The sequence below is a fragment of the Achromobacter sp. ACM04 genome (assembly GCF_014851465.1).
GTDB lineage: Bacteria > Pseudomonadota > Gammaproteobacteria > Burkholderiales > Burkholderiaceae_B > Achromobacter > Achromobacter aegrifaciens.
This window is the reverse complement of the sequence record NZ_JACUZS010000002.1, coordinates 955,630-1,067,043: the sequence shown is the minus strand read 5'-3', so window position 1 is coordinate 1,067,043 and position 111,414 is coordinate 955,630. Positions and strand designations below refer to the sequence as shown.

General features: G+C 65.7%; 108 protein-coding genes and 2 tRNA genes (2 of these 110 cut by a window edge). 44 read left to right on the top strand and 66 right to left on the bottom strand.

Features of this window, described 5'->3' with window-relative positions:
- Both IB259_RS15705 and IB259_RS15700 read left to right on the top strand, forming a co-directional pair.
- Positions 1-202, top strand: the 3' portion of a protein-coding gene (locus tag IB259_RS15705; protein ID WP_119450477.1) for a helix-turn-helix domain-containing protein. The gene continues 68 nt to the left of window position 1, outside the view; only the last 202 of its 270 coding nucleotides appear in the window; its start codon lies off the left edge, out of view; the stop codon is at positions 200-202.
- Positions 199-1,464, top strand: coding sequence for a type II toxin-antitoxin system HipA family toxin (locus IB259_RS15700; protein WP_175212705.1), 1,266 nt, complete (start codon positions 199-201; stop codon positions 1,462-1,464). Before IB259_RS15705 ends, IB259_RS15700 begins: the two co-directional genes overlap by 4 nt.
- 39 nt (positions 1,465-1,503) lie before the next feature.
- Here IB259_RS15700 and IB259_RS15695 read toward each other — a convergent pair whose 3' ends face one another.
- The 6 genes from IB259_RS15695 to IB259_RS15670 form a co-directional block, all read right to left on the bottom strand.
- A complete protein-coding gene (locus IB259_RS15695; RefSeq protein WP_192329507.1) occupies positions 1,504-3,621 on the bottom strand; it encodes an acetate--CoA ligase family protein in 2,118 nt (705 codons plus the stop codon).
- Between the two features lie 17 nt (positions 3,622-3,638).
- Positions 3,639-4,634 carry an acryloyl-CoA reductase gene (locus tag IB259_RS15690; protein WP_054459308.1) on the bottom strand — a complete coding sequence of 332 codons (996 nt, stop codon included), beginning with the start codon at positions 4,632-4,634 and terminating at the stop codon, positions 3,639-3,641.
- 18 nt (positions 4,635-4,652) lie between these two features.
- A complete protein-coding gene (locus tag IB259_RS15685) occupies positions 4,653-5,816 on the bottom strand; it encodes an acyl-CoA dehydrogenase family protein (protein ID WP_192329504.1) in 1,164 nt (387 codons plus the stop codon).
- A 3-nt stretch (positions 5,817-5,819) separates the two neighbouring features.
- On the bottom strand, positions 5,820-6,791 hold the full coding sequence (locus IB259_RS15680; RefSeq protein ID WP_192329502.1) for a tripartite tricarboxylate transporter substrate binding protein: 972 nt from the start codon (positions 6,789-6,791) through the stop codon (positions 5,820-5,822).
- Positions 6,792-6,809: 18 nt separating this feature from the next.
- Positions 6,810-7,793: a tripartite tricarboxylate transporter substrate binding protein gene (locus tag IB259_RS15675; RefSeq protein ID WP_119450472.1), complete on the bottom strand. Its 984-nt coding sequence runs from the start codon at positions 7,791-7,793 to the stop codon at positions 6,810-6,812.
- A 63-nt stretch (positions 7,794-7,856) separates the two neighbouring features.
- Positions 7,857-9,023, bottom strand: a complete 1,167-nt coding sequence (locus IB259_RS15670) for an acyl-CoA dehydrogenase family protein (protein ID WP_119450471.1) — start codon at positions 9,021-9,023, stop codon at positions 7,857-7,859.
- A gap of 185 nt (positions 9,024-9,208) precedes the next feature.
- Here IB259_RS15670 and IB259_RS15665 point away from each other — a divergent pair, with 185 nt between their 5' ends.
- The 3 genes from IB259_RS15665 (at position 9,209) to IB259_RS15655 (ending at position 12,155) form a co-directional block, all read left to right on the top strand.
- Positions 9,209-10,006, top strand: coding sequence for an IclR family transcriptional regulator (locus IB259_RS15665; protein WP_119450470.1), 798 nt, complete (start codon positions 9,209-9,211; stop codon positions 10,004-10,006).
- Positions 9,996-10,769, top strand: a complete 774-nt coding sequence (locus tag IB259_RS15660; RefSeq protein ID WP_175180503.1) for an IclR family transcriptional regulator — start codon at positions 9,996-9,998, stop codon at positions 10,767-10,769. Before IB259_RS15665 ends, IB259_RS15660 begins: the two co-directional genes overlap by 11 nt.
- Positions 10,770-10,955: 186 nt before the next feature.
- Positions 10,956-12,155: an MFS transporter gene (locus IB259_RS15655; RefSeq protein ID WP_119450468.1), complete on the top strand. Its 1,200-nt coding sequence runs from the start codon at positions 10,956-10,958 to the stop codon at positions 12,153-12,155.
- Positions 12,156-12,234: 79 nt separating this feature from the next.
- On the opposite strand, the gene IB259_RS15650 is transcribed toward IB259_RS15655, so the two are convergent.
- The 4 genes from IB259_RS15650 to IB259_RS15635 are packed head-to-tail and all read right to left on the bottom strand — an operon-like array spanning position 12,235 to position 16,383.
- The gene (locus tag IB259_RS15650; protein WP_119450466.1) at positions 12,235-13,545 is read right to left on the bottom strand and encodes an MFS transporter; all 1,311 of its coding nucleotides are present in this window, start codon (positions 13,543-13,545) and stop codon (positions 12,235-12,237) included.
- A gap of 28 nt (positions 13,546-13,573) precedes the next feature.
- Positions 13,574-14,722 (bottom strand): galactonate dehydratase, encoded by a 1,149-nt coding sequence (dgoD, locus tag IB259_RS15645; protein ID WP_054459324.1) that lies wholly within the window; start codon positions 14,720-14,722, stop codon positions 13,574-13,576.
- Positions 14,719-15,372 carry a 2-dehydro-3-deoxy-6-phosphogalactonate aldolase gene (locus tag IB259_RS15640; RefSeq protein ID WP_054459326.1) on the bottom strand — a complete coding sequence of 218 codons (654 nt, stop codon included), beginning with the start codon at positions 15,370-15,372 and terminating at the stop codon, positions 14,719-14,721. The genes dgoD and IB259_RS15640 overlap by 4 nt, the downstream gene beginning before the upstream one ends.
- Positions 15,373-15,381: 9 nt before the next feature.
- A complete protein-coding gene (locus IB259_RS15635; protein ID WP_192329500.1) occupies positions 15,382-16,383 on the bottom strand; it encodes a 2-dehydro-3-deoxygalactonokinase in 1,002 nt (333 codons plus the stop codon).
- A gap of 334 nt (positions 16,384-16,717) precedes the next feature.
- Here IB259_RS15635 and IB259_RS15630 point away from each other — a divergent pair, with 334 nt between their 5' ends.
- Positions 16,718-17,536, top strand: coding sequence for an IclR family transcriptional regulator (locus tag IB259_RS15630; protein ID WP_125470192.1), 819 nt, complete (start codon positions 16,718-16,720; stop codon positions 17,534-17,536).
- Positions 17,537-17,553: 17 nt separating this feature from the next.
- Here the strand turns inward: IB259_RS15630 and IB259_RS15625 are convergent, their stop codons facing one another.
- The 4 genes from IB259_RS15625 to IB259_RS15610 form a co-directional block, all read right to left on the bottom strand.
- Positions 17,554-18,174 carry a glutathione S-transferase family protein gene (locus tag IB259_RS15625; RefSeq protein WP_054459332.1) on the bottom strand — a complete coding sequence of 207 codons (621 nt, stop codon included), beginning with the start codon at positions 18,172-18,174 and terminating at the stop codon, positions 17,554-17,556.
- Between the two features lie 16 nt (positions 18,175-18,190).
- On the bottom strand, positions 18,191-18,769 hold the full coding sequence (ampD, locus tag IB259_RS15620; RefSeq protein ID WP_119450465.1) for a 1,6-anhydro-N-acetylmuramyl-L-alanine amidase AmpD: 579 nt from the start codon (positions 18,767-18,769) through the stop codon (positions 18,191-18,193).
- Positions 18,770-18,841: 72 nt separating this feature from the next.
- The gene (locus IB259_RS15615) at positions 18,842-19,105 is read right to left on the bottom strand and encodes a PP0621 family protein (protein WP_158598561.1); all 264 of its coding nucleotides are present in this window, start codon (positions 19,103-19,105) and stop codon (positions 18,842-18,844) included.
- A 1-nt stretch (position 19,106) separates the two neighbouring features.
- Complete coding sequence (locus IB259_RS15610) at positions 19,107-19,949, bottom strand: inner membrane protein YpjD (RefSeq protein ID WP_054459338.1); 843 nt, start codon at positions 19,947-19,949, stop codon at positions 19,107-19,109.
- Positions 19,950-20,055: 106 nt separating this feature from the next.
- On the opposite strand from IB259_RS15610, the gene ffh reads away from it, so the two are divergent.
- The gene (ffh, locus tag IB259_RS15605) at positions 20,056-21,462 is read left to right on the top strand and encodes a signal recognition particle protein (RefSeq protein ID WP_054459340.1); all 1,407 of its coding nucleotides are present in this window, start codon (positions 20,056-20,058) and stop codon (positions 21,460-21,462) included.
- A 262-nt stretch (positions 21,463-21,724) separates the two neighbouring features.
- Here the strand turns inward: ffh and lysM are convergent, their stop codons facing one another.
- The 5 genes from lysM to trmB form a co-directional block, all read right to left on the bottom strand.
- A complete protein-coding gene (gene lysM, locus IB259_RS15600) occupies positions 21,725-22,171 on the bottom strand; it encodes a peptidoglycan-binding protein LysM (protein ID WP_054459342.1) in 447 nt (148 codons plus the stop codon).
- Positions 22,172-22,214: 43 nt separating this feature from the next.
- Positions 22,215-22,532, bottom strand: coding sequence for a hypothetical protein (locus IB259_RS15595; RefSeq protein ID WP_192329498.1), 318 nt, complete (start codon positions 22,530-22,532; stop codon positions 22,215-22,217).
- A gap of 282 nt (positions 22,533-22,814) precedes the next feature.
- Positions 22,815-23,015, bottom strand: coding sequence for a sulfur carrier protein ThiS (gene thiS / locus IB259_RS15590; protein ID WP_054459345.1), 201 nt, complete (start codon positions 23,013-23,015; stop codon positions 22,815-22,817).
- 14 nt (positions 23,016-23,029) lie between these two features.
- Positions 23,030-23,968 (bottom strand): prolyl aminopeptidase, encoded by a 939-nt coding sequence (gene pip, locus IB259_RS15585; protein ID WP_054459347.1) that lies wholly within the window; start codon positions 23,966-23,968, stop codon positions 23,030-23,032.
- Entirely contained in the window at positions 23,968-24,792 is an 825-nt protein-coding gene (gene trmB / locus IB259_RS15580; RefSeq protein WP_175212698.1) for a tRNA (guanosine(46)-N7)-methyltransferase TrmB, read from the bottom strand. Before trmB ends, pip begins: the two co-directional genes overlap by 1 nt.
- A gap of 185 nt (positions 24,793-24,977) precedes the next feature.
- On the opposite strand from trmB, the gene IB259_RS15575 reads away from it, so the two are divergent.
- Positions 24,978-25,051 (top strand) — tRNA-Gly (locus tag IB259_RS15575).
- A 71-nt stretch (positions 25,052-25,122) separates the two neighbouring features.
- On the opposite strand, the gene IB259_RS15570 is transcribed toward IB259_RS15575, so the two are convergent.
- Positions 25,123-25,581: an Lrp/AsnC family transcriptional regulator gene (locus tag IB259_RS15570; protein ID WP_054459352.1), complete on the bottom strand. Its 459-nt coding sequence runs from the start codon at positions 25,579-25,581 to the stop codon at positions 25,123-25,125.
- A gap of 179 nt (positions 25,582-25,760) precedes the next feature.
- Here IB259_RS15570 and IB259_RS15565 point away from each other — a divergent pair, with 179 nt between their 5' ends.
- The 5 genes from IB259_RS15565 (at position 25,761) to IB259_RS15545 (ending at position 31,174) form a co-directional block, all read left to right on the top strand.
- Positions 25,761-26,720 (top strand): LysR family transcriptional regulator, encoded by a 960-nt coding sequence (locus tag IB259_RS15565; RefSeq protein ID WP_054459354.1) that lies wholly within the window; start codon positions 25,761-25,763, stop codon positions 26,718-26,720.
- A 217-nt stretch (positions 26,721-26,937) separates the two neighbouring features.
- Entirely contained in the window at positions 26,938-28,158 is a 1,221-nt protein-coding gene (metC, locus tag IB259_RS15560) for a cystathionine beta-lyase (RefSeq protein WP_192329664.1), read from the top strand.
- Between the two features lie 40 nt (positions 28,159-28,198).
- Positions 28,199-29,134, top strand: coding sequence for a 4-hydroxy-tetrahydrodipicolinate synthase (locus tag IB259_RS15555; RefSeq protein WP_119450446.1), 936 nt, complete (start codon positions 28,199-28,201; stop codon positions 29,132-29,134).
- Positions 29,135-29,264: 130 nt separating this feature from the next.
- Positions 29,265-30,044, top strand: coding sequence for an SDR family NAD(P)-dependent oxidoreductase (locus tag IB259_RS15550; RefSeq protein WP_054452198.1), 780 nt, complete (start codon positions 29,265-29,267; stop codon positions 30,042-30,044).
- Positions 30,045-30,154: 110 nt separating this feature from the next.
- A complete protein-coding gene (locus IB259_RS15545) occupies positions 30,155-31,174 on the top strand; it encodes a tripartite tricarboxylate transporter substrate binding protein (protein WP_225588872.1) in 1,020 nt (339 codons plus the stop codon).
- 84 nt (positions 31,175-31,258) lie between these two features.
- Here IB259_RS15545 and IB259_RS15540 read toward each other — a convergent pair whose 3' ends face one another.
- The gene (locus IB259_RS15540; protein ID WP_192329496.1) at positions 31,259-33,577 is read right to left on the bottom strand and encodes a molybdopterin-dependent oxidoreductase; all 2,319 of its coding nucleotides are present in this window, start codon (positions 33,575-33,577) and stop codon (positions 31,259-31,261) included.
- Between the two features lie 250 nt (positions 33,578-33,827).
- On the opposite strand from IB259_RS15540, the gene IB259_RS15535 reads away from it, so the two are divergent.
- Positions 33,828-35,084, top strand: a complete 1,257-nt coding sequence (locus IB259_RS15535) for a D-amino acid dehydrogenase (protein WP_192329495.1) — start codon at positions 33,828-33,830, stop codon at positions 35,082-35,084.
- A gap of 67 nt (positions 35,085-35,151) precedes the next feature.
- Here IB259_RS15535 and IB259_RS15530 read toward each other — a convergent pair whose 3' ends face one another.
- The 3 genes from IB259_RS15530 to IB259_RS15520 all read right to left on the bottom strand — a co-directional run bounded on the left by IB259_RS15530 (position 35,152) and on the right by IB259_RS15520 (position 37,836).
- A complete protein-coding gene (locus IB259_RS15530; RefSeq protein WP_192329494.1) occupies positions 35,152-36,114 on the bottom strand; it encodes a bifunctional GNAT family N-acetyltransferase/nucleoside diphosphate kinase regulator in 963 nt (320 codons plus the stop codon).
- A 97-nt stretch (positions 36,115-36,211) separates the two neighbouring features.
- A complete protein-coding gene (locus IB259_RS15525) occupies positions 36,212-36,730 on the bottom strand; it encodes a hypothetical protein (RefSeq protein WP_125471274.1) in 519 nt (172 codons plus the stop codon).
- 74 nt (positions 36,731-36,804) lie between these two features.
- Positions 36,805-37,836 (bottom strand): helix-turn-helix domain-containing protein, encoded by a 1,032-nt coding sequence (locus IB259_RS15520; RefSeq protein ID WP_166738319.1) that lies wholly within the window; start codon positions 37,834-37,836, stop codon positions 36,805-36,807.
- A gap of 124 nt (positions 37,837-37,960) precedes the next feature.
- On the opposite strand from IB259_RS15520, the gene IB259_RS15515 reads away from it, so the two are divergent.
- From IB259_RS15515 to IB259_RS15485, 7 genes are all read left to right on the top strand, one after another.
- Positions 37,961-38,746, top strand: a complete 786-nt coding sequence (locus IB259_RS15515) for an alpha/beta fold hydrolase (RefSeq protein ID WP_192329493.1) — start codon at positions 37,961-37,963, stop codon at positions 38,744-38,746.
- A gap of 27 nt (positions 38,747-38,773) precedes the next feature.
- Positions 38,774-39,757 (top strand): tripartite tricarboxylate transporter substrate binding protein, encoded by a 984-nt coding sequence (locus IB259_RS15510; protein ID WP_192329492.1) that lies wholly within the window; start codon positions 38,774-38,776, stop codon positions 39,755-39,757.
- Between the two features lie 176 nt (positions 39,758-39,933).
- The gene (locus tag IB259_RS15505) at positions 39,934-40,914 is read left to right on the top strand and encodes a tripartite tricarboxylate transporter substrate binding protein (protein WP_054452179.1); all 981 of its coding nucleotides are present in this window, start codon (positions 39,934-39,936) and stop codon (positions 40,912-40,914) included.
- Positions 40,911-42,158: a CaiB/BaiF CoA-transferase family protein gene (locus tag IB259_RS15500; RefSeq protein ID WP_192329491.1), complete on the top strand. Its 1,248-nt coding sequence runs from the start codon at positions 40,911-40,913 to the stop codon at positions 42,156-42,158. Before IB259_RS15505 ends, IB259_RS15500 begins: the two co-directional genes overlap by 4 nt.
- Complete coding sequence (locus IB259_RS15495; RefSeq protein ID WP_192329490.1) at positions 42,155-43,318, top strand: acyl-CoA dehydrogenase family protein; 1,164 nt, start codon at positions 42,155-42,157, stop codon at positions 43,316-43,318. The genes IB259_RS15500 and IB259_RS15495 overlap by 4 nt, the downstream gene beginning before the upstream one ends.
- 11 nt (positions 43,319-43,329) lie before the next feature.
- The gene (locus tag IB259_RS15490; RefSeq protein WP_192329489.1) at positions 43,330-44,337 is read left to right on the top strand and encodes an acyl-CoA dehydrogenase family protein; all 1,008 of its coding nucleotides are present in this window, start codon (positions 43,330-43,332) and stop codon (positions 44,335-44,337) included.
- A gap of 24 nt (positions 44,338-44,361) precedes the next feature.
- Positions 44,362-45,147 carry a crotonase/enoyl-CoA hydratase family protein gene (locus tag IB259_RS15485; RefSeq protein WP_192329487.1) on the top strand — a complete coding sequence of 262 codons (786 nt, stop codon included), beginning with the start codon at positions 44,362-44,364 and terminating at the stop codon, positions 45,145-45,147.
- Positions 45,148-45,194: 47 nt separating this feature from the next.
- Here IB259_RS15485 and IB259_RS15480 read toward each other — a convergent pair whose 3' ends face one another.
- The 10 genes from IB259_RS15480 to IB259_RS15435 are packed head-to-tail and all read right to left on the bottom strand — an operon-like array spanning position 45,195 to position 54,765.
- Positions 45,195-46,007 carry an SDR family NAD(P)-dependent oxidoreductase gene (locus IB259_RS15480; RefSeq protein WP_082400839.1) on the bottom strand — a complete coding sequence of 271 codons (813 nt, stop codon included), beginning with the start codon at positions 46,005-46,007 and terminating at the stop codon, positions 45,195-45,197.
- Positions 46,008-46,030: 23 nt separating this feature from the next.
- A complete protein-coding gene (locus IB259_RS15475) occupies positions 46,031-47,116 on the bottom strand; it encodes a CoA transferase (RefSeq protein ID WP_119450433.1) in 1,086 nt (361 codons plus the stop codon).
- A complete protein-coding gene (locus IB259_RS15470; RefSeq protein ID WP_054452168.1) occupies positions 47,109-48,443 on the bottom strand; it encodes a phenylacetate--CoA ligase family protein in 1,335 nt (444 codons plus the stop codon). Before IB259_RS15470 ends, IB259_RS15475 begins: the two co-directional genes overlap by 8 nt.
- Positions 48,397-49,080, bottom strand: coding sequence for a TetR/AcrR family transcriptional regulator (locus IB259_RS15465; protein WP_054452167.1), 684 nt, complete (start codon positions 49,078-49,080; stop codon positions 48,397-48,399). The genes IB259_RS15470 and IB259_RS15465 overlap by 47 nt, the downstream gene beginning before the upstream one ends.
- A gap of 23 nt (positions 49,081-49,103) precedes the next feature.
- On the bottom strand, positions 49,104-50,267 hold the full coding sequence (locus tag IB259_RS15460; RefSeq protein ID WP_054452166.1) for an acyl-CoA dehydrogenase family protein: 1,164 nt from the start codon (positions 50,265-50,267) through the stop codon (positions 49,104-49,106).
- Positions 50,264-51,247, bottom strand: a complete 984-nt coding sequence (locus IB259_RS15455) for a branched-chain amino acid ABC transporter permease (RefSeq protein WP_192329484.1) — start codon at positions 51,245-51,247, stop codon at positions 50,264-50,266. Before IB259_RS15455 ends, IB259_RS15460 begins: the two co-directional genes overlap by 4 nt.
- Complete coding sequence (locus IB259_RS15450) at positions 51,247-52,119, bottom strand: branched-chain amino acid ABC transporter permease (RefSeq protein WP_192329482.1); 873 nt, start codon at positions 52,117-52,119, stop codon at positions 51,247-51,249. The genes IB259_RS15455 and IB259_RS15450 overlap by 1 nt, the downstream gene beginning before the upstream one ends.
- Positions 52,116-52,856: an ABC transporter ATP-binding protein gene (locus IB259_RS15445; RefSeq protein WP_192329480.1), complete on the bottom strand. Its 741-nt coding sequence runs from the start codon at positions 52,854-52,856 to the stop codon at positions 52,116-52,118. Before IB259_RS15445 ends, IB259_RS15450 begins: the two co-directional genes overlap by 4 nt.
- Complete coding sequence (locus tag IB259_RS15440) at positions 52,853-53,611, bottom strand: ABC transporter ATP-binding protein (RefSeq protein ID WP_054452162.1); 759 nt, start codon at positions 53,609-53,611, stop codon at positions 52,853-52,855. The genes IB259_RS15445 and IB259_RS15440 overlap by 4 nt, the downstream gene beginning before the upstream one ends.
- The gene (locus IB259_RS15435; RefSeq protein WP_054452161.1) at positions 53,608-54,765 is read right to left on the bottom strand and encodes an ABC transporter substrate-binding protein; all 1,158 of its coding nucleotides are present in this window, start codon (positions 54,763-54,765) and stop codon (positions 53,608-53,610) included. Before IB259_RS15435 ends, IB259_RS15440 begins: the two co-directional genes overlap by 4 nt.
- A 306-nt stretch (positions 54,766-55,071) precedes the next feature.
- On the opposite strand from IB259_RS15435, the gene IB259_RS15430 reads away from it, so the two are divergent.
- Genes IB259_RS15430 through IB259_RS15405 form a run of 6 tightly spaced genes read left to right on the top strand, consistent with a single transcriptional unit; the run spans position 55,072 to position 60,122 of the window.
- A complete protein-coding gene (locus IB259_RS15430) occupies positions 55,072-55,833 on the top strand; it encodes an SDR family NAD(P)-dependent oxidoreductase (protein WP_192329478.1) in 762 nt (253 codons plus the stop codon).
- A gap of 18 nt (positions 55,834-55,851) precedes the next feature.
- Positions 55,852-56,634: a crotonase/enoyl-CoA hydratase family protein gene (locus IB259_RS15425; protein WP_125471259.1), complete on the top strand. Its 783-nt coding sequence runs from the start codon at positions 55,852-55,854 to the stop codon at positions 56,632-56,634.
- Between the two features lie 60 nt (positions 56,635-56,694).
- On the top strand, positions 56,695-57,021 hold the full coding sequence (locus IB259_RS15420; RefSeq protein WP_233564553.1) for a Zn-ribbon domain-containing OB-fold protein: 327 nt from the start codon (positions 56,695-56,697) through the stop codon (positions 57,019-57,021).
- On the top strand, positions 57,018-58,169 hold the full coding sequence (locus tag IB259_RS15415; protein WP_192329476.1) for a thiolase: 1,152 nt from the start codon (positions 57,018-57,020) through the stop codon (positions 58,167-58,169). The genes IB259_RS15420 and IB259_RS15415 overlap by 4 nt, the downstream gene beginning before the upstream one ends.
- A 7-nt stretch (positions 58,170-58,176) precedes the next feature.
- On the top strand, positions 58,177-59,046 hold the full coding sequence (locus IB259_RS15410; RefSeq protein ID WP_119450428.1) for a MaoC/PaaZ C-terminal domain-containing protein: 870 nt from the start codon (positions 58,177-58,179) through the stop codon (positions 59,044-59,046).
- Complete coding sequence (locus tag IB259_RS15405; RefSeq protein WP_192329474.1) at positions 59,043-60,122, top strand: NAD-dependent epimerase/dehydratase family protein; 1,080 nt, start codon at positions 59,043-59,045, stop codon at positions 60,120-60,122. Before IB259_RS15410 ends, IB259_RS15405 begins: the two co-directional genes overlap by 4 nt.
- Before the next feature lie 21 nt (positions 60,123-60,143).
- On the opposite strand, the gene IB259_RS15400 is transcribed toward IB259_RS15405, so the two are convergent.
- From IB259_RS15400 to IB259_RS15365, 8 genes are all read right to left on the bottom strand, one after another.
- Entirely contained in the window at positions 60,144-61,118 is a 975-nt protein-coding gene (locus IB259_RS15400) for a tripartite tricarboxylate transporter substrate binding protein (protein WP_192329472.1), read from the bottom strand.
- A gap of 53 nt (positions 61,119-61,171) precedes the next feature.
- On the bottom strand, positions 61,172-62,188 hold the full coding sequence (locus tag IB259_RS15395) for a cyclase family protein (RefSeq protein ID WP_125471767.1): 1,017 nt from the start codon (positions 62,186-62,188) through the stop codon (positions 61,172-61,174).
- Positions 62,189-62,605: 417 nt separating this feature from the next.
- On the bottom strand, positions 62,606-63,937 hold the full coding sequence (locus IB259_RS15390; protein ID WP_225596863.1) for a M20 family metallopeptidase: 1,332 nt from the start codon (positions 63,935-63,937) through the stop codon (positions 62,606-62,608).
- A 54-nt stretch (positions 63,938-63,991) separates the two neighbouring features.
- Complete coding sequence (locus tag IB259_RS15385; RefSeq protein WP_175159826.1) at positions 63,992-65,194, bottom strand: amino acid aminotransferase; 1,203 nt, start codon at positions 65,192-65,194, stop codon at positions 63,992-63,994.
- A gap of 44 nt (positions 65,195-65,238) precedes the next feature.
- A complete protein-coding gene (locus IB259_RS15380; protein WP_192329470.1) occupies positions 65,239-66,150 on the bottom strand; it encodes a fumarylacetoacetate hydrolase family protein in 912 nt (303 codons plus the stop codon).
- 47 nt (positions 66,151-66,197) lie between these two features.
- A complete protein-coding gene (locus tag IB259_RS15375) occupies positions 66,198-67,181 on the bottom strand; it encodes a tripartite tricarboxylate transporter substrate binding protein (protein WP_192329468.1) in 984 nt (327 codons plus the stop codon).
- A gap of 107 nt (positions 67,182-67,288) precedes the next feature.
- Positions 67,289-68,890 (bottom strand): diguanylate cyclase, encoded by a 1,602-nt coding sequence (locus IB259_RS15370; RefSeq protein ID WP_192329466.1) that lies wholly within the window; start codon positions 68,888-68,890, stop codon positions 67,289-67,291.
- A gap of 108 nt (positions 68,891-68,998) precedes the next feature.
- Complete coding sequence (locus tag IB259_RS15365) at positions 68,999-69,913, bottom strand: LysR family transcriptional regulator (RefSeq protein ID WP_119450416.1); 915 nt, start codon at positions 69,911-69,913, stop codon at positions 68,999-69,001.
- Positions 69,914-70,055: 142 nt separating this feature from the next.
- Here IB259_RS15365 and IB259_RS15360 point away from each other — a divergent pair, with 142 nt between their 5' ends.
- Both IB259_RS15360 and IB259_RS15355 read left to right on the top strand, forming a co-directional pair.
- Positions 70,056-71,075 carry a tripartite tricarboxylate transporter substrate binding protein gene (locus tag IB259_RS15360; RefSeq protein ID WP_082400824.1) on the top strand — a complete coding sequence of 340 codons (1,020 nt, stop codon included), beginning with the start codon at positions 70,056-70,058 and terminating at the stop codon, positions 71,073-71,075.
- A gap of 66 nt (positions 71,076-71,141) precedes the next feature.
- Positions 71,142-72,746: a gamma-glutamyltransferase family protein gene (locus IB259_RS15355; RefSeq protein ID WP_217482916.1), complete on the top strand. Its 1,605-nt coding sequence runs from the start codon at positions 71,142-71,144 to the stop codon at positions 72,744-72,746.
- Positions 72,747-72,906: 160 nt separating this feature from the next.
- On the opposite strand, the gene IB259_RS15350 is transcribed toward IB259_RS15355, so the two are convergent.
- Complete coding sequence (locus IB259_RS15350; RefSeq protein ID WP_054452138.1) at positions 72,907-73,593, bottom strand: LytTR family DNA-binding domain-containing protein; 687 nt, start codon at positions 73,591-73,593, stop codon at positions 72,907-72,909.
- Positions 73,594-73,706: 113 nt separating this feature from the next.
- On the opposite strand from IB259_RS15350, the gene IB259_RS15345 reads away from it, so the two are divergent.
- Entirely contained in the window at positions 73,707-74,786 is a 1,080-nt protein-coding gene (locus IB259_RS15345; protein WP_192329464.1) for a sensor histidine kinase, read from the top strand.
- 10 nt (positions 74,787-74,796) lie between these two features.
- On the opposite strand, the gene IB259_RS15340 is transcribed toward IB259_RS15345, so the two are convergent.
- From IB259_RS15340 to IB259_RS15315, 6 genes are read right to left on the bottom strand one after another with little or no spacing between them, the layout of a single operon-like run.
- Positions 74,797-75,216, bottom strand: coding sequence for an Lrp/AsnC family transcriptional regulator (locus tag IB259_RS15340; RefSeq protein ID WP_054452136.1), 420 nt, complete (start codon positions 75,214-75,216; stop codon positions 74,797-74,799).
- A 14-nt stretch (positions 75,217-75,230) separates the two neighbouring features.
- On the bottom strand, positions 75,231-75,971 hold the full coding sequence (locus tag IB259_RS15335; protein WP_192329462.1) for an arylmalonate decarboxylase: 741 nt from the start codon (positions 75,969-75,971) through the stop codon (positions 75,231-75,233).
- Entirely contained in the window at positions 75,968-76,771 is an 804-nt protein-coding gene (locus tag IB259_RS15330; protein WP_119450411.1) for an ABC transporter ATP-binding protein, read from the bottom strand. Before IB259_RS15330 ends, IB259_RS15335 begins: the two co-directional genes overlap by 4 nt.
- Positions 76,772-76,773: 2 nt before the next feature.
- A complete protein-coding gene (locus IB259_RS15325; RefSeq protein WP_054452133.1) occupies positions 76,774-77,751 on the bottom strand; it encodes an ABC transporter substrate-binding protein in 978 nt (325 codons plus the stop codon).
- 23 nt (positions 77,752-77,774) lie between these two features.
- Positions 77,775-78,545: an ABC transporter permease gene (locus IB259_RS15320; protein WP_082400822.1), complete on the bottom strand. Its 771-nt coding sequence runs from the start codon at positions 78,543-78,545 to the stop codon at positions 77,775-77,777.
- A 39-nt stretch (positions 78,546-78,584) separates the two neighbouring features.
- Positions 78,585-79,745: a Xaa-Pro peptidase family protein gene (locus IB259_RS15315; RefSeq protein WP_175159847.1), complete on the bottom strand. Its 1,161-nt coding sequence runs from the start codon at positions 79,743-79,745 to the stop codon at positions 78,585-78,587.
- Between the two features lie 110 nt (positions 79,746-79,855).
- Between IB259_RS15315 and IB259_RS15310 the strand changes: the two genes are divergently transcribed.
- Positions 79,856-80,740, top strand: coding sequence for a LysR family transcriptional regulator (locus IB259_RS15310; RefSeq protein ID WP_158598560.1), 885 nt, complete (start codon positions 79,856-79,858; stop codon positions 80,738-80,740).
- Between the two features lie 26 nt (positions 80,741-80,766).
- Here IB259_RS15310 and IB259_RS15305 read toward each other — a convergent pair.
- Positions 80,767-80,841 (bottom strand) — tRNA-Cys (locus IB259_RS15305).
- Positions 80,842-80,923: 82 nt separating this feature from the next.
- On the opposite strand from IB259_RS15305, the gene IB259_RS15300 reads away from it, so the two are divergent.
- Both IB259_RS15300 and ptsJ read left to right on the top strand, forming a co-directional pair.
- Entirely contained in the window at positions 80,924-83,188 is a 2,265-nt protein-coding gene (locus IB259_RS15300; protein ID WP_192329460.1) for an Orn/Lys/Arg decarboxylase N-terminal domain-containing protein, read from the top strand.
- A 95-nt stretch (positions 83,189-83,283) separates the two neighbouring features.
- Entirely contained in the window at positions 83,284-84,579 is a 1,296-nt protein-coding gene (gene ptsJ, locus IB259_RS15295; RefSeq protein ID WP_175212674.1) for a transcriptional regulator PtsJ, read from the top strand.
- A 12-nt stretch (positions 84,580-84,591) separates the two neighbouring features.
- Here ptsJ and asd read toward each other — a convergent pair whose 3' ends face one another.
- Complete coding sequence (gene asd / locus IB259_RS15290; RefSeq protein WP_175159853.1) at positions 84,592-85,437, bottom strand: archaetidylserine decarboxylase; 846 nt, start codon at positions 85,435-85,437, stop codon at positions 84,592-84,594.
- A gap of 119 nt (positions 85,438-85,556) precedes the next feature.
- Here asd and hisC point away from each other — a divergent pair, with 119 nt between their 5' ends.
- Positions 85,557-86,639 (top strand): histidinol-phosphate transaminase, encoded by a 1,083-nt coding sequence (gene hisC, locus IB259_RS15285; RefSeq protein WP_192329458.1) that lies wholly within the window; start codon positions 85,557-85,559, stop codon positions 86,637-86,639.
- Between the two features lie 23 nt (positions 86,640-86,662).
- Here hisC and IB259_RS15280 read toward each other — a convergent pair whose 3' ends face one another.
- Both IB259_RS15280 and IB259_RS15275 read right to left on the bottom strand, forming a co-directional pair.
- Entirely contained in the window at positions 86,663-87,235 is a 573-nt protein-coding gene (locus tag IB259_RS15280; protein ID WP_192329456.1) for a redoxin domain-containing protein, read from the bottom strand.
- Between the two features lie 61 nt (positions 87,236-87,296).
- On the bottom strand, positions 87,297-87,842 hold the full coding sequence (locus IB259_RS15275; protein ID WP_192329454.1) for a carboxymuconolactone decarboxylase family protein: 546 nt from the start codon (positions 87,840-87,842) through the stop codon (positions 87,297-87,299).
- 122 nt (positions 87,843-87,964) lie between these two features.
- Between IB259_RS15275 and IB259_RS15270 the strand changes: the two genes are divergently transcribed.
- The 6 genes from IB259_RS15270 to IB259_RS15245 all read left to right on the top strand — a co-directional run bounded on the left by IB259_RS15270 (position 87,965) and on the right by IB259_RS15245 (position 92,892).
- On the top strand, positions 87,965-88,831 hold the full coding sequence (locus IB259_RS15270) for an AraC family transcriptional regulator (protein ID WP_054452123.1): 867 nt from the start codon (positions 87,965-87,967) through the stop codon (positions 88,829-88,831).
- Positions 88,832-88,938: 107 nt separating this feature from the next.
- Positions 88,939-89,781: a YggS family pyridoxal phosphate-dependent enzyme gene (locus IB259_RS15265; RefSeq protein ID WP_119450405.1), complete on the top strand. Its 843-nt coding sequence runs from the start codon at positions 88,939-88,941 to the stop codon at positions 89,779-89,781.
- Between the two features lie 5 nt (positions 89,782-89,786).
- Positions 89,787-90,059 carry a hypothetical protein gene (locus tag IB259_RS15260; RefSeq protein ID WP_054452121.1) on the top strand — a complete coding sequence of 91 codons (273 nt, stop codon included), beginning with the start codon at positions 89,787-89,789 and terminating at the stop codon, positions 90,057-90,059.
- Positions 90,060-90,070: 11 nt separating this feature from the next.
- A complete protein-coding gene (locus IB259_RS15255; RefSeq protein WP_054452120.1) occupies positions 90,071-90,766 on the top strand; it encodes a glutamine amidotransferase in 696 nt (231 codons plus the stop codon).
- Positions 90,767-91,027: 261 nt separating this feature from the next.
- Positions 91,028-91,513 (top strand): cupin domain-containing protein, encoded by a 486-nt coding sequence (locus tag IB259_RS15250; protein WP_054452119.1) that lies wholly within the window; start codon positions 91,028-91,030, stop codon positions 91,511-91,513.
- A 32-nt stretch (positions 91,514-91,545) separates the two neighbouring features.
- Positions 91,546-92,892 carry an MFS transporter gene (locus IB259_RS15245; protein WP_119450403.1) on the top strand — a complete coding sequence of 449 codons (1,347 nt, stop codon included), beginning with the start codon at positions 91,546-91,548 and terminating at the stop codon, positions 92,890-92,892.
- Here the strand turns inward: IB259_RS15245 and IB259_RS15240 are convergent.
- The 4 genes from IB259_RS15240 to IB259_RS15225 form a co-directional block, all read right to left on the bottom strand.
- On the bottom strand, positions 92,864-93,541 hold the full coding sequence (locus IB259_RS15240; protein WP_119450402.1) for a GntR family transcriptional regulator: 678 nt from the start codon (positions 93,539-93,541) through the stop codon (positions 92,864-92,866). The genes IB259_RS15245 and IB259_RS15240 overlap by 29 nt on opposite strands.
- A gap of 144 nt (positions 93,542-93,685) precedes the next feature.
- Positions 93,686-94,429, bottom strand: a complete 744-nt coding sequence (locus IB259_RS15235; RefSeq protein WP_192329452.1) for a GntR family transcriptional regulator — start codon at positions 94,427-94,429, stop codon at positions 93,686-93,688.
- A 46-nt stretch (positions 94,430-94,475) separates the two neighbouring features.
- On the bottom strand, positions 94,476-95,441 hold the full coding sequence (locus IB259_RS15230; protein WP_192329450.1) for a tripartite tricarboxylate transporter substrate binding protein: 966 nt from the start codon (positions 95,439-95,441) through the stop codon (positions 94,476-94,478).
- A gap of 104 nt (positions 95,442-95,545) precedes the next feature.
- Positions 95,546-95,992, bottom strand: coding sequence for a cupin domain-containing protein (locus IB259_RS15225; RefSeq protein WP_192329448.1), 447 nt, complete (start codon positions 95,990-95,992; stop codon positions 95,546-95,548).
- A 173-nt stretch (positions 95,993-96,165) separates the two neighbouring features.
- Between IB259_RS15225 and IB259_RS15220 the strand changes: the two genes are divergently transcribed.
- Entirely contained in the window at positions 96,166-97,047 is an 882-nt protein-coding gene (locus IB259_RS15220) for a dihydrodipicolinate synthase family protein (protein ID WP_192329446.1), read from the top strand.
- A complete protein-coding gene (locus IB259_RS15215) occupies positions 97,044-98,009 on the top strand; it encodes a tripartite tricarboxylate transporter substrate binding protein (RefSeq protein ID WP_192329444.1) in 966 nt (321 codons plus the stop codon). Before IB259_RS15220 ends, IB259_RS15215 begins: the two co-directional genes overlap by 4 nt.
- Positions 98,010-98,021: 12 nt before the next feature.
- Here the strand turns inward: IB259_RS15215 and IB259_RS15210 are convergent, their stop codons facing one another.
- Both IB259_RS15210 and serC read right to left on the bottom strand, forming a co-directional pair.
- Positions 98,022-98,927: a LysR family transcriptional regulator gene (locus tag IB259_RS15210; protein ID WP_192329442.1), complete on the bottom strand. Its 906-nt coding sequence runs from the start codon at positions 98,925-98,927 to the stop codon at positions 98,022-98,024.
- A 40-nt stretch (positions 98,928-98,967) separates the two neighbouring features.
- Positions 98,968-100,050, bottom strand: a complete 1,083-nt coding sequence (gene serC, locus IB259_RS15205) for a 3-phosphoserine/phosphohydroxythreonine transaminase (RefSeq protein ID WP_192329440.1) — start codon at positions 100,048-100,050, stop codon at positions 98,968-98,970.
- Positions 100,051-100,181: 131 nt separating this feature from the next.
- Between serC and IB259_RS15200 the strand changes: the two genes are divergently transcribed.
- Positions 100,182-101,675: a PLP-dependent aminotransferase family protein gene (locus IB259_RS15200; protein ID WP_192329438.1), complete on the top strand. Its 1,494-nt coding sequence runs from the start codon at positions 100,182-100,184 to the stop codon at positions 101,673-101,675.
- Between the two features lie 6 nt (positions 101,676-101,681).
- Here IB259_RS15200 and IB259_RS15195 read toward each other — a convergent pair whose 3' ends face one another.
- The 7 genes from IB259_RS15195 to IB259_RS15165 all read right to left on the bottom strand — a co-directional run bounded on the left by IB259_RS15195 (position 101,682) and on the right by IB259_RS15165 (position 110,077).
- Entirely contained in the window at positions 101,682-102,980 is a 1,299-nt protein-coding gene (locus tag IB259_RS15195; protein ID WP_175159872.1) for a serine hydroxymethyltransferase, read from the bottom strand.
- 39 nt (positions 102,981-103,019) lie between these two features.
- Complete coding sequence (locus IB259_RS15190) at positions 103,020-104,219, bottom strand: benzoate/H(+) symporter BenE family transporter (RefSeq protein WP_192329436.1); 1,200 nt, start codon at positions 104,217-104,219, stop codon at positions 103,020-103,022.
- Between the two features lie 157 nt (positions 104,220-104,376).
- Positions 104,377-105,237, bottom strand: coding sequence for a patatin-like phospholipase family protein (locus IB259_RS15185; protein WP_192329433.1), 861 nt, complete (start codon positions 105,235-105,237; stop codon positions 104,377-104,379).
- Positions 105,238-107,235 carry an NAD(P)/FAD-dependent oxidoreductase gene (locus tag IB259_RS15180; RefSeq protein ID WP_192329431.1) on the bottom strand — a complete coding sequence of 666 codons (1,998 nt, stop codon included), beginning with the start codon at positions 107,233-107,235 and terminating at the stop codon, positions 105,238-105,240.
- Positions 107,236-107,278: 43 nt separating this feature from the next.
- Positions 107,279-108,244: a tripartite tricarboxylate transporter substrate binding protein gene (locus IB259_RS15175; RefSeq protein WP_054452105.1), complete on the bottom strand. Its 966-nt coding sequence runs from the start codon at positions 108,242-108,244 to the stop codon at positions 107,279-107,281.
- A gap of 34 nt (positions 108,245-108,278) precedes the next feature.
- Positions 108,279-109,271, bottom strand: coding sequence for a ketopantoate reductase family protein (locus IB259_RS15170; RefSeq protein WP_192329429.1), 993 nt, complete (start codon positions 109,269-109,271; stop codon positions 108,279-108,281).
- Positions 109,272-109,318: 47 nt separating this feature from the next.
- Positions 109,319-110,077 (bottom strand): class II aldolase/adducin family protein, encoded by a 759-nt coding sequence (locus IB259_RS15165; protein WP_054452103.1) that lies wholly within the window; start codon positions 110,075-110,077, stop codon positions 109,319-109,321.
- A 297-nt stretch (positions 110,078-110,374) separates the two neighbouring features.
- Between IB259_RS15165 and IB259_RS15160 the strand changes: the two genes are divergently transcribed.
- Positions 110,375-111,414, top strand: the 5' portion of a protein-coding gene (locus IB259_RS15160; RefSeq protein WP_175159880.1) for a class I adenylate-forming enzyme family protein. 499 nt of this gene lie beyond the right edge of the window; the window shows 1,040 of its 1,539 coding nt (coding positions 1-1,040); the start codon lies at positions 110,375-110,377; its stop codon lies off the right edge, out of view.

Genomic DNA, 111,414 nt, shown 5'->3' with positions numbered 1-111,414 from the left:
ACTGGGCGAATTGGTGAAGGCCGTGCGGCGCTCGCAGGGCTTGCTGCAAGCGGACTTGGCTGGCCTGTCTGGCACCGGCAACCGCTATGTAGTGGATCTGGAGCGCGGCAAGCCCACGCTGCAATTGCAGAAGGTGCTGGACATGCTGGATCTGCTGGGCCTGGAAGTGCAGGTAGCGCCCAAACGCCCGAGGCTGCCATGACCGTCGCTGACGCGCTGGACCTCTATCACGCTGACCGCAAGGTCGGCCGCTTGTTCGACGAGCGGCCGTTGCGCTTCGTGTACGAAGATGTCTGGCTGAATTGGTCTGGCGCGCATGCCATTTCGCCGTCGGTGCCTCTGCGCAGCGGCGATCATGCGGGCGATGCCGTGCATGCTTTTTTTGAAAACCTGTTGCCCGAAGGGCATGTACGCAAGTTTCTGCAGGTCAGCCGCCATGCCACCACGGTCTTCGGTCTGCTGCGCAGCGTGGGCGGGGATACCGCCAGCGGGTTGACGATACTGCCGCAAGGGGAGCGGCCCGCGCCGGCGCGCCACCGGGTTGCTACATGGCAGGACGTGACAAAGCGCCTGCAAAACGTGGCCGTGCCCGCGCTGGCGGCGGAGAACGCCGAGGGCGCCCGCATTTCCCTGGCCGGGGCGCAGGACAAGCTTCTATTGACGGTCATGCCCGATGGTTCGCCAGCGATACCCGAGGGGGCTGCACCGTCCACGCATATTCTGAAGCCGGATATTCGCGGCCTCGATGGCGTATGGTCATCGGCCCTGAACGAAACGCTGGTCATGCAGTTGGCCGCCAGAATGGGCCTGGGCGTGGCGGAAGTCCGCTATCAGCCCGATACGCGCGCATGCCTGATTACCCGGTATGACCGCAAGCCTGACGGCAAGGGTGGTTTGCTGCGGCTGCATCAGTTGGATCTCTGCCAGCTGGCTGGCAAACCGTCCGACGTGAAGTATGAGTCCGATGGCGGTCCGTCGCTGCAGCAATGTCGGGAGCTGTTGGGAAGCATGGGCATCGGCGCGGCGGATTTGAAGCGATTCCTGCAATGGATATTCTTCAACTTGTGCGTCGGCAACAACGATAGCCATGCCAAGAACCTGTCCGTGCTGCAGACGCAAGATGGCCGATACCGGCTGGCGCCCTTTTATGACCTGATGTGCACGGGCATGTACTCCGGGCTTGCTCGCAATTTCGCGTTTGCGATCGGCGGTGAAGTGAAGCCGGGCAGCATCGGCGCGGAACATATCGCGACCATGGCTAGGGAGTTGGGTTTTGCCCTGCGCTACGTCAGGGCAGCAGGGGAGTCGCTGGTAGATGCGCTTCCCGTCGCCTTGGATGAGGTGCAGGCAGGACTGCTGGCGCAGGCGCCGGGGGGCGCGGAGCGCACGTTGATCGAGCGCTTGGGGCGTTGGATCAAGACCAACACCCGCAAGCATGCCAGGCGGTGGGGGATGGACGCGTAGCCGCCCGCGGCCGCATCGGCGCCACCGTCCGGGTGGCACCTAGCCCCGCATCACCACCGCATCCAGTGCCACCACCCCTTGTCCCTCGGGCAGCGCCAGCAAGGGATTGATCTCCATTGAACTGAAGTCCTCCCGCCGCGCGTGGGCGTAGCGGGATAGCGCCGCCAGCGCGTCAGCCAGCGCATCGACGTCGCAAGGAGGCGCGCCGCGCGCGCCTTGCAGCAGCGCGTAGCCCTTGATCTCGCGGATCATCGCCAGGGCTTCCTCGCGACCGAAGGGGGCCAGGCGGAAGCTCACATCCTTGAGCACTTCGACGAAGACGCCGCCCAACCCGAACATGACGACCGGGCCGAACACCGGGTCGCAATGCACGCCGGCGATGCATTCCACGCCCTTGGGCGCCATGGGCGCGACGAGCACGCCGTCGATGCGGGCGTCGGGCCGGTGCTGGCGTACGGCGGCCATGATGTCGGCATAGGCCTGCCGCACGGCGGCTTCGCCGCGGATGTTGAGCTTCACGCCGCCTACGTCGCTCTTGTGCGTGATGTCGGGCGATACCACCTTGAGCACGACGGGAGCGGCGTCGCCGTCCGTAGCAGCCAGCTCGGCGACGGCGCGCACCGCCGCGTCCACGTCGGCGGCCAGCGTGCAGGGCGAGGCCGGCAAGCCGGCCTGGCGCAGCAGCGCCATGGCCTGGACTTCGTTGTAGGCATCCAGCAATGGCGGTGTGTGCGCCGCGGGCATCGTGGGAGCATCGTCAACCACGTCGCTACCCGTATGAGCAGCCAGCCCGGCCACCGCGCCTATCGTGCGGATGGCGGCGCTGGGATCAGTGAACACCAGGCAGCCCAGTTGCTCCAGTTCCCGGCGGCGCGCGGGCGGAAACAGCGCGCTGATGGCCAACGGCACGTCCGGATGGCGGGCCTGCATCTGCCTTGCGAAAGCCTCGAAGGTAGGCCACAAGGCTTCGGAGGATCCAGCGGCGGCCAGGAAGACGGCCAGCGCGTCGTAGCGTCCATCGGCCAGCATGTCGTCGGCGGTGGCCAGCAGCAGCCCGGGTTCGGACACGGCCTGGCCGGTGACGTCGACGGGATTGCGGCCGCTGGCGAAGGGCACGCGCTCCAGCAGGCGGGCTTGCGCTTCGGCGGCGGGCTCGGGCAGCGCCAGGCCAGTGTCGTCGGCCTCGTCGGCCATCAAGGCGCCCACGCCGCCAGAGATGGTGAAGATCCCCAGCCGGCGGCCCTGCGGCGGCTGTTTCCAGGTGTCCAGCGCATAGCCCAGGTTGAAGAATTCCTCGATGGTGCGCGCGCGCAGGGCGCCGTATTGGCGGAACAGCGCGTCGTAGACGGCGTCATCGCCGGCCAGCGCAGCGGTATGCGAAGCCGCGGCTTGCGCGCCGGCCTGGGTACGGCCGATCTTCGTGACGACGACGGGTTTGCCAGCCGCGCGCGCCGCGGCCAGGGCGAGGCGCAGCTTGGCGCCGTCGCGGCAGCCTTCCATGTAGGCCATGATGACGCGCGTATCGGCGTCACGAGCCAGCCATTCGATGCAGTCGGCCACGTCGATGTCGGCCTCGTTGCCGGTGCTGATCCAGTGCGACAGGCCCAGGCCGCGCTCGCGCGCCATGCTGTAGGCGTAGGCGCCGAATGCGCCGCTCTGCGACACCATGCCAATGCCGCCGGCGGCGACGATGCCGTTGGCGGGGGCGGGCGAGAACGTTGCGTAGACATTGCGCCGCACGTTCATGAAGCCCAGGCAATTCGGCCCCAGCAGGCGGATGCCGCGCTCGCGCGCGATGGCGCAGAGCCGTTCCTGTTGCGCGGCCCCTTGCGCGCCGGTCTCGGAAAAACCCGAGGTGAACACCACGGCGGCGCCTACCTGGCCGGGCCGGGCGCGTTCCAGCGCCTGCGCGGCATGAGCGGCCGGCACGGCCAGAATGGCCAGGTCCACCTCCGCGTCCAGCGCGTCCAGGCCGGGTACGGCCGGCAGGCCGGCGATGGCGTCTGCGCGCGGGTTGACGGGGATAATGCGGCCGCCGTAGCCGTGCTGGAGCAGCAGCTTCACCGGCATCGCGCCGATCTTGCCGGGCGTGGCCGAGGCGCCGACGATGGCGATGCCTTGGGGATTGAAGAGGCGGGACAGGGAAGAGTCAGTCATGATGTGGCGATGAAAAATCAGGAGTAGCGCACGACGCTGCGGCCCGTGCTGCCGCGTTCGAGCATGGCGGCCAGCGCTTGCGGCAGCTGGCGGGGTTCGATGACGCGCGCGATCAGGTCCAGGTGCGCGGGGCGGTATTCGGCGGCGAGCTTGTTCCATACCTGGCGCCGCAGCGGCATGGGGCTGTTGGCGTTGATGCCCAGCAGCTTGACGCCGCGCAAGATGAAAGGGATGACGGTGGTGGGCAGTTCCGCGCCGCCGGCGTTGCCGAAGGCGGCGGCCACGCCGTCCGGCTTCAGGCTGGCCAACGCGTGGGCCAGCAGCGGCCCGCCCACGGAGTCGACCACGCCGGCCCAGCGCGCGCTCATGAGCGGCTTGATGCCGGCCGACAGGTCGGGCGGGGCAATCACCTCTTGCGCGCCCAACGAGCGCAGATAGTCCGCCGCATCCGGCTTGCCGGACATGGCGCAGACGCGATAGCCGCGCTGGCTCAGGATGTCGATGGCGACGCCGGCAACGCCGCCGGTTGCGCCGGTGACCAGGACCTCGCCTTGTTCCGGCGTCAGTCCGCAATGCTCCATCCAGTGCAGCGAGAGCGCCGCGGTGTAGCCCGCAGCGCCCAGCACGGCCGCATCGCGCAGTCCAATGCCGGCGGGCAGCGGCAGCACCCAGTCGTGGCGCACCCGCGCATACTCGGCATAGCCGCCGTCGCAATCCACACCGATGCCGAAGCCATGCACCACGACCTCCTGGCCGGGCGCGAGCGCAGGGTCGGCGGAATGCACAACGGTGCCAGAAAGATCAATGCCGCCGATGCGTGGATACTCGCGGATGATGCCACCGCGCCCGGCCTGGGCCAGCGCGTCCTTGTAGTTCAGGCCGGCATAGGCCACCTTGATGAGCGTGTCGCCCGCGGACAACTGGTCCGCGGTCAGGGTGTCGAAACGGCCCTGCGGCGGTTCGCCCGCCGCGCCTGCGTGCAGGCGGTAGGCCTGGAATTCGGGATTTTCCATGTTCGTCTCCTTAAGGGATCAGGCCAGCAGCCGGCGCGCCAGCGTGGCGCGGTGCAGTTCGTTGGCGCCGTCATAAATGCGGAAGGGGCGCATCTCCTGCCAGACCATGGATACGGGCGTGTCGTCCGAGAGGCCCGATGCGCCCATCATCTGTACGGCGCGGTCGGCCACGCGGTTCACGGCCTCGGACACAAAGACCTTGGCCATGGCGCTGTGCTGTTTCACCGACAGGCCTTCGTCCATGCGGGCTGCGCAGTCCAGCGTCATGAGGCGGCTGGCATGCAGGTCGATGTGGGAGTCCGCGACCATGGCCTGGATCTGTTGCAGGTCAGCCAGGCGCGCGCCGAAGGATTCGCGCCGCACCACATAGGCCTGCGCCGTCTCCAGCGCGCGCCGGGCGCGGCCGATGTAGCGCATGCAATGGGACAGCCGGGCAGGTTCCAGCCGCAGCTGCGCATATTCCAGGCCGCGGCCGGGCTCGCCCAGCACGGCCTCGTCACCGACCTCGCAGTCTTGCAGCAGGATTTCGGCGTGGCCGCCGATCTGGTAGCCCGTCACCATGCGGATGTCGCGCACCACCTGGTAGCCCGGCGTGTCCGCCGGCACCAGGAACAGCGTGGCGCCGGTATCGGTGCGCGCCAGCACCAGCGCGAAATCCGCACCCACGCCGCCGCTGATGAATTGCTTGTGGCCGTTGAGCACCCAGCGTCCGTTGCGCCTTTCGGCGCGCGTGCGCAGCATGGACGGATCGGAGCCGGCGCCGGGGGCGGGCTCGGTCATGGCGAAGCAGGCGCGCTGTTCGCCGCGCACCAGCGGCGCGAGGAAGCGCTCCTGCTGGGCGGTGTCGCCCAGGCGCAGCAACGTCAGCATGTTGGGCTGGTCGGGCGCGGCGCAGTTCAGCGCGGCGGGGCCCAGGAAGCCGCGCCCCGCTTCTTCCAGCACCTGTGCCAGGGCGCGCCAGCCCAAGCCCAGTCCGCCCCATTCCTGCGGCAACTGGGGCGCATACAGGCCGGCCTCGCAGGCCTGTACGCGCAATTGGGCGACGCAGCGATCCAGCGCGGCCACGTCGCGGGCAATGGCGGGGGACTCGGCCGGTATCGCCACCTCGTCGACGAAGCGGCGCACGCGCGCGCACAGGTCTTGCAGGGCGTCGCCGCCGTTGCGTTCTGGCTTGGACTGCATGGTTTATTCCTCGATCTTGACGCCGGCCTGCTTGACCACGGCGCGCCATCTGTCGGTTTCGTCGGCGATGTGCCGGCCGAACGCTTCGGCCGTGCCGCCCGTGGCTTGCATGCCCAGCCCGCTGAAGTAGCTGCGCACTTCCGGATCGGCCAGCACGGCGTTGATCTGCCGGTTCAGCAGGGCGACCACGTCCTTGGGCGTACCGGCGGGCGCCATCACGCCCCACCAGGACGAGGCCGACATCGGCACGCCCAGTTCAGCCAGCGTGGGCACGTCGGGCAGCTCGGGATTGCGCGTTTGCGAGGCGATGGCGACGGCGCGCAGACGTCCCGCCTTGACCTGCGCATACACCGGCGGCAGGTTGTCGAAGCTTATCTGGACCTGGCCGCCGACCAGTGCGGTGGCGGCTTCGCTGCTGCCCTTGTACGGGATGTGCCGCAGCGCGATGCCGGTCTGGTGCGCGAACTGTTCGCCTGCCAGATGGGGGATGCTGCCCGTTCCCGCAGTGGCGAAAGTCAGCCCCTGCTGCTGCGCGGCAGCGCGCTTCAAGTCTTCCAGGCTGCGTATCGGGCTGGCGGCGGGCAGCAGCAGGTAGACCGGCACATCCGTGGCCCAGACCACGGGCGTCAGGTTCTTCTTCACGTCATAGGGCAGCTTGGCGTACAGCACGCTGTTGGTCGCCAGGTTGGCGGTGCCCATCAGCAAGGTGTAGCCGTCGGGCGCGGCGCTGGCGATAAAAGCGGTGCCGATCTGCGTGGCGCCGCCGGGCTTGTTTTCCACCACCACGGGCTGGCCCAGCAAGGGCGCCAGCTTGCGGGCGATCATGCGCGCCGCGGTGTCGGTGCCGCCGCCGGCCGCGTAGGGCACGATCAGGCGCACCGGTTTGTCGGGGTAGGCGGCGGCCTGCGCCGCCCCGGCCGCGCCCAGCAGGGCCACGGCGCACAGTGCGCGCAGCGTTCGGATCAAGGCTTGCATGGCGGTCTCCCGGCGGGTTTACTGGATGCGGGTGCCGGTGGACTGCACCAGCTTGCCCCACCAGGCGGTTTCGTCGGCGATCTGCTTGGCGAACTCGGCGGGCGTGCTGGCCAGCGGTTCCGCGCCCAGCTCCTGGAAGCGGGTGCGCAGCTGCGGGTCTTGCAGCGCCTTGACCACCGCCGCGTGCAGCCGTTCGATCACCGCCGGATCGGTGCCGGCGGGCGCCATCAAACCCTTCCAGGCCATCACCACAAAGCCCTTCTGGCCCGCTTCATCGAAGGTGGGAATGTCAGGGGCGGCGGTGGCGCGCTGGTCGCTGGGGACCGCCAGCGCGCGCAGGCCGCCCGCCTTGACCTGCGGCAGCAGCGCCGGCATGTTGTCGATCATGAAATCGATGTGGCCGGCCACCAGGTCGGTGATGGCGGGGCCGGTGCCTTTGTAGGGCACGTGCTCGGCCTGGATGCCGGTCTGCTGCTTGAGCAGTTCGCCAGCCAGCTGCGCGGGCGAACCGTTGCCGGGAGAGCCGAACGACAGTTTGCCGGGGTTGTTGCGCGCGTACTGCAGGAACTCCTCTAGCGTCTTCACCGGCATGGACTTCGTCACCACCATCAGGTTGTGTTCGCGTTCCAGGCAGGTGATGGGCGCCAGGTCCTTGGCCGGATTGAACGGCATGTTGGCGTACAGGCTGGGATTGATGACGGTGGGACCGGCAGCGGCCAGCAGCAGTGTGTAGCCGTCGGGCGCGGCGCGGGCCACGAAATCGCCGCCGATGTTGCCGCCAGCGCCGGGCTTGTTCTCCACAATGACCGGCTGGCCCAGGATGGGATGCAGCGCCTCGGCCAGCAGGCGGCCCAGGATGTCGGTCGAGCCGCCCGGGGCGAAGGGCACGATCAGCCTCACGGGCTTGTCGGGATAGGCGGCCGCGGCTTGCGGCGGCAGCGCCGCGCAGGCGAAGGCGGCGGCCATGGCGCCGATCCACTTCGGCAGGTGCTTGTGCAGCATGATGGAAGTCTCCTTTGGTTTGGCGGGCCGCCGGCTTCTTGCGGCTGCGGTCCCTGTATTGCCCTAGCGGCCGGGCGTGTAGCCCGCCTGGCTCAGCGTATGGCGGGCGATGTTCAATTGATGGATCTGGCTGGTGCCCTCGTACAGGCGGAACAGGCGCACGTCGCGGTAGAAGCGTTCGATGCCGTGATCGGCGATGTAGCCGTACCCGCCATGCATCTGCACACATCGGTCCGCCACGCGGCCACACATCTCGGACGCGAAGTACTTGCAGATCGAGGCGTTCAGCGTCACGTCCTCGCCCGCATCGCGCTCGCGGGCGGTTTGCAGAACCAGCGCGCGGGCGGCCTGGATCTCGGTCTGGCAGTCGGCCAGCATGGCCTGGATCAACTGGAAGTCCATCAGCGGCTTGCCGAACTGCTGGCGCTCGGCCACGAAGCGCAACGTGTCGTCCAGCATGCGGATCGCCGGGCCGATGCACAGCGCGGCCAGATGGATGCGCTGCTTGTTCAGCACCTTCATGGCCGTCTTGAAGCCCACGCCTTCCTGGCCGCCGATGATGCAGTCTGCCGGCACGCGGCAGTCCTCGAAATGCACGGCGGAAACCGGCGATCCGGCCTGGCCCATCTTGTCGTAGGGCTGGCCGGTGGACAGGCCCGGCGTGCCGCGCTCCACGATGAATGCGGTGATGCCCTTGGCGCCAGGCGCATCGGGATCGGTGCGCGCCATGACGGTGAACAGGCCCGCCAGCGGGGCATTGGTGATGAAGCACTTCTCGCCGTTCAGCACGTAGTGGTCGCCGTCGCGCACGGCGGTGGTGCGCAGCGCAGTGGCGTCGGAACCCGCCTGCGGCTCGGTCAGGGCGAAGCAGCCGGTCAGTTCCCCGGAGGCCAGCCGCGGCAGGTAGCGGGCCTTCTGCGCGTCGGTGCCGTCCGCCACCAGCGCCTCGGAGCCGATGCCCGTGTTGGTGCCGACCCGGGCGCGAAACGCCACCGAGCATTGCGACAGTTCCATGGCCGCCAGGATCAGCTCCTCGGTCGTCATGCCGGCGCCGCCGTATTGCTCCGGGATGGAATAGCCGAACAGTCCCTGCGCGGCCATGCTGGCGACCAGGTCCTGCGGCACCTCGTCCAGGCGGGCGACCTCGGCTTCGCGCGGCGCCAGTTGCTCTCGCACGTAGCGGCGCAGCGATTCGAGGAATTGCGGGAATCCGTCAGGGTCCCTGATCATGGCTAGTCTCCGTTTCATCATGGGCGCTGATGCGTGCCGCGCCGTGTTAAATCCAGGCTAGCAAAAGGCCGCGGGATTTGAGACAAGTGTTTTGATATCTTGAACGCATGGCGGGCCGTCGCTGCTCTATGATCGGCAGGGACAGACCGCGCATTCCGCGCGCGCCGCGCCCCAGGACCTCCACCATGACCACCCGCCCCGGCGAGCGCCATGCCGACCCCGCCTTCGCCACCACGCTGGCGCACGGCTTGTCAGTGCTGCAGGCGTTCCGGCATGGCGAACCCGCGCTCAGCAACCGCGAACTGGCGGACCGCACCGGCCTGTCCAAGGCCACGATTTCACGCTTGACCACCACGCTGATGCAGCGCGGCTTGCTGCGCTACGACGGGGGCTTGCGGCGGTACCGGCTTGGTACGGCGGTGTTGTCGCTGAGCTATCCGCTTCTGGCCAGCATCAAGGTTCGCCAATTGGCGCGCCCGCTGATGAAGCGCCTGGCCGATGCGGCGGGCGGCTCGGCCTCGCTGGGCATGCATCACGGCCTGAACATGGTGTACGTGGAAACCTGTCGCGGCCACGACGCCGTGTCGTTCCGGCCGGACATCGGCGCCTTGCTGCCGCTGCTGCCTTCGGCCATGGGGCGCGCCTGGCTCGCGCAGGCGCCGGCGGACGAGGCTGAGCCCTTGCTGGCGGCGCTGCGGCGCCAGGACCCCGCCGTCTGGCGGCGTCACGCGCCGGACTGGGAGCAGGCTCAGCGCGACTACGCCGAGCATGGCTATTGCGTGGGGCAGGGCGACTGGCACTCGGACGTGCACGCGGTGGCGGTACCCATGCGCACGCGGGTCGACGGCCAGGCGCTGGTGTTCAACTGCGGCGTGCCCGTGACGCGGCTGCGGCCGGGCGACCTGCGCGGCCGCATCGCGCCGCGTCTGCTGACGCTGGTGGCGCGCGTGGAAAAAATGCTGGAGCGCCAGAATGACGCATGACCAGGACCGGGAATTCACCACCACGCTGGCGCGTGGTATCGACATCCTGGCGTGCTTTCGCGCCGACCGCCCGGTGCTGGCGAACAAGGACTTCGCGCAGCAGACCGGCCTGTCGCGCAGCGCTGTGGCGCGCTTGACGCATACGCTGGTTGAATTGGGTTTTCTGCAACGCGAGGGCGAGCCGGCGCGCTACCGGCTGGGCGCCTCGGTGCTGGCGCTGAGCTATCCCTTGCTCGCCAGCATGCAGATCCGGCAATTGGCGCGGCCGCTGATGAAGCAGCTGGCCGACCACGCGCGCGGCGCCGTGTCGCTGGTGGTACGTGACCGCCTCCAGATGGTGTACGTGGAGACTGCCCGCTCCAACGAAGCCTTGCAGACGCGGCCCGACATAGGCGCGGCGCTGCCGCTGTTGTCCAGCGCCGCCGGCAAGGCTTGGCTGGCGCGGGTTTCGGATGAGGAGCGGGCGGTCGTCCTGAACCAGCTGCGCGTGGCGGATCCCCGGCACTACGAGGCCCACTTCCCCAGCCTGGCGGCCGCGCGCCGCGATCTGGAGCGCAAGGGATATTGCGGCAACAACCTGGAGTGGCGGCCGGACGCCTATGGCTTTGCCGCGCCGCTGGGCAGGCCCTATCAGTCGTTGCTGTACGTCTTCAATTGCGGCGTGCCGGCGCAGGACGGGCCTTACCGCGAGCGCGCGGCCGACATCGGCCCGCGCCTGGTCGCCCTGGCGCGAGAGACGGAAAGGTTGCTGGGACTGGCCTGAGACGAATCGGCCCCTTTTCCGGATTCATGACTCCAGGTCAAAAGTGTTTCGCTGTTTCCTGCCTTTTTTCGCAAGGATGACGGCGGCATACTGGACGCCTGTCTTCCGATCCGGGTTTTCCCGCGTGCCGGCCCCTTTGCGCCGGCCCGCTCTCCCGGTCGGCGCAATCGAACCCAAGGAAACCAGATGAATCCCCAGGACTCCCAGCCGGTGAAGGCCGGCCTGCCATTGCTGGCGCTCGCCGTCGGTGCCTTCGGCATCGGCGTGACCGAGTTTTCTCCCATGGGCCTGTTGCCCGTCATCGCCGAAGGGGTGGACGTGTCCATACCCAGCGCCGGCATGCTGATCAGCGCCTACGCCATCGGCGTGATGGTGGGCGCGCCGCTGATGACGCTGGCGCTGTCGCGCTGGTCGCGCCGCAACGCCTTGCTGGTGCTGATGGCGATCTTCACGGTGGGCAACGTGCTGTCCGCGCTGTCGCCCAACTACACGACGCTGCTGTTGGCGCGCCTGGTCACCAGCCTGAACCACGGCGCCTTCTTCGGCCTGGGTTCGCTGGTGGCGGCCAGCGTGGTGCCGCGCCACAAGCAGGCCAGCGCCGTGGCCACCATGTTCCTGGGGCTGACCATCGCCAACGTCGGCGGGGTGCCCGCAGCCACGTGGCTGGGTCAGGTCATAGGCTGGCGCATGTCATTCGCCGCGACCTCGGTGCTGGGCCTGATCGCGATGCTGTCGCTGTGGTTCGCGCTGCCGGCCGGCGAGGCCGGACGCCGTCCCGACATCCGCCGCGAGCTGGCCGTGTTGAAGAGTCCGGTGGTGCTGGTGGCCCTGCTCACCACGGTGCTGGGCGCGGGCGCGATGTTCACGCTTTACACCTACGTGGCGCCGACCCTGGCCGAACTGACGGGCGCATCGCCCAACTTCGTCACGGCGATGCTGGTGCTGATCGGCATCGGCTTCACTATCGGCAATACGGTGGGCGGGCGTTTTGCCGACCGTTCGCTGGATGGCAGCCTGATCGCCTTCCTGGTGCTGATCATCGCCGACTTGCTGGCATTCCCGTGGCTCGCTACGACGCAGACCGGCGCCGCCATTGGGCTGCTGATCTTCGGTTTCGGCACGTTTGCGGTGGTGCCGCCGCTGCAGATGCGCGTCATGCGCGCCGCCACCGATGCGCCGGGGCTGGCGTCGTCAGTGAACGTGGGCGCCTTCAACCTGGGTAACGCGGTAGGCGCCGCAGCGGGCGGGGGCGTGATCTCGGCGGGCATGGGCTATGCCGCGGTGCCGGTCGCCGGCGCGATCATCGCCGCAGCGGGTCTGGGCCTGGTGCTGTGGCAGCGCGCCAGCAACCAGCGCCAACGCAAGCTGGCGATGCAGGGCTGCTGAAGCCGCGACGCGCAGCAAGTAAACAGGGCGCCTGTGCATGCAGGCGCCCTTTCTTCATGCAGGGAAATCGCGGCGTCGCTCAGGCCTCGATCCGTTCCACCTTCCCCACCAGCAGGATGTACGACAGCGCACCCAGCAGGGCCAGCGACGACACGTACACGATGGCGGGCGCGAAGCTGTCCTTCGTCACCAGGAAGCCGATCACGATGGGCGTGCAGATCGACGACAGGTTGCCGACGAAATTGAACACCCCGCCCGTCAGGCCCAGGAGGCGCACCGGCGCCAGCGTGGACACCAACGACCAGGTGATCGACGCCAGGCCGTTGCCGAAGAAGGCTACGGCCAGGAAGAAGATCACCCAAGGCGTGGAGTCGGTGAAGTTGGCGCCGATCATGGACGTGGATATCAGCAGGCCCAGGATGATGGGCAGCTTGCGCGCCAGGCCGACGGTGGCGCCGCGGCGGATCAGGAAGTCGGACAGCACGCCCGAGCACAGCACGCCGATGAAGGCCGCCAGGAAGGGCACCGACGCCAGGAAGCCGGACTTGATGAAGTCCATGCCGCGGTACTTGACCAGGTAAGTGGGGAACCAGGTCAGGAAGAACCACAGCGTGGACGTCAGGCAGAACTGGCCCAGGTACACGCCCCACAGCTTGCGCTTGCTCATGACCAGGCCCAGGTCGTTCCAGTTGAACGGGGCCTTCTTTTCCTTGACGCTGCGGTCCAGGTCGACCACGCCGCCGCCTTGCTGGATCAGCTCGATTTCCGCCGCGTTCGCGCCCTTGAACTGCCGCGGCTCGCGGTAGATCATGAACCACAGCACGCCCCACACGATGCCCAGCAGGCCGGTGCTGACGAACACCATATGCCAACCGTAGTGGTGCTGCAGCCAGGCCAGCACCGGCGTCAGGAACGCCAGGCCGACGAACTGGCCCGAGGTATAGAAGCCGATGGCGGTGGCGCGTTCGCGTTCCGGGAACCAGGTGGTGACGACGCGGTTGTTGATCGGATAGGCCGGGGCTTCCAGCGCGCCCACGGCCAGGCGCAGCACGAACAGGATGACGAAGCTGCCGGCAAAGCCCATGAAGAACGTGGCTGCCGACCACAGGATCAGCGCGGCCGCGTACAGCACGCGCGGCGACACGCGGTCCACCAGCCAGCCGCCGGGGATCTGCATGGCGGCGTAAGTCCAGCCGAAGGCCGACAGGATCAGGCCTTCATGCACGGTGTCCAGGCCGAACTCGTCCTTGAGCGCGGGTGCTGCGATCGACAGGTTGCTGCGGTCCAGGTAGTTGATGACGACGGTGATGAACAGCATCACCATGATGAGGTACCGGCTGCGCGTGGGGCGCTGGGCGCCCTGCAGGCCGGCGTGGGTGGCAGTGGACAAGGGATGTCTCCTCTTTCTCTCTATCGGCTTACCATTCGGCGAAGCTGCCGTCGGCGTGGCGCCAGATCGGGTTGCGCCAGCGGTGGCCCACGGCGGCGCGTTCCTTCACGTATTCCTCGTTGACCTCGATGCCCAGGCCCGGGCCTTGCGGAATCGCGACCATGCCGTCTTCGTAGGCGAAGACTTCGCGGTTGCTGACGTAGTCCAGCAGGTCGTTGGCGGCGTTGTAGTGGATGCCCAGGCTTTGTTCCTGGATGAAGGCGTTGTAGCAACCGGCGTCGATCTGCAGGCAGGTGGCCAGCGCGATCGGGCCCAGCGGGCAGTGCAGCGCCAGCGCCACGTCATAGGCTTCGGCCATGGCCGCGATCTTGCGGGTCTCGGTGATGCCGCCGGCGTGCGACGGGTCAGGCTGGATGATGTCCACATAGCCTTCGGACAGCACGCGCTTGAAGTCCCAGCGCGAGAACAGGCGTTCGCCCAGCGCGATCGGGGTGGAGGTCAGCGGGGCCAGTTCCTTCAATGCTTCGTAGTGTTCGCTCAGCACGGGTTCTTCGATGAACATGAGCTTGAACGGGTCCAGCTCCTTCATCAGCACCTTGGCCATGGGCTTGTGCACGCGGCCATGGAAGTCCACGCCTATGCCTACGTTGGGGCCGACCGCGTCGCGCACGGCGGCCACGTTCTCCAGGCACTTCTCGACCTTGTCGAAGGAATCGATGTACTGCAGTTCCTCGGTGCCGTTCATCTTCACGGCGGTGAAGCCACGCTCCACGGCGCTCTTGGCGGCCGCGGCGGTGTCGGCCGGGCGGTCGCCGCCGATCCACGAGTACACGCGGATGCGGTCGCGCACGTTGCCGCCCAGCAGCTGCGACACGGGTACGCCCAGGTCCTTGCCCTTGATGTCCCACAGGGCCTGGTCGATGCCGGCCAGCGCGCTCATGTGGATGGCGCCGCCGCGGTAGAAGCCGCCGCGGTACAGCACGGTCCAGTGGTCTTCGATGTTGCGGGGGTCTTTGCCGATCAGGTAGTCGGATAGTTCCTCGACGGCGGCGGCGACCGAATGGGCGCGGCCTTCGACGACCGGTTCGCCCCAGCCTACGATGCCGGCGTCCGTTTCAATCTTCAGGAAGCACCACCGCGGCGGCACGATGTAGGTGGTGAGCTTGGTGATCTTCATGCTTGGGTCTCCTGGGCGGGATAGGCGCGTTGCCAGGCCGCGATGAATGCGCGCGCGTTCTGGCCGACTTGGGCGGCCGACAGGCCGGGTTTGTACAAGGCGGAGCCCAGGCCGAAGCCGCTGGCGCCCGCCTGGGCGTAAATCGCGATGTTGTCGGGCGTGATGCCGCCCACGGGCGCCAGCGCGATCGGCGGGCGCAGCACGGCGCGCCAGGCCTTCAGCACGACGGGGCCGAGTTGTTCGGCCGGAAACATCTTCAGCACGTCGGCGCCGGCCGCCAGTGCGGCGTAGGCTTCGGTGGGCGTGGCCACGCCGGGGCAGGAGGCCATGCCTAGCGCTTTGGCCGCGCGGATCACTGCGGCGTCGCTGTGCGGCATGACGATCAGTTCGCCGCCGGCCTGCTGCACGCGGGCGCAGTCCTCGGGATCCAGCACGGTGCCCGCGCCGATCAGGCAGTCGGTGGGTAGCGCCGCGCGCATGGCGCGGATGCTGTCCAGCGGATCGGGCGAATTCAGCGGCACTTCGATCAGGCGAAAGCCCGCGGCATAGAGTTCCTGCCCTATGGCTTCGGCCTCGGCGGGCTTGATGCCACGCAGGATGGCGATCAGGCCGCAGTGGGCCATGGCGGTTTGCAGACCGGGATGGTTCATGTTTGGTTCCTATTCCGTGGAGGGCGAGGCGATCAGCCCGGCGCAGATGGCCAGGTGCCACAGGCCGCGCTCGGTGGCGTTCTGCGCCTGTTCGGGCGTGCCCAGGCCGTAGTGCTGCATGGCCTGGATGTAGCGCCGGCACAGCGCGGGGTCGCCGCAAAGCACGATGCGGGGCAGTTCGCCCTGCTGCTGCAGCATGTCGGCAAGCGCCGCGATTTCATGGCCGATGAGCAGGCCCGACAGATAGTCAGCCTGCGATTCGGGCGCCAGTTCGCCGGTCAGGCCGAGCGCGCGTGTGCTGAAGATGGTGGACAGCACGCCCGCGCGGCCGGCGGGCGCGCCGGCAACCTTCAGGCCGCGCTCGAAGGCGGCCATGTCGGCGCTGGCGGCGTCGGCCATGGTCCGGCCCAGGATGGTGTGGCCGCGCAGCGCCGCGTAGACCTCGCCGGTCATGAAGGTGTCGAAGTGGGTGACGCGGCCGCGGCGGGCGCTGACCCACTTCGAATGCGTGCCGGGCAGGCCTATCAGGACGCTGTCGGCGCTGCGGGTCGCCTGGTCCGCCATCACGCCGACGACCTGGGTTTCTTCGCCGCGTATGACGTTGGGCAGGCCATGGCGCTGGATCAGGCCGGGCACGATGTGCAGGGCAGGGCCGTCCTCGCGTTCGACCTGGGTCAGCAGCGTGCCGATGCGCTGCAGGTCGACCGGCACATCCAGGTAGGCGGCTTCCTTCCAGCCCTGGGCGCTGCCGACCATGCCGCAGGCGATCACAGGCAGGGCCGGTTCGGCGCGCAGCCAATCGCCGCAAGCCTGTTCGAAGGCCAGCTCGAAGCCCGACAGGGCGGTGGTGGCGGCGCCGTCCTGCAGCGGCTGCGGCAGGCGCATGATGCCCCAGGGCAGATGGCGCGTGTCCAGCGTGCGGCCGGCGGCATCCAGACGGTAGGCGCGCAGCGAGGAGGTGCCCCAATCCAGCGCGATAAGCGCCGCGCGGGCGGGAGATCCGGTAGTCATCAGAAGCTGTCTCGTTTCCGGCCGCAAACCGGGCTGCGGACGCGCGGTGAGGCTGGCGCGGGGGCAGGGCTCTGCGGACCTTGTTGTCTCAGGCCCGCCGGATGTTCGTGAGCACGCGGCGGGCGATGGGAAAAATTCTAGATCAGCGCTTGAAAAATCTCAAAATATAGAATTAAATCCCACATACAGGGAAAGAACGGTGATGAGGCGCGCTCCCTGCGCCTGGAGCATCCTCCGGGCATATCGCCCGGAAAGCGCGCCTTTTCCCCGCATCTCGCTGCGATGGTGGCGGTTATGCTTGCAATCGTTCTCTTTGTCGCCCGGCCCCGCTTTCATGACCTCTACGCAGACTTCCGACCGTACGCCCACCCTGGACCCCGATGGCGCCGCGCCCGCCGGCACGCAGACGCTGATGCGCGGCCTGGCGGTGGTGCAGGCCGTGTCCGGCGGCGCGCGCGACCTGAAGGAAATCTGCGCCCGCATCGGCGTGGCGCGCAGCACCACACACCGGCTGGCCAGCTGCCTGGTGCAGGAACGCTATCTGCGGTCCCTGCCCGGCGTGGGCTATGTGCTGGGGCCGAAGCTGATCGAACTGGGTTTCCAGGCGCGCGAAGCCTTTCCGATGGCGACGCTGGCGCGTCCTTATCTGGACAGCCTGGCGGAACAGACGGGCGACACCATCCACCTGGCCGTGCGCGACAACGACGAAGTCCTGTATCTGGAAAAGATCCCCGGCAAGAAGGGGCTGGAGATGCGCTCGCGCGTGGGGCACCGCATGCCGCTGGCCGCCACGGGCGTGGGCAAGGCCTTGCTGCTGGATACCGAAGAACCGCAGTGGAAAGCGCTATACCGTGTCGGCGCGCCGGTGTCGTCGCGCGCGGGAGGCGGCAGCCAGACCTGGGAGGCCTTCCGCGACCGTATGCGCGACTATGCCGCCCACGGCTACGCGTTCGACCTGGAAGACAACGAACCGTCGATCCGCTGCGTGGCGGCGCCCGTGCGCGACGCGTCCAGCGGCATCGTCGCCGCCATCAGTGTGTCCAGCACGGTGCCCTATATGTCGCTGGATCGCATGCGCGACATGGTCGCCGTGGTGCAGGGCGCCGCAGCGGGGATTTCAGCGGAACTGGGATGGAAGGTGGACCGCGGCTGAGGCCGCGGCCCTGTGTCTTATTCCAGCGGCAGCGTCAGCACGCCCTGCGGGGCCGGACGCATCATGACGCGGCGGTACCAGGCCGACAGCGCCGGCGTGTCCGGTCGTTCGATCGGCAGGGCCAGCCAGCGGTGGGCGGAGCAGACCAGGGCGATATCACCCATGGTCAGTTGGCGGCCGGCGATGAACTCGCGGCCCTGCAGGGCCTGGTCCAGGATCAGGGCACGGGCATTCGAACGCTTGACCGAGTTCTCGATGGCGGCGCGGTCGCGCTTTTCCTCGGGCGTGCGGATCAGGCCCAGGAACGCCGGACCCATGACGCCCTGCCATTCGGTGGCCTGCCAGTCCATCCAGCGGTCGGCGTCGGCGCGCAGGCACACGTCTTCCGGCCACAGGCTGCCCACGCCGTAGCGCGCGGACAGATAGCGCACGATGGCGTTCGATTCCCACAGCACGAAGCCGCCGTCGTCGATGACGGGGACCGTACGGTTGGGATTCAGCTTGGCGAATTCGGGCGTATCGACCACGCCGAACGGACCGCCAGCCTGCGTGAAGGAGTGCGGCAGGGCCAGTTCGCGCACCGCCAGCATGACTTTCTGAACGTTGACGGAAGTCAGGCGTCCCCAGATCTTCAACATAACCATTCCTTTAGTGTCAGACGGGCGGCAGCTGCCGCCGTGCAAAGCCGCTGTCGCGCGAGAAGCGCGTCCAGTTGAAAGCGGGTCCGGGATCGGTCTTGCGGCCCGGGGCGATGTGTTCATGGCCCCAGGCGGCGGCCAGCGGATGGCGCGCGCGCAGAGCCGGCGTCAGCTTGCGCAGCGCCAGGTATTGCTCTTCGGCATAGGGCAGGGTATCCGTGCCCTCGAGCTCGATGCCGATGGAAAAGTCATTGCAGCGTTCGCGGCCGGCAAAACGCGACACGCCCGCATGCCAGGCGCGTTCGTCGGTGGATACGAACTGGATGATGCTGCCGTCGCGGCGGATGAAGAAATGCGCCGACACGCGCAAGCCGCGCAGCCGTTCCAGCCAGGGATGCGAACCGTAGTCCAGCGTATTCAGGAACAGCCCCGCGACTTCAGGGCCGCCGAATCGCCCCGGCGGCAGGCTGATGTTGTGCAGCACCAGCAGCGACGCCTGCGCGCCGGCAGGGCGCGCGTCGCAGTTGGGGGAGGGCATGAGCGAAACACCCGGGGCTGGCGCCAGCCAGCCATGACGATCCAGAAGCAAGGCCATGGGAAGAGAGCATGCGTGTGGTTTCCAACACGCATTATGCCGTGCAGGGCGGCAAGCCTCTAATCAGGCGGATCAGTGCCGGGCCGGGCCCAGGCGCGCGTGTTCCGAGCTGCACCAGGTCTGGCCGTTCTGCTGCAAGGCTTCGGACCGGGGCAGATGGATGCCGCAGTGGGCGCAGCGCACCATGGACTCCAGCGGCTTGGGGCCGCGCGCATCGGCCTTGGGCTTTTTCGCGCCCTGCTGGCCGGCTTGCCGCGCCGCGGCCATGCGGCCCGCCAGACGGGCCACGAACAGCACCAGGATGATCAGAACAATCCAGAACAGCAACTTGCCCACTTCAACCTCGATGCAGAATCATTTCCAGCACGAACCGGCTGCCGGTATAGGCCAGAATCAGGAACCCGAAACCCGTCAGCGTCCAGCGCAGGGCGACGCGGCCGCGCCAGCCCCAGACGTGGCGGCCGGCCAGCAGCACGCCGAAGGTCAGCCATGACAGCAGCGTGAACACGGTCTTGTGGTCGAAGGGCAGGATCTTGCCCGTCAGCTTCATGGACGCCACCGAACCCGTGCCCACGGCCAGCGTCAGCACGATGAAGCCGATCCAGATGATGCGGAACAGCAGCTGTTCCTGCACCAGCAGCGGCGGCTGGGAGTCCAGCACGCGGCCGACGATGCTGCGTTCGGCGGGAGCTTCCAGCGGGCGATGCAGATGGCGGTCCAGCAGCGCCATCATCATGGCGTGCAGCGCGGCGATGGTGATCAGGCCGTAGGCCGCCAGGGCGATCAGCAGGTGGACGCGCAGCCACGCGTCGTTGGCATGGGGCACGAATTGGCCCTGGGGAAAGATTGCGGCCAGGCCGCTGGCGATGGTGGCTGCCGGCAGCAGCAGCAATTGCAGGCCGTCTATGCGCACCAGCAGGCTTTCCAGCCAGAACACCACCATGCCCAGCCAGATGGCCGCGGACAGGGCCAACGCCCACCCGATGAACAGATGCTGGGCCCCCAGCATCGATTGTTGCAGCCCGATTCCATGGAGAACCAGGGCACCCAGCAGGCACAGGCGGGCGATTTTGCCGGTCTGTTCCACGCCGCCGCCACGGGCCAGGCGGATCCAAAGCGACCCTCCCAGCACCGCGTACGCCAAGGCAGCCGCCGTGTGAAATACAATGCCTAGTGACATAGAAACCGTTGTCTGGATGGGGCCTTGGGGCGCATGCCGCCCGAAAGCGCAGAATCCGCGCCTGCGGCCACCGTTCAATCAACTAGTTTAAGCGGAAACGCCTCTCATGCTCGATAACCTAACTCAACGCCTGTCGCGCGTCGTCAAGACGCTGCGCGGGGAAGCCCGCCTGACCGAGGCCAACACCCAGGAGATGCTGCGCGAAGTGCGCATGGCGCTGCTGGAAGCCGACGTGGCACTGCCCGTCGTGCGCGAGTTCGTCGCGCGCGTGAAGGAAAAGGCGCTGGGCGAAGAAGTCGCCAGCAGCCTCAGCCCGGGCCAGGCCCTGGTGGGCGTGGTCCACAAGGAACTGACCGCCCTGATGGGCGGCGATCTGGGCGCCGACTCCGGCGAACTGTCGCTGGCGGTGCAGCCGCCTGCCGTCATCCTGATGGCAGGCCTGCAGGGCGCCGGCAAGACCACCACCACCGGCAAGCTGGCGCGCTGGCTCAGCGAAGGCCAGCACACCCAGCACGGCCGCAAGACCGGCAAGAAGAAAGTGCTGGTGGTGTCCGCCGACGTCTACCGCCCGGCCGCTATCGATCAGCTGAAGAGCGTGGCAGCACAGGTGGGCGTGGACTTCCTGCCGTCCGACCCCAGCCAGAAGCCCGAGGACATCGCCCGCAACGCGGTGGACCACGCCCGCCGCCATCACTATGACGTGCTGATCCTGGACACGGCCGGCCGTTTGGGCATCGACGAAGCCATGATGCGCGAAATCCGCGCGCTGCATGACCTGGTCAAGCCGGTGGAAACGCTGTTCGTGGTCGACGCCATGCAGGGCCAGGACGCGGTCAACACCGCGCGCGCCTTTGCCGAAGCGCTGCCCCTGACCGGCGTGGTGCTGACCAAGCTGGACGGCGACGCCCGCGGCGGCGCGGCCCTGTCGGTGCGCCACGTTACCGGCAAGCCCCTGAAGTTCGTCGGCGTCTCGGAAAAGCTCGATGGCCTGGAGCCGTTCTATCCCGAGCGCATGGCGCAGCGCGTGCTGGGCATGGGCGACATCGTCTCGCTGGTCGAACAGGCCCAGAAGAACATCGACATCGCCGAAGCCCAGAAGCTCGCCGCGAAGATCAAGTCGGGCAACAAGTTCGACCTGAACGACTTTCGCGACCAGCTGGGCCAGGTGAAGAAGCTGGGCGACATGGGCTCGCTGCTGGAAAAGCTGCCCGCCCAGTTTCAACAGGCCGCTGGCCAATTGCAGGGTGGTCAGGCTGAAAAGCAGCTGCGCCGCACCGAAGGCATCCTGAACTCCATGACGGCGGCCGAGCGCGCCAAGCCCGAACTCATCAAGGCCTCGCGCAAGCGCCGCATCGCGGCCGGCTCCGGCGTGCCGGTGCAAGAGGTCAACCGCCTGCTGGCACAGTTCGACCAGATGCAGGGCATGATGAAGCAGATGAAGAAGGGCGGCATGGCCAAGATGATGCGCGCCATGGGCGGGATGAAGGGCTTGGGCCGCTTCGGAATGAAGTGATGCCCCCACGGCGCGCGCACTGCGTGCGCTGGCGGTGCCCCCCAAAAGGGGGCGCTTTTTCCCTAGGCAGCCCTGCGGAAAAGACCCTTCTTGCGCCGGACCGGAATGCCCCTGTTGGGGCATTTTTCATTGGAGAGACGGGCGAAAAAAATGGCCAGACATTGCGTCTGGCCAAGTAATCGCGGCTAGCAGGGGGCGCCTGCCGCGATGCAAGCCGGAAAGCGCATGGGTGCCTTCCAGCCTGTCCGATTTACGGCAATGATCAGGACAGGGGCGGGATACGCAGCACCTGGCCCGGGTAGATCTTGTCGGGGCTGGTCAGCATGGGCTTGTTGGCTTCGAAGATCAGGTTGTTCTTCGCGCCCTGGCCCTTGCCGTATTGCGCTTCGGCAATCTTCCACAGGTTGTCGCCCTTTTGCACCGTGTACATCTTGGCTTCCGGGGTGGCCTGCTTCACCTTCAGTTGGTTGTCCACCTGGGCCACGCCCACGGTGTTGCCCAGCGCCAGAGTGATTTTCTCCGCCGCTTCAGTGCTGAGGGCCTCGCCCGCCACCGTGACCTTGTCGCCATCGACCGAGATCTGCAAGCCGTCGGCATTCAGGCCGTGCTTATCGAGCTCTTTCTTCAATTCGTCCGCCGTCGCGGCCTTGGCCTCGCTGGCGCCGAAGAGCTTTTCTCCAACGTCCTTGATGAAATTGAGCAGACCCATAGTGTTTCCTTTATCTATGTTGCGGTGAGAGAAACAAGTGCCATCAGGGCTTTTGGCCCATGAACATTTTGCGCACGATGCCGGCGATCAAGGTCAGCACGGCGCCACCGACGCCGCCGCCGACCACGCTGCTGGCGATCGCGGAAAGATCCAGTCCCGTATTGCTTGCTGCCGCCGCGCTAGCTCCCGCGGTGATCATCGGAGCCAGCCAGGAACCCCCTGCCAGGCCGCCGATGGCGCCTGCGATGGTATTGCCCAACGGACCCAGATTGAACTGCTGGAGCATCTTTCCCAAGCCATTGCCTGCGGCAGCGCCGGCGACAAGCTGGATGATCAGGTTGATGATGACTGCGGTGTTCATGATGCCTCCTCTGCCCCGCGAGGGCGATGTGCAACGCTAGAACAACAGCAAGACGAACGTACGAAACCAGCAGGAACGATTATGACTCGCACATTCCCCGGGCGACGAGGGGTTAACGTGTAACAGGTTGCTAGCCTGTCGGCAGACTACGCAAGAATGCTGGTCAGTTTGCAGGGAATGCGCCGCGATCGGTCTAAACCGCATCGGGCGCGCGGCTACATGCGACAAGGGCCGCTATCGCAGCGGCCCTTGTCTTGGCAGTGTTTCAGCGCGGCGCCGGTGTCAGCCGCCGCCCACGGCCACCACGATTTCGATCTGGTCGCCGTCCGTCAGCGCGGTCTGCGCGTGCTGGCTCTTGGGCACGATTTCGCCGTTGCGTTCCACGGCCACGCGCTTGCCGGCATAGCCCAGGGCTTCCAGCAGCTCGTTCACGGTCGTGTCCAGGGGAAACTCCCGTGCGTCTCCGTTCAGGGTGATGTGCATGCAGGTCTCCTCAGTTATCGCGCATAGCCGTCGGTGGCGGCGATCAGCCGCGCCAACGTGCCGGGTTCGTCAAACGCATGGCCCGCATCCGGGACCAGGTGGAATTCGGCTTCGGGCCAGGCGCGGTGCAGGTCCCAGGCGGTGCGCGCGGGCGTGCAGACGTCGTAGCGCCCCTGCACGATGGTGCCCGGAATGCCGCGCAGCTTGTGCGCATCGCGTATCAGCTGGCCTTCTTCCATGAAGCCGCGGTTCACGAAGTAGTGGTTCTCGATGCGCGCGAACGCCAGCGCGGCGCGGTCGGCGGCATGGCTTTGCTGGTGGCGCGGGCTGGGCAGCAGCGTGATGGTGCTGTCTTCCCATTTGCTCCAGGCCTTGGCGGCGCGCAACTGCTCGGCCGGGTCGTCGCCCGTCAGGCGCTTGTGATACGCCGCGACCAGGTCGCCGCGCTCGTCTTCTGGAATCGGCGCCAGGTACTCTTCCCAGCGGTCGGGGAACAGCCACGACGCGCCTTCCTGGTAGAACCAGTGGATCTCCGCGCGCCGCAGCCCGAAAATGCCGCGCAGCACCAGTTCGCTGACGTGGGACACGTGCGTTTCCGCATAGGCCAGCGCCAGCGTCGAACCCCAGGACCCGCCGAACACCAGCCACTTTTCCGCGCCCATGACCTCGGTGCGCAGACGTTCGATGTCGGACACCAGATGCCAGGTCGTGTTGTTCTCCAGGCTGGCGTGGGGCTGCGAACGGCCGCAACCGCGCTGATCGAACAGCAGCACGTTGTAGCGCTGCGGATCGAACAGCTGCCGGTGCACGGGCGAGCAGCCGCTGCCGGGGCCGCCATGCAGGAACACGGCGGGCTTGCCCTGCGGATTGCCGCAGAGTTCCCAGTAGATCTGGTGGCCGTCGCCGGTGTCCAGCGTGCCTTGGCGGTAGGGTTCGATGGGCGGGTATAGCATCAGGCGACTCGCTTGAAGATCAGGTCCCAGACGCCGTGGCCCAGTCGCAGGCCGCGGTTCTCGAATTTGGTCAGAGGGCGGTAATCGGGGCGCGGAGCGTAGCCGTCCGCGGTATTCGCAAGCTGCGGCTCATTGCCCAGCACTTCCAGCATCTGCACCGCGTAGTCTTCCCAATCGGTGGCGCAATGGATGTAGCCGCCCGGCGCGATGCGGCTGGCCAGGAGCGCGATGAACGCGGGCTGGATCAGGCGGCGCTTGTGATGGCGCTTCTTCGGCCACGGATCGGGGAAATAGATATGCACGCCGGCCAGCGAATCGGGGGCGATCATGTCGCGCACCACTTCCACCGCGTCGTGCTGGATGATGCGCAGGTTCGGGATATTGGAGTCTTCAATGCGGCGCAGCAGCGAGCCCACGCCAGCGTTGAACACCTCCACGCCCAGGAAATTGTCGTCCGGGCGCGCCAGCGCGATCTTCTCGGTGGTCTCGCCCATGCCGAAGCCGATTTCCAGCACTGTCGGGGCCTGCCGGCCGAAGGCGGCGGCGGGATCCAGGCGGCGCGGCGCATAGGGAATGGACCATTGGCCCATCAGGCGCTCGAGCGCGGCCAGCTGGCCCTGCGTAATGTGGCCGCGGCGGTGCACGAAACTGCGGATATGGGTCGCGCCCGGGCTGTTGGGAGCGTGGGCGGTACTGGCCAGCGCCGCCTGCGTTTCTGGGGAAACGGCGGTAGCCGAGGGCTCGCCGCCAGGCGTCGCGGGGGCGCTTGCGGCAGCCGGGGCCGAGGTGGCTGCGGGGTTGTTTTCGGGGGTGTTCGTATTCATAGCCCGAATTGTAGTGGCAGGCCCGGCATGCCGCTGTCGCCCAGATGCACTAAATTGGGGACATATTTACAACCTTGAGGCTGAGGGCCTGTTGCAGCAGGGCGGCGGCGGCCAGCAGCGATGAAAAAAGGCGCGCTATAATCGCCGCCTCTGCTCCGGCTTTGCGCCGAGGGCACGACACCCGAGCGGGTGTAGTTCAATGGTAGAACGGCGGCTTCCCAAGCCTCAAGCGTGGGTTCGATTCCCATCACCCGCTCCAATTACGCGCCACGTCCAATTCCTCGGTTTGGGATGCAATTCCCTCAGACTGGGGCTTGTCGCGCCTGCGCATCAAAGATGGTCAAGTGGCAACGCCGTGGTGTACTTGAGTTCCTCCATCGCAAAACTCGAACTGACGTCAAACAGTTCAGCGACCTGGATGAGCTTCTTGTAGACGAAATCGAACCCGGCGATATCGGGCACCACCACCTTGAGAAGGTAGTCGGTGTCGCCGGTCATCCGATAGAACTCCATGACTTCGGGCATATCCTTGACGCCGAGCGAGAATTTCTCGAGCCAATTCAGGTCATGGCGGTTCGTCTTTATCGACACGAACACAGTCACGCCCAGCCCCGCCTTGTTGTTGTCCAACAGGCAAACCTGGCGGCGAATAAGGCCGGACGCCTGCAGATGCTGAATCCGCTTCCAGCACGCGGTCGGGGACAGGTGGACCCGTTCGGCGATTTCATTGTTCGAGAGGCGCGCATCAGTCTGAAGCAACGCGAGGATGCAGCGATCTTTCTTGTCCATGGCTCACTCAACTTACCCTCCCTTTTGCGCAGCGTACATACCTGTATGCCGTTGCCGCCGCGCGGTTCGGAGGCCAAACCTGAGGTCGATGTTATAGGCCGCTACCCCCGGGGGCGATACAATTCATCGAGCCAAACCTACAAGAAATTTTATATTTGAGCCGGCGAGCCGGAGGCGCGATGCAAGAGGTGGACCTTACTCTCACGCAGACTTTTTTCCTTGTCGCACAGGAGGGCACGTATTCCGCCGCGGCGCGCCGGCTGAACATCACCTACCAGTCGGTGGCCAATCACATCCGGCGCCTCGAGCAGCGCGTCGGCGAGAAGCTGGTGGTGGCTGGGCGCGGCGCCAAGTCGATCAAGCTCACTCCGCGCGGCACCAGCCTTTACCGGCTGTTGGCGCCGGAATTCGACGTCATGCTGACGCGCCTGGGCAACCTGATCGACAAGGAACGGCCAGTCATCCGTATCGGGATGCCGCACGCGATCTTCTACTACCTGCTGCCGCCGGTGCTGACGAAGTTTCGGCGCATGTATCCCAACGTCGAGATCGTCGGCTACGAAAAGGACGTCTCGCTGCCGGAGCTGATCCGCAACGGCTCGCTGGATGTCTGTTTGAGCGAGCGCTATTTCGGCGACACCGTGATTCCGCAGCGCGTTATCTGCCACTACCAGCCGGCGCTGGCGTTCCCGTCGAGCTGGCCGGCGCCAGCCGATGAGACGGCTGTTCCGGAATGGGCGCTTGGGCGGCCGCTGGTGACATATGAACCGGGCCAGATGCTCCGCAATATCGCACTGGACTATTTGTCGGTCGGCAACGAGCAGCCCAAGGTCGCGGTGTCTACTTCGACCAGCATGAGCGTCAAGCGTTGCGTCGATGAAGGCCTGGGTTTCGCATTGCTTCCCACGTGGTGCATCGACGAGTCGGATCGGCGCCTGAGCTGCATCGCGCTTCCCAACGCGCCGAGGATTCCCATCTATTTCGGGGAAGCCATGTTCCTGAAATCGAATCCGTTCGTCCGTTCGCTTCACAAGCTTTGCCTGGAGATTTTTCCCTCCACCATCGAAGAACGCGCGGGCCGGTGGAATTCCCTTGACGCAAGCAGGCCGAGACGCGCGCGCGCCGCTGCCCGAAGCTGAGGCCTTTCCTCCCCCGGGTCTGAGCTGACCCGGCTTAGCCAGTCCGCCTTCGCCAGATTGTCAGGATTCGGCGGTGATTATTTTTCTCTTTTTGCCTCCGGAAGGGGTAAAAAATCGAAGAGTTTTCACCCACTCTCCTCATAGACTTGATCACGTCATCAGTGGTCATCGACTTCCCCTGGAAGCGCTGGCCGTGCATCCACGGAGATTGAAGTTCATGAGGCAAAGCACTCAACTCGTCAGCGCAGGCCGGCATCCGGAACGTTTTGGCGGCCTGGTGAATACCCCCATCTGCAGGGCATCGACGATACTCGCGGGCAGCATGGCGGAATGGGAAGGAATGAAGCGCGCCCGCGCCGCGCAAGAGCCGGGCGCCACCACCTATGGCCGCTATGGAACCGCCACCACCCACGCGTTCGAGGAGGCCATGGCCACCCTGGAAGGCGGACACCGCTCCCTGGTCTTTCCCTCGGGCCTGGCGGCCATCGCCACGACGCTCACCGCATTGCTCAAGGCCGGCGACCATATCCTGGTTTCGTATAGCGCCTATTCCCCGACCCGCTCCTTCCTCGATCGCGTGCTCAGCCGCTTCGGGGTTGAGGTACAGGTCTACGACCCTGCTTGCGGCAAGCGCATCGAATCGCTCATGCAGCCCAATACGCGCGTCGTATTTGTCGAATCGCCGGGTTCCGAAACGCTCGAAATCCAGGATATTCCCGCCATCGCGGCGGCCGCACACGCGCACGGCGCCTTTGTCGTCATGGACAACACCTGGGCCACGCCATTGTTCTTCAAGGCTTTTGAGCATGGCGTCGATGTGTCCATCCATGCCGCGACCAAGTACATCGTGGGTCATTCGGATGCCATGCTGGGCGTGGTGACCTGCAACCAAGCCACCTGGCCCAAGGTCAGGGAGACGACGCAGGAAATGGGCCAGACGGCCAGTCCCGACGATATCTTCCTGGCATTGCGCGGGCTGCGCACCATGGACGTGCGGCTGCAGAAGCATATGGCGTCGGGAATCCGCGTGGCCCAGTGGCTGGAACAACAAGTCGAGGTCGAGGCCGTGGTGCATCCCGCGCTGCTGTCGCATCCGGGCCATGCCATCTGGAAGCGTGATTTCAAGGGGGCAAGCGGCCTGTTCACGGTAGTCCTGCGCGCCAGCGACGACGAATCAGTCGCCGCCTTTGTCGATGCCTTGCATCATTTCGGAATCGGCGTGTCCTGGGGCGGATATGAAAGCCTGGCCATACCGTTCACTCCGGGTAAGCACCATGGTGATCGCTGGCCTCACAAGGGCAAGGCAGTACGCATGCATGTGGGGCTGGAAGACCCGGAAGACCTGATCGCCGACTTGAAGCAAGGTTTGGCTGCGATGCTTGCCTGCCAGGACGCGCAGCAGCAAGATACTCAGAAAGAAGTCGCCCGCTCGGTTTGAGCTTCCACCATTTTTGACTCGTCCATTACTGGAGATACACATGAGCAAGATGAAGATCACCGGGTCCTTCGTGGCCCTGATTACGCCCTTCAACAAGGATGGCAGTCCCGATTACGAAGCCTTCCGCGAACTGCTGAAGTTCCAGGAAGACAACGGCACCAGCGCCGTGCTCATCATGGGATCCACGGGCGAGGTTTCCATGCTGTCGCAAAAAGAGCGCCAGGACATCATCGTGGAAACCGCGAAGATGAAGACCGGCAAGATGAAGCTCTTCTATGGCTGCACCGGCAACAACACCGAGGCCACCATGGATTACCTGCGCTTTGCGCGGGCCAACGGCGCCGATGGCGCCATTCTGGCAGCGCCTGCCTACATCTGCGCCTCCGAAGCGGACATCGAAAGCTATTTCCTCGAGATAGCCGACGCCACCGATCTGCCGCTGGGCATCTACAACAATCCGCCGCGGGTCAAGAGCGATCTGCACTGGGATCAGCTGCTGCGCATCTTCAAGCACCCGAACTACGTGGTCCACAAGGAATCCACCACGCGCGTGGGCCAGGTGGCGCAGGTGCTATACGGCGCGCCCGACGTATCCGTAATGTGCTGCGATTCGCCCAATCTGGGCCTGGTCGTGCCGACCATGAGCCTGGGTGGCCATGGCACGGCCAACATGACCGGCAATATCGCGCCGGCAGAGTTGACGGAAATTTCCCAGCCCTGGACCTCGCCCGAGGTCAGCTTCAGCTTCCGCGAATCCTATTTGCGCAATCTGCAATTGCTGCACTACTCGTACTCGGCCATCAACCCCGTGGCCATCAAATCGCTGATGAAGGCCGTGGGCCTGCCGGCAGGCGAACTGCGCAAGCCGCTGCGCGCACTGGAAGGAGAGCCTCTGCTCAAGGGCCTGCGCGCGGTCAAGGCGCTGGGGCTGGACAAGAAGTACGGCTGGAATTCGCTGCAACTGAAGGCCGCCTGATCCCTTGCAGGATGGGGCCGGAAAGAACGCGCGTTGGGAGATTGTCCGCCTTGCGGCTTCCTGCTGACTGAATTCCTTTCCGGCCATTTCATGTCATGGATCGGGCTGCGCCTTTGCAATAGGAAACGCTATGGATTTGGGAATTCGAGGCCGCCACGCGCTGGTTTTCGGCGGCAGCAAGGGAATGGGCCGCGCCTGCGCCCATCAGTTGGCAAGCGAAGGCGTCAACGTGACCATCGCGGCGCGCACGGAAAGCACGCTGGCCCAGGCCGCTGAGGAAATCACGGCGGCCACGGGAACCCGGGTCCGATACGCAGTTGCCAATATCACCACGGATGAAGGGCGGGAGGCGGCGCTTGCGGCGTGTCCCGCGCCCGATATTCTGGTCAATAACGCAGACGGCGCGCCGCCCGGCGACTTCCGCCAGTGGACCCAGTCCGACTGGCATGCGGCCCTTGATGCCATGGCCCTCGGGCCGATCGACATGATCCGGCGGGTCGTCGACGGCATGATGGAACGCCGCTTCGGCCGCATCGTGAACATCGTTTCACGCAGCGTCAAAACCCCGCAGCTTGAACTCGGCCTTTCCAATGGTGCGCGCTCCTGCCTGGTGGGCTTTGTTGCGGGCCTGGCCCGCCAGACGGTGCGGCACAACGTCACCATCAACAACCTGCTTCCGGGCGTCTTCGCCACCGATGCGCAGCGGCATCACATAGAAGGAATGCTGGAGCCAGGCGGCAAGAGTTTTGAACAGCTGTGGACGGAGCGCGGATCCAACAATCCTGCCGGCCGCTACGGCGAGCCCGAGGAATTGGGCGCGCTTTGCGCATATGTCTGCGCGGCCCAATCCGGCTATATATGCGGCCAGAATATCTTAATAGACGGCGCAGCCTATCCAGGCACCTACTGATTCGCCTACGATCATCCCCGCTTTCCACGCCGGCCTTTTTTCATGTATTGCGGGGCCGAAGAGGGGGGGCGGTATTCGTTGCCCAACCATTTTCAATGAGATCGTTCGTCATGCGTAATACCCCTATTCGTTCTCGCCGCCTTTGCATGAAAGGCATTGCGGCAGTTGTCGGTGGATTGGCCGTGCTGGGTTCGGTACAGGCGCAGTCGAAGGCGGATGCCTCCTATCCCAGCCGCCCGATTACCATCGTGGTGCCTCATCCTCCTGGCGGCTCCGTCGACGGCCTCGCCCGCATATTTGCCGTGAAGCTGGGCGAGGAGCTGAAGCAATCGGTCATCATCGACAACAGGGCAGGCGCGTCCGGGATGGTGGGCGCAGGCGTGGTCGCCCGTTCGGCGGCAGATGGCTATACGTTGTACCTGAATGCCTCGATCCACAACATCAACCCGCTGCTCTATGGGAAGAAGATGACCTTCGATGCGGTGAAGGATTTCACCCCCATCAGCGGTCTGGCGCAAGGCGCATTGATATTCAGCGTGAACAACGATGTCCCCGCGAAGACCGTGCAGGAGTTCGTCGGTGTGGTGAAGGCAGCTCCCAACAAATACAATTTTGCAACCACGGGCTTTGGCTCGGCGGGGCACCTCGCCATCGCGCAGTTTGCATATGAAGGCGGTCTTTCCGATCTGAAGATCCCGATCGTCCTCTACAAAGGCGGCGGTCCCGCCTTGACCGATCTGATCGGCGGACAGGTTCACGCGCTGGCCGATCCAATGCTATCCTCGCTGCCGATGGTCAAGTCAGGCAAGATACGCGCGTTGGCGGTAACCGGCGACAAGCGCAGCCCCTTGCTTCCGGACGTTCCCACGATGCGCGAAGCCGGGCTGAAGAATTTCGAGTTTTATTCCTGGTATGGCTTGTGGGCGCCAGCCAAGTTGCCGGAGCCGATACTCAAGAAGCTGGAAGTCGCCACGCAGAAAGTCATGACGTCCGCCAGCATGAAGGAGCAACTCGACAACCTCGGCTTTGAAAGCTCCTACCGGAACAGCGCGGACTTCGCGCAGTACATCCAGGCCGAGACGGACAAATACAGCGCCATCATCAAGCAGGCCAATATCACCGCGGAATAAGGCGCTTTCCCAAGAACCAGAGCGCCCCATCGAGGGGCGCTCCGGGCGCTTGGGAAAAGCCGTGTCCGGACCCGGGCCAGACGGCTATGCGGCACGATCCAATTTGGCAATTGCCGGCACCTCCAGGGCCCGGACCGAAGGCGCGGCTTCTTCCCAGCGCATTACCTCCACCAGCGCGGACTGGGCACTGCTTCCCTGAGTCAAGCGGGAAGTGCCCACGTCTATCGTCAATACGTTGGGGTTGCCGTGTATCTCCAGCTCCTCGTCGGCAGCGTCAAACCATGCTCCCGTAGGCAGCGCCACCACGCCAGGCTTGAGGTCGGCGTCGATAAGCGCGGTTGCAAGGCACGCGCCACGGTCGTTGTAAATCTTGACGAGATCATGCTGGCCGATGCGGCGCGCTTGCGCATCCAACGGCGAAATGCGCAGGGCCTCCCGGCCATTGACCTTGAGGTCCACCGATGCCTTGCCGCCATCCATTTGGGAATGGAGCTTGCCCGCGGGCTGCGGCGTGAGCAGATGCAGCGGCCACCTTGCAGCCTTGGGTGATCCAAGCCATTCGTCCGGCATCAGCCAGCTGGGGTGGGGCGGGCAATCGGCGTAACCGAATCCGGCGATTTTTTCCGAATACAGCTCGATGCGTCCGGACGGTGTGCGCAGTGGATGTTCCTCGGGGTCGCGACGGAACTCTTCGAACAGCACGAATGGCTTTTCAGGCTCGGGAATTTCCACGAACCCGCGGCTCCAGAATGCATCGAAATCAGGGGCCATATGGCCGCAGTCGCGCCATTCCTTGGCCATTGATTCGTAGATATGCCGTACCCACTCCATCTCGCCTCGGCCTTCGGTAAAACCATGCTCGTAGCCGCCCAGCGCGGCCAGTTCCCGGTATATGTCGAAGTCATTGCGGCTGGAGCCGATCGGCGCCAGGGCCTGATGCATGGCGAACACGTGACGATCGCGCGTCGATCCGCCGATGTCATTTCTTTCCAGCGTGGTGGTGGCCGGCAGCACAATGTCCGAGCGCCGCGCCATGGGTGTCCACCAGATCTCATGGGCGACTATCGTTTGCGGCCGGCTCCACGCCCGGCTGAAGCGGTTCAGGTCCTGCTGGTGATGGAAGGGGTTGCCGCCGGCCCAGTACACCATCTTGATGTCTGGATAAGTACCTTCCCGCCCATTGAATTCATAGTGCTGGCCAGGATGCAGCAGCATGTCGGTGACCCGGGCAACAGGAATCACCGAGCCGGTCGGGTTGCGTCCCGATTCCATGGCCGGTCCCGCGATCTCCATGCGCGGGTTTCCCGCGCCATTCATGGACGCATGCCCAAACGCAAAGCCCCCGCCAGGCAGCCCGATATGCCCCAACGCAGCGGCTAGCGCAATGCTTGCCCAATACGGTTGTTCGCCGCGATGAGCCCGTTGCAACGACCACGCGCAAGTCAGCATCGTGCGAGTGTTGCGTGCCTGACGCGCGAGTGCGCGGATAGTCTCGGCCGGCACATCGCAGATCGCCTGGGCCCATTCCGGCGTCTTCGGGATTCCGTCCGTACTGCCTTCGAGATAATCGCGCAAGGCCGGAAATCCAACGCAGTGGGTCTGGAGGAACGCTTCGTCGTGGACGCCATCAACGATCAGCGCCTGGATCATTGCCAGCATCAAGGCCGCGTCCGTGTTGGGACAAATGGGAATCCAGCGCGCACGCACGCCGGCAGGGACATCTCCCCGGGTCGGGCTGATGACCACAAGCTCCATGCCAGCGGCTACCGCCCGTTCGAGCTGCCCGGGCACGGGATGGTCCCCGGCGCCGCCCGATGTGATCTGCGTGTTGCGCAACGGCATGCCGCCGAATGCGATCAGCAGCCGCGTATGACTGGTGACACTGTTCCAGTCCGTCACACGGCCGGTAACCGGCGTATAGGTGCCGATCACATGGGGCAGCAGGAACTGCGCGGTGCCCCAGCTATAGTTGCCCGCTTGATTCGTAAAGCCGCCGCCGGCGTTCAGGAAACGGTGCGTCTGGGTGCGCGCATGGTGCAAACGGCCCGCCGATGACCAGCCATACGAGCCGCCAAAGATGGCCTCGCTGCCATGCTCTGTCCTCACTCGCTGGAGTTCCGAATGGACCGCCGCAAGGGCCTCGTCCCAACTGACCTCAACGTAGTCGTCACGTCCGCGCTCGCTCCCGTCGCACAAGTGCCGGTCGCGCAGCCATCCCTTCCGGATGGCTGGCCGGTTCACCCGTAGCGGCGAGTGGACCATGGCAGGCATCGATTGCAGGATGCCCGAGGGAGCGCTGTCGCGGGCGAACGGTTCGCAATCGATCAGCCGGCCGCCTTGCGTGACCGCGGTGAATGCGCCCCAATGAGAGAGCGAGGGGAAGCGGCGAATCTGTTCAGACATGATTTGACGAGGTTCCGGCCCAAGGCCGCGCATATCAAAGGCGCGGACCGATTGCGAATGTTCAGCACGCCATTAATGCTAGCAATACAGCTGGTGAATTTTCTTTCCATTCGCGCGGATTGGCGTCAAAACAATGAAATAAATTTCACTCCGGCACCCTTTATTCTTGAATCCGGTCCGGCCTGGCATCGCCGGGCAGCGCCTTCCGGCTACGCCGCAGACATCACGATCGACCAAGACAACCACGCCCATGAAAGTTCTCATCCTCGGATCCGGCGTAGTCGGCGCCACAACGGCCTACTATCTCTGCCGCGAAGGCCATGACGTCGAAGTTGTGGAACGCCACTCGGCGGCGGGAATGGAAACCAGCTTCGGCAATGCGGGCGGTCTGTGCCCGAGCTTTGCGGCGCCATGGGCCGCGCCGGGAATGCCGATCAAGGTATTGAAGATGGCGTTGCAAGCCGATGCCCCGGTGCGCTTTTCGCTTTGGCCCGAATTTGAAAGGCTCCGTTGGACCAGGCGATGGCTGATGGAATGCAATGCGCCGCGGTTTCGCGTCAACAAACTGCGCATGCAGCGCGTGGCTCACTACAGTCTCGCTTGCCTGAAGCAGCTCATGGCCGAGACGCCGATCGCGTTCGATTTTCATGCGGGCGGCGTGTTGCAGCTGTTCCAGACCGTAGCGGAGTGCCGGTATGGCGATATTGCCGCCAGCGCACTGAGGGAATTCGGCATTCGCCACAGTGTGTTGAACGGGCGCGATGCGCTGGCGGTCGAGCCGGCCTTGCGAGACGCCACCGCCAGGATCGCGGGCGGCCTTCATTTGCCGTCCGATGCCTCGGGCGATAGCCACATTTTCTGCCAGGCATTGACCGCCTGGCTTCAGCGTGCGGGCGTGAAGTTTCGCTTCGACACCGATGTGCGGCGATTGCTGCATGAGGGCGGTCGGGTGGTGGGCGCAGAGACCCCTGGCGGCATACTGAAGGGCGATGCCACGGTTGTCGCCTTGGGCAACCAGGCTCCGGCACTGCTTGCGCCGCTGGGGATCAAGCTTCCCGTATATCCGCTCAAGGGCTATTCGATTACCGCGCGGGTGACCAATGCCGATCAAGCGCCCAATATGTCGGTCATGGATGAACACAACAAGGTCATGATTTCACGGCTGGGCAATAGAATCCGCGCGGCGGGCATGGCCGAACTGGTCGGCCACGACTTGTCATTGAAGGCGGCCCGTAAGGATGTGCTGGTCCGGGCGGTGCGCAGCCTGTTCCCACATGGTATCGACTACGCCAACGCTACCTTCTGGGCGGGTCTGCGCCCCATGACGCCAGACGGCCCCCCGATTCTCGGAGTCTCTGGTTGGGGCGGGCTGTTTCTCAACAGCGGGCATGGCTCGAACGGCTGGACCCAGGCTTGCGGAACGTCCCGGATCGTGGCGGATCTGGTCTGCGGCCGCAAGCCTGAAATCGACCTCGAGGGACTCACGATCGAGCGTTTTCGAAGGTAGCATTGACGGCACGCGAAGTTTCGCCATCCCTGTCGAGGTTGTTCGCGCCAGACAGACGAACGCCGATCTACAGATGGAAATCGCCCGCGGCTTCCGGCTGGTAAAGCACTTTCCTGATCCCGATCCGGCGGGTCCGGTCCGAAATCCGCCAATCGATGGAATCCCCCTCCTGGTAGCCCAGGATGGCGGCCCCGACATCGGAACAGACAGAGAGCTTTCCTGCGCTGCTGTCGGCGTCTTCAGGGTAGACCAGGGCCACTTCCATCTCTTCGTCGTCCAGCTGCAGCAAGGCACGGGAGTTCATCGTGACCACGTCTCGCGCCACTTGCTGCGGCTTGACGACGATGGCTCGCTCCAGCTCGTGCTCGAGCTCGACAATAGTCGGGCCCTGCTCGAGTTCTATCAGGCTCTTGAGCCGGGCCTTGTCGATTTCAGTGATGTAGATATCGGTGGAGTCGACAACGGCGCCTTCGCGCAACAGTCGTAGATAACGCCCCGCAGCCATGGAAAACGACTTCAGCGTCGGTGTTTCGTTTTCAAGCAGAAAGCCGCTGCGCAGAAAGGTCTTCAGCGAACGCGCGTTGTCCGGGTGGATCTTGGCGATGAGCTTTTCGGCCCGCATGTCGAGGAAGGCCAGCTTCATGCCTTCGCGGATCGTGCTGGCGCCCAGGTTCCGGCCCCAGTTGTCGCAGTCTCCGATCACCAGGACGATCTCGCAATCCGGGCCGGTCTTGACGAGGCGCACGAAGCCCACCGGGGCGTCATGCCTGTCATAGGCCATGAAGAACCGGCCGCCCTGGTTGAACAGATGGGTCAGGATCGGCAGCTGGGTCCGATCGATGGCTTGCTCGATGAAACGGGAGACATTGCGCGAATCGCTCAGATAGCAGGTCACGCGCTCATCTTCCAACCAATCCATCAGCGTCAGCGCGTGCGTCCGGGTGATTTCCGGGCACAGCGAAATGAAAGGCTTGTTCATCTTCACCACACTCATTCGTAAAGGATGAAAGCCCTTCATGGCGATGGCCATGACGGTTCTTTCGGCAAACCGCGCATTTTAGGACGGAATGCGGATGAGTGCAGGGCAGGCCGGGAACGGGCGCCGCTTGCAAGGCCCGGGGGCCGTGTCAGATCGGATGAACCCTGCGCCTGCGCATGAGCCACTGCCAGAAATCCGCGAACAGTTTTGCTGACACGGAAAAAGCGATCAGCACGGCCGCGCCAGCAAGCGTGGGCCATCGATCAGCCCAGGCTTGCTCGAATACCAGGAGGACAAACATGTGCCCCAGCGCGGCCATCAATGGCGCGCCGATCAACCATCCCGCGACAAACCAACAATCGTGGCGGGTAAAGACCTTCGTGAAACTGAGGTGATAGGCCGCGCGTGCCACGTAATAGGACAGCACCAGGGTCAGGAAAATGAGTGCGATGCCAGCAAGCGTAAAGTCTTCGGATACGCGGACCTTGTGCCAGCTTTGAAGTATCGGGTCGCCGATCAGAATCCACTGGTCTACCGGCGGATCGTAGTGCGCGATCGGAATGATTCCGACACCGCGTGCAAGCCACGACAATCCGTGGAAGCAATACCAGGCAAAGATGATCGAAGCTGCTGCGCCGAACAGCATACGCAGCTTGTGGCTAGCCATTGCAGTAATTCCCATCGCGCTCGAAGTTCCCTGAGTATTCCACGCATGTTCCTGGCGTTCTCGGCAGCCAGTCTCTAAACCTCTCTTCCATACTGCTCCATTTTCCACCGAGCCCGCGGCCCCCGCTGCGTGTACTCGCGCCGGTAATCCGCCGGCGTTACGCCGAACTTCCGCTTGAAGGCGCGACGGAAGGCCGCCACGTCCAGATAGCCGCAGTCATTGGCTATGTCCTCCACGGAGCGCAGCGTCACTTCCAGCCACATCTGGCTCTTTCTCATCCGTATATCGGTGAGGAATTCATGCGGTGTGATCGCCAAGTGCGTCCGGAAAAGGCGTGCCAAGGTTCTTTCGCTGACGGCCGCATGCTGTGCGGCGTCGCCTATCGTTATCGCTTCCTGGGCATGTGCCAGCAACCACTGGACGGCCCTGTACAGCGGGCTGTCGCGTGTGAGACCGCTGACCTTCTCTATGGGCAGCGTCGACGCGATGATCTGCCGCGCGGGATCGAAGACGAGCTTGTCGCGCGATGCGCCGGCCAGTCCGGCGATGCCCGTGCGGTCCATCAGATCGAGCACGCAGTCATAGGCCAATGAAGGCGTCCCGGCAAGCAGGATGCGCTCGCTGGCCCAGACAATCGGATCGTTGGCGATGGCCAGGTCCGGATGGGTCCGCGCGAAGCCCGACTGGTACGCCCATTGCACCGGCGTCCGCATCTTGTCCAGTACGCCTGCCGCCGCGACCAGCCAGACGCCGGTGCCCACCGCGCAGACGTAGCGCCCATCCGCCACCGCGCTGCGGATTTCGTGCAGCACGGCGTCGTTGTTTGCCACGCTGGCGCGCAACTGCGGCACCGAGACCGTTTCCAGGGGCGGAACAAAGACGGCGCGCTCCATTGCCGAATCCGGCGCGCCCGGCGGCATGAAGCTCAGATGTTCGGACGCCGAGTCCGTTTCCGCCGAAAGGGCTGCGCCCACGCAGCGCCACGTCACCACATGGCCGCTCGCTTGCCCGCTGCGGCTGCGGGCAATGCCGTTGGCGGTGCGGAACGTATCGATCGCGGCATGGATGGGGCCGTTCAACCTGCCGGCGGGCTGCAGCAGTTCCACATGCAGAGGGTAGTTGTCTGGAGCGGCACCCATGATGTCTGTTTGGAGCGCGGTCTTTCCGCAGAGGATCGAACAAAATCAACACGCAAATATTAGATCAACCGCGCCCTCCAAGGAGCCATCCGTGCCATACGCAACCGCGTCCGACGACACCCGCATCTACTACGAAACCTATGGCGACGGCGCGCCCGTCCTGTTCATCCATGGCGGCGGTGGCAACACCATATGCTGGTATCAGCAGGTGCCTTTCTTCGCCAGCAAGTACAAGGTCATCGTGATGGACTTGAGGGGCTTCAAGAACTCTCCCTGCGTGCCGGAACGCAACCATCCGCGCCACTACCCCGCCGATGTGCTGGCCATACTGGAACAGGAAGGCATAGGAAAAGTAAACCTCGTGTGCCAGTCGCTGGGCGCATGGGCAGGGTTGCCGGTGGCCGTGAAGCATCCGGAGCGCGTCCAGACGCTCTTCATCAGCGGCTCGCCGACGCCGGCCTATTCGCCCGAGACCTGGGAAATTCTGCGCAAGGCCGGCAAGACCTTCGATGACGGCCGCCACGATCTGCGCAGCAAGAGCATCGGCTGGAACCGCAAGAACGTCGAGGCCCGGCCCGAGATGCTGCATCTGTACGGCTGCATCAAAGCGCTCAATCCCAAGGGCTTCCTGGCGCTGACCATGCAGGCCGACGACGTCAAGATCCATCCCGCCGAATTCGAGGGATACCGTGTGCCGACCTTGATGACAGGCGGCAGCCACGACGATTTCCTGACCCCGGAAAGCCACCATCTGGTCGCGAAGCTGTTGCCTGGCAGCCGCAAATACACCTTTGAAGACTCGGGCCACTCTCCCTATTTCGAAACGCCGGACGAATTCAACCGCGTGGTACTCGAGTTCCTGGACGCACACAACTAGTTCCTGATCCTGCAAGAAGGAGACAGCATGGCTGCCATCAAAAAAACACTGGGATTCGGGCTCGCTTGCGTCATGGTGCTGGCCAGCGCGGCCGCCATGGCGCAAACCGGTTATCCGAACCGGCCCATCCGCTGGATCGTTCCCTCGCCGGCGGGCGCGCCTATCGACGCCATCGGACGCAAGCTGGGGGAACTCATGTCCGCGCGGCTCGGCGCGCCCATCGTGATAGAAAACAAACCCGGCGCCGGCAGCACCATCGGCGCCACCGAGGTCGCGCGGGCCAAGCCCGACGGCTACACCTTGATGCTGAGCGTGGGCGACGCGCTCATTTCTTCGGTCGTGACCATGAAGGTGCCTTATGACCCGCAGCGCGACTTCACGTTGATCAGCAAGATAGCCGCGTCAGGTCCCGTGCTCATCGCAAACAAGTCGATGCCGGCCGGCGACCTGGCCGGGGCGGTCAAGGAGGCCCGGGCGGCGCAGGTTCCTCTGGCCTATGGGTCGTACGGTCCGGGCTCGTACCCGCAACTGATCATGGAGAGCCTGGCCACGCAGTCTTCGGTGAAGTTCATCGAAGTCCCCTACAAGGGATCTCCGCCGGCGATGACCGACCTGCTGGGCGGGCAGTTGGCATTTACCTTCACATCAACCAGCATTGCGGCGCCCATGATCGCGGACGGCAAGGTCAAGGCCATCGCCGTTATCGGCGACAAGCGCTCGGCGCTGCTGCCTGGGGTCCAGACCTTCGCCGAAGCGGGATACGACGCCTTCATATTCAAGAACAAGGCCTGGGTCGGCCTGAGCGGCCCCGCCGGCATGCCTGCGGACGTGGTGCAGAAGCTTGCGGCGGCGGCTCAGCAGGTGGTGCGGGATCCGGAGTTCGGCAAGTATCTGGAGAACATCGGCTTCGACGCGGTGGGCAATACGCCGGAGGAGTTCCTGAAGGAGTATCGGGAGGAGTATTCGGTCGTGCCGGGGCTGATCAAGGAGCTGGGCGTGGCGGCGCATTGATCAGCGGGCTTATTTGATGGCGGGTGGAAATCGATGGTTCCTGATATTCATTCGATATCAAATCTCAAATTCTTAATATTAGACAGCCCCATCAAGCACGCCTAAAGTCATCCGCTGGACCATATGGCCAGGACCGCCGCCTAGAGCGGCCGGCCATCCACGCAAAGGAGACTTCCATGCAACACCGCAGAAAGATGCTGACGGCCATGTTGGCCGTGGCCTTGCTTGGCGCCGCCGGCCATCAGGCCGTCGCGCACGCCGAGACCTTCCCCTCCCGCCCGATCAAGTTCGTGGTGCCGTTCGGCCCAGGCAGCGGCACCGATACCTCGGCCCGCTATTTCGCCCGCCAGCTGCAGGAACTTACCGGTCAGCCGGTAGTAGTGGAGAACAAGCCGGGCGCCAATGGTTTCATCGCAGTGAAGAACGTGTTGTCGGCGCCGGCGGATGGCTACACGGTGTTCATCGGCAGCAATTCGACGCTGGCGGTCAATGCGGCGCTGTTCAAGGCGCTGCCCTACGATCCCGTCAAGGATTTCGCGCCGCTGACCATGATGATGCGCTCACCCGCCATGCTGGCAGTCAGTCCGCAGGCGCCGTACGGCACCCTGAAGGATCTGATCGCCTACGCCCAGGCCAATCCCGGCAAGGTGAATTTCGGCGCGGGCTCTGCCGGCTACCAATTGATGGGGGAGTTGCTGAACGACAGCGCCGGTCTGAAGACGGTACATGTGCCGTTCAAGGGCGCCGGCGATGCCATCATGGCTGTGGCCGGCGGTACGGTGGACTACACGTTCGCCGAGGTGACAGCGGTGCAGGAGCTGGCCAAGGACGGCCGCGTGAAGGTGGTGGCGGTGGCGTCGGACCAGCGTGTCGGGACTTCACCCGATGTGCCGACGGCGACCGAGGCCGGCCTGCCCGGATTCGAAGCCTATACCTGGGTGGGCGCGATGGTCAGCGCCAAGACGCCGGCCGAACAGACCGAGCGCCTGGCCGAGCTGTTCACGCGCATATCCAAGATGCCCGAAACCCGCGCCTTCTATGAACGCCTGGGCGCCACGCCGATGACGGGCGGTCCTGCGCAGATGCACGAATTCCAGCAGAAGGAAATCGCGCTGTGGCAGCGCATCGTCAAGAAGGCGAACGTTCCCCAACAATGAAGGAAGAGGCGAGCATGACGTCGCAAGCCCTGCAGAATGTGAAGGTGCTCGATCTGTCGCGCGTGCTGGCCGGCCCCTGGGCCGCCCAGACGCTGGGCGACCTGGGCGCTGAAGTGATCAAGGTGGAGCGACCGGGCACGGGCGACGATACGCGCGCCTGGGGGCCGCCCTACGTGACCGATCCGGTGGGGCAGCCCACGGGCGAGTCCGCTTATTACATGTGCGCCAACCGCAACAAGCAGTCGGTCAGCATCGATTTCACCAAGCCCGAGGGGCAGGAACTGGTGCGGCAGCTGGCGCGGCAATGCGATGTGCTGATCGAGAACTTCAAGACCGGGGGCCTTGCGCAATACGGGCTGGACTATGCGTCGCTGAGCGAGCTGAATCCCAGGCTGGTGTATTGCTCGGTCACCGGCTTCGGCCAGGACGGTCCGTATGCGCATCGCGCCGGCTACGACTTTTTGATCCAGGGCATGGGCGGCTTGATGAGCATCACGGGGCATCCCGACGGCATGCCCGGCGGCGGTCCCATGAAAGTGGGCGTGGCGTTGACCGACATCCTGACGGGACTGTATGCCAGCACCGCCATCCTGGCCGCGCTGCAGGCGCGTGCGCACACCGGGCGCGGCCAGCATATTGATCTGGCCTTGCTTGACGTGGGCGTCGCCTGCCTGGGCAATCAGGCGATGAACTATCTGTACGGCCAGCAGGCGCCGCGCCGCATGGGCAACGCGCATCCGAATACGCTGCCGTATCAGGATTTTCCGACCGCCGACGGGCATATGATCCTGGCCGTCGGCAACGATGGGCAATTCGCCCGGCTGTGCGTCGCCATAGAACGGCCGCAATGGGCCGAGGACGAGCGCTTTGCGCGCAATGCGGCGCGGATTGCCCATCGTGAGGAACTGATCGAAGGCTTGCGCGCCATCACCGTCACCCGCAGCACGCGCGACTGGGTCGCGCTGCTGGAGCAGCACGGCGTGCCTTGCGGACCCATCAACACCGTCGCGGACGTATTCGAGGATCCGCAGGTCCAGGCGCGCGGCCTGCGCATGAGCATGCAGCACCCGCAGGCGGGCGAAGTGCCGCTGGTCGCCAGCCCCATCCGCCTGTCGGACACGCCGGTGAGCTACCGCCACGCGCCGCCGCAACTGGGCCAGCATACCGACGCAGTCCTGGCCCGCCTGCTGGGCTTGAGTGCGGAGACCTTGCATACACATCGAATCAATGGAGTCCTGGGATGAGCAGTTTGAATTCACTGGCGTTGCCGCTGACGCGCATTCCTCCCGAAGACGAGGCCCTGCGTCCCGCCGTGCGCGCCTTCCTGCAGGAAGCCGTGCGCGACATGCCGGCGCATATCCGGGCGCGTTCCTGGGGCGGCTACGACACCGCGTTCAGTCGCCGCGTGGGCGAGCTCGGCTGGATCGGCCTGACGCTGCCGCGCGAATACGGCGGGGGCGGACGCAGCGCCTTTGCGCGCTATGTGCTGGTAGAGGAATTCCTCAATGCCGGTGCGCCGGTCGGGTCGCACTGGATCGCGGACCGGCAGAGTGCGCCGCTCATCCTCAAGTACGGCACGGAAGCGCAGAAACGCTTTCATGTTCCCCGGATCTGCCGCGGCGAGTCTTTCTTCTGCATAGGCATGAGCGAGCCCAACTCGGGGTCGGACCTGGCCAGCGTGCGCACGCGCGCGGCGCCGAACGACCGCGGCTGGCTGCTCAACGGCCAGAAGATCTGGACCACCAACGCCCATCACTGCCAGTACATGATTGCGCTGGTGCGCACCTCCGGCGGGCCAGAGGATCGCCACAAGGGCCTGTCGCAGGTGATCATCGACCTGTCCCTGCCCGGCGTGACGGTGCGGCCGATCGAGGACCTGTCGGGAGACAGCCACTTCTGCGAAGTGTTCTTCGATAACGTGCAGTTGGACGCCGATGCGCTGGTGGGCGACGAAGGGCAGGGCTGGGAGCAGGTCACGGCCGAACTGGCGTTCGAGCGCAGCGGCCCGGAACGGCTGTATTCCAGCATCGTGCTGTTCGATCAATGGCTGGACTATGCGCGCCTGCCCGCCAATCGCACGCCCTCGTCCCGGCGGCTGGCCGGCAAGGTGCTCGGCCAGCTGACGCCGTTGCGGGCCATGTCGGTGTCGGTGCAGGAGAAGCTGACGCGCGGCGCCAGCCCCATCGTGGAGGCGGCGCTGGTCAAGGAGCTGGGCACCACGCTGGAACAGATGATTCCGGCCTGGATTGCGGAAGACCTGTACTCGCGCGAGGCCGAGGACATTCCGGTGGAACTGCTGATGACCTTGAAGTACGTGACGGAGGCCTCGCCCTCGTTTTCCCTGCGGGGCGGCACCCGCGAGATTCTGCGCGGCATGATCGCGCGCGGCCTGGGCCTGCGCTGAAGGAGCATGACATGAGCGATAACGATCTTTACGCCGATGCCGCGCGCCAGGTGCTGGCGGACCATTGCACGCCGCAGGCGGTGCGCGATATCGAAGCGGGCGGCGACGCCGCCGGCAGGCTCTGGCAACAGCTGGAGGACACCGGTCTGGCCGACGCGCTGGTCGGCGAGGAAGAGGGCGGTTCCGGGCTGAGCCTGGAGCAGGTGTTCGGCGTGCTGGAGCAATGCGGCGCTCATGCGCTGCCCTTGTTGCTGGGCGAGACCATGATCGCGCGCGCGCTGCTGCCGGCGGCGCAGCGGCCTGCTGGCAGCATTGCATTGGCACGCGGCGTGCAACAGGCGGATGGCGCCTGGCATTGCGCGCTGGTGCGCGGCGGCGCGGTGGCTGACAGCGTGCTTGTGCAGACGGGCGATGCCTGGCGCCTGCTGGACGCCGCGCAGGCGCATAGGGAGCCGCAGGCGCTGGCATTGGACGCCGCCCTGAGCTGGACCCCGGCCCAGGTCGCGGCTGCGCCGTTGGCGCCGATGGCCGCGGCTACCGACGTCCGCACCATGCAGGCCTGCGTGGTCGCGCCGCAGATGGCGGGCGCGCTGGGCAGCGTGCTGGAGCGCACCCTGCAATACGCCAATGAGCGCCAGCAGTTCGGCCGGCCCATCGGCAAGTTCCAGGCCATCCAGCATCAGCTGGCCGTCATGAGCGAGCATGTCTGCGCCGCGCGCATGGCGGCGCAGCTTGGCTGCCATGCCGACGGCGTGGCGCCGGACCGGCTGCGGGTGGCGGTCGCCAAGGCGCGCTGCAGCGAGGCGGCGCTGGTGGTGTCCGAGCTGGCGCACGCCGTGCATGGCGCGATCGGCTTTACGGAAGAATACGATTTGCAACTCTACACGCGCCGCCTGCATGCCTGGCGTCAGACCGCGGGCAGCGAAGCCTACTGGCATGACGTGGCGGGCGAGGCGCTGCTCGCGCATGCAGGGCCGACGCTGGACCTGGTGCGTAAGATTACCGACGTCCCGGCCTAAGCCCGGCTCTCAGGAGAAACTTGCATGGCTTTTCTGCAGATAGAACGCGAGGACGGCATCGTCGTCGCCACCATGAACCAGCCGGAGACACGCAATGCGCTGACCGGCAACACCGCCGTCGAAGAGATCGTGCAGCTATGCGCGGACATCCGCCAGGACGCCAGCGTGAAGGTGCTGATCCTGACCGCCGCCGGGCCCATTTTCAGCTCGGGCGGCAACGTCAAGGACATGCGCCGCTTTTTCGACGATGCGCTGACTCCTGAGCACATCTGCGAGGAGTACCGGCAGGGCATCCAGCGCATTCCACTTGCGCTGCATGGCCTGGACGTGCCCGTCATCTGCGCCGTCAACGGTCCGGCCATCGGGGCGGGACTGGACATCGCCTGCATGTGCGACATCCGCATCGCGGCCGACACGGCCACGTTCGCCGAGAGCTTCGTGCGTGTGGGCATCGTGCCGGGCGACGGCGGCGCCTGGCTGCTGCCGCGCGCCGTGGGCATGGCCCGCGCCAGCGAAATGGCCTACACGGGCGAGGCCATCAGCGCGCAGGACGCGCTGGCGTGGGGCCTGGTCAGCCGGGTGGTGCCGGTGGCGGACCTGCTGCCGACCGCCAGGACCCTGGCCGCAAAGATCGCCGCCAATCCCGGCGGCGTCATGCGCATGACCAAGCGCCTGCTGCGCGAAGGCCAGCACAGCAGCCTGGCGTCCTTGCTGGAGCTGTCGGCCAGTTATCAGGCGCTGGCCCACAAGACTGCTGAACATCGCGAGGCGGTCACCGCGTTCATCGAGAAGCGCGCGCCGAAGTTTTGAAGGGCGGCGCCGCCGATGCATTTGCGCATCGGCAGCGCCGGATGGCGTCAGTGCGCGTCCATCATGTGCAGGCCGCTGCCCAGATGCGCAGCGCCATCGATCTGGAGCAGCTGGCCCGTCATCAGGTGGCCAGCCGGCGTGGCCAGGAAGGCAACCAGCTCCGCGACTTCTTCGATCGATGTGGCCCGGCCCATGGGCGTGGCGGCGACCAGGCGGTCCAGCATGGCCTGCGCAGCCTCGCCGGCCAATCCTGGCGTGATCACCGCTCCGGGGCCGATGCAATTGAGCGCGATGTCATCAGCAGCCCATTCCAGGGCCAGGGTCCGAGTCAGGCCCAGCACGCCGGCGCGTGCGGCGATGGAATGGGCAATTCCCATGGAGCCGCGGTCCACGCCCGAGAGCGAGATGTTCACCACCGTGCCTTGGCGAGCCTTGAGGAAGGGGTAAGCTGCCTTGGTTACGACGAACACGGCGTTCAGATTGGTGTCGATCACCGCATCCCAACCTTTGCGGCTGATCTGCGCGGCGGGCGCGAAGAATTGGCCGCCGGCATTATTCACCAGCAGGTCGATGCCCTGGCGTTCGCCCACTTCGGCGATCAGCGCCTCGATGGCGGCGGTGTCGCGGATGTTGGCGCAGGCATAGCTGAAGTCGCCGGTCAGTTTTTCTGCCATTCCGGCGGTCTCCGCCAAGGGATCTTCGCGCCGTCCCACCCCGAACACGTCCATGCCCAGCGCCAGCAAACGCAGGGCGATGCCACGACCGATGCCAGAGCCGGCGCCAGTGACCAGTGCGCTGCGGCCGACCAGAACGCCGGGCCGCATGACCTGGGTGGATTCCATGCAAGTTTCAGATTTCATGAGGTTCACCTGGAAGTAGGAATTCAAGAGACCTGCCGCCGCCCGCCGCCGATGGCCGGCGTGGGGCTGCGGGGGATGCGTTGACCGTCGAACAGGGCGGGAAAGGCCGGCACGTGTTCGCCGTTGGCGAGTTCCTGCGATACGGCCCCAGGCCGCAGGCCGCGGATGAGCGTCAGCGCTTCGGCCGGCGCCCGGACGTTGCCGGCCGGGATCTGCATGTCCCGCATCTGCCGGAGCACGGCTTCGCGGGTCTGCGGCAGGGTCCAGGCTTCCACCTGGGCGTCGAAGTGCGCCGCGCGGCGGATGCGTTCCTTGATGGGCGCATCGTCCGCGCCGATCAGCGGGCGCAGGCGCGCCCAATAGCTGTCCAGCCCGCCCAGGATGTAGACATGGCCGTCTGCGCAGCGATATATGCTGGAAGGCGCCGACGCGCGGTCGCGGTTGCCCATGGGCGGATCCAGTGTTTCGCCTTCGCTTAGCGCCAGCGCCGCCGGCCCCAGCAGCATTGCGGACGCCACCTCCATCATGGAGAGATCGATCAAGCGCCCGCGGCCTTCGAGCATCGCCATCGCGCAGGACAGTCCCGCGTACATGCCGCTGAACATGTCCACGGGCCAGCTCGTGGTCAGGCGCGGCGAGCCGTCCTCGTCGCCGTTCAAGAGGGCGAAGCCGGATTCGCATTGCGCAATGGTGTCCATGCAGATGCGGTCGTCCTGCTGTCCGTAGCCGGAGATGAGCACGACGGTCAGGCGGGGATGGCGTGCGCATAACGCCGGGCCTTGCAGGTCCAGACGGGCGAGCGATCCTGGCGCCAGATTGCAGATGAAGGCGTCGGCCTGCGCCAGCAGCGTCTCCAGTGCTTCTCGTCCGTCCGGCGCGGCCAGGTCCAGCACCTGGCTGCGCTTGCCGGTGTTGAAGCTGCGAGCGTAGAAGCTGCCGAAGCTATTTCCCGGCAAGGTACGCACGCCATCGCCGCGCGGCGGCTCCACCTTGACCACGTCGGCGCCGAAATCCGCCAGGTACTGCGCGGCGGTAGGGCCGGCGATGAACTGCGACAGCTCGATGACGCGCTTGCCGGCAAGGGGGCGTGGAGTGTCGGCCTCAGGCATGGATCACCCGCTTGGCTTTGTGGACGGTGCGCGGCAGGGTGCCGTTTTCCACCACTTCCACGTGAAAGCGCACCTGCAGGCGATCGCGCAGCAGTTGCGACAGCCTTTCGCCAAGGTCGGCGCTGGCGCCGGGTTCGCGTTCGACGCGCAGCTTCACGCCGGTCAGGAAGCCAGTGCTCGGATCCTTGACGCTGTCGTCGATGATGATCACGTATTCATTGCTGACGCCGGCAAAGCCACGGACCACGTCTTCGATGGCGGACGGGAACAGATTCACGCCGCGCACGATCAGCATGTCATCGGCGCGGCCGAGCACGCCGCCAGGCAGGCGGGCATGGGTGCGGCCATCGGGGCCCGGGCGGCTGTCGCGCACCACGATGTCTCCAGTCCACCAGCGCACCAGCGGGCAGGCCTGCTTGTCCAGATGGGTGAGCACCAGCACGCCGCGTTCGCCGTCGGCCACCGGCTCATGCGTGTCGGGGTGCAGGATTTCGACGTAGATGAAATCCTCGGCCAGCGTGGGGCCGAGCTGCGCGGCGGTATCCCAGCCTATGGGTTGGCATTCCAGGGCGCCGTAGCAGTCGAACATCTTGGCGCCCCACAGGCGCTCGATGCGTTCGCGCGTGCCGGCCACGCTGGCGCCGGGCTCGCCGCCGACGCAGACCATGCGCACGCGGGATTCGCGCAGGTCGCGTCCCATGGATTGGGCGGTCTCGGCCATGTGGGCCATGAAGGACGGGGTGCCGATGACGCAGTCCGTGCCGTACTGGAAGATGGTTTCCACCTGGCGTTGCGTGTCGCCGGAGGAGCCCGGAATCACCAACGCGCCGACCCGCTGCGCGGCCAGGGTGGCGCCCAGGCCGCCGACGAACCAGGCGTAATTGAACATGCATTGGAAGACATCGCCGCGGCGCAGCCCCTGGCCGTAGAGATAGCGTGCGTACAGCTCGGCCCAGCGGTCCACGTCATGCTGGGTCCAGAGCACGGGAGCGGGCTGCGCCGTGGTGCCGGAGGAAAAGTGCACCCGCACGGCCTCGCCGGGCTGGACCGCGGCCAGCGTGCCGAAGGGCGGCGCGGCGCGCAGGCCTTCGAGATAGTCGCGCTTGTGGGTGAAAGGCAGGCGTCTCAGGTCTGCCAGGGTCTTGAGGTCTTCTGGAACGAAGCCCGCGTCCGCGAACACCTTGCGGTAGTGCTCGCTGGTATCCGCGACGCGCCGCAACTGCCGGCGCAAGGCTTCGAGCTGGAAGGTCTCGATGCGGTCGCGCGACCAGGTTTCGACCTCATCCCAGATGGTACTGGAATAGGGGAGTTGCTCTTGCTGCTTCATTGTTGGAGTCCTTGAGTAGCCCCCGCAGCGCATAGGCCGCGAGGGTGTGCGCGATATCGTCTATCGCCGCGTCGCTCTGCAGACGCCGCTGGCTGTACCACACGGTGGCCCAGTTCAGCGCGCCAAAGAAGGGTTTGCTCAACATCCTGGCGGGAAGGTCCACGAAGTCACGTTCGCGGATGCCGTCATCGATCACCTCGACGAACATCTGCTCGTAGTCATCGCGCATCTTCACCACGGACCGCAGCCGCTTGGCGGCCGCGGACGCCTCGAGCAGGTGACGCTCCAGCCCCTGCACCGCCACCTTCTGCATCGGCAGTTCCTTGAGCAGGATCTGGGTATGGCGCAGCGCCATGGCCGACAGGCGTTCGACCGCCTTGCCGCCGCCGCGGGCGATGGGGTCGATCTCGTCCGTCAGCCGGGTCATTGCCGCCACCTGCACGTCGAAGAACAGGTCGGCCTTGCTCCGGTAGTGGTGATAGATGCGGCCCTTGGTGGCGCCCAGGCGTTGGGCGACCGCGTCGATGGAAGTGGCCGCATAGCCGAACTCCATGAAGAGTTCCGCGGCCGCCTGCAGGATTTCCTCGCGCGACTCGCCGCCGCCCACTTCTGCCGGGTTCTGTTGTGCACTCACCATTGCTACCTCTTTTCGGAATCGGGTCAAATAGCCAGCTCTTCCGCCTCCTTGCGTACCGCGCGCGACAAGACCAGCCGCTGGATTTCGGAAGAGCCCTCATAGATCTCGAGTATGCGCTGGTCGCGGTACAGCCGCTCGGCCACCGTAGGCTTGCAGTAGCCCAGCCCGCCCCAGATCTGAACGGTATTGTCCACTACCCGGTGCGAAACCTCCGAGGCGAACAGCTTGGTCATGGCGCCCAGGTTGGAGACGTCTTCCTGGCGGTCATAGGCTTGGGCAGCCTGGTACAGCATCATGCGGGCAGCCGAGATTTCCGTGGCCATGTCGGCAAGGCGAAAGCCGATGGCCTGGTTGTCCCCGATGGGTTGGCCGAAAGTCCGGCGCGCCACGGCGCGGGCCGCGGCCTCGCGGTAGCTCGCCAGCGCCACGCCCAGGGACTGGGCGGCGACCATGATGCGGCCGACATTCAACGTCTGCAACGCCAGGCGCAGCGCGCGGTTGAGTTCACCGACCTGGGCGCTTTCGGGCACGACCAGGTCGAGTTTCAGGTTAGAGGTCTGGGTGCCGCGGATGCCCATCTTGTCGGAGAGTTCGTCAATGACCGCGCCCGGCTGCTCCTTGTCGACCATGAAGGCGCTGATGCCGCGTCCTCCTGCCGCCGGGTCGGTCTTGGCAAAGACCACGTAGTAACGAGACGCGCCGCCATTGCCGATCCAGTATTTCTCCCCGCGCAGGCGCCAGCCGCCGCCTTCGCGCACGGCCGTGGCCTCGATGGCCGCGGCATCCGAACCGGCGATGCGCTCGGAAAGTGCAAAGCTGGTGGCGCGGCCCTCGGCCATTTCGCGCAGATAGAAGGATTTCTGCTCGTCCGTGCCGGCCAGCAGCAGGGGGAACGCGCCCAACTGATAGGCGCACATGATGGCGGCGGTCGAAGCGCAGTGCGTGCCCAGGGCTTCGACTGCCGCCACGGTGGCGACCAGGTTGGCGCCCTGGCCGCCCCATTGCGTGGGTAGGAACAGGCCTGTGAACTTGTTTTCCACCAGGGCGGCGATGGTCTCCCAGGGATAGCGTTGTTCACGGTCCAGTTCGGGGGCGAGCGGCGCGAAGCGCTCGGAGCCCAGCTTATGGGCCAGGGCCTGCCAGCGGGTGGCGGTATCGTCCAGCGTGGGATTCCAGATAACAGTCACTTCGAGTTCTCCAGTGTGGTCGCCATGGCCTTGGGACGCTTGCGACGTGTCGCCAGCAGGCCCATCAGCCCTTGCGGAAAGAAAGCCAGAACAAGGATCAGCAGGCTGCCGAGCACGATTTTGTCGACATAGCCTCCGAACGAGAAAAACTTTTCCTGGATCAGGATCAGCGCGGTGGCCAGTAGCGGCCCGAGCAACTGGCGGCGGCCGACCAGTACGACGGCGGTCAGCATCAGGATGAGGAAGTAGGTTTCAAGGATGTCGGCGCTGACGTAGGCGCGCTGATAGGCATACAGCCAGCCCGCGCAGGCCGTGATGGGCGCCGAGAACAGGAAGACCTGCAGGCGCACCCTGAGCGGATCGATGCCGTTCATGGTGGCCAGGCGGGGATTCAGGTGCACCATCAGCGCCGCCTGGCCCAGGCGCGAGTGGCGGAAGCGGTCCACCAGGTAGAGCGTGATCGCCAGCAGCGTGAACGCGTAGGGCCAGAGCGTCTGGTCATTGCCGGCACTGAGCGTCCAGCCGCCGATGGACAAGTCCAGCGTGGGCAGGCCGCGGATGCCATCCGAGCCGCCCAGGAAGGCCCAGTTGGCTGCCAGGGTCATGGCGACCACGGCGACCGCGTACGTCACCAGCGAAAAGACGAACTCGCGCAAGCGCAGGGTGACCAATCCGATTACTGCCGCCAATCCCAGGGCGACCGCAATCGACGCGGCCAGCGTCAACCAGGCGCTGGCGCCGGAGCGGGTAGCCAGCAACGCCGTCACATAAGCTCCCGCAGCGAAGAAGACAGTATGTCCCAGGCTCACCTCGCCCAGGTCCGAGACGATGACATCCAGCCCGTAGGCCATGACGGCCATGATGGCGATCAGCACGGCGGCGCTGTAGAGAGCCTGGCTGCCGCCCAGCCAGGAAGGCAGGAAGAATACGATGACGGCGCCCGGCAGCAGCGCGAGACGCGAGGCGGAAAGCGTGGCCATCAATGGACTCCTTTCATCGAGCCGGCGGTCAGGCCGCCAGGGCGCAGCACCAGCACGCCAATCAGTACGACGAAGGCCGCGGCGGTTGCGTATGCGGGCGACACCAGGGCGCTGAACAGCGCGGTAAAGACGCCCAGTGCGACACCCGCGACGTAACTGCCGGTCACGCTGCCGATGCCTCCCAGCACGACCACGACGAAAGTGATGATCACCTCTTCGAAACCCATGGAGGTCAGGATCGGCGTGCGCGGGGCCACCAGCCCGGCGGCCAGGGCGACCGCAGCGCCCTCGAAGGCGAACACGCCGTAGTAGACCTTCCGCACATTGATGCCCGCCAGTTGGGCCAGCTTGGGATCCTCGGCCACCATGCGCACCAGCCGGCCGGCGCGGCTGCCGTCGAGCACGCGCTTGAGCAGCAGGAACAGCAGGATGGCGGCGACGACGATGGCGGCGTCCTGCCAGGTCAGCCACAGGTCGCCGATCTCGATGTCGCGCTGCGACCAGGCGGTATCCAGAATCTGTCCCGTCGAGCCGAAGGCCAACGACGCCGCGCCGTGCATGACATAGCCGAAGCCCAACGTCATGATCATGATCGACACCAGATTCTGTTCGAACGTGGCGCGCAGCATGATGCGCTGCATCACGATGCCGATCAGCGCGCCGGCCGCCATGGCCAGCGGCAAGGCCAGCAGATAGGGCAGGCCGGCGGTGGTGGTCGCCCACCAGGTGACGAAGGCGCCCAGCATGTACATCTGGCCGTGGCCGAAGTTGACCAGCCGGGCAACGCCCAGCAACAAGGTCCAGCCGATGGCGATCAGCGCGTAGGCATGGCCCAGCACCAGGCCATTGATCAACTGTTGCAGCAGGCTCATGTCGTATGTGCTCCCAGATAGGCTTGCGCGATGCGCGGATCCGCGCCCACCTCGGCGGCCGGACCTTGCAGCACCAGCCGGCCGCGCTCGAGCAGCAGCAGACGGTCGACCACCTGCAAGGCGGCGCGTACGTTCTGTTCCACCAGCAGGATGGCCAGGCCGGCGCTGGCGAGCGAGCGCAGGCTTTGCAGCACTTGCGTCACCAGCATGGGCGCGAGCCCGATGGAGGGTTCGTCCAGCAACAGGGCGCGCGGCCCCATCATGAGCGAGCGGCCGATGCCCAGCATTTGCCGCTCGCCGCCGGATAGCTGACCGCCCAGGTGCAGGCGGCGTTCGCGCAGGCGGGGGAATAGATCGTAGACATCGTCGCGCTTGTAATAGCGGCGCGACGAGTCGTCGACCGGCGTGATGGCGGGGGAGAGATTCTCTTCCACCGTCATGCGTGAAAACACCAGGCGAGACTCCGGCACCAGCAACAGTCCCGCGCGTACGCGCTCATGTGTCGGCAGGCCGTCGATGGGCCGTCCCGAAAGCTGGACCTCGCCGCTGACCGCGGGCTGACCGCGCGACCAGCCCAGCAGGGCGTTGACCAGCGTCGACTTGCCTGCTCCATTGGCGCCTATCACCCCGACGATCTCTCCGGCCCGCAGGTCCAGCTGGTCAAGCTGGAGCACGCGATTGCCGGCATAGGCGACATCGAGACGCCGCGCGCTGAGTACGTGTGGCGTGGAAATCATGAATCGCCTCCGAGATAGGCCTGGAGCACGCGCGGGTCGCGCTGGATCTCTGCCGGCGTGCCGCAGGCCAAAGTCTTGCCGAGGTTGAGGACGCAGATGCGGTCGGCGACGGACATGATGAGGTCCATGTGATGCTCGATCACCACCACGGCCACGCCTTCGGCCTTGAGCGAGCGCAACAGCGAGGTCAGGGCTGCCATGTCGGCGCCGCCCAGCCCCGCGGCGGGTTCGTCCAGCAGCAGCACGTCGGCGCCCGAGCCGTAGGCCAGCGCGATGGACAGCATGCGCTGCATGCCGTACGAGATTTCATGCGGCTTCAGATCGTGGCAATCGGGCGGCAGGCCGAAGCGCTCCAGGCGCTTGGCGGCCTGGTCGCGCAGGGCCTGCGCCTGCCGGCCCGCCGTCAGCGGGCGCAGGATGCAGGCGCCGAGGCCGGCCGTGCCGCCCAACGCCGCCACCATGTTGTCGCGCACGCTCAACTGGTCAAAGAAGGCGTTTTGCTGGAACGCGCGTTTGATGCCCAGCCGCGCCAGCCCGTGGGCCGGCACGGCGCTGATGTTGCGCCCGCGCAGATGCACGCTGCCGCCGCGGGGGACCAGCGCAGACACGGCGTCGTAGCACGAGCTCTTGCCGGCGCCGTTGGGGCCGATGATGCCCAGCAATTCGCCGGCGCTGACTTCCCAGCTGACGTCTTCCAGGGCGACCAGCGCGCCGTAGCGCACGGCCAGGCTGTCCACGCGCAAGGCGGCAGTCATGGCTTGACCACGATCTTTCGGTCTTTGACCGTGAACAGGTAATAGTGCGACTGCAGCTGGCCGTTGGGCTCGAACGTGACGTCGCCCATGAGCGTGCCCTTGAAACTGCCGCCGCGTATGCGCTTGGCCACAGGTTCGCGATCGAGCGTTTTGAGCTCGTTGACCGCCTGGGCCCAAACCTGCAGCGAGGTCGCGCCCAGCGCCATGAACTTGTCCGGCGTGTACTTGAACATCTCCTGCGTCTTGGCGACGAAGCGCTTGTTGGCGCTGTTCGAGGCGAAGGGCTCGACGTCGGGGAAGTAGATGTCCGCGCCTATCAGGCCGTCCGAGGCATCGCCCGCTACGTTGATGACGCTGGGGGCCACGGTGCCGACCGCGCTCACCAGTTGGCCCGGCAGGCGTGATTGGCGGGCCTGGCGGATGATGGCGGGCATGCCCAGGCCTTCGTTGGCGTTAATGGCGACGGTGATGTCTGGCTTGGCGGCGCGCACGTTGGTCATGGCGACGCGGAAGTCGGCTTGGGTGAAGGGGAATTTCTCCTCGGCCACTTTTTCATAGGTGTGCCCGAGAGCCTTCAGCGCCTTCTCGATGGATTCCTGCGCACCGTTGCCGTAGGCGTCGTTCTCGGTAAGAAAGGCGACGCGCTTGGCGCCGGCGGTCTTGGCGATGTATTCGGCGATGACCGTGCCGTCCTGTGCGTTCGAGCTGTTCAGCCGGATCGCCAGCGGATTGCCTTCGCCGGAAAGAATGGGGTCTGCCTTGGAGATTGCGGTGATGTCCAGCACGCCGGCGCGGGCGATCACGGGCTGCATCGCCAACGTCACCGGGCTGTTCCAGCCTTCGATGATGACCGACACGCCGGCGCTGATGAGTTCGGTGGCGCGTGACACGCCGACCGCCGGCGTGGATTCGTCGTCGCGCGACACGATCTCGATCGGACGGCCGAGTACGCCGCCGTCTTCATTGATCACCGCCGCCATGGCCTGAATCGCTTGCGTGACGTGCTGGCCTTGCGGACCCGCGCCGCCCGACAACGGGAAGATGACGCCTACCTTGATGGGCGCGGGGGCCGCCCCGACGGGTGCGCACAAGGCCATCGAGGCCGCCAGCGCCAGGGGCGACGCCATGCGCAACAACTGTTGTATCCGCTTCATGCCTGTCTCCTGATTTTTGTGACACCGGTCTGCGCCGGCGCTGCGGCGGCCATGGCCGCCGTGCTGCATAAATGGGGACTGCGTGGTGCAACGGTTGACGGAGGCCGCGGGCCGGTAGGTCTCCGGCACTCTGAATCGGCTGTCGGAGTAAACATACCATTCGGTATTTTGATAGGTCAACGGCGTAAATAAAGTTTGATTCTAGGCATTTTCCCTAGGTAAAAAATCAGTTTCTTGGTTTTTATTGATCAGATACTCATTGGTATGTACTATGAAATTTCCTTTTTCGTCACTGAGGGCTTTGGCATGAAGACTGAAGGCAACAGCGCGCTGGTGACAGGCGGCGCATCCGGGCTGGGCCTGGCGACGGCGCAACGCCTGGTCGCGCAGGGCATGAAGGTGGTGATCGCGGATCTGCCTGGTTCAGCGGGGGAGGCAGCCGCCCGCGATATCGGGGCGCTGTTCGCTCCCACGGATGTCACCCGGGAGGCCGACGTGCAGGCCGCGTGCGAACTGGCGGCCACGCTCGGCCCCTTGCGGGTGCTGGTGCATTGCGCGGGCCGCGGCGGGCCGGTACGTCTCATCGACAAAGAAGGAAATCCCGGCTCGCTGGAAACCTATACGGATATCGTCCGCATCAATCTGATCGGCACTTTCAACACCCTGCGCGTGGCGGCGGCTCATATGGCGTGCAACCCGGTGGACGACGAGGGCGAACGGGGCGTCTGCATCCTGACCGCTTCGGTGGCGGCGTACGAAGGCCAGATCGGCCAGATCGGCTATGCCTCTTCCAAGGCCGGCGTGGTGGGCATGACCATCGTGGCCGCGCGCGACCTGGCCAGCAAGGCGATACGCGTCTGCACCATCGCGCCTGGAATTTTCGATACGCCCATGCTGGCTCGCGTTTCTGACGATGCCCGCAAGACCTTGTCAGCCTCGGTGCCGCACCCGGCGCGCCTGGGCATGCCCGCGGAATACGCCCTGCTGGCGGATCACATCATTGCCAACCCCATGCTCAACGGCGAAACCATCCGTCTGGATGGCGCCTTGCGCATGGCCCCACGCTGACGTGTAGAGGAGATAACGATGACCGAGAACAAGACGGAAAGCGACGAGGTATTGCTGGAGAGCAGCGACGGAATCCTGACGATCACCATCAACCGGCCGCAAGCGCGCAATGCGGTGACCCTTGCCGTGGCGCGCGCCATCGCCGCAGCCGTGGATGAACTGGATGACCGCGAGGACCTGCGCATAGGCATCCTGACCGGCGCCGGCGGTTCGTTCTGCGCCGGCATGGACCTGAAAGGCTTTCTACGCGGCGAACGGCCCAGCATAGAAGGGCGAGGATTCGGCGGGCTGACCATGCGCCCGCCGAAAAAGCCGCTCATCGCGGCGGTCGAGGGATATGCGCTGGCGGGCGGCTTCGAGCTGGTGCTGGCTTGCGATCTGGTGGTGGCGGCCGAGAATGCGCAGTTCGGCGTTCCGGAGGTCAAGCGCGGGCTCGCGGCCACTGCCGGCGGCCTGGTCCGCCTGCCGCGGCAGTTGCCGTGCCGGGTGGCGATGGAGCTGGCGTTGACCGGCGACATGTTTCCCGCAACGCGTGCCTTGAGCTACGGCCTGATCAACCAGGTGACTGCGCCCGGAGAGGCCCTGCAGGGCGCGCGGGAGCTGGCGCGCCGCATCGTCGCCAACGGGCCCCTGGCCGTGGCAGCCAGCAAACGCGTCATCGCCGAGTCGCAAGGCTGGCCGGCCGACGAGATCTGGAGCCGCCAGGCCGAACTGACCGAGCATGTCTTCACGTCGGCCGATGCCCGCGAAGGTTCCGCGGCGTTTGCCGAGAAGCGCGCGCCCGTCTGGCAGGGGAGGTGAGGTATGGCTGGCGATGCGCGTTTTGACGGGCCCGGACCCGACGTCCGCCATCAGGCGGGTTTGCGGGAGGGCCGTATCCTGTTGCAGCACTGCGACGACTGCGCCAGCGTGCGCTTTCCTCCGGCGCTGGTCTGCCGGGCCTGCGGCAGCCCACGGCTGACCTGGCGCGAGTCGCCGGGCGCGGGCGTGGTCTATTCAACCACGACGGTGCGCGACCGCGCCGGAGACTACAACGTCTCGCTGGTCGAAGTGGAAGGCGGGGCGCGGATGATGACCCGCGTCGAGGGCGTGGACGCGCCTGCCATCGGTTCAAAAGTGCGCGCGCGCATCGTCGCGGGCGATGACGGGGCCTACGTCGTATTCGACGCCCCGGGAGAACGCTCATGAGCGCCCGCTTGCGAGGCCGTTGCGCCATTGCCGGCATAGGCAATACGCGGCGCTGGAATGCGCCCGGCCGTTCTCCCTTCGATCAGCTGCAGGAGGCGGCGATCCTTGCGCTGGAAGATTGCGGCCTGGGGATGAAGGATGTAGATGGTCTGTATTGCGCCATGTCCACATCCGGCCTGCCGGTGCTGAACGTGGCGGAACGGCTGGGCATACAGCCGCGCCAGGCCGATGGCACGATGGTCGGCGGTGCGTCGTTCCTGTTCCATCTGCAATCGGCGATGGCTGCGCTGGAAACCGGGCTGTGCGATGTCGCGCTGATCTGCTACGGGTCGAACCAGTTGACCGCAGGCGGCAAGCTGGCATCCATGCCTGACCCGCAGCCCTACGAGACGCCGTTCGCGCCGCGTTATCCGATCTCGAGCTATGCGTTGGCCGCGGCGTGGCACATGCATCGGTATGGGACCACGCGCGAGCAGCTGGCGGACGTGGCGGTGGCGGCGCGCCTGTGGGCGCAGCGCAATCCGGATGCCTATGTGCGCGGCGAGTTGACGCGCGCGGATGTGCTGGCCTCGCGCATGGTCAGCGACCCGCTCAGCAAGGCGGATTGCTGCCTGGTGACCGACGGCGGCGCCGCCGTGGTGCTGGTCAGCGCGGATCGCGCGCGCGACCTGCGCAGGCCGCCGGTCTATGTGCTGGGCACCGGCGTGGCGACGAGCCACAGGCAGATATCCTGCATGCCGGATCTGACTACCACCTGCGCGGTCGAGTCAGGGCAACGCGCCTACGCCATGGCCGGGCTGTCGCCGCGCGACATCGGCCATCTCATGGTCTATGACGCGTTCACCATCAACACGATCCTGTTCCTGGAGGACCTGGGCTTCTGCGCCAAGGGGGAAGGGGGCGCCTTCGTCGCCAGCGGCGCCATCGCGCCTGGGGGCTCCCTGCCGGTCAATACCAACGGCGGCGGGCTGTCCTGCAACCATCCTGGCATGTACGGCCTGTACACCTTGCTGGAGTCGGTGCAGCAGTTGCGGGGCGAGGCGGGCGAGCGGCAGGTGCCCGACGTGCAGGTGTCGCTCGCCCATGCCAATGGCGGCGTGCTGTCCAGCCAGGCCACGGCCATACTCGGCACCGCCGACGTTTTGTGAGGTTCGCATGCCCATCGATCCGGCAACGCTGTTGGCTGCGCGCATCCCCGAGCGCATCCAGGAATACGACTGGCGCGACTGCGCGCTCTACGCCCTCGCGCTCGGCGCGGGCATGAATCCCGTCGACGAGGAGGAGCTGTCCTACGTCGATGAAACCCGGCTGAAGGTCCAGCCGACCCTGGTCAACGTGTTGGCGGACCCGGGCTTCTGGCTGCGCGATCTGCCGCTGGGGCTGGATTGGCGCCGCACGGTGCATGGCGAACAGTCCATACGCCTGCACCGGCCCCTTGCCCCCAAAGGGCGGGTAAGAGGCGTGACTCGCATCGTCGACCTGGCGGACAAGGGCGCCGGCAAGGGCGCTTTGCTGTACGTCGAGCGTGAACTGTTCGATGCCGCGGACGGCGCCTTGCTGGCCACCCTGCAGCAGACCGTGTTCTGCCGTGGCGATGGCGGTTTCGGCGGGCGGGCGTCGGCGCGGCCGGCGCCGCCGGCGATGCCGGCGCGCGAACCCGATGCGGCTGTCGATTGCCCTACTTCGCCGCAGGCCGCCCTGGTCTACCGGTTGTCGGCAGACCTGAACCCGCTGCATATCGATCCCGCGGCCGCGCGGCTGGCGGGCTTCAAGCGGCCGATCCTGCATGGCATGGCCAGCTTTGGCGTGGCCGGTCTGGGCCTGGCGCGCCTTTGCTGTCCGGGAGAGCCCGAGCGGGTGCGCGCCATGAGCGGGCGTTTTCGCGCGCCGGTCTATCCGGGCGAGAGGCTGCGGGTCGATGTCTGGCGGGAGCAGCCGGGACTGGCGCGCTTTCGCGCCGTGGTTGTGGAGCGCGGCGAGATCGCCATCGACAACGGCGCATTCGAGTTCGGAGAGTCGCAATGACAACAAGAAAGGTGCTGGTGGTGGGCGCGTTGGGCGTGGTGGGGCGGGCGGTGATGGAGCATCTGCATGGCCGGCCGGACGTGCTGTGCGCAGGCTTGTCGCGACGGTCGGCCGACTTTGCCAGGGATGCGATATGGATTGCGGCCGACCTGCGCGATGCGCAGGCAACGCGGCAGGCCTTGGCCGAGCACGGCGATGTGACGCATCTGGTCTATGCCGCCTTGAACGAGCAGCCGGATTTGCTCAAGGGGTGGCGGGATCCGGAGAACGTCGCCATCAATACGCGGATGCTGGCCAATACGTTGGCGGCATTGGACGGCGCGCCGCTGGCGCATGTGACCCTGATGCAGGGGACCAAGGCCTACGGCGTGCATACGGGGCGGGCCATGCGCATCCCCGCGCGCGAGCAGGACGCCGTGCGCGACCATGCCAATTTCTATTTCGACCAGCAAGACATGCTGGAACAACAGGCGCGGCGGCAAGGGTTCGGATGGACCATATTCCGCCCGCAGATCGTGCTTGGCGTTGCCCTGGGTAGCGCCATGAATCCGGTGGCGACGCTGGGCGCCTATGCCGCGCTGTTGCGGGAATCGGGCCAGCCGCTGGCCTATCCCGGACATCCGGAGCTGTTGACGGAATGCACGGATGCGCGTCTGATCGCCCGCGCGGTCGAGTGGGCCTGGGATGCGCCGCAAGCCTGGGGTGAGGTCTTCAATATCGCCAATGGCGATGTGATGGCCTGGCGCCATCTGTTTGAGCGCCTGGCCGAATTCTTCGGCATGCCTGCAGGGGAGTTGGTGCAGACCCGTATGCGGCAGGCCATGCCCGCCGAAGCCCAGGTCTGGCGCGAGATGGCGCGGCGGGAGGGCTTGCATGTGAACGAGCTGTCGGACCTGATCGGGCTGTCATGGCAGTACGCGGACGCGACCTGGTCGGCGCAACACCCCTTGCCGTTCCCGCCGCTGGTATCCACCATCAAGCTGCGCCAGGCCGGCTTCGGCGATTGCATCGACAGCGAGCTGTCGGTGCTGGAAAATCTGCACAGGATGCAGGCGCTCGGCTACTTGCCGCGCTGAGCCGGGCGCCCGCGATCCCGCCTATTGCACGGGCGGGATCTTCAACTTCTCGATCAGCGCGCCCCAGCGCTGACTCTCCCGCAACGTGATATCGCGCAGTTCCGCCGGACTGCTGCTGCGCGGTTCATTGCCGATCTGCTGCATGGTGCGCACGAACTGTGGCGAAGCCGTGATCTTGCGCAGTGCGGCGTTGAGCTTGTCGACCACTGGCGCCGGGGTCCCGGCCGGAGCGAACACGGCGTACCAGGTTTCGCCGACCACGTCCGGATAGCCCAGCTCGGCGAATGTGGGCACGTCGGGCAACAGCGGTTGACGCTGCGGACTCAGCACGGCCAGCGCGCGGTACTGCCCGGCGCGCACATTGGGAACGGCGCTGGTAAGCGCCTCCACGTTGGAGTCGACCACGCCGCCTATCATGTCCACGGTGGCGGGCGCCGCGCCCTTGTAATGCACCTGCGTCACGTCCACGCCCATGCCAGCTGCAGCCAGCTCGCCCAGCAAATGGACCATGCTGCCGAGACCGTTGGTGGCGTTGTTGACCTTGCCGGGATGAGCTTTGGCATAGGCGGCGTATTCGGCCACGTTTTTTGCGGGAAAGTCCTTCTTCACTACAAAGGCGAACGGCACGGTGGCGACAGCGGAAACCGGCGCGAAGTCGTCCAGCGTGTACGACATCTGGGTCATCAAATGAGGCGTGACGGTGAAGGTGCTGCCGGAGGAAAGCAGCAGGGTGTATCCGTCCTTGGGTGCGCGCGCCACGAAGGTGGCGCCTATCATGCTGGATGCGCCGGCCTTGTTGTTGACGACAAAGGTCCCTCCCAGCTCCTCGCCCAACTGCATGGCGAGTTGCCGGCCCACCACATCGCTGGTGCCGCCGGGGGGAAAGGGAATGACAAGCGTGACGGGCTTGTCTGGGTAGTTGGGTGAGGCGGCCTGCGCAAGTGGGGCGAGGCTGGCCAGGGCCAAGGCGGCCCAGGCCGGAATGCGATTCAGCATTGCGGTCTCCGGCAAAGAGGTGAGAGCCGCGGGCGTAGCGCCCGCGGCCGGCTTCAGACGGTGGCGACGGGAGTGACGGGCGAACCTACCGCGCCGGGCAGGCGCAGCGGCGGCGCCGTCAGCAGGAAAGTGCTGCGGCCATGCTCGCGCAGCCATTGCGCCAACTCTGCGAAGTACCAGAGTTCGCCGAGATGCAGCCCAAGCTTGAAGAGGCAATGCGCGTGCAGGGGCAGGCCGGGATAGTGCTCACCCTTGCCTGGCGTGGCCGGATAGGCTTCCACCGCGAAGTTGTCGGCGCAGATTGCCACGATGCCGGAGTCGGTGATCCATTGCAGCAGGCGTTCGTCGCGGCCGTCCAGCACGGCGCACGAGCGCGCCAGGACGTCGCCGTCCGGCTGCTTGTTCATTTCCAGGATCAGGTCGGCAAAGCCCGTATAGAGGCAGAGAAAATCGCCGGGCAGTACCGCGACGCCGTCCAGGGCTGCCATCAGCTCGTCATAGCCGATCAGTGCGCGTTCGCGCCCGTAGCGGCGTTCCAGGTCGACCAGCACGCCACGCCCCTGGACGCCGGCGGTGGCCATGCGTTCGATACCGATGGCCTTGGCGCCCAGGCCGCTCTTTGCGTCATCGGGCCCGATCACGTCCAGGCCGCCGCGATAGCCGTTGTAGTAGACCTTTTCGGGCAGCCCGTCGCCGTTCGCATCGAACATCTGTCCAACATGCCCCAGTCCGTCCCATTGGGTCGAGTACTGCAGGAACATGAGGACGGCGTCGTCCGAAACGACGTCGTTGAAGCAGGGGCAGACCTGCGACAGCCGATAGTTGTAGTTGTGGCCGTCGCCGCGCTTGTCGTAGGAGAACTGCGGTTCCCGGCGATGCTGGAACAATGTGTTCCCGCCTGGATAGTCCAGCGGCAGGCTGAGGCAGAACGCCCGGCCTTCCTGCACCTCGCGGAACGCGCGCAAGCGCGTTTGCGGGGTTAGCAGATTCATGCGCCCGATCTGATCGTCAGGGCCGAAGTCTCCCCAATTCGATCCTTCCGGGCGCTGCTTCCAACGTGGGGTATCCATATTCTTAGACATCCTTGCCATGGGTTGGTGAGCCTGCGTGCAGACCGTCCGCCGATTGTCTCCTTCAGCGGCGGGCTGCATTCTTTGGGCAAACATACCATTCGGTATGTTTTTATGTCAATCGCGTTTTCCCATATAAAAAATCCCGATTTTTAATGCTGAGATTTTTGTTTTTTATGAGAAATGAAAAATACCAATCGGTATCTTTATGGGAATTGGGAGCAAGGAAAGCCCCTGCCGCGCCACGCTCGTGCGAGCACGAGAGTGCTAGGGGACGGTCGGAAGGCTGGGATGGAAGACATGGTCCGTTCGGGAACAGAACGAACAGGGCACGATCAGCTCCCCGTATCGGGGGCATTGGAAGGAACGCCCGGCGCGCGTAGCGGCGCCGGGCGGGATCGGGATGTGGGGGGCGGCCTACTGCTTGTCCATGTACGTCAGCGCGGAAGCCACCAGCGCGCGTACACCCACGCGCAGCGCGTTTTCGTCGATGGCGAACTCCGGCGAATGGTTGGGCGCGCCGCTTTTGTCGCCCAATGGCGAGGCATTAATGAACCAGAAGACCGAGGGCACCTTGCCGCTGACGCCATATGCGCCGAAGTCCTCGCTGCCGGTGGATGGCGCGGGCATTTCAACTGTCTTGCCGGCGCCGGCCGCTTCCTGCCATGCAGGTATCAAGCTGCCGGTCAGGGATTTATCGTTGTCGACGACCTCGTAGCCGGTGTAGATGTTCACCTTGGAGCTCAGGCCATAGGCCTGCGCAATATGCTCGGCGCGTGCGCGGATGGCCTCGTGGACGATGCGTTGGTTGTGCGACGAAAGCGAGCGTACCGTGCCCGCCAGTTCGGCGCTTTCGGGCAGGATGTTTGCGCGCCGTCCGCTCTGCAACATGCCGATGGACAGTACGGTGACGCCGTCGGATTGATCCACCTTGCTGCTGGTGATGCCCTGCAGCGCCAATGTCAGTTCTGCTGCGGGTACGAGCGCGGGATTCGCGGTCCATGGGCGTCCGCCGTGTCCGCCCTTGCCGTGCAGTGAGATCTCGAAGCGGTCGCCGCTGGCCATGGTAGGGCCGGCGCGATAGGCGATGGTGCCGGAGGGGGCGCCGGCGCTGATGTGCTGGCCGAAGACCACGTCCACTTTGGGATTCTCCAGCACTCCCTGCGCGATCATGGCCCTGGCGCCGCTGGGCTCTTTGTCGGGTCCCCATTCTTCGGCGGGCTGGAATAGGAAGACTATCGTGCCGGGCAGGTCGTCCTGCATCGCCGACAAGGCCTTGGCCGCGCCCAGCAGCATTGCGACATGAGTGTCGTGGCCGCAGGCGTGGGAAACCGATACCTGTTCTCCGCGCCAGACGGCCTTGGCCTGCGAGCGGAATGGCAGGTCATTGCGTTCCTCGACGGGCAGGGCGTCCATGTCGGCGCGCAACGCCACCACCGGTCCTGGCTTGCCGCCCTTGAGCACGGCCTTTACGCCTGTGCGCGCTATCCCGGTCTCGACGGTGATGCCGGGCATGGCGCGCAAGGCGTCGGCGATGTACTTCGCGGTTTCGGTCTCCTGGTACGACAGCTCAGGATGCTGGTGTATGTGGCGTCTCCATGCGATCACTTCAGACTCGGTCTGGTCCGCCCGTTGCAGGGCCTCCTGCAGCAGGCCGGCATCGGAGGCGGCCTTGGCCACCGGCAGTGTCAGTCCCAGGGCCAGCATCAATCCGGAACTCGCGGCCATAAGCCGGTTGGGTAGGGCCATTGCCTTGCTCCTATCAGTGGGGCGCCTCGGACTTGCGGGCGCAGGGAGAAATGTTCAGCGCTGCGCGCAAGCGGCGATGGCGCGTGCGACATAATCGATGTTGCCGTCGGTCAGGCCGGCAACGCAGAGTCTGCCGGACTTCAGCAGATACACGGCATGTTCGCGGCGCAGCGATTCGACCTGCTGGGGGCTCAACCGCATGTAGGAGAACAGTCCTTGCTGTTGCTCGATATAGTCCCAGGCTTCGCGCGCGCCGGTCAATTGCGTCAGCGCGTTGGACAAGCGGGCGCGCAGGCTGACGAGCCGTGTCCGCATCTGCTCCAGTTCATCGGTCCAGACTTGCCGCAACGCGTCATCGCTCAGAATGGCGGCAACCAGGGCGGCGCCAAACGTGGGAGGCGTGGAGTAGTTTCCACGTATCAGCAGCTTGAGCTGGCCCAGCGCGCGGTCGGCGGCGGTTTCGTCGCGGCACACGATATTCAGGGCGCCGCAGCGTTCGCCGTACAGGGAGAAGTTCTTCGAGAAGGAACTGGCGACCAGGCATTCCACGCCCGCCCGCGCCATTGCCCGGATTGGTTCGGCGTCCGCATCCAGACCTAGTCCGAACCCCTGGTACGCCAGGTCAAAAAAGGGAATCAGGCCCTGGCGCGCAAACAGTTCGGTCAGTGCCTCCCACTGATCTGCAGACAGGTCCACGCCAGTTGGGTTGTGGCAGCTGGCGTGCAGCACGACGATGGACCCTGCCGGCAGAGCCTGCAACGCGTCATGCATCTGCGCAAAGCGCACGGTGGCAGTTTGGGCGTCGTAGTAGGGATACTCATGCACCGCGAAGCCCGCCTGGCGGAAGATCTGAGCATGGTTCTCCCATGTCGGATCGCTGACCCAGACCGTCGCTTTGGGGCAGATATGGCGCAGCAAGTCCGCGCCCAGCTTCAAGGCGCCGGTGCCGCCGACACTTTGGGTCGTCACCACGCGCTCAGGCTCGGGGCCATTGGCTCCGAAGATCAGCGATCTGGCTGCGTTGCGGTATGAGGCCGAGCCGGGGATGGGCAAGTAGGGATGCGGCTTTCCCGCCTGCACAAGCATGTCGCGGGCCTGGCGCACGGCGCGCATCACAGGGATGCTGCCGTCTTCGGCAAAGTAGGTGCCGATGCTGAGACTGACTTTGTGGGGCGCAGGGTCGTTCTGAAAGGCTTCAACCAGCGCGAAGATGGTGTCGCCGGCTGTAGCGGGCAGGGGAGAGAAAAGAGACTGCATGGAACTGCCTCATTGGAAAGGTGCGGCCGTGGCCGGCCAGGATGTCAGCGCGATGCCTGGATCTGTACCGCCAGCGTGCCGATGTCCTCGATCGTTGCGCTGATTTCGTCACCGATCTTGAGGAACGTGCCTTGTGGCGCGCCCACGCCGGCGGGCGTGCCCGTCAGTACTAGATCTCCGGGTTCCAGCGTCATGATGCGACTCAGGATTGCCAGCTGCTCACGGATGTCGAAGACCATGCCGCTGGTACGGGCGTTTTGCTTGATCTGGCCGTTGACGCTGAGCTTCAGACCCAGGTCCATGGGGTCGCGGATGAACGCCGCCGGTACCAGCCTGGGTCCGAGCGGGCAGCTGGTGTCATGCGCCTTGCCGGCCACCCAGTCCAGCTTGTAGAAGGTGTCGGGCGCCTTGTTGAGGTCGCGCGCCGACATGTCGACCGCGACGGTGTACGCCGCCACGTGGTCCAGCGCATTTTCCGGCAGCACATTCCTGGCCGTCTTTCCTATCACCAGCGCCAGTTCGATCTCCCAGTCCAGGCGCTGGCAGCCTATGGGCATGTGTACCGTGGCACCCTCGCCGACCACGGCCTGGCGGGGCGGCTTGAAGAAAAAGAACAGGCGCTGTACGGACTTGTCCTCGGCGTTCGGGACGTTCATTTCCGCCAGGTGGTCATGGTAGTTGGCCCCGGCGCAAAGCACCTTGCCCGGATACTGCAGCGGAGCCATGTGGCGCACCGGTCCGGAGACCTCATGGCCGTCGAGCGCGGAGCGGCGGGCGGCTGCCTGCTCAAGCAGCGCCAGCGAGCGCGGCCAGTCTTCGAAGAGATCGCGGACGGAGGTATCCAGGGCGGGCTGGTCCAACACCTGGGCACAGGTGGCCAGCGGATAATTCCGCCCTTCGATTTCCAGGCAGGCAACGGGACGAGAGGCGATGTCGAGGGTGGTCAATGCGAACATGGGACTTGATCCAGTGAGATCAGAAAATGGGTGGCGGGCGGCGCAGCTCAATCGATCACGAAGCCGGACTGGGCCACGGTATCGCGCCACTGCTCGAGCTGCTGGCGCGCCAGCGCGTCGACCGCCTGCGGTGTGCCGCCGGCCGGCCGCATGCCCAGCTCGGAAAGACGCTTGGCGACGTCGGGAAGGGCGAGGATGTCGTTTACCGCCGAATTCAGCTTGCGGATGGCTGGCTCTGGGGTGCCGGCCGGTGCATACAGCCCAGCCCAGCCCGAGGTCTCGAGTTCGCCCAGCCCGAGTTCGCGCATGGTCGGCGTTTGCGGCAGCGCCGGTTCGCGTTGTGCGCTGAAGGTCGCCAGAACGCGCAGCTTGCCAGCCTGCGCCAGCGGGACCACTTCGCCCGCATCCATAACGATGGCATTGATGTGTCCGCCCAGGAGCGCGGTCACGGCGTCCTTGCCGCCCTTGAACGCGATGTGCTCCAGCGGCGTACCTAGGCGCCTGGCCAGTGAAACGCCCAGGAAATGCTGCAGGCTGCCGGTGCCGGATGTACCGTAGAACGCCTTGTCCGGATTCTGCCTGGCCCAGGTCTGGAACTCGTTGAACGAGGTGACGGGGCTATCGGCCGCGACGGCGAGCACGATGTCCCAGCTCACCAGCTGCGTCACCGGCTTAAGGTCGGCGAAGGGATCGTAATTGAGCTGTCGGAACAGGTGCGGGTAGAGGAAGATGGCCACGCCCGGCGCCACCAGCAAGCTGCTTCCGTCGGGCGCGGCGCCCTTGACCGCCTGAATGGCAATGCGCGTCTGCGCGCCGGGGCGGTTCTCCACCACCACGGGCCGCTCCAGATGATTGGGAAGCTTCTCCGCCACGATCCTGGCCACGGTATCGAACGATCCGCCGGCCGGCAAGCCGACGACCAGCTTTGCCGGCTGCTGCGCGTGGCCGGAGGCCGCCATGAACAGGCCGGCCAATGCCAGGTACTTGAGTCGGGTGAGAAGGGAGGCCCCGCCAGGAACGGCTGTCTTCATCTTGTCTCCACGGTCTTTTTATTTGAGTTGACCCTGGCGAGGATTGTAGGCGCGTGGTGAAAACCGTCTAATGAAGATTAGTCATCGGATGAAAACTAGATGGAATTTCAAATCCTGGCATTGGCGCTATCGGCTTCCCTGACAGACCAGACCTCCACCCGATCACGTCCCGCATTCTTCGCCCGGTACAAGGCCTCATCCGCCTTCGCCATGACCTTGTCGATGTCGGCATCATCCGACGGCCACAGCGCGATGCCGATGGACACCGTGACACGCCCCACCGCTTGCGGCATGGCATGGCTTGCCGTCGCAGCCCGGATGCGTCCGGCGACCATCTCCGCCGTGTCACGCGAGGCGTTGGGCATCACGATCAGGAACTCTTCGCCGCCGACGCGGCACGGCGCGTCTTCCCCTCGCACACAGGTCTTGAGGATCGCGGCCAGCGCGATCAGCACCTGATCGCCGGCCGCGTGCCCGTAGGTGTCGTTCACGCGCTTGAAGTGGTCCAGGTCCAGCGCGAGCGCCGCGAAAGGCTGCTGGGTCTGGCGCAGGGTGGCGATCTGCAGCGCCAGGCCCCTGCGGTTGAAGAGGCCCGTCATCGGATCGGTGATGGTGTCCGTGTTCAGCTTGTCGAGCCGCCGGGTTTGGGAGCTCTGGCTCATCGTCACGGCGTTCCGCAGGCGGGCAGCTTCGTAGTACCAGCCCTTGACCCTGTCCAGATCTCCAGCAGATGCGCCGGGCTGGTCCCGTTCGATGATCTGCGCCAGTTCCTCCAGCGGTCGCGAGATCCAGCGGCCCAACAGATAGATGACCAGGAACATGATCAGCCCCACCGGCAAAGCGTAGAGCACGATCCTGTCGGTCAGGCTCCGCAGCGGGCGCAGCGTTTCGTCCAGCGGGCGTTGCGCCACGACGCCCCAGCCGCCGTTCTTGAGCGCGGCGTAGCCGGCCAGGAGGTGCGCGCCGCGGGTGTTGACCACGGGCATCGCACCCGTCTCGCCGCGCAGCACGGCTTCGACCACGGCGTTGCTTCTTTCGCTGGTGCCGATGCGATCCTTGTCCTTGTGGTAAATGATGGTGCCGTTGCCGTCGACGACATACAGGTAGGATCCGTCGCGGTAGAAGTGCTCGCCTACCAGTTTGTCGAACTCGTTGCCTTGCCGAAGGTGGATGGCCGTGAGAATCGTGCCGGCATAGTTGCCCTTGGCATCACGAAAAGGCTCGGAAAACGCCAGTATCAGCTGGCCCTCCATACCCACGTAGGGGGTCGATATCTGGCCCTTCAGATGTTGGGCGCCCGTCGCCAATTGTTGGCGCACCAGCGTCCTGCCTTCGAAGCCCGCGTCGGCGGGAGCGGTGGCGAGGATGGTGCCGCTACTGTCGGCGATGGCGGCCGTCATGACGCCGTCGCTCTGATGGACGAGGCGCGCGAGTTCGTCTTCCATGGCGGGTTTCGAACCCAGCAGGCCAGGCGCTCGCTCGGCTGACAGGAGCAATTGCCGCTGTATGGATTCGATGTAGATGTCGGTGACTTCCGCCAGCTTGACCGCATAGGCCCGGTTGGCCTCGAGGGTGTTGGCAATCAACTGCTCGCGCTGCACCAGGTAGGCCGCGTACAGGGTGTTGACGAAGGCGATGATTCCGCTCGCGAGCGCCAGCACGGTGACAAGGCGGCGCAGTTTCAGTCTGGGCATCGCGGCAGTGGTCAATGCGGAGCTCCTTCAATCATTCACTCTGACCATTGAATCGGGGCCTTCCGCGCCTGGCCGAGCCTGCGCGCGTGTAGAACTTCAGTTTTGCGGCAAGCCTGCGCCAAGTCAAGAATCGCGTGAACGGGCGCCTGTGGATAGCGCTTCGATCAGGTGCTCGATGAACGCGGCCGTCGCTTCGGGCAGCCGGGCGTGGCTGGCGGTCTGCACTTGCAGCGTGCGTTCGGCGAAGACGGCTTGCTGCAAGGACACGGCCACCAGCGCGCCGCTGCGCAGCGGTTCGGCGAGCGTGATCTCGCCGGCCAGCGTGACGGCATGGCCGGCCTCGACGATGGCGCGAATGACCGATGACGAGTTGCTCGAATAGGCGATGTCGAAAGGCGGCCCGTCGCCGCCCGCCGCCGAGCTGTCGAACAACAGGCGCACGGTGGTGCCCGAGTCGGTCAGCGCGATCGGGTAGCGGCGCAGGTCGTCCAAGGACACGCTGGCGCGTTTGGCGAGAGGATGGTCCGGGACCATGATGGCGCGAACGGGCGAGACGATTTCGTAGCGCACGGCGATGCCGTTGCCCGCGTTCAGGCTGAAGGCCAGGCCCACGTCGATGCTGTTGTCGCGCAGGCGCTGCGTCACGACGCCGGGCGAGCCGATGTGCACCTGGAACGCTACATCGGGATGCAGGGCGCGGTACGCGCCCAGGATGGGCGGCAGCACGTTGCGCGCCACGGCTTCGTTGGAGCCTATGCGGATGGTCGTCAGCTCCGCATGACGCAGGCTGCGGATATCGCGCAGCACGTGTTCGGCATCCATGGCGACGCGGCGCGCATAGTCGGCCAGCATTTCGCCGGCCCGGGTCAGCTCCATGCCATGCGGGCGCCGTTCAAACAGGGCCGCGCCGCAGTCATCCTCCAGTTTGGCGACCTGCCGGCTGATGGCGGAGGGCGCTACGTGGAGGCTCGTGGCCGCGTCCTTGATGCTGCCTGCGCGTACGACCTCGAGGAAATAGCGGTGCGCGGTGCTGAGCATGTCGTGATTCTCAAAATAGCAATTGGCATGCTAATTATTGATATTGATTGCCACAAAAGCAATTCATAGAATGGGCCGACCAGGGCCGCCAGGATACAAGGGCAACAGACCCGCCTACGGCGCTTCAACCAAGGGGAATCGCATGGCTAGTGTTGTATGTAAATCGGGCCGCGCCGCCGCGCGCCCGCAGGGACTCGGCATTCTGAAGCGCGCCTTTGCCGCGCTGGCGTTGTCGGCGGCTACCGGCGCGGGGGCGGCTGATTTTCCGCAGCGTTCGCTTCAGCTTATCCTGTCGTTTCCACCGGGCGGAGCGACGGACGTGCTCGCTCGCGAGCTCAGCCAGAAGCTGGGCGACACGCTGGGCCAGTCGGTGGTGGTGTTGAACCGCCCCGGCGCTGGCGGCTTGATCGGCATGCAGGCGGCGGCGCGTTCCGAAGCCGACGGCTACACGCTGTACATCTCGTCGGTGATGTCCAACTCCATTTACGAAGCGCTCAATGGCAAGCAGCAGGTGTCGCTGGACGGCGACTTCGATGCGGTGGGCGCGATCGCCAGCGCCCCGCACATCCTGGTCACCCCCGCGACGCTGGGCATCAAGGACTATGCCAGCCTGGTGGCCTATCTGAAGGCAGCGCCGGGCAAGTACAACTACGCGTCGATGGGCGCGGGCACCCTGTCCAACCTGGAGGGCGAGATCTTCAAGGAGCAGGCGGGCGTGGACGCATTGCAGATCCCGTACAAAGGCAGCAGCCAGGCCTTGCCCGAAGTCATCTCGGGCGCGTCGGTCTTCATGTTCGACAGCGTGACCAGCTCGCTGCCGCATAAACAGGGCGGCCGCATCGACGTGCTGGGCGTGGCCTCGGCCAAGCGTCTGCCGGTCATGCCTGACGTACCCACGCTCAAGGAGCTGGGCGTGCAGGGCCTGGAGGCGGAGAACCTGTTCGCGTTGATGGCGCCCAAGGGAACGCCCAAGGACCGCCTGGACATCGTGGCCCGCGCGCTGGCCAAGGCGCAGGGCGACGCGGGATTCCGCAAGGCCATCGAGGCGCAGGGCTTCCAGATCAGCGAGATTCCGGCTCAGACCCTGCCCAAGTTCATCCTGGACCAGCAGGCGTTCTGGCGCGACAAGGTCAAGGCCCTGAACATTACTGCGGGCAAATAGCGGCCGTCCCGGCTTTCTTGCTGGCCGCCCGCGGGCGGCCAGCCCCTAACTTCCGACCCGACTTCCATGCCCATTCCGAACGATCCCTTCTGGCAGCTTCCTTATGCATCGCAACGCATGCCCCTGCTTGCGGACAACGTGGTCAGCACGTCGCAGCCACTGGCCAGCGCTGCCGGCCTGCAGATGTACGCGCGGGGCGGCAACGCGATCGACGCGGCACTCGCCACGGCCATTGCGCTGACCGTCGTGGAGCCATGCATGAACGGGATCGGCGGCGACATGTTCGCCATCGTCTGGCATGGCGGGCGCCTGCATGGGCTGAATGCGTCGGGGCGCGCGCCGGCCGCCTGGGAAACGGCCAGGTTCGCGCATCTGGATGGCATGGACCCGATAGGCTGGGGCAGCGTGACGGTACCCGGTGTCGTGTCGGGTTGGCGCGCGATCTGGGAGAAATTCGGTTCGCTGCCGTTCGAGGACTTGTTCGAGCCCGCCATACGCTATGCGCGGGACGGCTATCTGGTTTCGCCCACGGTGCATCGCCAGTGGCAGAAGCAGGTGCCGCGCCTGAGCGGGCAGCCGGGCTTTGCCGAGTCCTTTGCGCCCGGGGGCCGCGCGCCCTTGCCCGGCGAGCGCTTCTCCAGCCCTGGCCAGGCCGCCACGCTGGAGAGCATCGCCCGCAGCAAGGGCGAGAGCTTCTACCGCGGCGAGCTGGCCGCGGCGATAGCCGCCCACGCGCGCAACACGGGCGGCTATATCACCGAGGCCGACATGGCGGGCCATACGGCTGACTGGGTGGAGCCGATAGGCATGCGCTACCGCGACCTGGAGCTCTACGAGATTGGTCCCAATGGCCAGGGCATCGGCGCATTGATGGCCTTGGGCATGCTGGAACGTTTCGACCTGGCGGATTGCGGGCGCGACAGCGGCCGCGCGCTGCATCTGCAGATCGAGGCCATGCGCCTGGCGTTCGCGGACCTGTACGAACATGTGGGCGATCCGGCCCACATGCAGGTGTCGAGCGCGCAGTTGCTGGAACCCGCCTATCTGGCGGAACGGGCAAAACTCATCGATCCGGATCGCGCGGGCGAACCCCGGGCCGGCAATCCGCACAGCGGCGGGACGGTGTATCTGACCGCGGCAGACCGGCACGGCACCATGGTGTCGTTCATCCAATCCAACTTCAAGGGATTCGGTTCCGGCGTGGTGGTGCCGGGAACGGGCATCGCCATGCAGAACCGGGGCTGGGGCTTTTCAACGAAGGCCGGGCATCCCAATGTGGTGGCGCCAGGCAAGCGGCCGTTCCACACCATCATTCCAGGCTTCCTGATGAAGGGCGGGCAGCCTTTGATGAGCTTTGGCGTCATGGGCGGCTCCATGCAGGCGCAGGGCCATCTTCAAGTGACGAGCCGGCTGGCCGACTTCGGCCAGAATCCCCAGGCAGCGAGCGACGCGCCGCGCTGGCGTATCAAGGATGACAACGTGGGCGTGGCGGTGGAGTGGAACGTCCCGCCGGATGCTGTCGAGCATCTGCGCGCATGCGGCCACAAGGTCGATGTGGCGCCGCGCTTTGATCTGGAGTTCGGCAGTGCGCAGATGGCCTACCGGCTGGAGCAGGGAGGCTATCTGGCGGCGTCGGATCATCGCAAGGACGGCTACCCCATAGGCTATTGACGCCGTCTTCCTGGGGCATGTTTGGTCGAGGAAAATCCCCGTTTCGTCGAAAACTGCGTGATGTCTCGTGGCCGGCCGATGACAATCGGCACATTTCCGGCCCGAACCGATGCGGCAACGGTCCTATCCCGACGCTGGCCACAATGGCCGACCCGTCGCGTCAGCGCTGCGCCACCGCGCGCCGCAGGCGCTGCGACGCGACCCGTCCCAGCACCACGGGCGCAACACCGTTGTTGAACGCGACCTCGGTCTGCGCGCCGGGCAGCTGCGACAGGTGGGAGACATGTTCCAGATTCATGATGACCGACCGCGACAAGGCGCAGAAGGGCGGACTGGGCAGTTGGGCCGCCAGGCGCTTGAAGGTGATGTGCATCAGCTCGTTGGCGTGCGCGGCGCTGCAAAGCATCACGTAGTCGCCTTGCGCCTGCGCCATGGTCAGTTCATGGATCTTGATGATCTTGGTGCCGTTGCGCGTTCGCAGCGTCAGGTGGCCGCCAGCGCGCGGACGCAGCCGCGCCAGCGCCTGTTCAAGCCGGCCCGGACGCACGGGCTTGAGCAGGTAGTCGACGGCCTGGACGTCGAAGGCGCGGGCGGCGTAGTCGCTGTGCGCGGTGACGAAGACGACGGCGGGTGGGACTTCCAGCTGGTCCAGCAGGTCGAAACCGGTGGCGGCAGTGAGTTCGATGTCCAGGAACAGGGCATCCGGACGATGCTCGCGGATCAGCGTTCGCGCCAATTCCAGGCAGTCGGCTTCGCCCGCGACATGGACGTCGGGCGAGGCTTCGAGCAGCCGGCGCAGGTAGCGCCGCGCCGGGGCTTCATCGTCGATGACAAGCACACGCAGCATTTTCCTCCCTGGCGCCATGGTGTGGCGGGTATAGTCGTCCGGTCTGGCACGCGGGTAAATATAAGGCCTATGCAGTTTCCAGAGAACCCTTTGCCCGTCCGGGGGGCGCATCCATGAAGTTCGCATCGATCGGCCAGGGTTTGAGTCCAGGGGAGTCCTCGCTTGGCTTCTGGCGGGCGCAGACGCTGGGATGGCTCTTTCTCGCGATCGTGGGCTTCTTCATCCGGTTGGCGGTGTTCGGCAATGCCACCGCAGCCTTCTGGCTTACCGTGGCGCTGGAACCCCTGGCATTCGTCCTGACCAGCGGGGCGGCCGTGCTGCATGGCCGCCGTGCGGGCAAAGGCGATCCGCCCTTGCTGGTGCTGGTCTGCGCGGTGTTGTTCTGCCTGACCGCCTCGGCCTTGCTGGCGTCGATCGCCTATGGCATCCACAGCCTGTTTCTGCCTGGCGCAATCCGCGTGCTGCCGGGCAACCAGTACCGGCTGGGCTTTCTCTACTACATGGGCATGCTCTCGATCTGGACGCTGATCTATTTCGGCGTCTCGGCCGAGCTGAACGCACGCAGCGAGCGCCTGTCCAAGATGAAGGCGGAGACGCGCTCCTTGAGACTGGAGCTTGAGCATCTGCAGCTGCAGATCGAGCCGCACTTCCTGTTCAACTCGCTGAACACCATCGTGGCCGAGATCGCCGATCGGCCTGCCATCGCAGAGGAAATGACGCGCAGCCTGGCCGAGTACCTGCGCTATTCGCTGGACCGGCGCGGACGAGGCTTGTCCAGGCTGGAGGAGGAGATCGAGGCCGCCGAAGCCTATGTGCGCATCCAGGCGCTGCGCTTTGACAAGCGGCTTGAATTGCGCAGCCAGATCGATCCGGCCACGCTACGGATCAGTGTTCCGCGCATGACGCTGCAGGGACTGGTGGAAAACGCGATCAAGCACGGCATGCGTTCGGAACACGCGCATTTCCCGATCAGCATACGCACGCGTCTGCGGGGCGATGAACTGCTCATCGAAGTGGACAATCCCGGCCGGCTGCAGGCGCCCTTCGATCTGGCCAGCGGCGGGGGCGGACTAGGGAATCTGTGCAGGCGGTTGACGCTGAGGTATCCGGACAGGCATCAGTTCGTGCTGGAGCAGCGCGGGGAAAGAACCGTCGCGCAGATAAGGCTGCGGGGCGAGCCGCTGCCGGCCTAGCGCGCCGGTTTCAGCGGTACGTCGCGAGCAGGATGCTGGTTTCGGTGGCCGCGATGCCCTTGATCAGGCGCACGCGTTCCAGCACCTTGGACAGATCTGCAGTGGAATCTGCGCGTATTTCGGCCAGCAAGTCCCAACGGCCGTTGGTGTCGTGCAGCTGCTCGACGCTCGGCTCGCCCAGCAGGCTGGCCAGCACGGCGCGCGTCTGGTTGCCGTCGACGGTGATGCCCATCCAGGCGCGCAGGCCGTCCTGGTCGGAGTCAGGGCGCAGCTTGAGCGTATACCCGGCGATGAGCCCGTCCTCCTCCAGCTTGCGCAGGCGGTTGGAGACCGTGCCGCGCGACACGCCGGCCTTGCTGGCCAAAACGGAAAGCGGCGTGCGCGCGTCGCGCCGCAGAATGCCGATCAGTCGGGTATCGATTTCATCCATGACGGGTCCGGATTTCAATATTCCCGGAACAGCCGGCCATAGCCGTCCATCCGGTCGTGGATCCCCGCCAGCCGCAGGCAATGCCACATGCTGGCCTGATTGCTGCCGATCACGGGCTTGCCCAGCCTGTCCTCCAGACGTCCGAGGATGGCGGTGGAGCGCAGCGCGCCGCAGCTGATGAAGACGGCATCGGCATCGGGCCGGTCCACGGCACAGGCGAATTCGTACAGATAGTCGGCCGAGACCCGGTTCATGGTTTCGTCGTCGGGCAGGGCCAGGCCCTGCAGCGAGACGACTTCGTGGCCGATGCTTTCGAAGTAAGCGCGCTCCAGTTCGTTGACGGCATCGTCATAGGCGGTGGCAACCGCCAGGCGGCGCGCGCCGACCGCGTCCAGCGCCTGCGTGACGCCGTCCAGCAGCGTGGCCACGGCCGCGCCGGGGCGGGCCTGCGCGAGCAGCGCTCGTACCTTGTCGTTGCCGATCACGAAGCTGCCCGCGGTGCAGTTGTAGCAGACCACGTCGATATCGCGACGCCCTGGCGCCAGGCCGTCCAGGGCCTGAAGCAGTCCGCCCTCCATACCGGCCAGGCTTTGCACGGTGCAGGCCGTTGCCATGGGCACGCGGGCAAAGCTCAGGCCCACGCCGTCGGGAGCCATGGCGTGCATTTCGCCCTCGGTCAGGCCGGCATTGGCCACGCACAGGAAAGCCAGGCGGGCCCGGGGGTAGGGGCCGGCGTCGTAGCGGACGGGATTCATTCCGTCATCCCCGCGGCGTCGAAGCACTCGCGTATGACCGTGGCCGCCTTGACGAAGTTGGGGTGCCCGACCATGGCGTAGTTGCGCGGACGCGGCAGATCGATGTCGACGGTCAGCGCCACGCGGCCCGGCCGCTTGCTCATCACCACCACGCGGTCGGACAGGAACACCGCTTCGGAGATGCTGTGGGTAATGAACATGACGGTCTTCTTGCTTTCCAGCCATACCCGTTGCAGCTCCAGGTTCATGGCTTCGCGCGTCATCGCGTCCAGGGCGCCGAAGGGTTCGTCCATCAGCAGGATGTCGGGGTCGTGGATCAGCGCGCGGCACAGCGCCACGCGTTGCTGCATGCCGCCGGACAATTGGTGCGGCAGGCATTTTTCAAAACCTTCCAGTCCGCTCAGCTTGATCAGTTCTCGCAGCCGAGCCTCATGACGCGCCGCGGGCAGTTTGCGCATCTCCAGCTGCAGCGAGATGTTCCCGACGACGTCGCGCCATGGCAGGAGCGCCGCACGCTGGAACACGATCCCCACGTTGGCGCCCGGCTCGGTCACGCGCTCGCCAAGCACGCGGATCTCGCCGGCGGTGGGCGGCGTCAGGCCGGCGACCGCCCGCATCAAGGTGCTCTTGCCGCAGCCGGAGGGGCCGAGCACGGAGAGGAACTGGCCTTCGGGTATGGCAAGGTCGATGCCGTCGACCGCGACATAGGAGCCAAAGCGCTGGACCATGCCGCGGATGTCGATCGCGGTATCGGGCGCGCCCGCTGCGGGAGCGAGCGTCAAGGCTGCGTGCTGTGCCATATCTAGTCCCTGTTGTAGTCGTTGGTGTAGAGCGTGCTGGTCGGGACCGGGCTGGCGATCTGATTCGATTGCACGAACTGGTCGACCATGGCCTGCCAGTCCTTCTCCGCAGAGACGCCGAACGGCAATCCCTTGGTGTTGGGCGTGCCGGCGGCCTGCAGCGAAAGCTGCAGCTGGCGCACCAGTTGCTCGCGATTGCGCGCCTGTTCCGGACGTTGGCGCACCAGGGCGTCGACCGAGGCGGCCGGGTCGGCCAGGGCCGCCTCGTAGGCCTTGCGCGTGGCGCGCAGGAAGCGCCGAGCCGTTTCGGGATTGGCCTCCAGCCATTTGGTATTGGCCGCCAGCCCGCCTTCCAGCGCGTTGACGCCGAAGTCGGCATAGAAAAAGTAATGCACCTTTGCGCCCTGCGCTTCCAGCGGCGGGATATGGAAGTAGGTGACGCCCGTGATGGCGTCCGCGCGGCGTTGCAGGAACAGGGCGGTCTTGGTGCCCACGGCGGGCGCGATGACATTGATCTTCTTCTGGTCCACGCCGTTCAGGGCGGCCAGCACTGGGAACATCTGAGCCGTCGACTCGGATGCGCTCATGCCCAGCACCTTGCCTTCCAGGTCCTTGGGCGCGCGCACCGGAGCGTCCGCGTGGCTGATGATGACCATGGGAGAGCGTTGGTGCACGGCGAAGACGGCCTTCAGCGGCATGCCTGCGGCGACGCCCTTGAGCATGGTGCCGTAGTCCATGAAGCCGATGGGATCGATGCCCTGCGCCACCAGTTTCGCGGTGTTGCTGGAGCCGCTGCCTTCGCCGATGCTCAGGTCTATGCCTTCGGCCTTGTAGAGGCCTTTGTCTATGCCGTAGTACAGCGGCGCGTGCGTGCCGTAGATGCTGTAGTCCAGGCGCAGGCTCAGCTTCTCCTGCGCGCCGGCCGCGCCTGCGGCCAGCAGGCAAGCCAGGGTCCAGCCAAGTCGAGTCGTGAATTTCATGATGGAGTCTCCGGAGGGCGGGGTCAGACAGAGGGCAGGGCGTCGCTGCGCACGCTGATGTGCCAGGGAATCAGGAATCGTTCGGAAAACTCGACCAGGTAGTAGAAGACCAGGCCGATGAGCATGAGCGCGACCAGCACCGCGAACAGCAACGTCGTGTCTAGGTTGGCGTTGGCGGACAGCAGCACGTAGCCCAGGCCGCTTTCGGCGCCCACCCATTCCCCCACCACCGCGCCGACCGTGGCGAAAGCAATGGCGACCTTCAGGCCGGAGAAGATCTGCGGCAACGCATACGGCAGCCGGATGCGCAGAAAGGTCCGCAGGGCGCCCGCCCGCATCGAGCGGGCCAGGTCGTTGAGGTCCGCGTCCACGGAACGCATGCCCGCCACCGTGCTGACCACGATGGGGAAGAAGGCCACCGAGAATGCGATCAGGATCTTGGGAAACAGGCCCAGGCCGAACCAGATGATGATGAGCGGCGCGACCGCTACCTTGGGAAACGCCTGCGACACCACCAGCAGCGGCATGATGGCGCGCTCCAGCGGACGCGACCACACCAGCAGGATGCCCAGCGGTATGCCGACGGCGATGCTCAGCAGGAAGCCGCCCAGCGTCTCGACGGACGTGACCCAGGAGTGATGTCCCAGGAACGCCGAGTCGGTCCACAGCCGTTCGAGCACGCTTAGCGGCGGCGGCAACAGGTAGGCTGGCAGGCCGAACAGCGGTATCGCGAAATGCCACAGAAGCAGCACTCCCATGACCGCGATGGTTGGATACATCCAGTTCTTCAACACGGCAATTCCCCTTGTATGTTGTTGGAGCCGGTCATGTTGTCAGACGTCGATTTCGATCAGCTCGCGCGGATAGCGGGTGAGCACTTCGCAGCCGTCCTCGGAGACGGCCACGCTTTCGCTGGCCATGAAGCCGCCTTCGGGCATGAAGAGGGAAGGCACCAGGTGAAAGGTCATGCCGGGCTCAAGCACCGTGGGGTCGTCCGGACGCAGCGCGAGGAAGCGGCCCTCGGCCCAGTTGGGCGGAAAGCCGATGCCTATGCCGTAGGCCGTGCGGTGATCGAAGTAATGCCCCAGCCCGGCCCGTTCGAAGACCGCGCGGCAGGCCTGGTCCACCTGGGCGGAGGTGACGCCGGGGCGGATGGCGTCGATGGCGGCGTCCAGCGCGGCGATGACGGTGCCGGCCAGGAAGCGCTGCCGCTCGGTGGCGCGCCCGACCACGCAATTGCGGGAGATCATGGCGTGATAGCGGTTGATGTTGGCCGCGGCCTCCAGGAACACCAGGTCGCCCCGCTTGAGCTCCCGGCGCTGCCAGGTGGTGAAGCAGACGCCGCTGGCGCGCCCCACGGCCACCAGCGGCACGCGGGTGTATTCGCTGCCGGCCTTGGTGGCGCCGTGCAGCATGGCGGCGGCGAGATCGTTTTCGGTGGCGCCGACTGCGATCGCGCGCACTGCGGCGTCGATGCCGGCTACCGCCGCGTGCGCGGCCTGGCGCATGAAGCCCAGCTGCGCCGGGGTCTTGATCTTGCGCGCCTCTTCCATCGGGCCTTGCCAGTCGGCCAGCCGTGGGCCCATGCGGGCTTGCAGCTGCTTGTAGGCGGCCACGCTGAGGTAGCCAGAAGCCGTTTCCAGGCCAATGCGGCCGCTGGGCAGGATGTCCTTCAGGTAGCTCGTCAATACATCGACCGGGTCGCTGATGTCATCGATGGCGACAAAGCGTGCGATGTTACGGTTGCCGGTCGCCACGGCGTGGTTGACCTGGCGCGAGACCATGGCGATGCCGCCGTCGGGCGAGACCACCAGGCACTGGAAGGTGAAGTAGCCAATGGAACGGTAGCCGGTCAGCCAGTAGATATTCTCGGGGTCGAACAGGATGGCGGCTGACAGGCCCTGAGCCTGGATGTCCTGTGCCAGCAGCGAGAGGTTCGCGGCATAGGTTTCCGGGCCGAACGGCAATTCCATGGTTGCGTAGTTTTCCGACACGATGGGTCCTGGATGAAAGTCGAGCGTTCATCCTAGGAACAATCTGCATAACTGCCTAATACCAATAATTGCCATCCCTATAGCTAAATAGTTATAGTCGGCGCATGAACGTGAGAGAGATAGAAATCTTCAGGGCGGTGATGCGCGAAGGCTCGGTATCCCGGGCGGCGCAGGTGCTGCTGATTTCACAGCCTGCCGCCAGCAAGTACATCGCCCAGCTGGAGCGCCGCGTGGGCGTGGCGCTGTTCGTGCGCAAGGGAGGGCGTCTGCTGCCTACGCCCGAAGGCAGGGCGCTTTATGGCCAGGTCGACCGGCTGTTCTCCGGCCTTTCGCAACTGGATAGCTTCATCAAGGACCTGGGCAGCGAAAAGCAAGGTCACCTGACCGTCGCGTCCTTGCCCTTGCTGTCCTTGACCGTCATGCCGGACGTGCTGGCCAGTTTCATGGCGGACCGGCCCAACATCTCCGTGGCTTTGCAGACGCGCAGTTCGGCGCGCATCGTCGAATGGGTGGCGGCGCGCCAGGTGGATATGGGGGTGTGCTTCTACGGGGGGCAGCACCCGGGCGTGGTGGCCGAGCCACTGGTGAGCCTGCAGCTATATTGCGCCATTCCTCCCGGCGACCCGCTGGAAAAGTTCGACACCATCCGTGTGGAACAACTGGCCGGCCGCGACCTCATCATCTACGACAACCTGGACCACACCCGCTTCTGGCTGGAAGCGCTGCTGGAGCAGCAGAAGGTCTACGCGCGGCGTCGCGTGCAGGTGTTCTGGACCTCGGTGGCGATGGAACTGGTGATGCGCGGCGTGGGCATCGCGCTGGTAGACCGGCTGACCGCCGCGCGCATCCCGGGCGGGCTGGATCAGCTGCGGCCGCTGGAGCCGGGCGCCTCGTTTGATCTCAGTCTGGTATGGCCAGAGCATTGGCCGTCGTCGGTCATCGCGCTTTCATTCGCTGACGCGTTGCGCGAGCATCTGCGCGACCACGCAACCTAGCGCACCGCGCCCGCGGCCAGGAAAACTGGAGGCGCGGGCTGGAATCGAACCAACCTTCGCGGATTTGCAATCCTGCTGCATAGCCACTCTGCCACCGCGCCGTTTATTTTGTCCTAGGACAGATATAATTATGTTCGAGTACAAACTAAAACGCAAGCGGCAACCCATAGACAGAGGACAGCAATGCAGTTCCAGTTTCCCATCGTCATCATCGACGAGGACTTCCGCTCGGAAAACACGTCCGGCCTGAGCATCCGGGTATTGGCCGAGGCCATCAAGGCCGAAGGCTTCGATGTGCTGGGAACGACCAGCTACGGCGATCTCAGCCTGTTCGCGCAGCAGCAAAGCCGCGCCAGCGCCTTTATCCTGTCCATCGACGACGAGGAACTCGCGCACGGCGAGGGCGTCGCGCCCGCGCTGCTGGCATTGCGGGAATTCATCAGTGAAGTTCGGCGGCGCAATGCCGACGTGCCGATCTATGTGTACGGCGAAACCAAGACCGCGCGGCACATTCCGAACGACATCCTGCGCGAACTCCAGGGTGTTATCCATATGTACGAGGACACGCCCGAATTCGTGGCGCGACACTTGATCCGCGAGGCCCGGGCCTATCTGGAGGGCGTCAAGCCGCCGTTCCTGAAGGCGTTGCTGGACTACGCCGAGGACGGATCCTATTCCTGGCACTGCCCGGGCCATTCGGGCGGCGTGGCGTTCCTGAAGAGTCCCGTGGGTCAGATGTTCCATCAGTTCTTCGGCGAGAACATGTTGCGCGCGGACGTCTGCAACGCTGTGGAGGAACTGGGGCAGCTGCTGGATCACAACGGCGCCATCGGCGCGAGCGAGCGCAACGCCGCGCGCATTTTCAATGCGGACCACTGCTATTTCGTGACGAACGGGACCAGCACCAGCAACAAGATCGTGTGGCACCACATGGTGGCGCCGGGCGATGTGGTGCTGGTGGACCGCAACTGCCACAAGTCCATCCTGCACAGCATCGTCATGACGGGAGCGATACCCGTCTTTCTACGCCCCACACGCAACCATTTCGGCATCATCGGCCCGATTCCGCGCAGCGAGTTCGATATCCAGGCCATCCGGGAGAAGATCCGCGCCCATCCGCTGCTCAAGCACCTGGACGCCGACGCGGTCCGCCCGCGGGTGATGGCGCTGACGCAGTCGACCTACGACGGCATCATCTACCAGACCGAGGAGATCAAGGCAGCGCTGGATGGCTACGTGGACGCCTTGCACTTTGACGAGGCCTGGATGCCGCACGCGGTGTTCCACCCGTTCTATGGCGCCTACCACTGCATGGGCAAGCAGCGCGCGCGGCCCAGGGAATCGCTGGTTTTCTCCACGCAATCGACGCACAAGCTGCTGGCCGGAATCAGCCAGGCCAGCCACGTGCTGGCGCAAGACTCCATGACGCGGCGGCTGGATCGGCATCTCTTCAACGAAGCCTATCTGATGCACACCAGTACCAGTCCCCAGTACGCCATCATCGCCAGCTGCGACGTGGCCGCGGCCATGATGGAGCCGCCCGGCGGCACGGTGCTGGTGGAGGAGAGCATCGCCGAGGCCCTGGACTTCCGGCGCGCGATGAAGGAGGTCGGCACGCATTTCGCCGATGGCGACTGGTGGTTCAAGGTCTGGGGACCGGAGACGCTGGCGCAGGAGGGCATAGGCTCGCCCGAGGACTGGATCATCCGCGGCGGCGACGGCGAATCGTCCTGGCACGGATTCGGGGCGCTGGCGGACGGCTTCAACATGCTGGATCCGATCAAGTCCACCATCGTGACGCCAGGGCTGGATCTGGACGGCAATTTCGCGGACAGCGGCATTCCGGCCTCCATCGTCACCAAGTTCCTGGCGGAGCATGGCGTGATCGTGGAGAAGACCGGGCTGTACAGCTTCTTCATCATGTTCACGATAGGGATCACCAAGGGCCGCTGGAGTTCGCTCTTGACCGCGTTGCAGCAGTTCAAGGACGACTACGAACGCAACCAGCCCATGTGGCGGATCCTGCCGGAGTTCTGCCGCAAGCATCCTCGCTACGAGAACATGGGCTTGCGCGACCTGTGCCAGCATGTCCATGCGACCTATGCCAGGCATGACATCGCCCGGCTGACCACGGACATGTACCTGACTGACGTCACCCCCGCGATGAAGCCCTGCGATGCCTATGCCTGCATCGCCCAACGCCGCACCGAGAGGGTGGAGATCGACCATCTGGAAGGCCGCATCACCACCAGCCTGATCACGCCCTACCCCCCGGGCATACCGTTGCTGGTCCCGGGCGAGGCGTTCAACCGGACCATCGTCGATTACCTGAAGTTCTCGCGCGAGCTGAACCGCGAGTGTCCCGGGTTCGGCACGGACATCCATGGCTTCGTGGAGCTGCGCGACGCGGACGGAAACCTGCGCTACTACGTGGATTGCGTGCGGTAAGCCCGCTTTATGCGGACTGGAAATCCATGTCAAACTTACGCCGGGAGTCGGCGCGGCCGCTGCCCATGCCAGGAACGGAATTGTCTTAGGACGCTATGAAAATACAAGGAAAGACCGCCGCTGAGATCTTCGATTGCGTGCGCGGGCTGGCTCAGTCGGGCCAGTTGCCGCCGGGCCAGGCGTTGCCGCCGGTGCGCGATCTGGCGGTCGAACTGGATATCAACCGCAATACGGTCGCCGCCGCCTATAAGCGCTTGGTGACGGCCGGCATCGCGCTGACCCAGGGTCGCCTGGGCACCATCATCCGCGACCAGTCCGGACCGGGCGAACAGGAAGGCGCGCTATCGGACTCGCCATTGGCCGATCTGGCCAGCGGTAATCCCAATCCGGCCTGGCTGCCGGATCTGAGCGCGGCCCTCGCGATCCGGCCCTATCAGCCGCGGCTCTACGGCGAACCCACGGTCAACGCGGGGCTGGAAAGCTATGCCCGCGCCTGGTTCGCGCGGGACTGCCCGGCGCCTTTCGAGATCAACCTCACCCACGGGGCTGTGGACGCCATCGAACGGCTGCTCAGCTCGCACCTGGTGGCTGGGGATAAGGTGGCGGTCGAGAATCCCTGCTTCCTGAGCAGCATCAACATGCTGCGCATCGCCGGCCTGCAGGCGCTGGGCGTACCGGTCGACGCCGAAGGCATGCAGGCGGCGGCCCTGGAAGCGGCACTGGCCAAGGGCGCGCAGGCCGTGATCCTGACGCCGCGCGCCCACAACCCCACGGGCTGCAGCCTGAGCGAAAAGCGGGCGAAGGCGCTGGCGCGGGTGCTGGCCAAGTATCCCCATGCCATGGTCATCGTGGACGATCACTACGCCTTGCTGTCAGGAAAGGAATACCACTCGGTGCTGCCTTCGGGCATCCAGCGGTGGGCGCTGGTGCGCTCGTTCTCCAAGACGCTGGGCCCCGACGTGCGCCTGGCCATGGTGGCCAGCGATACCGCGACGTCGCGCCAGCTTCGTTTGCGGCTGGCTTCCGGCACCAGCTGGGTCAGCCATCTGTTGCAGGACATGGTCGAGGTCACGCTGGGCCGGCCCGAGGTGGCCAAGCAGATGGCCCAGGCCCGCAAGGACTACGCCCAGCGGCGCAAGGCCTTGGAAGGCGCCTTGTCCGAGCAAGGCGTGCCATACGCTGCGGACGGCGACGGCCTGAACCTGTGGGTACCGCTGGATACCGACGACCAGGCGGTCGCGCTGGCCCTGGCCCATCGCGGCTGGTTGGTGCGCCATGGAGATGCCTTCGGGGTCCAGGAGCCGGTCAGGGGCCTGCGCATCACCGTCTCTGCGATCGAACCCGGGCAGTGCCGCAAGCTGGCGCGGGATATCCGGGAAAGCATGGTCTAGCCACGGCCGGCGTCAACGCCGGTCGGCCATGGCTTGTCCCAATCTGACGGCGCGCCCTGTCTTCCAGCCGGGATGGAATCGCCAGGCGTTGCCCGGCATCAGCAATACCACGGTCGACCCCAACTGGAAATGTCCCATTTCGGCGCCTTGCGGCAAGCGCAAAGGGGCCTGGCCGCCGTAGTCCCATTGCTGGATACGCCGGCCCCGCGGCGCCACCTGGCCATGCCAGGCCGTGGCTATGCTGCCAACGATGGCGGCGCCTACCAGCACCATGGCGTAGACGCCATGGAGTGGATGCTCGAACCAGCAGACCAGCCGCTCATTGCGCGCCAGCAGGCCATCCATGTGCTGCACGATCTCCGGCCGGACGGAATACAGAGTCCCCGGCACATGGCGCATGCCCAGCAGGCGTCCCTCGCAGGGCATGTGCACCCGATGGTAATCGCGCGGACTGAGATAGATCGTGGTGAACCAGCCGCCTTCCAATGCGTGCGCCAGGTCTGCATCGGCCAGCAGCGCGGCCGCGCTGTATCGGCGCTGCTTGGCCTGGATCAATTGCCCCAGGCTGATGCGGCCGAACTGGCTGACGGTGCCGTCCGCGGGGCTGGTCCAGTCCGCATCGGCCAGCTTACGCGCGCCCGGGCGCAGGGCGCGCGTAAAGAAGGCATTGAAACTGTCATAGGCCCTGGGGTCGGCGTGCAGGGCTTCGGCGAGATCGATGCCGTACCACTTGGCATAGCCGCGTATCAGCGGCTGGGCCACCCATGGCTGGCGGCATGCGGCCAGCCAGCCGGCGCAACGTGTCAACCAGCGCCTGGGCGTAATGCGGTGGATAAACAGGGAAAGAGAGGTAGACATGACACTCGCGTTCGCGTGATGGCGGTTATTGTCCTGAATCATAGTGTAGTATGGCATAGGACAAAATTTACGATACACATACCGTAGATTGCTTACCGAGAGGCCGCAGCCGCAACAACATGGTTTCCCTACATAGCCCGCGCGTTGAAACCCTGTCGCCCTATGTGCCTGGAGAGCAGGCTCCCGGCAATGGATGGATCAAGCTCAACACCAACGAGAATCCCTATCCGCCGTCCCCCGCCGCGATAGCAGCCATCGCCGCTGCGGCTGCTGACGGTCTGGAGCGTTATCCGGACCCGCAGGCCGGGCATTTGCGCGAGGTCATCGCGCAGTATCACGGGGTGCCGGTAGCGCAGGTCTTTGCTGGCAACGGCTCCGACGAAGTGCTGGCGCTGGCGTTCTGCGCGTTCTTCCAGCACGGCGTCCAACCCTTGCTGATGGCGGATGTGACCTACGGCTTTTATGAGGTGTATTGCCGCCTGTTCGGCATACGCTGCGCGCAGATCTCCGTGGACGAGCGCTTGAGGCTGGACCTGGACGGATTCGCGGCGCTGGGCGCCGCGGATGCGGACATAGCCGGCATCGTGATTGCCAACCCGAACGCGCCCACGGGAGAGTGCCTGCCGCTGGACCGCGTGCAGCGGCTGCTGGAGATCCAGCCTCGCCGGCTGGTGCTGGTGGACGAGGCCTACGTGGACTTCGGCGGGCGCTCCGCCATTGCGTTGGTCGAGCAGTATCCGAACCTGCTGGTGGTCCAGACGCTATCGAAGTCCAGGTCGTTGGCCGGCCTGCGCGTGGGGTTTGCAATCGGGCAGACGTCGTTGATCGCCACGCTGGAGCGGGTGAAGAACAGCTTCAACTCCTATCCGCTCGGGCGACTGGCCCAGGCAGGCGCTGCAGCGGCCTTTCAGGACCGCGCCTATTTCGAGGAGACGCGGCAGGCCATCATCGGCACCCGTACCTTGCTCTGCGCGCATTTGCGCCTGATGGGCTTTGACGTCTTACCGTCACAGGCGAACTTCCTGTTTGTCCGTCATCCGCGCTTCGACGCGCGCTTGCTCGCCGCCGGCCTGCGAGACGCGAAAATACTGGTGCGCCATTTCGCGCGGCCACGCGTGGAGCAATACCTGCGCATTTCCGTGGGCACCGAGGAGCAGGCGGCCTGCCTGGTGCGCGCGCTGCGCGCCCTGGTTCAGCCATAGCGGCATCGGAGGACCCGCGGCGTCTAGTGCGGACGCGGCGCGGGGCAGCTTAGCGCGTCGCACTCGTCGCGGGCGGGATCATCGGATGCGGCCGCGTGTGCCGCAGGAACATCGTTCTCCGCCAGCAGCCTCCCTATGGCTGCGCCCAGGGCCAGGTCGTCGATGCTGCCAAAGTGCTGCAGGCGCACGCGTCCCTGGCGGTCCAACAAGACCAGGCTGGGCGTGCCGCGCAAACCGTAGGCTTGCATGGTCATCGGGATGGCGCCCGTCGCCGCTGGCCGGTCTATGCCGATGGGAAAACTCCACCGGTACTCGTGATTGAAGGCCCGCAGCGCGGCGGGCCCCATGACGTCGTGGTGTTCGAACACGGTGTGCAGGCCGATGACCGCGACCTCCTGGCCGCGGAACAGTCTGTGCACGCGTTCGGCCTGCGGCAGCCCATGCGACAGGCACCCGGGGCATAGCATCTGGAACGCATGCAGCAGCACGACCTTGCCGCGCAGGGCGGCGAGTTCGATGGGACCGTCCGCATTCAGCCATTCGTCCGCCAGCAAGGGCGGGGGCAGTGCGTCGGCCAGGGTGTCGGATCGGGACATCTGAATGCTCCTCTGATGCGGCAGGCGGGGCGATGACGCCCCGCCTGCCGCTGTGGTCGTGCTATGCGGCGCGGCGCAGCTTCACGGCCGGGAAATCCACCGGCACGGAAAACGCCACGTTGACGTAGTTGGTGAACAGGTTGAGCGCGACGTGCGCCAGGATCTCGACGATCTCCTGGTCGCTGTAGCCAGCCGCGCGTACGGCCTGCACGTCGGCTTCGCCCACTTGCCCGCGCGCTTCCACCAGCTTGAGCGCAAAGCGCAGCGCCGCAGCTGTCTTGGGATCGGCGGCGTCGCCGCCTTGCGCGGCCGCCATTTCTTCGGCGCTGGCGCCTGCCTTGCGGCCCAGGGCCGTGTGGGCTGCAAGGCAGTATTCGCAAGCGTTGCGGTCGGCCACCGCCACCGCGATCTGTTCGCCCAGCTTGGCGGGAATGACCCCGCCGCCCAGCGCGCCGAAGGCGCCCCACATGCTCTGCAGCGCAGCCGGCGAATTGGCCACGGCCTTGAACATGTTCGGCGTTGCGCCAAAGGCGCCGTGGATCTGCGTGAGCAGCGCCTTGCGGTCCGCGCTGGCGCTGCTGGCATCGATAAGAGGAACTCGGGACATGTCGGTAACTCCTGGAAATGAAAAAAAGGCCGCCGATATCGAACGGGCTGGAGGAATCGTACGTAGAATGTCTGGACGTAAGGTGTTGTTTAATCCATGAAAATTGTCATTTCGTCCAAGATATGAGCAATCCTCTTCCCATTCAGGTTGACCGGCTGTCGGCGCTGCTGGACCGTTTCCGGGTGCGCGCCACGCTGTTCCACACGGGGGCGCTATGCGGCACCCAGGCTTTCGAAGCCGTGCCTGGGCGCGGCTTCCTGCACGTGTTGCGCCGGGGCGAAATGGAAGTGCGGCATCGCCCGGGCGAGACCGCCACGCCGCGCCTGCGCCTGGCCGAGCCGACCCTGCTGTTCTACCCGCGCGCCGTGCATCACGAATTCGTGAACCCGCCGCGGGACGGCTCGGATTTCACCTGCGCGGCGTTGGATTTCGATGGCGGCGAACGCAATCCCATCGTCCAGTCGCTGCCGTCCGTGGTGCGGATCCCGCTGGACGCGGTCGAAGGCTTGCGGCCGGCGCTGGACCTGCTGTTCGCCGAGGCGGATCAGGTGCGCTGCGGTTCACGCCTGTTGGCCGACCGCCTGTTCGAGGTGGTCTTGATCCAGCTGCTCAGGTGGATACTCGACCATCCGGAGGAAGTGGGTGTGACCAGCGGTCTGGTGATGGGCCTGTCCGATCCGCGTCTGGCCAGGGCGTTGGTGGCGCTGCACCGTTCGCCCTATGAAGACTGGTCGCTTGCGCGGATGGCGGCGATGGCGGGCATGTCGCGCAGCGCCTTTGCAGCGGCCTTCAAGGATGCTACCGGCGCCACGCCCGCGGCCTACCTGACCGATTGGCGCTTGAGCCTGGCGGCGTCCATGATGCGGTCCGGCCGCGCGGTCAAGCTGGTGGCGGCGGAGCTGGGATTTGCCAGCGCCTCGTCCTTGTCCAAAGCGTTCCGGCAGCGGATGGGTGTTTCGCCGCGCGAGTGGCTGGCGGCCAACGCGTAGCATCGGCCGCCTGCGCGCCGGCGTGATAATATTGACCTATGACAAAACTTTAGACGGCATAAGCGTAATGGAAAGCGCCCGCCGTTGTTCCTCCGCGAGGTTCAGGCATGAGCGAGCAAGACCCAGGGCAAGACAAGGGCACCCAGACACAGCATGACCAGCATGGCCGCTGGCCGCAGGCGCAGTCGGTCGAAGACTTCCGCCACAACCTGGCCACGGTCAACGGACGCATCGCCGATGCCGCGCGCCGCGCCGGGCGCGATCCGGCCACGGTGCGCCTGCTGCCCGTGAGCAAGACGGTGGAGGAAGCGCGCATCCGGCTGGCCTACGAGGCTGGCTGCCGCTACCTGGGCGAGAACAAGCTGCAGGAAGTTTCGAGGAAATGGGAAGCCATGGCCGACCTGACCGATCTGCGATGGTCGGTCATCGGCCACCTGCAGACCAACAAGGCCAAGCTCGTGGCCCGCTATGCGGCCGAGTTCCAGGCGCTCGACAGCCTGCGGGTCGCTGAGGCGCTGGACCGCCGGCTGCAAGCGGAAGGGCGCCAGCTGGACGTTTTCGTGCAGGTCAACACCTCGGGCGAAGCCAGCAAGTATGGGCTGCAGCCGGACGAGACGGCGGCCTTTCTGCGCGAATTGCCCGCGTTTTCGGGACTGCGGGTGCGCGGTCTGATGACCCTGGCGCTGTTTTCGGCCGAAGCCGCGCGCGTGCGCGAGTGCTTCGTGCTGTTGCGCACGCTGCGCGACCAATTGCGCCAGGACGCGCCCGCGGGCATCGGCCTGGAAGATTTGTCCATGGGCATGTCGGGCGACTACGAGATCGCCATCGAGGAAGGGGCCACCGTGGTCCGCGTCGGTCAAGCCATCTTCGGCGCGCGCAACACGCCGGATTCCTACTACTGGCCGACCGACAACGGCGCGGAATCGCGCGCGTCCGGCTCTCAGGAGTAGCGCGCATGCCGGTGTACCGACTCATCATCAAGCGCGACGGCCGCCTGATCGGTCATTTCGAATCCACTGCGGCGTCCGCGCTGGACGACAGCCGCGACATCGCGGCGCGCCTGCCGGCCAAGGACGGCTATCAGCTCAGCCTGCAGGTCGCCGAGGGCGAACGGCGCCTGCTGGAAAGCACGCCGCAAGGCATACGGTTGCTGGCATCGGAAAACCTGTTCGTCTCAACCCCCGAAGGCTTGCTGGGCGGGCTGGACCGCCATCCGAGCCCGCAATAGGAGTTCCTGGAATGAGCCTCAGCGCTTTGGCGATCCGCCACGTTCCCTTTGAAGACCTGGGCATATTGGCGCCGGTCTTGGCCGATCGCGGCTACAGCGTGCGATACCTGGAGGCCGGCGTCGACGCCATCGACTCCGCCACCGTGGCTAACGCCGACCTCGTCGTGATCCTGGGCGGCCCCATCGGCGTCTATGAAACCGGCCGCTATCCCTTCCTGGAGCCGGAGCTGCGCGCCATCGCGCAACGCCTGCGCCAGGACAAACCGACCCTGGGCATATGTCTGGGCGCGCAACTCATGGCGGCAGCGTTGGGCGCGGACGTGGTGTCCACCGGCCGCGCCGAGATCGGCTATGCGCCGTTGACCCTTACGCAACAAGGGCAGGATTCCGTGCTGAGCGCGGTCGGGTCGGTGCCGGTGCTGCATTGGCATGGGGACCAGTTCGCCATCCCCGAAGGCGCGGCGCGCCTGGCCGAAACGCCGGGCTTCCCGAACCAGGCGTTTGCGCTGGGACCCAGGATACTGGGCCTGCAGTTCCATCTGGAGGCGGATTCCGCACAGATCGAACGTTGGCTCATCGGCCATGCCTGCGAACTGAGCCTGCGCCAGATTGATCCCGCAGTGATCCGCGAGGACGCGCGGCGTTATGGTCCCCAGCTTGAACACGTCGCGCGCCAGGCGATCGAGCAATGGCTGGACCAGATCTGAGTCTGTCCTATGCCCTGGCGCGTCCTGGCGACGAGGACGCTGCGCAACCATAGCCTTGCATAGGCGCAAGGGGCGCGCTGCGCCCCGTTCCAATTCGCCGCGGCCTGCGGCTCTCGGCGCTTCTTCCGCTCGCCATCTCTACCGCTGAATCTAAGGGTTAAACCCAGTAGCCGCTTCGATGTCCGATGAATAGGATCCCGTTTTATACAAATGGGATCCCATTTGTGTTTATCACTTTTCTTTCTTCAGGACGGACAGCACATGACCAGCATCGACACCATCACAGGCAAGAAGATCATCAACGAGGGCGGCCGCGGCGGTCCGCTGACCGAGGACCACCAGGGCATGCGCGCCCGCCACGAGGACGACCTCGAGTGGACCAACCTGCGCTACGAAGGCCAGTTCGCAAAGATGATGTTCCATCCGACGGCGGAGGATCCGACCATTCCGAACGCCGGCATCGTGCGCTACGAAAAGGGTTCGGGACACCCGCTGCACAACCATTACTTCGCGCAGATCTGGTACATCCTGGACGGCAAGTTCCTCATCGAAGGCAAGCTCCACGGCAAGGGTTCGATGATCTTCCATCCGGATCCCCATTTCGAAAGCAAGCTGGAAACCATCGAGGCCGGCACGATTCTGTATGTGCAGTACGTCGGCCCGCACACCCGCCAGGGCGCGATCTACGAAGGCCGCTTCAACGTCAGCGAGCGCAAGAGCCTGGCGGAAGAGACCACCGCCGTGTAGTCGGGCAAAAAAAAGAAACAAGGGAGACCGGGATGAACGCCATCTCACAACAGCCGTCCTCGCGCTCGAAGAAGCATTACGTGACCGCGGGACTGTCCAGCATGATCGGGACCACCATCGAGTGGTATGACTTCTTTCTATACGGCATTGCGGCAGCGCTGATTTTCAACAAGATCTACTTTCCCGCGATCGATCCCATCAGCGGGACGCTGGCGGCCTTCGGCACCTATGCGGTCGGTTTCATTGCGCGGCCGCTGGGCGGCATCGTGTTCGGCCATTTCGGCGACCGCGTCGGCCGCAAGTCGATGCTGATGATCAGCCTGATGCTGATGGGCGTGCCCACCATCCTGATCGGACTGACGCCCAGCTACGAGACGATCGGCTACTGGGGCGCAGTGGCCCTGGTCTTCTTCCGTTTCCTGCAAGGCCTGGCGGTGGGCGGCGAGTGGGGCGGAGCCGTGTTGATGGCGGTAGAGCATGCCCCCGAAGGCAAGAAGGGCCTGTTCGGCAGCCTGCCGCAAGTCGGGGTCGCGCCCGGCCTGATCCTGTCGTCGCTGGCGATGGGCGCGGTCTCCAGGCTACCGGAGGCGGATATGCTGAGCTGGGGCTGGCGGCTGCCATTCCTTGCAAGCGTGTTCCTGCTGCTGGTCGGTTGGTACATCCGGGCCAAGGTCAGCGAATCGCCGGAATTCAAGCAGGCGCAGGCCCAGCCGAAACCGGACGCGCTGCCCTTGAAGACGGTGCTCCGAGAGCACAAGGTTCCCGTGTTGACCGCACTGGTGGCCTGCATCTCCGAAAAGACCTGGTTCTATACGCTGGCGACGTTTTCATTGACCTATGCCGTGGGTACGCTGGGGCTGCCGCGTGAAACCATATTGACGGGTGTCATTTGGGGAGCGGTCGGTGCATTGTTCACCATCCCGCTGTTCGGGTTGCTGGGCGACATGATCAGCAAGCGGGCGATATTCATCGCCGGCGCGCTGGGGATCTCGCTGTTCAGCGCGACATTCTTCTCGCTGCTGGATGAGAAGACGGCTTATCACACGAACATCGCGATGCTGGTGGCGTTCGGCTTGGTATACGCCGCGATGTATGCGCAGGAATCCAGCCTCTTTTCCAGCATGTTCCCGCCGGACGTCCGCTATACCGGCATCTCGCTGGCCGTGCAGATAGGCGGGGCGATAGGCGGCGGCACCGCGCCGCTGGTGGCGACGTACCTGCTGTCCCTGGGCGGAGGGTCGCCGCGGTTCATCGTGCTGTATCTGGCGGGGCTGGGATTGATCGCGGCAGCCTGCGGCGTGTTGATGCGTCCCTATGGGAAGCCGCAAGGCGCGAGCGGCGCAAAGCTGGCTAGCGCCGCGACTCCATCCATTCGATGACGAGTTCAGTCGTCCGGGATATGTGCGTGGCCATCGCTTCGCGAGCGGCGGGGCCATTGCGCAAGGTCAGCGCCGTGATGATGTCCTCGTGCTGTTTGATGTTCTCTTCCATCAGGCGGGGTGGCATCTTGGAGGCGAACCCCAGCACGTTGGAAACGATGCTGCCCTGCAACTCGGCGACCAGCTCGTGCAGACGTTCGTTGTGGCTGGCCTGGGTGATCAGGCTGTGGAATTTGGCGTTGAACTTCAGCCAGTCGGAACCGCTTTCGCTGCGCACGCGCGAGCGCAGGGCGTCGGCGTAGTGCTTCTGGTGCTGCGCCAGCAGTTCCAGGTCATGGTCGTCGATCCAGTCCACCGCCAGTTGCGCGGCCAGCCCTTCGAGTTCGGCGCGGATCTGGAAGGCTTCGCGGATGGCGCGGATGGATGGCACGGTGACCACGGCGCGGCCGGTACTGGTCAGCGTAATGGCGCGCCGCGCTTCGAGAAACCGCAAGGCCTCGCGGATGGGCGTGCGGCTGGTTTCGAACTCGGTCGCCAGCTCGTACTGGCTCAAGGCATCGCCGGGCAGGTATTGCCCGTTCCTGATCCGTCGCAGGATTTCTTCCGAAATCTCGATCGAGGATCTAGACGTGTTCCTGGTCTCGCTCATGCTCGAATCCGTGTCGCTTCCTGTGCGGGTCGGCAGGCGCTCCACGGCTTGCGAGTGGCCAGGCTGATCCATGTCCCTGGCGTCTGCGTTGCGCCCTTCCGCCGGCATGGTAGCACGTGGCTTTCGGCCGAATCGGGGCCGCGGCTACCGTGGCGGCTTGCGGCCTTCAGGACGCTTTTGCAGCCAGTCCACCACGAACTCCCCGGACTCATGGATATGCGCGCGCATGGCGGCGCGCGACGCCGCGGTGTCGCGCGCCGTCAGCGCTTCGACGACGGCCGCATGATGTTCGATGTTCTTCTTCATGCGGGCCTCGTACATGCCCAGCACGGTCATGTTGAGAATGTTCTTGGTGTAGTCCGTGTGCAGGTCCTTGATGATGCGCTCCAGCGACGGATTGCCCGCAGCGCGGAAGATCAGGGCATGAAACTCCTGGTTCTTGACGACCCAATGCCGCATGGGCGCGGCGGCCTGGCGCGGCGCGGCCGAGCCGCCCGCGTTGACCTCGGCGTAGAGCGCGGCGACCGCCTCGGCGCATTCGGCGTGCGCGGCCTGCAGTCTTTGCAGGTCGGCGTCGGAGATCCAGCGTGCCGCCAGTTCCGCCGCCATGCCTTCCAGCTCGCCGCGCAGCCAGTAGTTCGCGCCTATGTCCTTGAGGGTCGGCGCCACCACCGTGGCGCCGTAGCGCGGCTGCTGCACGATCAGGCCCTTGGTCTCCAGCTGCCGGAACGCTTCGCGCACCGGCGTGCGGCTGACGTCGTATTCTTCGGCCAGGGTCTCCTGCCGCAGCTTCTGTCCGGGCGCATATGCGCCATTGAAGATCTTCGCGGAGATCGACTCCACCAGATGCTGCACCAGCTCTTCCGCGGCGGGATATGCGCGATCCATGGCTTGACTCCCAGTCCTTGACGATTGTGCGGCGGTGCGCCGGCGGCTATTTTCCGGGTTCCGCGGAGAATACCAGCCGCCATTTCCGTTGTTCCTGGCGCATGCGCTCCAGAAAGACCTGCGATCCCGCGGGCATGGGCTGGCTGCCTTGCGCATGGAGCTGCGCCATGCCCTCGCTCTGCGCCACCGCCCGCATCGCATGTTCCAGCTTGTCGAGGATGCTCTGGGGCGTGGCGGCAGGCGCTACGAGTCCGGATATCGAGCCCACATCGAAATCGCCGCCCAGGGCTTCGCGGGCGGCGGGAACGTCAGCCAAATTTGACACCCGCTGTGCCGAGGTTACGCCCAGCGCCCGCATCCGTCCGGACTGTATGAATGGTCCGACCACCACGGTCTCTACCGCCGTCACGTCCACCACGCCCGAAAGCAGGGCGGTGGCGGCTTCCGCGCCGCTCTTGTAGGGCACATGCATGAGCGTGGCGCCGGTCTGTCGCTGCATCAGGGCGAATACCTGGTGTATCGAGGTGCCTTGTCCGGAGCTGGCGAAGGAGACGGCATCCGGCTTGCTGCGGGCCCGCGTCACCAGCGCCGGCAGGTCCTGGATCGGGGAGTCTTGTGGCACGACCAGGGCCAGCGGCGTGTTGGCGATCATGGAGACGTAGGCGAAATCCTTGAGCGCGTCGTAGTTCAGCTGCTTGTGGATGAGCGGATTGACCGCGACCATGCCGTTGGTGATCACCATCAACGTGTAGCCGTCGGGCTTGGCACGGGCCACGATGTCGGCGGCGATATTGCCGCCGGCGCCCGGCTTGTTCTCTACGACCACCGGCTTGCCGAGCTCGGCTTGAAGCTGTTTGGCCACGGTGCGGGCGGTGAGGTCGGTGATGCCGCCGGCGCCGAACGGCACGACCAGCGTGATGGGGCGTTCGGGCCAGTCGGTGGCGGCTTGGGCCAGGCCGCCAAGCGCCAGCGTCAAGCACACGAGGCAGGCGCGCAGAAGAGGGGCGTGCATGAGGGTTGTCTCCTTGGAATTTTCTATTTCTTGGTATGCCGGCCGGTCCATGCCGGCCATGGACGGCCGCCGATCATGGTTGCCGCCCGGGGAACCGCGGGGAATCAGTGTTCGAGGTCCTGCTCGGTGATCGCGGGCGGCTCGCCCTTGATGTTCATGCGGCCTTCGTACACCGGCCGGCCGCCGGTCGTTGGGCCTTGGTACTGGACGAAGAACAAGGTGCCGCCCGTTTCGGTGCTGAGCGCTTCCTCGATGTGCGGGTCCGGATGGAACACCACGGTGCCGGGGCCGTACATCTTTCCGCCCATGTTGAATTCCCCTTCGATCACGTACCAGACCTGGGCGAAGTCGTGCTTGTGCAGGCGGAAGCCCGCGCCGGGTTCATAGCGGAGAAATCCTGCGTTGGGTTCGGTGAGGCGTTCCGCCCGCGTATGGAAAAGGAACTTCGTCTTGTTCTTGAACCGGCCCATTTCCCATTCCATGTCCTCCGGCCTGCGGTACTCGGGCATGTGATGGGTCTGCGCCTGGTCGAGATCGTCATTGCTGCTCATGGCTTGCTCCTTGGTGATAGACCGGGAAAGTCTATCGGCCTTGTGCGGGAATTACTGGATACAAGATTTGCCTGTACTGCAGTGTGGGCGGGAGGTATCAGGCGCCCTGGAAATAGGTATTGGACCGGCCTGGGCGGCGTCCCTAGACTGCAAGCCAACATGGAGAACGAGCGATGCACTTGAAGGGAATCATCGGCTATCTGCTGACGCCTTGCGATGAACGCGGGCGGGTGGACCATGCGCTCTTGGAAGCGCACGTCGAGCGGCTGATCGGCGAGGGCGTGCATGCGCTGGCGCCGCTGGGCAGCGTCGGCTGCCTGCCTTACCTGGACGACGGCGAGCGCGAGGCCGTCATCGACACCGTCATCCGCGCGGCAAGCGGGCGGCTGCCCGTGCTCGCGGGCGTGTCCAGCCTGAGTACCGCCAGAACGGTGCGTCACGCGCGCTACGCCGAACGCGCGGGCGCCGCAGCCTTGCAGCTATTGCCTAGCACCTACTGGAAGTTGACCCAGGACGAAATCCACGCCTACTACCGCGAGGTCTGCCAGTCGGTCTCCACACCGGTGATGGTCTACAACAACCCGTTCACGACGGGCATGGATCTGCCCGTCGAGTTCCTGGCCCGGCTGGCCGAGCTGCCCAACGTCACCATGATCAAGGAAAGCAGTCCGGACCCGACGAAGATCGCGCGGCTGCGCGCGGCCTGCCCGGACCGGACCGCGGTGTACATCGGCCTGAATTGCATGGCGCGGACCGGGTTTGCGGAAGGGGCGGCGGGTTGGTGCACGGCGTCGGCCAACGTCAGCGCGTCGTTTGCCCTGAACCTGTATCGCTGCGCCATGGCCGGCGACGCGCGCGGCGCGGACGAATGGTTCGGCCGCCAGATCGATCTCTTGAACTTTCTCATGGACCATGGCTTGCCGCGGACCGTCGCCGCGAGCTTGCGCTTGCGCGGCCTGGACAGCGGCCATCTGCGCGCGCCTCTCGCGCCGTTGGCCCCGGACCTGGAACAACGGCTTCTTGAAATCCTCAAAAAAATGGAGATCGCGCGATGAACAAGGGATTGCGCCGCTGCATGGCGGCTTTGTTGGGTGTAGTGCTTCCCGCTGCGGCGGCATGGGCGGGGTCGTATCCCGAGCAGCCCATACGCCTGATCGTGCCGTTCGGCGCCGGCGGCGTGACCGACACCACGGCGCGGGTGTTCGCCGAGGGCCTCACGCGCGAGCTGGGCCAGCCGGTGGTGGTGGAGAACCGCGGCGGCGCGGGCGGCTCGATCGCCGCGGGCGCGGTGGCGAAGTCGCCGGCCGACGGCTATACGCTGCTGGTGATCACCAACGGCATGGTCGCGGTCAATCCGCTGATCTACAAGAAGCTGCCCTATGATCCGAACCAGGACTTCACCTACGTCGCGATGCTGGCCAATACGCCGACGGTGCTGGCGGTGGGTGCGGACAGTCCATATGCATCGTTGCCGGAAATCATCAAGGCCGCCTCGGCCAAGGCTGACAATATCGCGTTCTCCACGGCCGGCGAGGGCTCCGACAACTATCAAGTTCTGGAGCTGCTGCAACAGGCGACCGGCGTGAAGATGCTGCACGTGCCTTACAAGAGCGGATCGGAGTCCATGACGGCCGTGATGAGCCGCAACACGGATCTGACGGCCGTTTCCGCCGTCACCGCGGTGGGTTTCGTCGAGGCCAAGCAGATTCGTCCTTACGCGGTGACGTCGTCGCGACGCCTGGCCAATCTGCCTGACATTCCCACGGTCAAGGAAGTGCTGGGCAAGGACGTGGAAGGCGGGTCGCTGTCGGGTATTGCCGTTCCCAAAGGCACGCCGGCCGATGTGGTTGAGCGCCTGAACATGGCCATTGCCGCGGTGGCAAAAAGCCCATCGGTGCAGGACAAGATCTACGCGCGTGGCAGCGAACCCGTGGATGGATCGCAAGCGGCGTTCGAGCAGCGGGTCGTGGCCGAACAGAAAAAATGGGCGGGCATTCTTTCGCGTCCGGCGCCGTAAGCCCCAGGGGCGTCAGGCGGCTTGCGCGCCCAGCACCTCGCGCGCCGTGTCGATGAACCAGCGGACTGCCGGATTCATGGACTGGGCGGGCGCTGCCAACGCCATGGCGTAGGTCAGGGGCGCGCCCTCCACGTCCATGAGGTCCACATATGCCACGTTGTCGATGGCGATCCGGCGCAGCGCCGCCGGCACGATGGCGACCCCCAGGCCCGCGGCGATGAGCGGCAGGCTGATGAGGGCGTGGGACGATTCCTGCAGAACCCGGGGATGAAACCCCGCGCGCTGGCAGGCCGCGACGATCTCTCCCGCGAACCCGGGGCTGTCGGAGTGCGCCAGGGTCACCAGCGTTTCATCCGACAGGTCCGAGAGCCTGGCGCTTTTCATGCCTGCCACCCGGTGGCCCGCAGGCACGGCCAGCGCCAGCCGTTCGCGCTGCAAGCCCGTGATTGCGATGCCCGGCACCCCGGACGCGGGCGGCACCAGGAATGCCGCGTCCAGCTCGCCGCGCTGCAATCCTGCCAGGATGCCGACGGTGCTGCCGCTGGTCAGTCGCAGGCGTATGTGCGGAAAGCGCTGCGTAAACTCGGGCAGGATGCGCGGCAGCAGGTTCAACGCGGCGCTGGGCACCGCGCATACCCGCAGCGCGCCCATACGTCCTTCGGCCGCATCGCGTGCAGTCTGCAGCGCGGCATCGGCGCCTTCCAGCAGGCGCTTCGCTTCGCGCAGAAAGGCGCCGCCGGCGACCGTGAGGCGCACGCCCAGGCGGTCCCGTTCGAAGAGGTCTGCACCAATCTCGGTTTCGAGCCGTTTGATTGCGACGCTGAGCGGAGGCTGGGTCATGTGCAGCCGGGCGGCCGCCTTGCGATAGTTCAATTCCGTGGCCAGAACCACGAACTGCCTGAGCTGCCTGAAATCCATGCTGGTCTCCCTGTGCTTTCTTAGGGCCGCCGCGCCGGCTTCAGCCCTGCGTGCGCTGGAAGTCTGTCATGAAATCGGCCAGTGCGGCCGCAGCGGGCAGCTCCACCGCGTTGTACAGACTGGCTCGGATGCCGCCGGTGTGGGCGTGTCCTTTCAACCCCATGAGCCCGGCGCTCTCGGCCTGGCGCAGAAACAGGGGCTCCAGGGCGGAATCGGCCAGGAAGAACGGCACGTTGTTGATGGACCGGAATTCCGGCCGGACCTTGTTGAAGTAGAAGCCGTCGCTGGCGTCGATGGCGCGGTACAGCAGCCCGGCCTTGGCCTGATTGGCCTGATGGATGCGTTCCACGCCGCCGGTCCGGCGGATCCAACGCAGCGTCAGTCCGGTCAGATACCAGGAGAAGGTGGCGGGCGTGTTGAGCATCGAGTCCGCCCGCGCCGCGTGCGCATAGTTCAGCACGTCGGGCGTGATGGGCAGCGCGCCGTCCAGCAGGGCTTCGTCCAACACCACGACCGTGACGCCGGCGGGCCCCATGTTTTTCTGCGCGGCGGCGTAGATCAGACCGTGCCGGGACACGTCGATGGGCTTGGACAGCAGGCTGGAGCAGGCATCGCACACCAGCGGGACGGACGCGTCCGGCGCGGCGGGGAACTGCACGCCATGCACCGTCTCGTTCTCCGTGTAGTGCAGATAGGCCGCATCGGCCTCGAGCTGCCATTCGCCGGGCGCAGGGATGCGGTCGAAGCCCGATGCCTCGCTGCTGGCCGCGACGCGGACCTTGCAGTAGCGCCGGGCCGCATCGATGGCCTTGCCGGACCAGAGCCCCGTGTGAAGGTAATCCGCCGACGCCTTGCCGCGCAGCAGATTCATCGGCACCTGCGAGAACTGCAACGAAGCACCACCTTGCAGGAACAGCACCTTGTAGCGGTCGGGGATCTGCAGGATGGCCCGCAGGTCCGATTCCGCCTGGCGTGCAATATCGATGAACACGCGCGAGCGATGGCTGATTTCCATTACCGACATGCCGGTGCCCGCGAAATCGAAGAACTCTTCGTGCGCCTCCTGCAGCACTTCCAGCGGCAGCGCAGCCGGACCAGCGCTGAAGTTGTATGACCTTGCCATATTTTCCGATTCTGCCCCGCCTGGCGCGGGCTCCTGCATGGTTACGCCCGCGGTTGCCGTGGCGATCGGGTGAGTCTACGGATAGAATGGCCGGCCCGGACAGGCCAGTTTTCTTCTTGTGAGCAGACCACATGCCTAAGACCTTCGAGCTGGATACGCTGAGGATGCGCATGAACGATGCGGAGTTCCAGCGCCTGGAGCTGCATCAGAGAATTCAGCGGGCGCTGCGCGCCCTGATCCTCGACGGTGCGCTGGGGCCTGGCCTCAGGCTGCCCGCCACCCGGGGACTGGCCAAGTCGCTGGGGGTGGCGCGCGATACGGTGGAGAATGCCTATGTGCATTTGCACCGCGACGGCTACATCGTGCGGCGCGAGGGCTCGGGCAGCTACGTGTCGCAGACCGTGAGCACCGAACTGCGCGGCGCCGCGCGTAGGCGCGCGAAACTGGACAACAAGCTGGGCGCACTACCGCCGGGGGCAGGCCTGAGCCGGCGCGGGCGCATGATCCTGGACAGCGGCGGGGTCGCGGACCAGCAGGCCATCAAGGCGTTCGCCACGGGCCTGCCGGAAACTCGCAGCTTTCCCACCGACGTCTGGGAACGGCTGCAGCGCCAGGTCTTGAAGGACTACCGCAGCCATGTGCTGCTGCATGGCGACCCGCAGGGCGCCGAGCCCTTGCGCCGCGCCATCGCCGCCTACCTGAACCTGGAGCGCGGGGCCAAGGTCTTGCCCGAGCAGGTGCTGGTGTTGAGCAGCACCCGCCAGGCCCTGTTTCTATGCGCGCAATTGCTGACGGACGCCGGCAAGCCCATTCTGATGGAAAACCCCGGCTACTTCGGCGCCCGCAAGGCCTTCGAATCCGCGGAAACGCGGATCGTGCCCATCGACGTCGACGCGCAGGGCATACGCACGGACCTGCTGCGCGCGGACCGCAGCGGCGCCAACTGCGTGTACGTGACGCCGTCGCACCAATACCCCACCGGCGTGACGCTATCGCTTGAGCGCAGGCTGGATCTGATCGGCTGGGCGGCGGAGCACGGCAAATGGATCATCGAGGACGACTACGACAGCGAATTCCACTACGACGGCCTGCCTACGGCCTGCGTGCAGGGGCTGGACATGCACCAGCGCACGCTCTACCTGGGTACGTTCAGCAAGACGCTTTATCCGGGTCTTAGGATGGGATATATGGCGCTGCCGCCCGGCCTGGTCGATGCCTTTGCCCGTGCGCGCAGCATCATGGACGGGCATACGCCGCAGATCCTGCAGCTGACGCTGGCGCGCTTCATGGATGACGGCCATTACAACTCGCACGTGCGATCCATGCGCAAGCTGTACGCGGGACGGCGGCAGGTGTTGCTGGAGTCGCTGGGAAAGCAGCTGGACGGCGTCGTGCAGGCCTACAGGCCTCCCGGCGGGTTGCAGATCCCATGCCTGCTGGAGCGCGGATGGTCCGAGGAGCAGACCATCCGCCAAGCCGAGGCCGCGGGCCTTCGGCTGCCTGGACTGAGCCGGCTCTATGCGGGCGATCACAAGCAGCAGGGCTGGCTGCTGGGCTATGCCTCGCTGACGGCCTACGAGATCAACGCCGCGGTGCTGCGGCTGTCGAATGCGTTGAAGCGCTAGGGGACTTCAGTACGGCAGCGGGAAGCGCCTGGCCAGCCCGGCCACGCCTTCGCGGATGGCGCTTTCCGTGCGGGCGTCGACGGCCCCGGCGCGCACGCCGCCCAGCAAGGCCAGGATCATGTCGCCGATTTCCTGGAATTCGGCGGGTCCCATGCCGCGCGACGTGCAGGCGGCGCTGCCCACGCGTATGCCGGAGGTAACGGCCGGTTTGGCGGGGTCGTTGGGGACGGCGTTCTTGTTCAAGGTGATGCCAACCTGTTCCAGCGCTTGTTCCGCCGTATTACCGGCCAGTCCCCAGGGTCGCAGATCGACCACCCCCAGATGGCAGTCGGTGCCGCCCGACACGATGGACAGGCCGCCTTCGGCCAGCCGGCGGCACAGGACGCGCGCATTCTCGACCACGGCGTGGGCGTAGGTGCGGAAGGCGGGCTGCAGCGCTTCGCCCAGGGCCACGGCCTTGGCGGCGATGATGTGCATCAGCGGACCGCCCTGCAGGCCCGGGAATACGGCCGAATCGATCTTGCGGGCGAGTTCGGCGTCATCGGTCAGGATCATGCCCCCGCGCGGGCCGCGCAAGGTCTTGTGGGTGGTGGTGGTCGTGACGTGCGCATGCGGCACCGGCGAGGGATACGCGCCGGCCGCGGCCAGGCCGGCGAAATGCGCCATGTCCGCCATGAAGATCGCGCCCGTCTCATCGGCAATGGCGCGAAAACGCGCGAAGTCCAACGTGCGCGAGTAGGCCGAGCCGCCGGCGATGATGAGCTTGGGTCTTTCCTGCCGCGCGATGCGCTCGACCTCGTCCATGTCCACCCGATGCGTAGCCGGATCGACGCTGTAGCTCAGCGCCTGCAGCCAGCGTCCCGACATGTTGACCTTGGAGCCATGGGTCAGGTGTCCGCCCGCCCTCAGGTCCAGGCCCAGGATCTTGTCGCCGGGGGCCAGCAGCGCCAGGTAGACCGCCTGGTTGGCCTGGCTGCCCGAGTGGGGCTGTACGTTGGCGTAGCGGGCGCCGAACAGACGCGTGGCGCGCTCGATGGCGATCTCCTCGGTCACGTCCACGTTGACGCAGCCGCCATAGTAGCGGCGGCCAGGGTAGCCCTCTGCGTACTTGTTCGTCAGCACGGAGCCCTGGACTTCCAGCACCGCGCGGCTGACGAAGTTTTCGGAAGCGATGAGTTCTATCGAGTGCCTCTGCCGGCGCCGTTCGGCGTCGATGGCGCCCCAGATGCCGGGGTCGGCCTGCGCCAAGGGCAGGGCGCTGACGCAAGGCAGTGCGAGGCTGTCGGGAAGGTTGGGGTTCGTCACGGTGGTTCCTGTTTCGATGGACGTATGGAGATGAAGAGGTCAGGAATTGGCGGCCAGCGCCCGCTGGCCGCCATGGATGAGCAGGTGCGCGGTCAGGCCGGCGACCAGCCCCCAGAACGCGCCGCCCACGCCCAGCAGGGTGACGTTGGCGGCGGTGGCCAGAAAGGTGATGAGCGCGGTCTCCCGGGTGCGGGCGTCGGCCATCGCATTGGCCAGGCTGCCGCCGATCGCGCCCAGCAAGGCAAGGCCGGCCAGCGTGGTGATGAATGCCTTGGGCAGCACCATGAACAAGGTCGCCAGCGTGACGCCGAAGGTGCCCACCAGGATGTAGAACACGCCGCAGGCCAGGCCCGCGAGGTAGCGTTTGGCGGGATCCGGATGCGCATCCCGGCCGGTGCAGATCGCCGCGGTGATCGCCGCCACGTTGAAGGCGTGCGCGCCGAAGGGCGCCATGAGGAGCGAACCCAGGCCCGTCACGGTGAGGATCGGGTTCGCGCCGGTCTGGTAGCCGTCGTTGCGCAGCACCAGCATGCCGGGCATGTATTGCCCCGTCAGCGTGATGATGAAGAGCGGCAGGGCGACGCCCAGCAAGGCCTGCAGCGAGAACTGCGGCATTTCGAAGACCGGCGCTGCGAGGCTGAGGTGGACTGCCGAGAAGTCGATGCGGCCTTGTGCGATGAGCAGCGCAAGGCCGATGACCAGAATGCCGACCACCGCAAAGCGCGAGGTATAGCGCTTGAGCAGCGCATAGGAGATGACCAGCACGATTACCAGCAGCGGATCGGCGCTGGCCCCGCCGAAGGCATTGACGCCGAATTGCAGCAGGATGCCGGCCAGCAGGCCGGCGGCAATGCCGCCCGGAATCATGCGCACCAGCTTCTCGAATGCGCCGGACAGGCCGAGCACGACGAAGCCCAGCGCCGACAGGACGTACGCGCCGATGACCTCGCCGTAGGGCGTGAAGGGCATCACGGTCGCCAGAAACGCCACGCCGGGTGTGGACCAGGCCGTAATGACGGGCGCCTTGTAGCGCCAGCTCAACAGTGTGCCGGTGATGCCGACGCCGATGGAAACCGCCCATACCCAGGACGCGGTCTGGGCAGGAGTCAGCCTGGCCAGCTCCGCGGCCTGGAACACCAGCACGAAGGTGCCGCCGTAGTTCACCAGCACCGAGATCAGGGCGGCGACGGTGGGGGAAAAGAAGTCGGCGGGTCTGAGGCCAGCCGGTGATGCGTTCATGATCAACTCCGCGTTCGTGGTGGGGCCAGGCCGCGCGGCGGCCGGGCTTGAACGGGGAGTCTATGGTGCTGGCGGTATGTCGATACCTGCCACATTCATGAAAGTGGGCAGACCGCTTTCCTGACGGGAACAGCGCTGGGCGGAGTGCGGGACAGGCTCAGCGCCACGCTTGCCGCAGGGTTTGCGCAAGCGCGGATGCCTGGCGCAGCCCTGCCTCGGCGGCGTCGGCGCGGCGCGCCGGGTCCAGCACGTTGTCGCCGATGGCCTGTTCGCTGGTCGCGTCCGGCAGCACGGCATGGACCTCGCTGCCGGCGCCGCGCAGGGCCTGCAGTTCGCGCCGCAGATGGCCGCTGACCGGATTCCCTTCCCGATAACCCAGCGGCGCCAGCACCACGACCTGCTGATAGCCGGCCGCCATATCGGCATTGGTCATGGAGCGGATGCCGCCGTCCATGTAGGTCGCGCCGCCGATGGGCACGGCCGGCCAGGCGCCCGGCACGGCGCAGCTGGCGGCGATGGCATCGACGAAATCGACCTGGTCGGCGGCGCTGAAACCGCGCCCTTCGCCGGTGGTCGTGTCGACCGCGACCACCAGCAATGGACGGGAGGGCCAGTCGCTTGCGTCCAGACGGGCGGCGATGATGGCGCGGCGTTCCGCCAGTGTGGGCGTGGCGGAACGCCGCGCATAGGCGCCGATGCGCTGCCGCGCTTGCTGCAGGTCCGCGCCCACTTTGCCGTACAGCTCGCGGTTCTTTTCGTCCGCGGCCTGTTGCGAGTACGGACGGTACTGTTCGGCGCCCGGCCCTCCCAGCTGCGTCGCCAGCAGCTGCATGGGCGGGACGCCCAGCGCCAGTTGCGCGCCGGCGACGGAGCCGGCGGAGCAACCGATGAACAGGTCCGCCGCGGTGAGGTCGACCTCCTGGCGCGCCAGGCCCGCCAGAATGCCGATCTCCCAGGCCAGCCCGGTCACGCCGCCGCAGCCCAGTACCAGGCAGCGCTTCTTCTGCGGGCGCGGCATTCAGGCAGTCTCGACGCGGGTAGCGGCGGCCGACTCGGTATCGGTTGCGCCGGACGCCGGACGGTAGTGGTAGTCGCCCATGTCCGTCTTGCGCAGCATGTGCCAGTAGTCGTCGTTGCGGAAGGGAGTGGGCGCCACTACCTTGCCATGCGCGTTGCGGTACCAGTTGCTCATGCCCTTGTGGGTCCAGATCATGCGGTCATGGGCGGCCTGGACACGGGCGTTGTAGGCGTCGTGCCTGTCCCTGCGGACTTCGATCTCGAAGCGTCCGCCGGCCTTGTCCAGACCTTGCTGCAATAGGCCCATGACATAGCGCACCTGGGTCTCCAGCAGGGCGACGACGCTGCCGCCGTGGCCCAGGGCGGTGTTGGGGCCGGCCAGGATGAACAGGTTGGGGAAGCCCGGCGCCGCGACGCCCATGAAGGCCTCGGCCCCTTTTTCGTCCCAGGCTTCGCGGATCGAGCGCCCGCCGCGGCCATAGAGCTTGAACGAGGACAACAGGTTGATCGCGTCGAAACCGGTGGCGACCACCAGCACGTCCAGTTCATGCGCCCGGCCGTTGTCGCTCACCACCGCGTTTTCCGTGACCCGGGCGATGCCGCCCGTGACCAGTTCGACGTGGTCCCGGGCCATGGTTCGGAACCAGCCGTTGTCCATCAGCATGCGTTTGCCGAAGGGAGGGTAGTCGGGCAGAACGTCCGGCAGCAGGTCCTGGCGGTCGCCGAGTTCCGCCTTGATGTAGCTGGTGAAGTGTTCGCGGTGCCTGTCGTTGATCTGATTGATGGCGCGCTCGGGGTGCGGCCATTGCGGATCGATCTGCAGCGTGGCGTGGACGCGGTCGTTGAAGATCCAGGCTAGCCGTTGGCGATACCACTCCTGGTAGTACGGCACCTCGCGCAGCAGGAAGCGGACGTCCTCCGGCACCGGTTTCTGGAATTTCTCGAAGGGCGCGGCCCATTGCTTGGAGCGCTGGAACACGGTCAGGGAGCGGACCTGGTCGGCGATTGCGGGAACGACCTGCATGGAGCTGGCGCCGTTGCCGATGATGCCCACGTTCTTGCCGCGCAGGTCCAGGCCTTCCGGCCAGTTGGCCGTATGGAAGCAGGGGCCCTTGAAACTCTCCAGGCCGGGTATGGGGGGCAGCTTGGGCACGTTCAGCAGGCCCACCGCGCTAATGAGGATGTCCGCCACATAGTCCTGGACCTGGCCGTCCTGCCCGACCGTGCGTATGTTCCAGCACAGCGCGTCTTCGTCGTAGCGGGCGGACTCCACGCGCGTGTTGAAGCGGATGTTGGGGCGCACGCAATGCTGGTCGGCGACGCTTTCGAAATAGCCCTGGATCTCGCCTTGCAGGGCGAAGTAGCGGGACCAGTCGTGCTTGGCGAACGAGTACGAGTAGATGTGGTTAGGGGTGTCCACGCCCGCGCCAGGGTAGCGGTTCTCGTACCAGGTGCCGCCGACTTCGGCGTTCTTCTCGATCACCACATACGGAATGCCCGCGCCTTGCAGGCGGATCGCGGCGCACAGGCCTGCCACGCCGGCGCCGATGACCAGCACCCGATAGCCTTGCGGCACCTGGAACGCATCGTGTTGCTCCAGCGCGAAGTCCGGGTCCAGGCCCAGCCAGGCGGCGATCATGGGGCCGTACGAGTCGGGCACATCTTCCCCGATGCTGGTGCGCAGCATGGCGACCAGCTGTTCATGCGCAGGCGCCGGCAGCTTGGGCTGCTGGCCGCGGCGGGTCAGCAGGATGGCCGAGTACGCGGCCTCGCGGATCTCTTCCTGCACGGCGTCCGGCAACCCGCCAGGGTCGTTGTCTTCCAGGCCGCGAATGCGCGAGCACTGGTAGCGCTCGGACAGCCATTGCGTGTCGCCCGTCAGGTGCACCAGCACCATGAGCAAGGTGGGGATGTTGGCGCTGGCCAGCGCGCGCTTGAGCGTGGCCTCCCACACGTCGTTGCCGAACGGTGTTGCCGGAGCCGGGGTATCGCGATGCATGTAAGGGTCCTTCCAGGAGTGGCGTGGGGGATCGGGTTGCGGCCTACTCGGCGGTTGCGCCGGACTTCTTGATCAGCTCGGCCCATTTGGCGCTGTCGCTGACGATGAAGGCGCCGAAATCGCCCGGCTTGGTGAACAGGGCGTCCAGGCCCATTTTCTTGAACTGCTCCTGCACGTCGGGCGCCGTCTTCATCTTCTGCAGGGATGCCTGCAGCCTTTCGACGACCGCGGACGGCGTGCCGGCCGGGGCCACTATGCCCAGCCAGGGCATGGCGTCGTAGCCGGGCAGGCCGGACTCCTCGACCGTGGGCAGGTCGGGCAGCACCGAGGACCGCGTCTTGGTGGTGACGGCGAGCGGCCGTACCTTGCCGCTATCGAGGAAAGGCTGGGCGGCCGCGATGTCCACGAACAGCATGTCGACTTCGCCGCCAGCCAGGGAGGTCAACGCCGGAACGCTGCCCTTGTAGGGGATGTGGGTCATCTTCAGGCCGGTCAGCGCGGCGAACAGCTCGCCCTCCAGATGGTTGGACGTGCCGTTGCCGGAAGAGGCGAAGGTCGCCGATTTGCCGTCTTTCTTGAGCGCGGCGATCAGTTCCTTGACGCTGGACGCCTGCACCTGCTTGCCCGTCACCAGGACGTGCGGCACGCTGGCGATGAGCGAAACGGGCTGGAAGTCCTTGACCGGGTCGTAGTTCGCGGTGTTCTTGTACAGGCTGGGAGCGATGCCCAGGGACGATGCCGCCATCAACAGCGTGTAGCCGTCGGCCGGCGCCTTGGCCACGTAGGCCGAGGCGATCATGGTGCCGGCGCCGGGCTTGTTGACCACCACCACCGGCTGGCCCAGATCTGCCTGCAGCTTGGCCGCGACCTGTCGGGTCATCACGTCCGTGACGCCGCCGGGCGTGAAGGGCACCACGATGTTGATGGGCTTGTTGGGATAGTCCTGGGCGTGGGCGGCTGCGCCCGTGCAGATCAGGGTTGCGGCCAGGCAATGCGATAGCCATTTCATGAGTTTGTCTCCTGTGGTTTTCTAGGTGTGGCGTTCAGATGGAGCCTGCGCTGAGGCTCCGGTGCCGGATCAAGCCCCAGACCGTGTTGGCGTGGGGCATGTCCAGGTTCAACTTTGCTGCGATCTCGATCATGGCGCCGACCAGGGCGTCGGTTTCCAGCGGCTTGCCTTGCAGCGCGTCCTGCAGCATCGAGGTCTGGGCGGCGCCGGCGCTGGCGGCTGCCTGCATGCGTTGTTCCACGGTGACCGGCAGCTCGAGCCCGAGCGCCTGGCCCAGCGCCAGGTACTCGCCGAGCATGGCGCGCGCCAGTTTTCCGAGATATGGATCCTGGACCATGGCTTCCATGGTGGCGCGGGCCAGCACGCTCAAGGGGTTGAAGGTGGCGTTGCCCATCGCCTTGATCCAGACGGCTTGGTGGATGTCGTCGCTGACCTCGCATTGCAGGCCTGAAGCTTGCAACAGCCCGGCGAGCCGATTGGCCCGCGCAGACATGGAGCCGTCCGGTTCGCCGAGGATGAGATTGTTGCGGGCGTTCTGGGCCGCGATGCCAGGCGCGGTGGCGTTCGCCGCGATGTACACCACGGCGCCCAGCACCCGCTCCAAAGGCAGCGCTCGCCTGAGGGCGCCGCGGCCATCCACCGATTGCAGCGGCGTGTCGCCCAGGGGACTGCCCAGCGTGGGCAGATACCACCAGGGGATGCCGTTTACGGCCGGCACCACGGCGCCCAGCGGCGCGAGCATCGGCGCCAGGTGCGCGGAGATATCGTCCAGCGCCTGTTGCTTGACCGCAAGAATAAGGTAGTCCGCGTCGCGCACCTGGCGCGGTTCGTCGGTGGCGCGCACCGGGTAGTGGCGCGTGACGCCGTCGACCGTCAAGCCGACGCCGTGCTGGCGCAAGGCGGCCAGCGTCTTTCCGCGGGCGATCATGGTCACCTCGCAGCCTGCCTGGGCCAGGCGCGCGGCGAGCAGACAGCCGATCGCGCCCGCACCATATACCGCGACGCGGCATTGATGAGCATCTTTCATTTCTACTCTGCGAAAAAAGGGCCGCCGGGATGGCGGCGCGGTTGCCGCTATTCCTGGTATTCGGGCCGGATGCGTTGCAGCAGCCGGAGCAGGGGGGGCCAGTGCTTGTGGCGGGACGGGCGGTCCAGACGGTCGAACTGGCGGCCGACCTTCTCGGCAACTTCGGCTCCGGGCACAACCAGCGGCAGGCCGCCGGCCAGCGCCGCGACCTGCGCCTGGCAGGCGCGCTCCAGATAGAACATGGCGTCGAAGGCGTCTGGCACGCTGGCGCCGCAGACCAGCAGGCCGTGATTGCGCAGGATCATCGCGCTGTGGGAGCCGAGATCGGCGATCAGGCGCTGCTGCTCGTCCATGTCGAGCGCGACGCCTTCGTAGTCGTGATAGCCGATGCGGTTGTGAAAGCGCATGGCATGCTGCGAAATCATGAGCAGGCCAGCCTCTTGCGCGGACACCGCGATGCCGGCCGCGGTATGCGTATGCATGACGCAGGCCGCGTCGTGGCGGACGCGATGGATGGCGCTATGGATGACGAAGCCGGCGGGGTTGATGCCCAGGCCGGTCTGGTCCAGCAGGATGCCGCCGTCGATGTCCACCTTGACCAGGTTGGAGGCGGTGATCTCGTTGAACATCAGGCCGTAGGCATTGATCAGGAAGTGCGGCTGGGCGCCGGGAACCCGGGCCGAGATATGCGTATAGATGTGGTCGGTCATGCGCATTTCGACAGCCAGGTTGTAGGCCGCGGCGAGATCCACGCGCACTGCCCATTCCTCGGCCGAAACCTGGTCCTTGATCGATGCCTCTTGCACGGCAGCTCCTCCGGTTTTGCATTCTTCTTGGTCTGGCCGGCGCCTCTGCTGCGTGGCCTCTTTCAAACGGAGTATAGGTTTTCCAGCCGCTGTCGACTAAGCAAACGTTTTGATGGAAACGCATAAATTCCATCAATCATTCGGCCATGCCGGCAGGCATGAAAAACCTTGATGGATATGCATAAAAACGTTTAGCTAGTGCGGCGAAATTCCGCTACCTATACTGATTTTCCCACCCATGGGCGCGGCGGCAAGGAGCCGGCGCGCCCTTGAAAAATCAGAATAGCCGGAGGCTGGATGGACGCTGCAGGAAACCGCGGGATCACGGATTTGCTCGATGAACAGGCGCTGTGCCACGGGCATAAGCTGGCGATCGTGCATGAGTACCACAACGGCGACATCAGCCAGTTGAGTTTCATCCAATTACGCGAAGCGGCCCGCGCATTTGCCGCGGGCTTGCAGGCGCGCGGCGTGAAGCCGGGCGACCGCGTATTCGTATTCATGGGCAACACGGCGGAGTACGTGCCGCTGTGGATGGGCCTGATGCTGGCGGGCGCCGTCATCGTGGCGGGCAACATCCATCTCACTGCGCCGGAAGTGGCCTATCAGCTTGAGCATTGCCAGCCCGCGCTGGCGCTGGTCGAGCCTGCGCATGAAGCGCTGGTTCGCGAAGTGTGCGCCGGGATGGACCAGGCGCCGGATATCGTGCCGGTGAAGCGCGGCAGCCTGGGGCAGGAAGGATTGAGCGGTGCGCTGGCTGCGGCATCCGCGGATTACCGGGCTCCCGAGCTGTGCAGCGACGACCTTGCCCAGATCCTGTACACCTCGGGCACGTCGGCGCGGCCCAAGGGCGTGATGCTCACCCACGCCAATCTGCTCTGGTGTGGCCAGGCGGGCGCAGCCAACAGCGGCATTGGCCGCGCTGACCGCGTGTTCAACAACAAGCCGCTGTTCCACGCCAACTGCCAGGAAACTGTGCTGTCCTGCCTGACCGCGGGCGCCACCGCGGTGATCGGGGAACGCTATAGCGCCACGCGCTACCTGCGCCAGCTCATCGAACACCGCATCACGATCTGCAGCCTGTCCGGCATGCTGTGCCGAACCTTGTTGAACCAGCCGCCCACGCCTTTCGATACGGCGCATCAGGTGCGGTACGCGGGCTATGCCATCAATATTTCGGAAGCCGAGATCGCGGCGTTCATCGAGCGTTTCCGCATCCCGCTGCGCAATGGCTATGGGCAGTCGGAGACCATGCTCTACATCACCTTGCAGCCGCATGCATCGCCGTCCGCCTATCCGTCCATCGGGCGCGCCACGCCCGACCGCGAAGTGTTCGT

What these genes read in the sequence shown, in the direction of transcription:
- IB259_RS15500 (WP_192329491.1), top strand. Translation starts at nt 40,911, where the DNA reads ATGAAGGAAGAGGCGAGCATGACGTCGCAAGCCCTGCAGAATGTGAAG.
- IB259_RS15335 (WP_192329462.1), bottom strand. Translation starts at nt 75,971, where the DNA reads ATGAATCCCGTCCGCTACGACGCCGGCCCCTACCCCCGGGCCCGCCTG.
- IB259_RS15230 (WP_192329450.1), bottom strand. Translation starts at nt 95,441, where the DNA reads ATGCACGCCCCTCTTCTGCGCGCCTGCCTCGTGTGCTTGACGCTGGCG.
- IB259_RS15200 (WP_192329438.1), top strand. Translation starts at nt 100,182, where the DNA reads ATGCCTAAGACCTTCGAGCTGGATACGCTGAGGATGCGCATGAACGAT.
- metC (WP_192329664.1), top strand. Translation starts at nt 26,938, where the DNA reads ATGAGGCAAAGCACTCAACTCGTCAGCGCAGGCCGGCATCCGGAACGT.
- IB259_RS15185 (WP_192329433.1), bottom strand. Translation starts at nt 105,237, where the DNA reads ATGCCGCGCCCGCAGAAGAAGCGCTGCCTGGTACTGGGCTGCGGCGGC.
- IB259_RS15250 (WP_054452119.1), top strand. Translation starts at nt 91,028, where the DNA reads ATGACCAGCATCGACACCATCACAGGCAAGAAGATCATCAACGAGGGC.
- pip (WP_054459347.1), bottom strand. Translation starts at nt 23,968, where the DNA reads ATGCTATACCCGCCCATCGAACCCTACCGCCAAGGCACGCTGGACACC.
- IB259_RS15525 (WP_125471274.1), bottom strand. Translation starts at nt 36,730, where the DNA reads ATGGCTAGCCACAAGCTGCGTATGCTGTTCGGCGCAGCAGCTTCGATC.
- IB259_RS15445 (WP_192329480.1), bottom strand. Translation starts at nt 52,856, where the DNA reads ATGATTTCCACGCCACACGTACTCAGCGCGCGGCGTCTCGATGTCGCC.
- IB259_RS15570 (WP_054459352.1), bottom strand. Translation starts at nt 25,581, where the DNA reads ATGGACAAGAAAGATCGCTGCATCCTCGCGTTGCTTCAGACTGATGCG.
- IB259_RS15565 (WP_054459354.1), top strand. Translation starts at nt 25,761, where the DNA reads ATGCAAGAGGTGGACCTTACTCTCACGCAGACTTTTTTCCTTGTCGCA.
- IB259_RS15670 (WP_119450471.1), bottom strand. Translation starts at nt 9,023, where the DNA reads ATGATCAGGGACCCTGACGGATTCCCGCAATTCCTCGAATCGCTGCGC.
- IB259_RS15550 (WP_054452198.1), top strand. Translation starts at nt 29,265, where the DNA reads ATGGATTTGGGAATTCGAGGCCGCCACGCGCTGGTTTTCGGCGGCAGC.
- IB259_RS15190 (WP_192329436.1), bottom strand. Translation starts at nt 104,219, where the DNA reads ATGAACGCATCACCGGCTGGCCTCAGACCCGCCGACTTCTTTTCCCCC.
- IB259_RS15365 (WP_119450416.1), bottom strand. Translation starts at nt 69,913, where the DNA reads ATGCTCAGCACCGCGCACCGCTATTTCCTCGAGGTCGTACGCGCAGGC.
- IB259_RS15505 (WP_054452179.1), top strand. Translation starts at nt 39,934, where the DNA reads ATGCAACACCGCAGAAAGATGCTGACGGCCATGTTGGCCGTGGCCTTG.
- IB259_RS15380 (WP_192329470.1), bottom strand. Translation starts at nt 66,150, where the DNA reads ATGTTCGCATTGACCACCCTCGACATCGCCTCTCGTCCCGTTGCCTGC.
- IB259_RS15355 (WP_217482916.1), top strand. Translation starts at nt 71,142, where the DNA reads ATGCCCATTCCGAACGATCCCTTCTGGCAGCTTCCTTATGCATCGCAA.
- IB259_RS15430 (WP_192329478.1), top strand. Translation starts at nt 55,072, where the DNA reads ATGAAGACTGAAGGCAACAGCGCGCTGGTGACAGGCGGCGCATCCGGG.
- IB259_RS15490 (WP_192329489.1), top strand. Translation starts at nt 43,330, where the DNA reads ATGAGCGATAACGATCTTTACGCCGATGCCGCGCGCCAGGTGCTGGCG.
- IB259_RS15510 (WP_192329492.1), top strand. Translation starts at nt 38,774, where the DNA reads ATGGCTGCCATCAAAAAAACACTGGGATTCGGGCTCGCTTGCGTCATG.
- ptsJ (WP_175212674.1), top strand. Translation starts at nt 83,284, where the DNA reads ATGAAAATACAAGGAAAGACCGCCGCTGAGATCTTCGATTGCGTGCGC.
- IB259_RS15685 (WP_192329504.1), bottom strand. Translation starts at nt 5,816, where the DNA reads ATGCAGTCCAAGCCAGAACGCAACGGCGGCGACGCCCTGCAAGACCTG.
- IB259_RS15270 (WP_054452123.1), top strand. Translation starts at nt 87,965, where the DNA reads ATGAGCAATCCTCTTCCCATTCAGGTTGACCGGCTGTCGGCGCTGCTG.
- IB259_RS15280 (WP_192329456.1), bottom strand. Translation starts at nt 87,235, where the DNA reads ATGTCCCGATCCGACACCCTGGCCGACGCACTGCCCCCGCCCTTGCTG.
- IB259_RS15470 (WP_054452168.1), bottom strand. Translation starts at nt 48,443, where the DNA reads ATGAAGCAGCAAGAGCAACTCCCCTATTCCAGTACCATCTGGGATGAG.
- IB259_RS15480 (WP_082400839.1), bottom strand. Translation starts at nt 46,007, where the DNA reads ATGAAATCTGAAACTTGCATGGAATCCACCCAGGTCATGCGGCCCGGC.
- IB259_RS15210 (WP_192329442.1), bottom strand. Translation starts at nt 98,927, where the DNA reads ATGGATTTCAGGCAGCTCAGGCAGTTCGTGGTTCTGGCCACGGAATTG.
- IB259_RS15265 (WP_119450405.1), top strand. Translation starts at nt 88,939, where the DNA reads ATGAGCGAGCAAGACCCAGGGCAAGACAAGGGCACCCAGACACAGCAT.
- ampD (WP_119450465.1), bottom strand. Translation starts at nt 18,769, where the DNA reads ATGGCCTTGCTTCTGGATCGTCATGGCTGGCTGGCGCCAGCCCCGGGT.
- thiS (WP_054459345.1), bottom strand. Translation starts at nt 23,015, where the DNA reads ATGCACATCACCCTGAACGGAGACGCACGGGAGTTTCCCCTGGACACG.
- IB259_RS15300 (WP_192329460.1), top strand. Translation starts at nt 80,924, where the DNA reads ATGCAGTTCCAGTTTCCCATCGTCATCATCGACGAGGACTTCCGCTCG.
- trmB (WP_175212698.1), bottom strand. Translation starts at nt 24,792, where the DNA reads ATGAATACGAACACCCCCGAAAACAACCCCGCAGCCACCTCGGCCCCG.
- IB259_RS15475 (WP_119450433.1), bottom strand. Translation starts at nt 47,116, where the DNA reads ATGCCTGAGGCCGACACTCCACGCCCCCTTGCCGGCAAGCGCGTCATC.
- IB259_RS15545 (WP_225588872.1), top strand. Translation starts at nt 30,155, where the DNA reads ATGCGTAATACCCCTATTCGTTCTCGCCGCCTTTGCATGAAAGGCATT.
- IB259_RS15690 (WP_054459308.1), bottom strand. Translation starts at nt 4,634, where the DNA reads ATGGAAAATCCCGAATTCCAGGCCTACCGCCTGCACGCAGGCGCGGCG.
- asd (WP_175159853.1), bottom strand. Translation starts at nt 85,437, where the DNA reads ATGTCTACCTCTCTTTCCCTGTTTATCCACCGCATTACGCCCAGGCGC.
- IB259_RS15330 (WP_119450411.1), bottom strand. Translation starts at nt 76,771, where the DNA reads ATGGCACAGCACGCAGCCTTGACGCTCGCTCCCGCAGCGGGCGCGCCC.
- IB259_RS15625 (WP_054459332.1), bottom strand. Translation starts at nt 18,174, where the DNA reads ATGTTGAAGATCTGGGGACGCCTGACTTCCGTCAACGTTCAGAAAGTC.
- IB259_RS15400 (WP_192329472.1), bottom strand. Translation starts at nt 61,118, where the DNA reads ATGCTGAATCGCATTCCGGCCTGGGCCGCCTTGGCCCTGGCCAGCCTC.
- IB259_RS15260 (WP_054452121.1), top strand. Translation starts at nt 89,787, where the DNA reads ATGCCGGTGTACCGACTCATCATCAAGCGCGACGGCCGCCTGATCGGT.
- IB259_RS15465 (WP_054452167.1), bottom strand. Translation starts at nt 49,080, where the DNA reads ATGGTGAGTGCACAACAGAACCCGGCAGAAGTGGGCGGCGGCGAGTCG.
- IB259_RS15495 (WP_192329490.1), top strand. Translation starts at nt 42,155, where the DNA reads ATGAGCAGTTTGAATTCACTGGCGTTGCCGCTGACGCGCATTCCTCCC.
- IB259_RS15170 (WP_192329429.1), bottom strand. Translation starts at nt 109,271, where the DNA reads ATGAAAGATGCTCATCAATGCCGCGTCGCGGTATATGGTGCGGGCGCG.
- IB259_RS15435 (WP_054452161.1), bottom strand. Translation starts at nt 54,765, where the DNA reads ATGAAGCGGATACAACAGTTGTTGCGCATGGCGTCGCCCCTGGCGCTG.
- IB259_RS15245 (WP_119450403.1), top strand. Translation starts at nt 91,546, where the DNA reads ATGAACGCCATCTCACAACAGCCGTCCTCGCGCTCGAAGAAGCATTAC.
- IB259_RS15415 (WP_192329476.1), top strand. Translation starts at nt 57,018, where the DNA reads ATGAGCGCCCGCTTGCGAGGCCGTTGCGCCATTGCCGGCATAGGCAAT.
- IB259_RS15275 (WP_192329454.1), bottom strand. Translation starts at nt 87,842, where the DNA reads ATGTCCCGAGTTCCTCTTATCGATGCCAGCAGCGCCAGCGCGGACCGC.
- IB259_RS15440 (WP_054452162.1), bottom strand. Translation starts at nt 53,611, where the DNA reads ATGACTGCCGCCTTGCGCGTGGACAGCCTGGCCGTGCGCTACGGCGCG.
- IB259_RS15360 (WP_082400824.1), top strand. Translation starts at nt 70,056, where the DNA reads ATGGCTAGTGTTGTATGTAAATCGGGCCGCGCCGCCGCGCGCCCGCAG.
- IB259_RS15450 (WP_192329482.1), bottom strand. Translation starts at nt 52,119, where the DNA reads ATGAGCCTGCTGCAACAGTTGATCAATGGCCTGGTGCTGGGCCATGCC.
- IB259_RS15410 (WP_119450428.1), top strand. Translation starts at nt 58,177, where the DNA reads ATGCCCATCGATCCGGCAACGCTGTTGGCTGCGCGCATCCCCGAGCGC.
- IB259_RS15180 (WP_192329431.1), bottom strand. Translation starts at nt 107,235, where the DNA reads ATGCATCGCGATACCCCGGCTCCGGCAACACCGTTCGGCAACGACGTG.
- IB259_RS15540 (WP_192329496.1), bottom strand. Translation starts at nt 33,577, where the DNA reads ATGTCTGAACAGATTCGCCGCTTCCCCTCGCTCTCTCATTGGGGCGCA.
- IB259_RS15350 (WP_054452138.1), bottom strand. Translation starts at nt 73,593, where the DNA reads ATGCTGCGTGTGCTTGTCATCGACGATGAAGCCCCGGCGCGGCGCTAC.
- IB259_RS15695 (WP_192329507.1), bottom strand. Translation starts at nt 3,621, where the DNA reads ATGACTGACTCTTCCCTGTCCCGCCTCTTCAATCCCCAAGGCATCGCC.
- IB259_RS15220 (WP_192329446.1), top strand. Translation starts at nt 96,166, where the DNA reads ATGCACTTGAAGGGAATCATCGGCTATCTGCTGACGCCTTGCGATGAA.
- dgoD (WP_054459324.1), bottom strand. Translation starts at nt 14,722, where the DNA reads ATGAAGATCACCAAGCTCACCACCTACATCGTGCCGCCGCGGTGGTGC.
- IB259_RS15530 (WP_192329494.1), bottom strand. Translation starts at nt 36,114, where the DNA reads ATGGCCATCGCCATGAAGGGCTTTCATCCTTTACGAATGAGTGTGGTG.
- IB259_RS15660 (WP_175180503.1), top strand. Translation starts at nt 9,996, where the DNA reads ATGACGCATGACCAGGACCGGGAATTCACCACCACGCTGGCGCGTGGT.
- IB259_RS15630 (WP_125470192.1), top strand. Translation starts at nt 16,718, where the DNA reads ATGACCTCTACGCAGACTTCCGACCGTACGCCCACCCTGGACCCCGAT.
- serC (WP_192329440.1), bottom strand. Translation starts at nt 100,050, where the DNA reads ATGGCAAGGTCATACAACTTCAGCGCTGGTCCGGCTGCGCTGCCGCTG.
- IB259_RS15345 (WP_192329464.1), top strand. Translation starts at nt 73,707, where the DNA reads ATGAAGTTCGCATCGATCGGCCAGGGTTTGAGTCCAGGGGAGTCCTCG.
- IB259_RS15595 (WP_192329498.1), bottom strand. Translation starts at nt 22,532, where the DNA reads ATGAACACCGCAGTCATCATCAACCTGATCATCCAGCTTGTCGCCGGC.
- IB259_RS15485 (WP_192329487.1), top strand. Translation starts at nt 44,362, where the DNA reads ATGGCTTTTCTGCAGATAGAACGCGAGGACGGCATCGTCGTCGCCACC.
- IB259_RS15215 (WP_192329444.1), top strand. Translation starts at nt 97,044, where the DNA reads ATGAACAAGGGATTGCGCCGCTGCATGGCGGCTTTGTTGGGTGTAGTG.
- hisC (WP_192329458.1), top strand. Translation starts at nt 85,557, where the DNA reads ATGGTTTCCCTACATAGCCCGCGCGTTGAAACCCTGTCGCCCTATGTG.
- IB259_RS15610 (WP_054459338.1), bottom strand. Translation starts at nt 19,949, where the DNA reads ATGTCACTAGGCATTGTATTTCACACGGCGGCTGCCTTGGCGTACGCG.
- IB259_RS15535 (WP_192329495.1), top strand. Translation starts at nt 33,828, where the DNA reads ATGAAAGTTCTCATCCTCGGATCCGGCGTAGTCGGCGCCACAACGGCC.
- IB259_RS15655 (WP_119450468.1), top strand. Translation starts at nt 10,956, where the DNA reads ATGAATCCCCAGGACTCCCAGCCGGTGAAGGCCGGCCTGCCATTGCTG.
- ffh (WP_054459340.1), top strand. Translation starts at nt 20,056, where the DNA reads ATGCTCGATAACCTAACTCAACGCCTGTCGCGCGTCGTCAAGACGCTG.
- IB259_RS15235 (WP_192329452.1), bottom strand. Translation starts at nt 94,429, where the DNA reads ATGGATCGCGCATATCCCGCCGCGGAAGAGCTGGTGCAGCATCTGGTG.
- IB259_RS15395 (WP_125471767.1), bottom strand. Translation starts at nt 62,188, where the DNA reads ATGGATACCCCACGTTGGAAGCAGCGCCCGGAAGGATCGAATTGGGGA.
- IB259_RS15405 (WP_192329474.1), top strand. Translation starts at nt 59,043, where the DNA reads ATGACAACAAGAAAGGTGCTGGTGGTGGGCGCGTTGGGCGTGGTGGGG.
- IB259_RS15425 (WP_125471259.1), top strand. Translation starts at nt 55,852, where the DNA reads ATGACCGAGAACAAGACGGAAAGCGACGAGGTATTGCTGGAGAGCAGC.
- IB259_RS15255 (WP_054452120.1), top strand. Translation starts at nt 90,071, where the DNA reads ATGAGCCTCAGCGCTTTGGCGATCCGCCACGTTCCCTTTGAAGACCTG.
- IB259_RS15225 (WP_192329448.1), bottom strand. Translation starts at nt 95,992, where the DNA reads ATGAGCAGCAATGACGATCTCGACCAGGCGCAGACCCATCACATGCCC.
- IB259_RS15340 (WP_054452136.1), bottom strand. Translation starts at nt 75,216, where the DNA reads ATGGATGAAATCGATACCCGACTGATCGGCATTCTGCGGCGCGACGCG.
- IB259_RS15700 (WP_175212705.1), top strand. Translation starts at nt 199, where the DNA reads ATGACCGTCGCTGACGCGCTGGACCTCTATCACGCTGACCGCAAGGTC.
- IB259_RS15640 (WP_054459326.1), bottom strand. Translation starts at nt 15,372, where the DNA reads ATGAACCATCCCGGTCTGCAAACCGCCATGGCCCACTGCGGCCTGATC.
- IB259_RS15385 (WP_175159826.1), bottom strand. Translation starts at nt 65,194, where the DNA reads ATGCAGTCTCTTTTCTCTCCCCTGCCCGCTACAGCCGGCGACACCATC.
- IB259_RS15390 (WP_225596863.1), bottom strand. Translation starts at nt 63,937, where the DNA reads ATGGCCCTACCCAACCGGCTTATGGCCGCGAGTTCCGGATTGATGCTG.
- IB259_RS15240 (WP_119450402.1), bottom strand. Translation starts at nt 93,541, where the DNA reads ATGAGCGAGACCAGGAACACGTCTAGATCCTCGATCGAGATTTCGGAA.
- IB259_RS15665 (WP_119450470.1), top strand. Translation starts at nt 9,209, where the DNA reads ATGACCACCCGCCCCGGCGAGCGCCATGCCGACCCCGCCTTCGCCACC.
- IB259_RS15680 (WP_192329502.1), bottom strand. Translation starts at nt 6,791, where the DNA reads ATGCAAGCCTTGATCCGAACGCTGCGCGCACTGTGCGCCGTGGCCCTG.
- IB259_RS15675 (WP_119450472.1), bottom strand. Translation starts at nt 7,793, where the DNA reads ATGCTGCACAAGCACCTGCCGAAGTGGATCGGCGCCATGGCCGCCGCC.
- IB259_RS15325 (WP_054452133.1), bottom strand. Translation starts at nt 77,751, where the DNA reads ATGAAATTCACGACTCGACTTGGCTGGACCCTGGCTTGCCTGCTGGCC.
- IB259_RS15455 (WP_192329484.1), bottom strand. Translation starts at nt 51,247, where the DNA reads ATGGCCACGCTTTCCGCCTCGCGTCTCGCGCTGCTGCCGGGCGCCGTC.
- IB259_RS15375 (WP_192329468.1), bottom strand. Translation starts at nt 67,181, where the DNA reads ATGAAGACAGCCGTTCCTGGCGGGGCCTCCCTTCTCACCCGACTCAAG.
- IB259_RS15635 (WP_192329500.1), bottom strand. Translation starts at nt 16,383, where the DNA reads ATGACTACCGGATCTCCCGCCCGCGCGGCGCTTATCGCGCTGGATTGG.
- lysM (WP_054459342.1), bottom strand. Translation starts at nt 22,171, where the DNA reads ATGGGTCTGCTCAATTTCATCAAGGACGTTGGAGAAAAGCTCTTCGGC.
- IB259_RS15175 (WP_054452105.1), bottom strand. Translation starts at nt 108,244, where the DNA reads ATGAAATGGCTATCGCATTGCCTGGCCGCAACCCTGATCTGCACGGGC.
- IB259_RS15555 (WP_119450446.1), top strand. Translation starts at nt 28,199, where the DNA reads ATGAGCAAGATGAAGATCACCGGGTCCTTCGTGGCCCTGATTACGCCC.